The 114,109-nt window shown below is 68.0% G+C and carries 94 protein-coding genes and 1 tRNA gene (2 of these 95 only partly in view); 55 read left to right on the forward strand and 40 right to left on the reverse strand.

What is annotated here, in order from left to right; genetic code table 11:
- The 6 genes in view from ACSFA0_RS06045 to bcsD are tightly spaced (at most 52 nt apart) and all read right to left on the reverse strand, a layout consistent with a single transcriptional unit that may run on beyond the window.
- On the reverse strand, positions 1–3,659 hold the 5' portion of the coding sequence (locus ACSFA0_RS06045) for a cellulose biosynthesis protein BcsC (protein WP_435449310.1). The gene continues 646 nt to the left of window position 1, outside the view; the window shows 3,659 of its 4,305 coding nt (coding positions 1–3,659); its start codon is at positions 3,657–3,659; its stop codon lies off the left edge, out of view.
- Positions 3,635–4,816, reverse strand: coding sequence for a cellulose synthase complex periplasmic endoglucanase BcsZ (bcsZ, locus tag ACSFA0_RS06050; RefSeq protein ID WP_435449311.1), 1,182 nt, complete (start codon positions 4,814–4,816; stop codon positions 3,635–3,637). Before bcsZ ends, ACSFA0_RS06045 begins: the two co-directional genes overlap by 25 nt.
- A complete protein-coding gene (bcsB, locus tag ACSFA0_RS06055; protein WP_435449312.1) occupies positions 4,813–7,116 on the reverse strand; it encodes a cellulose biosynthesis cyclic di-GMP-binding regulatory protein BcsB in 2,304 nt (767 codons plus the stop codon). Before bcsB ends, bcsZ begins: the two co-directional genes overlap by 4 nt.
- The gene (bcsA, locus tag ACSFA0_RS06060; RefSeq protein ID WP_435449313.1) at positions 7,116–9,293 is read right to left on the reverse strand and encodes a UDP-forming cellulose synthase catalytic subunit; all 2,178 of its coding nucleotides are present in this window, start codon (positions 9,291–9,293) and stop codon (positions 7,116–7,118) included. Before bcsA ends, bcsB begins: the two co-directional genes overlap by 1 nt.
- Positions 9,294–9,345: 52 nt before the next feature.
- A complete protein-coding gene (locus tag ACSFA0_RS06065) occupies positions 9,346–9,723 on the reverse strand; it encodes a hypothetical protein (protein ID WP_435449314.1) in 378 nt (125 codons plus the stop codon).
- A complete protein-coding gene (bcsD, locus tag ACSFA0_RS06070) occupies positions 9,720–10,199 on the reverse strand; it encodes a cellulose biosynthesis protein BcsD (protein ID WP_435449315.1) in 480 nt (159 codons plus the stop codon). Before bcsD ends, ACSFA0_RS06065 begins: the two co-directional genes overlap by 4 nt.
- 227 nt (positions 10,200–10,426) lie before the next feature.
- Between bcsD and ACSFA0_RS06075 the strand changes: the two genes are divergently transcribed.
- Positions 10,427–10,618 carry a DUF3606 domain-containing protein gene (locus tag ACSFA0_RS06075; RefSeq protein ID WP_435449316.1) on the forward strand — a complete coding sequence of 64 codons (192 nt, stop codon included), beginning with the start codon at positions 10,427–10,429 and terminating at the stop codon, positions 10,616–10,618.
- A gap of 95 nt (positions 10,619–10,713) precedes the next feature.
- Entirely contained in the window at positions 10,714–10,980 is a 267-nt protein-coding gene (locus ACSFA0_RS06080) for a hypothetical protein (protein WP_435449317.1), read from the forward strand.
- 78 nt (positions 10,981–11,058) lie between these two features.
- Here ACSFA0_RS06080 and ACSFA0_RS06085 read toward each other — a convergent pair.
- Positions 11,059–11,143: transfer RNA gene (locus ACSFA0_RS06085), tRNA-Leu, on the reverse strand.
- Positions 11,144–11,184: 41 nt separating this feature from the next.
- Between ACSFA0_RS06085 and cysM the strand changes: the two genes are divergently transcribed.
- The 4 genes from cysM to ACSFA0_RS06105 are packed head-to-tail and all read left to right on the forward strand — an operon-like array spanning position 11,185 to position 14,048.
- A complete protein-coding gene (gene cysM / locus ACSFA0_RS06090) occupies positions 11,185–12,087 on the forward strand; it encodes a cysteine synthase CysM (protein WP_435449318.1) in 903 nt (300 codons plus the stop codon).
- Positions 12,088–12,103: 16 nt separating this feature from the next.
- On the forward strand, positions 12,104–12,643 hold the full coding sequence (locus ACSFA0_RS06095) for an NUDIX domain-containing protein (RefSeq protein WP_435449319.1): 540 nt from the start codon (positions 12,104–12,106) through the stop codon (positions 12,641–12,643).
- A 29-nt stretch (positions 12,644–12,672) separates the two neighbouring features.
- The gene (locus ACSFA0_RS06100; RefSeq protein WP_435449320.1) at positions 12,673–12,900 is read left to right on the forward strand and encodes a sulfurtransferase TusA family protein; all 228 of its coding nucleotides are present in this window, start codon (positions 12,673–12,675) and stop codon (positions 12,898–12,900) included.
- 32 nt (positions 12,901–12,932) lie between these two features.
- Positions 12,933–14,048 (forward strand): SGNH/GDSL hydrolase family protein, encoded by a 1,116-nt coding sequence (locus ACSFA0_RS06105; protein WP_435449321.1) that lies wholly within the window; start codon positions 12,933–12,935, stop codon positions 14,046–14,048.
- Here ACSFA0_RS06105 and galU read toward each other — a convergent pair.
- Positions 14,029–14,916 carry a UTP--glucose-1-phosphate uridylyltransferase GalU gene (galU, locus tag ACSFA0_RS06110; protein ID WP_435449322.1) on the reverse strand — a complete coding sequence of 296 codons (888 nt, stop codon included), beginning with the start codon at positions 14,914–14,916 and terminating at the stop codon, positions 14,029–14,031. The two genes, ACSFA0_RS06105 and galU, sit on opposite strands and share 20 nt — an antisense overlap.
- Before the next feature lie 55 nt (positions 14,917–14,971).
- Positions 14,972–17,914: a valine--tRNA ligase gene (locus ACSFA0_RS06115; protein ID WP_435449323.1), complete on the reverse strand. Its 2,943-nt coding sequence runs from the start codon at positions 17,912–17,914 to the stop codon at positions 14,972–14,974.
- Positions 17,915–18,043: 129 nt separating this feature from the next.
- On the opposite strand from ACSFA0_RS06115, the gene yaaA reads away from it, so the two are divergent.
- The 6 genes from yaaA (at position 18,044) to ACSFA0_RS06145 (ending at position 22,576) form a co-directional block, all read left to right on the forward strand.
- Positions 18,044–18,829 (forward strand): peroxide stress protein YaaA, encoded by a 786-nt coding sequence (yaaA, locus tag ACSFA0_RS06120; protein ID WP_435449324.1) that lies wholly within the window; start codon positions 18,044–18,046, stop codon positions 18,827–18,829.
- The gene (locus ACSFA0_RS06125; RefSeq protein ID WP_435449325.1) at positions 18,826–19,680 is read left to right on the forward strand and encodes a 2OG-Fe(II) oxygenase; all 855 of its coding nucleotides are present in this window, start codon (positions 18,826–18,828) and stop codon (positions 19,678–19,680) included. The genes yaaA and ACSFA0_RS06125 overlap by 4 nt, the downstream gene beginning before the upstream one ends.
- Before the next feature lie 10 nt (positions 19,681–19,690).
- Positions 19,691–20,590, forward strand: coding sequence for an alpha/beta fold hydrolase (locus ACSFA0_RS06130; protein WP_435449326.1), 900 nt, complete (start codon positions 19,691–19,693; stop codon positions 20,588–20,590).
- An 11-nt stretch (positions 20,591–20,601) separates the two neighbouring features.
- Positions 20,602–21,459 carry an NADPH-dependent 7-cyano-7-deazaguanine reductase QueF gene (gene queF, locus ACSFA0_RS06135; RefSeq protein WP_435449327.1) on the forward strand — a complete coding sequence of 286 codons (858 nt, stop codon included), beginning with the start codon at positions 20,602–20,604 and terminating at the stop codon, positions 21,457–21,459.
- A 74-nt stretch (positions 21,460–21,533) separates the two neighbouring features.
- A complete protein-coding gene (locus ACSFA0_RS06140) occupies positions 21,534–21,896 on the forward strand; it encodes a response regulator (protein WP_435449328.1) in 363 nt (120 codons plus the stop codon).
- Positions 21,893–22,576, forward strand: coding sequence for a hypothetical protein (locus ACSFA0_RS06145; RefSeq protein WP_435449329.1), 684 nt, complete (start codon positions 21,893–21,895; stop codon positions 22,574–22,576). The genes ACSFA0_RS06140 and ACSFA0_RS06145 overlap by 4 nt, the downstream gene beginning before the upstream one ends.
- Here the strand turns inward: ACSFA0_RS06145 and ACSFA0_RS06150 are convergent.
- Positions 22,522–23,736 (reverse strand): DNA topoisomerase IB, encoded by a 1,215-nt coding sequence (locus tag ACSFA0_RS06150; RefSeq protein WP_435449330.1) that lies wholly within the window; start codon positions 23,734–23,736, stop codon positions 22,522–22,524. The two genes, ACSFA0_RS06145 and ACSFA0_RS06150, sit on opposite strands and share 55 nt — an antisense overlap.
- Before the next feature lie 134 nt (positions 23,737–23,870).
- Between ACSFA0_RS06150 and ACSFA0_RS06155 the strand changes: the two genes are divergently transcribed.
- Complete coding sequence (locus ACSFA0_RS06155) at positions 23,871–24,926, forward strand: purine-nucleoside phosphorylase (protein WP_435449331.1); 1,056 nt, start codon at positions 23,871–23,873, stop codon at positions 24,924–24,926.
- Between the two features lie 10 nt (positions 24,927–24,936).
- Here the strand turns inward: ACSFA0_RS06155 and ACSFA0_RS06160 are convergent, their stop codons facing one another.
- Together ACSFA0_RS06160 and dinB are read right to left on the reverse strand one after the other, a co-directional pair.
- Positions 24,937–25,614, reverse strand: coding sequence for a TIGR02117 family protein (locus ACSFA0_RS06160; protein ID WP_435449332.1), 678 nt, complete (start codon positions 25,612–25,614; stop codon positions 24,937–24,939).
- Between the two features lie 8 nt (positions 25,615–25,622).
- Positions 25,623–26,819 carry a DNA polymerase IV gene (gene dinB, locus ACSFA0_RS06165; protein WP_435450905.1) on the reverse strand — a complete coding sequence of 399 codons (1,197 nt, stop codon included), beginning with the start codon at positions 26,817–26,819 and terminating at the stop codon, positions 25,623–25,625.
- Positions 26,820–27,042: 223 nt separating this feature from the next.
- On the opposite strand from dinB, the gene ACSFA0_RS06170 reads away from it, so the two are divergent.
- Positions 27,043–28,401: a dicarboxylate/amino acid:cation symporter gene (locus tag ACSFA0_RS06170; RefSeq protein ID WP_435449333.1), complete on the forward strand. Its 1,359-nt coding sequence runs from the start codon at positions 27,043–27,045 to the stop codon at positions 28,399–28,401.
- 144 nt (positions 28,402–28,545) lie between these two features.
- Here ACSFA0_RS06170 and ACSFA0_RS06175 read toward each other — a convergent pair whose 3' ends face one another.
- On the reverse strand, positions 28,546–29,871 hold the full coding sequence (locus tag ACSFA0_RS06175) for an MFS family transporter (RefSeq protein ID WP_435449334.1): 1,326 nt from the start codon (positions 29,869–29,871) through the stop codon (positions 28,546–28,548).
- A 119-nt stretch (positions 29,872–29,990) separates the two neighbouring features.
- Positions 29,991–32,204, reverse strand: a complete 2,214-nt coding sequence (pbpC, locus tag ACSFA0_RS06180; RefSeq protein WP_435449335.1) for a penicillin-binding protein 1C — start codon at positions 32,202–32,204, stop codon at positions 29,991–29,993.
- Between the two features lie 133 nt (positions 32,205–32,337).
- On the opposite strand from pbpC, the gene ACSFA0_RS06185 reads away from it, so the two are divergent.
- Positions 32,338–32,547: a hypothetical protein gene (locus ACSFA0_RS06185; RefSeq protein ID WP_435449336.1), complete on the forward strand. Its 210-nt coding sequence runs from the start codon at positions 32,338–32,340 to the stop codon at positions 32,545–32,547.
- 9 nt (positions 32,548–32,556) lie between these two features.
- On the opposite strand, the gene ACSFA0_RS06190 is transcribed toward ACSFA0_RS06185, so the two are convergent.
- Positions 32,557–32,835: a DUF2164 domain-containing protein gene (locus tag ACSFA0_RS06190; protein ID WP_435449337.1), complete on the reverse strand. Its 279-nt coding sequence runs from the start codon at positions 32,833–32,835 to the stop codon at positions 32,557–32,559.
- A gap of 25 nt (positions 32,836–32,860) precedes the next feature.
- Positions 32,861–38,836 carry an alpha-2-macroglobulin family protein gene (locus tag ACSFA0_RS06195; protein WP_435449338.1) on the reverse strand — a complete coding sequence of 1,992 codons (5,976 nt, stop codon included), beginning with the start codon at positions 38,834–38,836 and terminating at the stop codon, positions 32,861–32,863.
- A gap of 131 nt (positions 38,837–38,967) precedes the next feature.
- Here ACSFA0_RS06195 and ACSFA0_RS06200 point away from each other — a divergent pair, with 131 nt between their 5' ends.
- Positions 38,968–40,164, forward strand: a complete 1,197-nt coding sequence (locus tag ACSFA0_RS06200) for a glycosyltransferase family 4 protein (RefSeq protein WP_435449339.1) — start codon at positions 38,968–38,970, stop codon at positions 40,162–40,164.
- 143 nt (positions 40,165–40,307) lie between these two features.
- Complete coding sequence (opgC, locus tag ACSFA0_RS06205; protein ID WP_435449340.1) at positions 40,308–41,480, forward strand: OpgC domain-containing protein; 1,173 nt, start codon at positions 40,308–40,310, stop codon at positions 41,478–41,480.
- A 16-nt stretch (positions 41,481–41,496) separates the two neighbouring features.
- Here opgC and ACSFA0_RS06210 read toward each other — a convergent pair whose 3' ends face one another.
- Positions 41,497–42,297 (reverse strand): SGNH/GDSL hydrolase family protein, encoded by an 801-nt coding sequence (locus tag ACSFA0_RS06210; RefSeq protein ID WP_435449341.1) that lies wholly within the window; start codon positions 42,295–42,297, stop codon positions 41,497–41,499.
- A 184-nt stretch (positions 42,298–42,481) separates the two neighbouring features.
- Between ACSFA0_RS06210 and ACSFA0_RS06215 the strand changes: the two genes are divergently transcribed.
- On the forward strand, positions 42,482–43,810 hold the full coding sequence (locus tag ACSFA0_RS06215; RefSeq protein ID WP_435449342.1) for a hypothetical protein: 1,329 nt from the start codon (positions 42,482–42,484) through the stop codon (positions 43,808–43,810).
- Between the two features lie 3 nt (positions 43,811–43,813).
- Here the strand turns inward: ACSFA0_RS06215 and ACSFA0_RS06220 are convergent, their stop codons facing one another.
- The 5 genes from ACSFA0_RS06220 to argH all read right to left on the reverse strand — a co-directional run bounded on the left by ACSFA0_RS06220 (position 43,814) and on the right by argH (position 50,179).
- Positions 43,814–45,301, reverse strand: coding sequence for a rhomboid family intramembrane serine protease (locus ACSFA0_RS06220; RefSeq protein ID WP_435449343.1), 1,488 nt, complete (start codon positions 45,299–45,301; stop codon positions 43,814–43,816).
- A gap of 18 nt (positions 45,302–45,319) precedes the next feature.
- Positions 45,320–46,699 carry a UDP-glucose dehydrogenase family protein gene (locus tag ACSFA0_RS06225; protein ID WP_435449344.1) on the reverse strand — a complete coding sequence of 460 codons (1,380 nt, stop codon included), beginning with the start codon at positions 46,697–46,699 and terminating at the stop codon, positions 45,320–45,322.
- Positions 46,700–46,706: 7 nt separating this feature from the next.
- On the reverse strand, positions 46,707–47,678 hold the full coding sequence (locus ACSFA0_RS06230) for a UDP-glucuronic acid decarboxylase family protein (RefSeq protein ID WP_435449345.1): 972 nt from the start codon (positions 47,676–47,678) through the stop codon (positions 46,707–46,709).
- Positions 47,679–47,717: 39 nt separating this feature from the next.
- On the reverse strand, positions 47,718–48,560 hold the full coding sequence (locus ACSFA0_RS06235) for a glycosyltransferase family 2 protein (protein WP_435449346.1): 843 nt from the start codon (positions 48,558–48,560) through the stop codon (positions 47,718–47,720).
- A 203-nt stretch (positions 48,561–48,763) separates the two neighbouring features.
- Positions 48,764–50,179: an argininosuccinate lyase gene (argH, locus tag ACSFA0_RS06240; RefSeq protein ID WP_435449347.1), complete on the reverse strand. Its 1,416-nt coding sequence runs from the start codon at positions 50,177–50,179 to the stop codon at positions 48,764–48,766.
- A 49-nt stretch (positions 50,180–50,228) separates the two neighbouring features.
- On the opposite strand from argH, the gene ACSFA0_RS06245 reads away from it, so the two are divergent.
- From ACSFA0_RS06245 to ACSFA0_RS06255, 3 genes are read left to right on the forward strand one after another with little or no spacing between them, the layout of a single operon-like run.
- Positions 50,229–51,314 carry a sensor histidine kinase gene (locus ACSFA0_RS06245; RefSeq protein ID WP_435449348.1) on the forward strand — a complete coding sequence of 362 codons (1,086 nt, stop codon included), beginning with the start codon at positions 50,229–50,231 and terminating at the stop codon, positions 51,312–51,314.
- Between the two features lie 29 nt (positions 51,315–51,343).
- Positions 51,344–52,096, forward strand: a complete 753-nt coding sequence (locus ACSFA0_RS06250) for a LytR/AlgR family response regulator transcription factor (RefSeq protein ID WP_435449349.1) — start codon at positions 51,344–51,346, stop codon at positions 52,094–52,096.
- Complete coding sequence (locus ACSFA0_RS06255) at positions 52,093–53,334, forward strand: AI-2E family transporter (protein ID WP_435449350.1); 1,242 nt, start codon at positions 52,093–52,095, stop codon at positions 53,332–53,334. Before ACSFA0_RS06250 ends, ACSFA0_RS06255 begins: the two co-directional genes overlap by 4 nt.
- Positions 53,335–53,346: 12 nt before the next feature.
- Here ACSFA0_RS06255 and ACSFA0_RS06260 read toward each other — a convergent pair whose 3' ends face one another.
- The 3 genes from ACSFA0_RS06260 to ppc form a co-directional block, all read right to left on the reverse strand.
- Positions 53,347–61,527 (reverse strand): glycoside hydrolase family 94 protein, encoded by an 8,181-nt coding sequence (locus ACSFA0_RS06260; RefSeq protein WP_435449351.1) that lies wholly within the window; start codon positions 61,525–61,527, stop codon positions 53,347–53,349.
- 3 nt (positions 61,528–61,530) lie between these two features.
- A complete protein-coding gene (locus ACSFA0_RS06265) occupies positions 61,531–61,749 on the reverse strand; it encodes a hypothetical protein (RefSeq protein ID WP_435449352.1) in 219 nt (72 codons plus the stop codon).
- Between the two features lie 281 nt (positions 61,750–62,030).
- Complete coding sequence (gene ppc, locus ACSFA0_RS06270; RefSeq protein WP_435449353.1) at positions 62,031–64,880, reverse strand: phosphoenolpyruvate carboxylase; 2,850 nt, start codon at positions 64,878–64,880, stop codon at positions 62,031–62,033.
- A 55-nt stretch (positions 64,881–64,935) separates the two neighbouring features.
- Between ppc and hemC the strand changes: the two genes are divergently transcribed.
- From hemC to ACSFA0_RS06305, 7 genes are all read left to right on the forward strand, one after another.
- Positions 64,936–65,883, forward strand: coding sequence for a hydroxymethylbilane synthase (gene hemC / locus ACSFA0_RS06275; RefSeq protein ID WP_435449354.1), 948 nt, complete (start codon positions 64,936–64,938; stop codon positions 65,881–65,883).
- Between the two features lie 16 nt (positions 65,884–65,899).
- Complete coding sequence (locus tag ACSFA0_RS06280; protein WP_435449355.1) at positions 65,900–66,676, forward strand: uroporphyrinogen-III synthase; 777 nt, start codon at positions 65,900–65,902, stop codon at positions 66,674–66,676.
- Complete coding sequence (locus ACSFA0_RS06285; protein ID WP_435449356.1) at positions 66,673–67,761, forward strand: uroporphyrinogen-III C-methyltransferase; 1,089 nt, start codon at positions 66,673–66,675, stop codon at positions 67,759–67,761. The genes ACSFA0_RS06280 and ACSFA0_RS06285 overlap by 4 nt, the downstream gene beginning before the upstream one ends.
- Positions 67,762–67,774: 13 nt before the next feature.
- Positions 67,775–69,055 (forward strand): heme biosynthesis protein HemY, encoded by a 1,281-nt coding sequence (locus tag ACSFA0_RS06290; protein ID WP_435449357.1) that lies wholly within the window; start codon positions 67,775–67,777, stop codon positions 69,053–69,055.
- A 68-nt stretch (positions 69,056–69,123) separates the two neighbouring features.
- Positions 69,124–70,410: a polysaccharide biosynthesis/export family protein gene (locus ACSFA0_RS06295; protein WP_435449358.1), complete on the forward strand. Its 1,287-nt coding sequence runs from the start codon at positions 69,124–69,126 to the stop codon at positions 70,408–70,410.
- Positions 70,411–70,422: 12 nt separating this feature from the next.
- On the forward strand, positions 70,423–70,860 hold the full coding sequence (locus tag ACSFA0_RS06300; protein ID WP_435450906.1) for a low molecular weight protein-tyrosine-phosphatase: 438 nt from the start codon (positions 70,423–70,425) through the stop codon (positions 70,858–70,860).
- Positions 70,860–73,115, forward strand: a complete 2,256-nt coding sequence (locus ACSFA0_RS06305; protein WP_435449359.1) for a polysaccharide biosynthesis tyrosine autokinase — start codon at positions 70,860–70,862, stop codon at positions 73,113–73,115. Before ACSFA0_RS06300 ends, ACSFA0_RS06305 begins: the two co-directional genes overlap by 1 nt.
- A gap of 99 nt (positions 73,116–73,214) precedes the next feature.
- Here ACSFA0_RS06305 and ACSFA0_RS06310 read toward each other — a convergent pair whose 3' ends face one another.
- The 6 genes from ACSFA0_RS06310 to ACSFA0_RS06335 all read right to left on the reverse strand — a co-directional run bounded on the left by ACSFA0_RS06310 (position 73,215) and on the right by ACSFA0_RS06335 (position 82,227).
- Positions 73,215–74,447 carry a glycosyltransferase WbuB gene (locus ACSFA0_RS06310; RefSeq protein ID WP_435449360.1) on the reverse strand — a complete coding sequence of 411 codons (1,233 nt, stop codon included), beginning with the start codon at positions 74,445–74,447 and terminating at the stop codon, positions 73,215–73,217.
- 64 nt (positions 74,448–74,511) lie between these two features.
- Entirely contained in the window at positions 74,512–75,864 is a 1,353-nt protein-coding gene (locus tag ACSFA0_RS06315) for an O-antigen ligase family protein (protein ID WP_435449361.1), read from the reverse strand.
- Positions 75,861–76,904, reverse strand: coding sequence for a hypothetical protein (locus ACSFA0_RS06320; protein WP_435449362.1), 1,044 nt, complete (start codon positions 76,902–76,904; stop codon positions 75,861–75,863). Before ACSFA0_RS06320 ends, ACSFA0_RS06315 begins: the two co-directional genes overlap by 4 nt.
- A 21-nt stretch (positions 76,905–76,925) precedes the next feature.
- Entirely contained in the window at positions 76,926–77,894 is a 969-nt protein-coding gene (gene fcl / locus ACSFA0_RS06325; protein ID WP_435449363.1) for a GDP-L-fucose synthase, read from the reverse strand.
- 165 nt (positions 77,895–78,059) lie between these two features.
- Positions 78,060–78,671: a sugar transferase gene (locus ACSFA0_RS06330; RefSeq protein WP_435449364.1), complete on the reverse strand. Its 612-nt coding sequence runs from the start codon at positions 78,669–78,671 to the stop codon at positions 78,060–78,062.
- Between the two features lie 499 nt (positions 78,672–79,170).
- Positions 79,171–82,227: an Rne/Rng family ribonuclease gene (locus ACSFA0_RS06335; protein ID WP_435449365.1), complete on the reverse strand. Its 3,057-nt coding sequence runs from the start codon at positions 82,225–82,227 to the stop codon at positions 79,171–79,173.
- 548 nt (positions 82,228–82,775) lie between these two features.
- Between ACSFA0_RS06335 and ACSFA0_RS06340 the strand changes: the two genes are divergently transcribed.
- Genes ACSFA0_RS06340 through ACSFA0_RS06355 form a run of 4 tightly spaced genes read left to right on the forward strand, consistent with a single transcriptional unit; the run spans position 82,776 to position 85,951 of the window.
- Positions 82,776–83,804: an RluA family pseudouridine synthase gene (locus tag ACSFA0_RS06340; RefSeq protein WP_435449366.1), complete on the forward strand. Its 1,029-nt coding sequence runs from the start codon at positions 82,776–82,778 to the stop codon at positions 83,802–83,804.
- A complete protein-coding gene (locus ACSFA0_RS06345) occupies positions 83,801–84,469 on the forward strand; it encodes an HAD family hydrolase (protein ID WP_435449367.1) in 669 nt (222 codons plus the stop codon). Before ACSFA0_RS06340 ends, ACSFA0_RS06345 begins: the two co-directional genes overlap by 4 nt.
- 20 nt (positions 84,470–84,489) lie before the next feature.
- A complete protein-coding gene (locus tag ACSFA0_RS06350; RefSeq protein WP_435449368.1) occupies positions 84,490–84,855 on the forward strand; it encodes a Rieske (2Fe-2S) protein in 366 nt (121 codons plus the stop codon).
- Between the two features lie 55 nt (positions 84,856–84,910).
- The gene (locus ACSFA0_RS06355; RefSeq protein ID WP_435449369.1) at positions 84,911–85,951 is read left to right on the forward strand and encodes a S49 family peptidase; all 1,041 of its coding nucleotides are present in this window, start codon (positions 84,911–84,913) and stop codon (positions 85,949–85,951) included.
- Positions 85,952–85,957: 6 nt separating this feature from the next.
- Here ACSFA0_RS06355 and ACSFA0_RS06360 read toward each other — a convergent pair whose 3' ends face one another.
- Together ACSFA0_RS06360 and ACSFA0_RS06365 are read right to left on the reverse strand one after the other, a co-directional pair.
- Positions 85,958–86,734, reverse strand: coding sequence for an SAM-dependent methyltransferase (locus tag ACSFA0_RS06360; protein WP_435450907.1), 777 nt, complete (start codon positions 86,732–86,734; stop codon positions 85,958–85,960).
- Positions 86,735–86,748: 14 nt separating this feature from the next.
- Positions 86,749–87,330, reverse strand: a complete 582-nt coding sequence (locus ACSFA0_RS06365; protein ID WP_435449370.1) for a Maf family nucleotide pyrophosphatase — start codon at positions 87,328–87,330, stop codon at positions 86,749–86,751.
- A gap of 37 nt (positions 87,331–87,367) precedes the next feature.
- On the opposite strand from ACSFA0_RS06365, the gene ACSFA0_RS06370 reads away from it, so the two are divergent.
- The 22 genes from ACSFA0_RS06370 (at position 87,368) to nagZ (ending at position 106,756) form a co-directional block, all read left to right on the forward strand.
- Entirely contained in the window at positions 87,368–87,916 is a 549-nt protein-coding gene (locus tag ACSFA0_RS06370; protein WP_435450908.1) for a YceD family protein, read from the forward strand.
- A gap of 144 nt (positions 87,917–88,060) precedes the next feature.
- A complete protein-coding gene (gene rpmF, locus ACSFA0_RS06375; protein ID WP_435449371.1) occupies positions 88,061–88,243 on the forward strand; it encodes a 50S ribosomal protein L32 in 183 nt (60 codons plus the stop codon).
- A gap of 62 nt (positions 88,244–88,305) precedes the next feature.
- On the forward strand, positions 88,306–89,394 hold the full coding sequence (gene plsX / locus ACSFA0_RS06380; RefSeq protein WP_435449372.1) for a phosphate acyltransferase PlsX: 1,089 nt from the start codon (positions 88,306–88,308) through the stop codon (positions 89,392–89,394).
- The gene (locus tag ACSFA0_RS06385; protein ID WP_435449373.1) at positions 89,394–90,371 is read left to right on the forward strand and encodes a beta-ketoacyl-ACP synthase III; all 978 of its coding nucleotides are present in this window, start codon (positions 89,394–89,396) and stop codon (positions 90,369–90,371) included. Before plsX ends, ACSFA0_RS06385 begins: the two co-directional genes overlap by 1 nt.
- A gap of 58 nt (positions 90,372–90,429) precedes the next feature.
- The gene (gene fabD / locus ACSFA0_RS06390) at positions 90,430–91,386 is read left to right on the forward strand and encodes an ACP S-malonyltransferase (RefSeq protein ID WP_435449374.1); all 957 of its coding nucleotides are present in this window, start codon (positions 90,430–90,432) and stop codon (positions 91,384–91,386) included.
- Entirely contained in the window at positions 91,383–92,126 is a 744-nt protein-coding gene (gene fabG / locus ACSFA0_RS06395; RefSeq protein ID WP_435449375.1) for a 3-oxoacyl-ACP reductase FabG, read from the forward strand. Before fabD ends, fabG begins: the two co-directional genes overlap by 4 nt.
- A gap of 101 nt (positions 92,127–92,227) precedes the next feature.
- Complete coding sequence (gene acpP, locus ACSFA0_RS06400; RefSeq protein WP_140843300.1) at positions 92,228–92,467, forward strand: acyl carrier protein; 240 nt, start codon at positions 92,228–92,230, stop codon at positions 92,465–92,467.
- 96 nt (positions 92,468–92,563) lie between these two features.
- Positions 92,564–93,808 (forward strand): beta-ketoacyl-ACP synthase II, encoded by a 1,245-nt coding sequence (gene fabF / locus ACSFA0_RS06405; RefSeq protein WP_435449376.1) that lies wholly within the window; start codon positions 92,564–92,566, stop codon positions 93,806–93,808.
- A gap of 13 nt (positions 93,809–93,821) precedes the next feature.
- Positions 93,822–94,298: a hypothetical protein gene (locus tag ACSFA0_RS06410; RefSeq protein ID WP_435449377.1), complete on the forward strand. Its 477-nt coding sequence runs from the start codon at positions 93,822–93,824 to the stop codon at positions 94,296–94,298.
- Positions 94,295–94,963, forward strand: coding sequence for an RNA polymerase sigma factor RpoE (gene rpoE / locus ACSFA0_RS06415; protein ID WP_435449378.1), 669 nt, complete (start codon positions 94,295–94,297; stop codon positions 94,961–94,963). The genes ACSFA0_RS06410 and rpoE overlap by 4 nt, the downstream gene beginning before the upstream one ends.
- 13 nt (positions 94,964–94,976) lie before the next feature.
- Positions 94,977–95,654: a sigma-E factor negative regulatory protein gene (locus tag ACSFA0_RS06420; RefSeq protein WP_435450909.1), complete on the forward strand. Its 678-nt coding sequence runs from the start codon at positions 94,977–94,979 to the stop codon at positions 95,652–95,654.
- A 41-nt stretch (positions 95,655–95,695) separates the two neighbouring features.
- Positions 95,696–96,742 (forward strand): MucB/RseB C-terminal domain-containing protein, encoded by a 1,047-nt coding sequence (locus tag ACSFA0_RS06425; protein WP_435449379.1) that lies wholly within the window; start codon positions 95,696–95,698, stop codon positions 96,740–96,742.
- A 115-nt stretch (positions 96,743–96,857) separates the two neighbouring features.
- Complete coding sequence (locus ACSFA0_RS06430; protein ID WP_435449380.1) at positions 96,858–98,345, forward strand: DegQ family serine endoprotease; 1,488 nt, start codon at positions 96,858–96,860, stop codon at positions 98,343–98,345.
- 522 nt (positions 98,346–98,867) lie between these two features.
- Positions 98,868–100,679, forward strand: coding sequence for a translation elongation factor 4 (lepA, locus tag ACSFA0_RS06435; RefSeq protein ID WP_435449381.1), 1,812 nt, complete (start codon positions 98,868–98,870; stop codon positions 100,677–100,679).
- Positions 100,680–100,684: 5 nt separating this feature from the next.
- Positions 100,685–101,656, forward strand: coding sequence for a signal peptidase I (gene lepB, locus ACSFA0_RS06440; protein WP_435449382.1), 972 nt, complete (start codon positions 100,685–100,687; stop codon positions 101,654–101,656).
- Between the two features lie 24 nt (positions 101,657–101,680).
- Positions 101,681–102,055 carry a DUF4845 domain-containing protein gene (locus ACSFA0_RS06445; protein ID WP_435449383.1) on the forward strand — a complete coding sequence of 125 codons (375 nt, stop codon included), beginning with the start codon at positions 101,681–101,683 and terminating at the stop codon, positions 102,053–102,055.
- Positions 102,056–102,057: 2 nt separating this feature from the next.
- Positions 102,058–102,753 (forward strand): ribonuclease III, encoded by a 696-nt coding sequence (gene rnc / locus ACSFA0_RS06450; protein ID WP_435449384.1) that lies wholly within the window; start codon positions 102,058–102,060, stop codon positions 102,751–102,753.
- A gap of 38 nt (positions 102,754–102,791) precedes the next feature.
- Positions 102,792–103,724: a GTPase Era gene (gene era / locus ACSFA0_RS06455; RefSeq protein WP_435450910.1), complete on the forward strand. Its 933-nt coding sequence runs from the start codon at positions 102,792–102,794 to the stop codon at positions 103,722–103,724.
- Positions 103,725–103,730: 6 nt separating this feature from the next.
- Positions 103,731–104,504 carry a DNA repair protein RecO gene (gene recO, locus ACSFA0_RS06460; RefSeq protein WP_435450911.1) on the forward strand — a complete coding sequence of 258 codons (774 nt, stop codon included), beginning with the start codon at positions 103,731–103,733 and terminating at the stop codon, positions 104,502–104,504.
- A 5-nt stretch (positions 104,505–104,509) separates the two neighbouring features.
- Complete coding sequence (locus ACSFA0_RS06465) at positions 104,510–105,277, forward strand: pyridoxine 5'-phosphate synthase (RefSeq protein WP_435449385.1); 768 nt, start codon at positions 104,510–104,512, stop codon at positions 105,275–105,277.
- Between the two features lie 4 nt (positions 105,278–105,281).
- Positions 105,282–105,689: a holo-ACP synthase gene (acpS, locus tag ACSFA0_RS06470; RefSeq protein ID WP_435450912.1), complete on the forward strand. Its 408-nt coding sequence runs from the start codon at positions 105,282–105,284 to the stop codon at positions 105,687–105,689.
- The gene (gene nagZ, locus ACSFA0_RS06475; RefSeq protein WP_435449386.1) at positions 105,686–106,756 is read left to right on the forward strand and encodes a beta-N-acetylhexosaminidase; all 1,071 of its coding nucleotides are present in this window, start codon (positions 105,686–105,688) and stop codon (positions 106,754–106,756) included. Before acpS ends, nagZ begins: the two co-directional genes overlap by 4 nt.
- Here the strand turns inward: nagZ and ACSFA0_RS06480 are convergent.
- From ACSFA0_RS06480 to ACSFA0_RS06495, 4 genes are all read right to left on the reverse strand, one after another.
- Positions 106,723–107,277, reverse strand: a complete 555-nt coding sequence (locus ACSFA0_RS06480) for a YgjP-like metallopeptidase domain-containing protein (protein ID WP_435449387.1) — start codon at positions 107,275–107,277, stop codon at positions 106,723–106,725. The genes nagZ and ACSFA0_RS06480 overlap by 34 nt on opposite strands.
- A complete protein-coding gene (locus tag ACSFA0_RS06485) occupies positions 107,274–108,545 on the reverse strand; it encodes an Hsp70 family protein (protein ID WP_435450913.1) in 1,272 nt (423 codons plus the stop codon). Before ACSFA0_RS06485 ends, ACSFA0_RS06480 begins: the two co-directional genes overlap by 4 nt.
- On the reverse strand, positions 108,539–110,071 hold the full coding sequence (gene lysS / locus ACSFA0_RS06490; RefSeq protein ID WP_435449388.1) for a lysine--tRNA ligase: 1,533 nt from the start codon (positions 110,069–110,071) through the stop codon (positions 108,539–108,541). Before lysS ends, ACSFA0_RS06485 begins: the two co-directional genes overlap by 7 nt.
- A 94-nt stretch (positions 110,072–110,165) precedes the next feature.
- Positions 110,166–110,810, reverse strand: a complete 645-nt coding sequence (locus ACSFA0_RS06495) for an LON peptidase substrate-binding domain-containing protein (RefSeq protein ID WP_435449389.1) — start codon at positions 110,808–110,810, stop codon at positions 110,166–110,168.
- 139 nt (positions 110,811–110,949) lie between these two features.
- Here ACSFA0_RS06495 and ACSFA0_RS06500 point away from each other — a divergent pair, with 139 nt between their 5' ends.
- Entirely contained in the window at positions 110,950–111,504 is a 555-nt protein-coding gene (locus ACSFA0_RS06500; RefSeq protein WP_435449390.1) for a YggT family protein, read from the forward strand.
- A gap of 4 nt (positions 111,505–111,508) precedes the next feature.
- Here ACSFA0_RS06500 and accD read toward each other — a convergent pair whose 3' ends face one another.
- The 3 genes in view from accD to trpB are tightly spaced (at most 22 nt apart) and all read right to left on the reverse strand, a layout consistent with a single transcriptional unit that may run on beyond the window.
- Positions 111,509–112,381, reverse strand: coding sequence for an acetyl-CoA carboxylase, carboxyltransferase subunit beta (gene accD / locus ACSFA0_RS06505; protein ID WP_435449391.1), 873 nt, complete (start codon positions 112,379–112,381; stop codon positions 111,509–111,511).
- A 22-nt stretch (positions 112,382–112,403) separates the two neighbouring features.
- Positions 112,404–113,249 (reverse strand): tryptophan synthase subunit alpha, encoded by an 846-nt coding sequence (gene trpA, locus ACSFA0_RS06510; protein ID WP_435449392.1) that lies wholly within the window; start codon positions 113,247–113,249, stop codon positions 112,404–112,406.
- Positions 113,246–114,109, reverse strand: the 3' portion of a protein-coding gene (trpB, locus tag ACSFA0_RS06515; protein ID WP_435449393.1) for a tryptophan synthase subunit beta. It continues 399 nt past the right edge of the window; the window shows 864 of its 1,263 coding nt (coding positions 400–1,263); its start codon lies off the right edge, out of view; the stop codon is at positions 113,246–113,248. The genes trpA and trpB overlap by 4 nt, the downstream gene beginning before the upstream one ends.

Here is a 114,109-nt window from a genome sequence, read left to right on the forward strand (position 1 = left end):
TACAGGCCATAGGTGCCGTCGTCGCGCGTCACGTCCAGGCGAGCTCCGTTGGCGACCACGCCGCCCCATTTCTGGCCGGTCAGCGGGTCCTTGGTGCCCGCGAAGGACAGCAGGCTGTCGGTGATCGGGCGACGGGAGAGTTCGCCCTTGAGCGACAGGGTGTCGGTGACGGCGCCCCCGTAGCTCACGCTGCCGATCACGTTGGTCTCCTGAAAGCCCAGCGGCGTTGTGCCGACGCTGGCGTTCAGGTTCTTGCCTTCGTAACCGACCGCCAGGCCGACGCCGCTGGCGTTCTGCGAGCCCGGCGCGGTTGTGTTCAGCGCCGAGTCCGCGAGTCCGCCCAGGGGCCCCTCGCCGAAGCGGCTGCGCGTGGCGTAGTCGCCCGACAGCTTGCCGGCATCGAGCACGGTCGGCGTGGCGCTCACGACCATCTTGCCTTCGCCGACCGGCATGCGCGCCTGCACCGGCACCTGCAGATCGGTCAGGCGACTGAGGCCGCCCTCACCGGCGCGGTTGCGGTAGACGGTGCCCGCGGTGATCGTCGGGCTGCGGTCGACTTCCAGCGCCTGCAGTTCCGACTGCAGCGGGCTGACCGCTTGCGATGCGTTGCGCAGGCCGCCGCTCCATGGGCCGTCGCCTGACATGCCCGACGCGGCCGAGGCAGGAAATGGCTCGCTGTTGCTGCCCGGGACTGGCAGCGGGTAACCGCCGGCCAGCGTGCCGGGTGCGGCGGAAGGTTGCGCTGAGAAGGGCGTTGCAGCGAAAGCAGGAGGGGCCGCTGCGGGGGGGCTGCGGTTCGTCGAGGCCGTGTTGCGTCGCGCCCCTGTGCTGCCGGCGACCTGCGCCGGTGCACGCGCCGACGTGTCGGCCCACGGCTGGCCCGCGGTGCCGGCGGGCGCGTTGACGTTGCCGTAGGTGGCGGGTGCCGGCTGCATTGCGACCGGGTAGGCGGCCTGGGCCGGGAACGACATCGGCTGTGACACCGGCATCGACACCGGCTGCATCGCCGCCCCCCCCAGCACCATTGCCGCCGAGGGCGCACCGCCGGTCATGCCGGCGAAGGGGTTGGCCGCCGGTGCCGGTGCGGCGCCGGGCACCGGCGTGCGGGCCTGGCCGCTGGCGAGCCGGTTCTCGGCCGCGACGGCGGCGCGCAGGTATTGCTCGGCGCGGCCGTTGTCGCCGGCGTTGCGGTACACGCGGCCGGCCGCGGCCAGGGTGCGCGACTGGTCGGGCGCCTGCTTCAGCGCGGCCAGCACGTAGGCCTCGGCGTCGCCGTGTTCCTTCAGCGCGCTGGCGCTGGCGGCGGCGGCCAGCAGCGTGTCGAGGTCCATCGGGCTGCGCTGCAGGATGCGCTGGTACAGCGCGAGCGCCTGGCGTTCGTCGCGCGCCGCGGAATAGAGCCGCGCCAGCGCGGCCATCACGGCGGGGTCGTTGGCCCGCTCGGCCAGCACCGGGGCCAGCGCGTTGTAGGCGGCTTCGAGGTTGCCCATCTCGCGCAGCGCGTCGGCCTGTCGCAGGCTCCAGGCGGTGCGCAGGTTGTCGAAGTCGCTGCGCTGCGCGGCGGTCATTTGCGTGGCTTGCAACTGGCGCAGCACGGCCGTGAGTTCCACGTCCTGCTTGGTCTTCATCAGGATCGACGCGTACAGCAGCCGGTCGCCGATGCTCGGGTTGGGGCCGCGCGAGAGCAGCTGCCGGCTCATCGCCAGCGCGCGCGGCGCGTCGCCGATCTCGGCATAGGCGGTGGCCAGATCGCCCCACATCTCGGACGGCATGTCGCGGCCCAGCGTGGCCTCGGTCTGCTGCAGCACGTTGCGCGCGACCGCCGGCTGGCCCTGCTTGGCGAGCGCGATCGCCTGCTGCGTCTGGCCCTGCGCCCACAGCTTGCGCTGCAGCTGCGTCATGTCGCGCGTGCGGGCCGCGGCAGGCACTTTCTCCAGGTACTGCAGCCCGGCCACCGGGTCGCCGGCATCGGAGGCCAGCAGCGCGCTCGCGTACAGCGCGTCGGGCATGTCGGGCTGCGACATCAACAGGCCGTCCATCACGCCGCGCGCCTGCGGCATCAGGCCCTGGCGGCGGTAGATGTTGGCCAGGTCGAGCCGCAGCCATGGGCTGTCGGGGTTGGCGAGCATCGCGTCTTCCAGCGTGCGCTGGGCGCCCGCGGTGTCACCGCGCTCGTTCTGCTGGCGCGCCACGGCGCGGACCTGCTCGACACGTACGTTCTGCAGTCCGCCGATTTGCGCGGCCTGCTCGGGTGTGAGCTTCTGCGACAGCGCCAAGGCCTCTTCGGCACGGCCTTGGCGCGTGTAGACGTTGATGAGCCCGCGCAGCGCCTGCGCGTCGTTCGGCTTGGCGTCCAGCACGCGTTTGTAGCCTTGCTCGGCGGCCGGCAGTTCGCCCTGGGCTGCGCGCAGGTCGGCCAGCGCGATCTGACCGACCGGCTCGCGCGCATCGAGCCGCACTGCGCGCTCCAGCAGCGCCTGCGCAGCGGGCAGGTCGTTGCGGTCGCGCGCCGTGTTGGCCTGGCCGACCAGGTTCCAGTAGGTGGCGCTCTGCAGGGCCGAGGCCCACTTGCGCGCGCCCGTGCGGCTGGCCTGTTCGAGGTAGTCCTGCGCCTGGGCGAAGCGCTCCTGGCGCAGCCGGATCAGGCCCATGCCGCCGAGCGCTTCCGAGTCGCCGGGCTGCACGCGCAGCGCCTGCTGGAAGCGCGCCTCGGCGGTGGTGGTGTCGCCGCGGTCGAGCGCGCGGTAGCCCTCGCCGAGGGGCTGTGCAGCGGGCGACACGGGCGTGGACGGCGTGGCGGAAGTCTCGGGCTTGGTCAGGCTCTCGAGCCGGGCGGTGACGGCCGGGTCGCTCTGGCCGTCGAGGTAGGCCTCGTACAGCGGCGCGTCGGGCGCGCGTGCGTCGAGCCAGATCAGCGCCTGGCGCCAGCTCGCGCGCGCGGCGGTGCCCACGCCGGGCCGCTTGGCCAGATCGGCCAGCGTGCGGATGCCGTCGCGCCGCGAGGGCTCGCGGTAGGTCTGCAACTGCGCCAGGGCCAGCTTGTAATTCAGGTTGTCGGGCTTGTCCTTGACGAGCTGCTCGAGCCCGCGCCGGCCGTCGTCCCAGCCCTGCGGCGTGCCGCCGAGCAGCTGGTAGTACTCGACTGCCAGTGGCTCCGGCGGCGGGCGGTTGTCGAAGATCGCGCGGTAGAGCTGGATGGCCTCGGTAGCGCGGCCGGCCTGCGCTGCGGCGCGTGCGCGTTGCAGGTCGGTCTGCGGGCCGCCGGCCTGCTGCGCGCCCTGCTGGAAGCGTGCGAGGCGGGCGTCGGTCGGGTGCGCGGTGCGCAGGCGGCCGATCCATTCGCGGGCGGCGTCGGGCTTGCTGCGGGCCAGCTCGACCTGCGACATGCCGTAGAGCGCGTCGGCCGAGTTCGGGTCAACGCGCAGCAGCTTGCGCCAGCTCTCCTCGGCGAGGTCGGCGCGGCCCATGCCCTGCCAGTAATTGCCTTGCTCGATGAGTGCGGCGCTGGCGTCGTTCTGCGCCCACAGCGGACCGCTGGCGCACAGTGCGCCCACGACGCCCAGGCAGGCGATCCACTGGCCGGCCGTGGGCCGCCGCGCGCCGGGCGGGCGCGGCGAAGGCGTTGCGCCGCGCATCAGGCGGTCCGGGTGGATGGGCATGCGGGTCTCCATTGGGGTTGCAGCGCGCCGGTCTTCGTGAAGGCGTAGCGGCCGTCGAGCCAGCCTTGGGCGAAGAGCAGGAGCATGCGCTCGTAATAGGGCAGCGGCCTCGGGCCGGCCGGGGCGGTGCCGCCGAGGTCGACCGGGATGCGCGCGAGTTGGGCCGTGAGGGCGGCGGTGGCGTCTTGCGCCTTCAGGTAGGGCAGCAGTGCACCGCTGAAACCCGCCGGGCCGGTGCCGCGCGTGGTGCCGGTGCTGGTGTCGACGTATTCAGGGGGCGGCAGCGATTTCTCGACCACGCGGCGCGGGCCGTACAGCGACTTCAGCAACGCGGCGCGCGCCGGCTCCTGCGGGCTGAGCATGCCGGCCCACAGGTACACGCGGATGGCGTCGTAGCTGCCGGTCGCGCCCTTGTCGGGGTCGACCACGAAGGCCTTCTGCTCGGTCGACCAGCCGCACCAGTCGGGCACGAAACCCTGTGGCACCGTCGCGCCGACCATGCGCACGGTGTTGGTCGCGATCTCGTTCCATGGTCCCGTCGGCTCTTCCTGCTGAAAGCGCCGCAGCAGCTGCAGCGGCAGGTAGCTCGCGTTGAGCCGCCAGACTGGCCCTTTGCCCACGGACTTCGGCCAGGGCAGGAGCATGCGGCCGAGTCCGGGCAGCACGATGACTTCTTCGCGCACCACCATCGCGAGCAGGGCGCGGCCCAGCGTGCGGTAGCGCGGCTCGTCCCACAGGCGGGCGGCCTCGAGCAGGGCATAGGCGATCCACAGTTCGGCGTCGGAGGCCGGGTTGGGGTCGAGCACGCCCCAGCCGCCCTCGGTCTTGCGGCCCCACTGCCAGGCCGGCAGGCGCTGCGCCAGGCTGCCGCCGCTCAGGTTGTGTTCGGTCCAGGCCAGCACACGTTCGAAGTTGCGGCGGTCGTCGTGGACCAGCGCGAAGAACATCGCGTACGACTGTCCCTCCGACGTCGAGTGTTGCTGCGGCGTGTCGAAGTCGATCACGCGGCCGTCGGGCTGGATGTGGCGGGCGGCGAAGCTGGTCCAGTCACCCATCGGCATGCAGCCGCCCAGCGAGGTCTGCGCCTGCGCGGGCAGGCTTGCGAGCATGGGTCCGAGCAGGGTGGCGGCGAGCGCGTCGCGTCGTCGGATCGTCATGGTCGCAGTCGCTTTCGGGCGCGCGCCTGCAGGCTCGCGTAGGCCGCGGCCGCGCCGAGCAGGGCCACCAGCAGCGCGCCGCCGGCCAGCAGCAGCGGGCTGCGCGAGAGGTTCCATTGCAGCCACGCCCAGGGCGGCAGGCGGCCCACGTAGTAGCTGTCGCCGGCCAGCAGGCTGTTGACCTGCGTGCCGCGCACGATGGCGGTGCTGCCCTGGATGCGCTGCAGCAGATCGGGCGTCATCAGCGCGTTCAGCAGCGAGGGCTGCGACGCCGCGTTGGTGACCACCGCGACCACGCTGCGCCCGGCGCGCAGCGGCGACTCGAAGCCCGCCAGCACGGCGTCACTGCCGTCTTCGGCCACCGTCATCTGCACCGTGGTCGGCAAGTCTTCGCGCTGGCGCGTGCCGGTGATGAGGTGCAGGTTGTCGTCGATCCACCCGCCCAGGCTGAAGGTCTGCGAGGCCGACGTGCCCTTGCGCTGCAGCGGCATGCGCGCGGCCCATTCGGTGAAGAGCGGCTGGTTCTGCAGGCTGCCGATGACCAGCAGGTCGCGGTCGGCGTGCTGCGCGACGTTGGCCGCGCGGGTGACGGCCACGCGCAGGGCCGGGTAGCCGGTGGCGTTGCCCAGTTGACCCAGCAGGGCGAGGTAGGTTTCGGCGTCGGCCGCGCCGGGCTGGTCGGGCAGCACCACCGCCGTCTCGGCCAGGTCGGCCAGCCGCGAGAAGGGGAAGCCGCTGTTGGCATAAGCGGCCAGCTCGGGCATGGCGATGTAGTGCGGGAACTTCGAGATGTCGAGCGTCGACGTCGGGTCGATGGCGCCGCGCACGTTGTCCAGCAGGGTCTGGCAGTCGCCGGCCGCGGGCTGGAAGTAGTAGTGCATGCGCAGCTGGCTGCGCGAGCCCAGCGCCAGCGGCGGCAGCAGCATTTCGCGGCGCTGGGCGATCACGCCGTCGGGCAGCAGCTTGGTCGCCAGCGGGTTCCACCAGCGGTCGCCGCCCGGGTTGGCGGTGCGCAGCGGCAGCGAGCCGATGAAGGTGTCGTCGACGCTCACGTTGAGCGTGGACTGGTCGTTGCGCACGCGGGGCGTGTAGCGGTAGTGCAGGTCGAGCGGCACGCCGCCCGAGCGCCAGGTGAACAGGTCCGGCGGCATCTGCAGGTTGACCTTGACCACGTCGGGCGAATAGCCGCGCACGTTGAGGTCGGCCGCCTGCGTCAGCTCGCCGAACTGCACCGGGCGGTCGCTCGCGATCCAGCGCGGCGCGTCGTACGGTTTGCGCGCGGGAATCTCCTGCAGGCTCGGGACGGTGACGCTGGCGCCGGTGAAGGTGCGCGCGTTCAGCGTGAGCGCGGTGGCGGCGGTGCGCAGTTCGCCGGGGTTGCGGCCCATCACGAGCAGCAGCTTGCGCGTGGCGTCCTGCGGGTGGTCGATGACCGTGACGGTCGGCCCGGCGATGGCCGGCAGCGTGAGGCCGGGGATGGCCGTCTCGGGCGTGGCGAACACCACGGCGTTGGCCGCGGGCAGGGCGTCGTTCGCCACCGGGAAGGTCGCGCCACGGTAGCCCGCGAGCGCGCCGAACCACGACGACACGATGCCGGCCACTTCGAGCGTGGTCGACGACGGCGTGCCGCCGAAGACGAAGGGGATGCTCGCGCGGCGCACGTCGCGCCGGTCGAAGAAGGGCTGCGGCAGCACGGCCAGGTCGCTCGCGGTCTTCAGCGGCACGACGTTCAGCCGCAGCGTGCTCGACGCGTCGACCTTGGCCCACAGGCTGCTGTGCTGCGGGTCTTCGCATTCGCGCGTGTAGTGGCCGACCAGCTCGACGTTGATGCGGTTGAAGTCGGTGACCAGACGGCGGTCGATCGGGATGTCGGCGGTCTGCAGCTTGCCGCCGCCTTCGCGCGGCAGCGCGATGGTCGACACCAGCACGTCGTTCACGCTCACCTTGAGGTGCGACAGCTCGGGGATCAGTGCCGGCGAGTAGGCGTAGTTCAGGCGCAGGCCGGCACCGGTGACCAGTTCGTCCGCGCGCACGCTGAACGGGATGCCGACCGTGCCGTTCACACCGCGCAGCTGGATGGCGTAGTTGAGCCCGAGCTGGGTCAGCGTGAACTCGCGGGCGGTGCCGGCGGGCGTGCTGGCCACTGCGGGCGCAGCCGTGGGCGCGACAGCCGCAGGGGCCTGCGCGGCGGCCGGGTCGGCGGCACCGCCGGCCCATGCCAGCAGGGCGACGAGCACCGCCGTGGCGCGCATCAGATGCGGTGGCATCGAGGACGAACGGGCGAAAGCGGCCGACATCATCAGGTGGGTTCCTTGGCGCCGACGGCGGCCTTCGGCGAGCGGGAAGGGGTCGGGCGCAGCTTGCGCAGACCGGCACGGTAGTAGTGGGCGAACATGTCCTTGAAGCCGATGGCGCTGATGCGCGCGATGTGGCCGATCACGCGGTGCACGGCGGCACGCGGGTGGTTGCCCCAGCGCGCGGCCCAGATGTCGGCGCGGGCGGTCGTGCATTGCACCAGCGCGCGCTCCTGCTCGAAGCTCAGCGGCGCGAAGGCCAGGCCCAGGCGCTTGCCGCGGCTGAAGCGCACGGTCGCGGGGAAGCGGAACTCGGTCTCGCCGCGGTAGAGCGCGACCTCGAGCGGGGCGTCTTGCACCAGCGACAGGTCGGCCGGCAGGTCGAGCCCGAGCCCGCCGGTCGAGAAATCGGAGGTCACGCCCTGCAGCGCCTGGCCGTCGGGCAGGTACAGCGTGGCCGGAATTTGCAGCGTGATGCGGTGCGCGTTGCGCAGCTGCCGCGTCTCGTTGGCGGCGGCCACGCAGGCACCCAGGATCACCAGGTTGTAGAAGGTCCAGGCCAGGTTGAGCCAGACCGTGGCGATGTTCTCGTCGTCGACCCAGGTCAGGCGCCACAGGCCGGCGGCCACGCCCAGGAAGTTGAGCGCCAGCAAGAACAGGCTCGCCTTGGCGATCGAGGTGTCGAAATACTCTTCCTGGATCAGGCCGCCCTTGGCCGTCACGTTGAAGCTGCCGAGCTTGGGGTTGATCAGCGCCACCAGCGTCGGCCGGAAGATGTACCAGGCCAGCACCGCCTCGTACACCTCGTTCCAGAACAGGTAGCGAAAGCGCCCCTGGATGCGGCTGTTGGTAAGGTTGGCGTGGAAGATGTGCGGCAGCGCGTAGGCGAAGATCATCGAGGCCGACGCGTGGATCACGCTGGCGCCGAAGAACAGGTAGGCCAGCGGCGCCGTCAGGTAGATGAGCCGCGGGAGGCCGTACAGAAAGTGCAGCATCGCGTTGACGTAGCACAGCCGCTGCGCCCACTGCAGCCCGCGGCCGAACAGCGGGTTGTCGATGCGGAAGATCTGCGCCATGCCGCGCGCCCAGCGGATGCGCTGGCCGACGTGGCCCGAGAGGCTCTCGGTCGCCAGGCCCGCCGCCTGCGGCAGCGCGAGGTAGGCGGTGTTGTAGCCCAGGCGGTGCATCTTGAGCGCGGTGTGCGCGTCTTCGGTCACCGTCTCGACCGCGATGCCGCCGACCTCTTCGCAGATCGTGCGGCGCAGCACCGCGCAGGAGCCGCAGAAGAAAGTTGCGTTCCAGAGGTCGTTGCCGTCCTGGATCAACCCGTAGAACAATTCGCCCTCGTTGGGCACCGTGCCGAAGGTGCCGAGGTTCTTCTCGAAGGGGTCGGCCGAGAAGAAGTAGTGCGGCGTCTGCACCATGCCCAGCTTCGGGTCCTTGCCGAACCAGCCCATCGCGATCTGCAGGAAGGAACGCGTGGGAATGTGGTCGCAGTCGAAGATCGCGATGAACTCGCCGGTGGTGTGCTTGAGCGCGGCGTTGATGTTGCCGGCCTTGGCATGGCGGTTGTTGTCGCGGGTGACGTGGCTCACGCCCACCGCCTCGCAGAACACGCGAAACTCCTCGCGACGGCCGTCGTCGAGCACGAAGATCTTCAGCTTGTCGCGCGGCCAGTCGATCGACTGCGCGGCCAGCACCGTGGCGCGCACCACCGACAGCGGCTCGTTGTAGGTCGGGATGAACAGGTCGACCGTGGGCCACTGCTCGACATCGTCGGGCATCGCGACCGGCTTGCGCTCCAGCGGCCAGGCGGTCTGGATGTAGCCCAGCAGCAGCACCACGAAGGCGTACACCTCGGCGACCAGCAGGCCGGCGCCCAGGACCAGGTCGAGCGGGTTGTCCATGACCATCGTCTCGGTCACGCGCCAGTACATGTAGCGCGACGACGCGATCACCGACAGGAAGATCATCGCCAGCGTCGCGAAGCGCCCACCGAAACGGTTGATCACCAGCGCGGCGATGAAGATGGCCACCGCCAGCGCGAGCTGCTGGTTCATCGTCAGCGGCGCGATGACCACCGCGACCAAGAGGACCGCCGTCAACGCCCAGGCGATGGCGCGCAGCCAGGGAAGACGACCGAGCAACGGGGTGCCGGGCGACACGGGGTCGGGGGAGGTCATGGATGCACCTGTGCAAAAGGAAGAGCCGGCACCAGGGCCGGAGTCGCCGGCATCAGCCCGGCTTGCGCCAGTGCGCCATCAGGCCCCGGGCCGCAGGTGCCGGTGCGGGGGCACAGGCATCCAGGCGCGCGAACAGCCGATCGAGTTCGCGTGGTGCCAGCGGCGTCGCGGAGACCTCGTTGGCCGCGACCGGCAGCGCCTCGACGGCGGGCGCGACGACGCGAGGCAGCACGGGGATCGATGACGGGGCCGGTGTCGCGCGGTGCAGCGCGGACGGCGGTGCTGGCGGCTCGGCAGGCTCGGCAGGCGCCGAAGGGCGGGTGTCGGCGGGAATCGCCGAGGGGGCGAATTCCTTGTAGGCCGCCGCGTCACCGCCGAACTTGCGGAACAGCCCGGTAACGTCTTCCTGCTGCGCGTTGGCGTCCTTCATGCGGCGAACTTTCCGAGTGCCAGGCGGACCTGGGTGGCCGCGGGTTCGCCGTCATCGCCCGCCACGGCCTGCACGCGCAGCCCGGCCGGGCTGCCCTGCGCCCGGAACCAGGCCTGGTAGGCGCCTTCAAGAAAGCCGCTGGTCCAACCCACGGCTTCGGTGCCGAACGCCATGGCGAGCGGGCTGCAGTCATGCGTGATCGCCAGCGTTTCGGCCCCTTCTTCCAGTCGGCCGAAGCCCCAGCCAATGGCCTCCCATCGGGCATTGACCGCGTCTTCCAACTCGGCCAGTGTGCTGCAGCGCGCGAGCGGAAACTGCGCCGCGACGCGCTCGCCGATCCGGGCGAACAGCCGGCGGTTCTCGTCGGGCGGCAGGCCGGCACCCAGTTCGGCGGCCAGGGCGCGATTGAACGCAAGCCATTGCGCCGAGCAGGCCGTGCGTTCGTAGTAGGCGAGGGCGGAAGGTGAGCAGTTCATGAATGTGAACACATTGTCACAGTGTCAGTGGGCGCTGACAACAAATGGTGTGGAAGGGGGGTGCGCCGGCGTTTGTTCCAGGCAACGGCGGCGCGGTGGCGCCGTCTGCGCGTCGGCTTCCGGGGTCTCACGGTGCTTGCAAGCTGGCAAGCCGACGCGCTCCTGTCCGGCAGCACGCGACGGTCTTCTACGGAACGCTGCGAGCGCCAACTTGGAGATTCATCACCATGCAAGAACCCCGCCCGACATTCGACGTCATCGACACAAGCGCCATTCAGGTGCGCATCGACATCACGCAGCCCCAGGCGGTCGACTACTGGCTCGGTACCTTGGGCGTGGACGAGCACCATCTGCGCACCGCAGTGGCTGAAGTGGGTACTTCCGCTCAGGACGTGCGGTGCTATTTGGGCATCCCCTGACGTCGTGCGAAACGTGAATCCGTGATTCACAGATGTAAACTAAAGTGTGAGGTTTTTCCTTGCGGCCGAAGCCACAATTAAACACAATTGATTACATGGCACACGGCAACTCCTTCTCCAGCTCCTTGCGGACCCCCGACCTGCGCATGACGCGTTTGAGCGTCGAGGATCTCGACCACATTGCCGTCGGTCTGCGACGTCAGTGTGTCCGAGGCGACCTGAATGCGGGGCTGGTGGCGGACGCCCTCGAATCGGTGGTTCGGCGGCGCCATGCAGCCCAGATGGGGCGCCGCCACGCGCACGCGAACAACTTCATGTCGTCCGCCTGGCAGCGGGTCACGGCCTGGGCCAGCCTGCGCTAGGCCGCCTTGCGCATCGGCAGAGAAGAAGAGAAAGAGAACGGCCCTGAAGCGAGTCGTCTCCGCATCGGCAGCAGCCGATGGTGCCCGGGGCCGGAATCGAACCGGCACGCCTTGCGGCGGGGGATTTTGAGTCCCCTGCGTCTACCAATTTCACCACCCGGGCACGGGAAGAGTGCAGCCCAAAATTATGGCACAGTGCTCGGCATGAAGTACCCGACCCTCGAAGACGCGATCGGCAAGACGCCGCTTGTCGCCCTGCAGCGCATCGAAGCCACCGAGAACGCACAGCGCGGCAACGTGATCCTCGGCAAACTCGAAGGCAACAACCCGGCGGGATCCGTGAAAGACCGGCCGGCGCTGTCGATGATCCGGCGCGCAGAAGAGCGCGGTGAGATCAAGCCCGGCGACACGCTGATCGAAGCCACCTCGGGCAACACCGGCATCGCGCTGGCGATGGCCGCGGCCATCAAGGGCTACCGCATGGTGCTGATCATGCCGGAGGACCTGTCCATCGAGCGTGCCCAGACCATGAAGGCCTTCGGCGCCGAACTCCTGCTCACGCCCAAGAGCGGCGGCATGGAATACGCACGTGACCTGGCCGATCAGATGGTGGCGCAGGGCAAGGGCCGGGTGCTCGACCAGTTCGCCAACCCCGACAACCCGCGCATCCACTACGAGACGACCGGGCCCGAGATCTGGGCCGACACGCAGGGCAAGGTCACGCACTTCGTGAGCGCCATGGGCACCACAGGCACCATCACCGGCGTGTCGCGCTTCCTGAAGGAAAAGAACCCGGCGATCCAGATCGTCGGCGCGCAGCCGGAAGAGGGTTCGCGCATTCCAGGCATCCGCAAGTGGCCGCAGGAATACCTCCCGAAGATCTACGACCCGCGCCGGGTCGACCAGGTGGTGAACGTCAGCCAGGACGACGCCGAGGAGATGGCGCGGCGTCTGGCGCGCGAGGAAGGCATCTTCGGCGGCATCTCGGCGGCCGGGGCGCTGTGGGCGGCGCTGCAGATCGCCAAGACGGTCGAGAACGCGACCATCGTCTTCGTGGTGTGCGACCGCGGCGACCGCTACCTGTCGACCGGCGTGTTCCCTGCCTGATCGCTCGGGATCGACCGTGTTCCAGCCCACCTTCTGCCCGGCCTGCGCGACGACCCTCGCGCACATCGAACTCGTCGAAGACAGCGGCCCCACGACGCGGCTGCGTTGCCCCGCCTGCGACTGGACCCACTGGAACAACCCGACGCCGGTGCTGGCGGCCATCGTCGAGTACCGCGGACAGGTGCTGCTGGCGCGCAACGCGGCGTGGCAGCACAAGATGTACGCGCTCATCACCGGCTTCATGGAAGCCGGCGAAACGCCGCAGGGTGGCATCACGCGCGAGGTGAAGGAAGAGACGAACCTCGATGTGAGCGAAGTGAACCTCGTGGGCGTCTACGACTTCCAGCGCATGAACCAGGTCATCATCGCGTACCACGTGGTGGCCGATGGGGAGGTGGTGCTGTCCCCCGAATTGGTCGACTACCGGCTCTACGACCTGTCGGCGCTGAAATGCTGGCCTGCAGGCACCGGCTACGCGCTGGCGGACTGGCTGCGCGGCCGCGGCTTCGAACCCGAATTCGTCGAGTGGCCACGACCGGCGCCTTCGACCTCTTGAACGCCTATTTCGCTGATTCCAGGAACGCCATGCACATCCACCAAGAACTCGACACGCGCGGGCTCAACTGCCCGTTGCCGATCCTGAAGGCCAAGCGCTCGCTCAACGACATGCAGAGCGGCGAGCTGCTGCGCGTGGTGTCGACGGACGCCGGGTCGCTTCGCGACTTCCAGGCCTTTGCGCGCCAGACCGGCAACGATCTGGTCGAGCAGCAGACGGTCGGGGCCGACTACATCCACGTCCTGCGGCGCAGATGAGCATCGGCGCGGCCGATGGCTGAGGCTCGAGCATGCGCATGATCTTGCAGGGCGGGTTCGTGCTTCTGGGCATCGCCGCCGCCGCCGCGTTGATCCGATGGGACAACGACGTGCCCGAGGCAGCGACCGCCCGGGTCGTCTCGCCCCGGGCGATCCCGCTGGCGGTCATGGGCGACTCGAACAGCCATTCCTACCAGGACCGTCTGAACTTCTCGGCCGAGTCGGGCGAGCGCGGCGGCATTCACCAGGCGCGCAGCTTCAACTGGGTCGAGGTGCTGGCGCGGCTGCGTGGCGAGGAGATCGATGTCGGCCCCTGGGTCACATGGGGGCGTACGAGCCCCCTCGTGGATGTGCTCGACCTGCTGCATCTGCCGGTCGGCCGTGCGCCGCGCAAGGACGACTATCTCTACAACTTCGCCTTCTCGGCCATGGGTTGCAAGGCGTTGATGGAGGGCGAGAACCGCCAGGCGCCGCGCCTGGTCGCGCTGATGGACCGCGAGCCCGAGCGCTGGCGCCGCGGCGTGGTGGTGATCCGCACGGGGCTGGGCGAATGGTCTCAGTCCATGGACTTGCAGGCGCAGAACCCGATGGCGTCGGCGCTGCAACCGGTGATCGATGGCTGCGTGAAATACATCGGCGAAGCGATCCGCCTCATCCATGCCTCGCACCCCGACACACGCGTCGTGGTGGTGGGTGTGGTGAACGAAGCGTCCGATCCGCTGTACTTCGACCGTTGGAACAGCGGCCTCGAGTTCGGCAACATCGAGAAGGCGTTGGGCCGCTTGAACGCTGCGTTGCAGCAGACCGCTGAATCGCAGCCCAACACCGTCTTCTTCGACGATCAGGCGTGGGTGCTAGCGCGCTGGGGCTCACGCGATGCCGAGGGCCGACCCGTCTACAAGACGGTGACGATCGGCGGCGCGCTGCAGGTGACGAACACCACAGGCAATGCGCCAAGCAACGCCCTGCTGGACGACCACCACGCCGGTCTGGCCTACAACGCCCTGTGGGCGCAGTCGATGGTGTCGAGCCTCAACGCCAGTTTCGGCCTGTCGATCACGCCCATCAGCGACGCGGAACTGGCCGGCTTCGTGCTGCCGCTGGCGCGTGCCTCTTTCGAGGCCGAACTCAGAGCGCCAGGGTCTTGAGGTATTCGCGGAACTGGCCGCCCACTTCGGGGTGCGCCAGCGCGAGTTCGACGGTGGCCTGCAGGAAGCCTTCCTTGCTGCCGCAGTCGTAGCGGGTGCCCTTGTACGCGTAGGCGTAGACGGCTTCCTTCTTCATCAGCGCGGCGATGCCGTCGGTCAGCTGGATTTCGCCGCCGGCGCCCTTGGGCTGGTTGCGGATCTCGGCGAACACGCCGGGCGTCAGCACGTAGCGGCCGGCCACGCCCAGGCGCGACGGCGCCGATTCGGGCGACGGCTTCTCGACCATCTTGTTGACCTTGATCAGACCCTCGTCGATGGTGTCGCCGGCCACGATGCCGTAACGCTTGACCTGGTCGAGCGGCACTTCCTGCACGGCCAGCAGCGAGCGGCCCAGTTGCGCGAAGGCGGCGGTCATCTGGGCCATCACCGGCTGACCGTCGGTCGGGCCGACCATCAGGTCGTCCGCCAGCAGCACGGCGAAAGGCTCGTTGCCCACCAGGTGCTCGGCGCAGAGCACCGCGTGGCCCAGGCCCAGCATGCGGGGCTGGCGCACATACGAGACCGTCATGTCGTCCGGCATCACCGAGCGCGCGATGTTGAGTAGCGCCGTCTTGCCGCTGGCTTCGAGCTGGCTTTCGAGCTCGTAGGCGGTGTCGTAGTGGTCTTCGATGGCGCGCTTGTTGCGGCCGGTGACAAAGATCATGTCGCGGATGCCGGCGGCATAGGCTTCCTCGACGGCGTACTGGATCAGCGGCTTGTCCACCACCGGCAGCATTTCCTTGGGCTGGGCCTTGGTCGCCGGCAGGAAGCGGGTGCCGAAACCGGCCACGGGGAAAACGGCTTTGCGGATGCGCGTGGTATTGGACATGGATGAAGCAGAAAGTGAATACGGAATGGTACGTTGATCCCGAGGCCGGGTCGTGTCAGCCGAGGCGCACAAGCTGATCTGCCAAACGCGCCGCCAGCGCGGTGAAATCGGCCAGCCGCTGACGCTCCTGCGTGATCACCGCCGGCGGCGCCTTCGCGACGAAGGCCTCGTTGCCGAGCTTGCCGTTAACCTTTGTTATCTCACCTTCAATTCTCGCAATCTCCTTGCCGATCCGGACTTTTTCCGCGGCCTTGTCGATTTCCATGTGCAGGCAGAGCCGGGCGGCGCCGACCACCGCCACGGGTGCCGCTTCGGCGGCGGCCGCCCACGCCGCCTCGTCGTCGAACACGCGCACTTCCTTGAGTTTGGCTAGGGCCTGCAGCACCGATGCCGCTTCGCGCAAAAAGGCGCTGTCGGCGGCATCGTCCGCCACGGCAAAGAGCGGTAGCCGCGTCGCGGGCGACACGTTCATCTCGCCGCGCAGCGTGCGGCAGGCGTCGACCAGGGCCTTCAAGCGCGCCACGTGGGCCTCAGCGGCCTCGTCGATCTTCTCTGGCTGGCTCAACGGGTAGGCGGCCACCATGATCGATGCGCCCTGACGTCCGGCTACGGGCGCCACCTTCTGCCAAAGTTCTTCGGTGATGAACGGGATCACCGGGTGCGCCAAGCGCAGCAGCGTCTCCAGCGTGCGGATCAGCGTGCGCCGGGTGGCGCGCTGCTGCGCGTCGGTGCCGGTCTGGATCTGCACCTTGGCGATTTCCAGGTACCAGTCACAGAACTCGTCCCACGCGAACTGGTAGATCGAGGTGGCCACGTTGTCCAGCCGGTAGTCCTCGAAGCCCTTGGCGACCTCGGCCTCGACACGCTGCAGGCGCGAGGCGATCCAGCGATCGGCCTGGCTGAACTGCAGGTAGCCGTGGGCCGGGCCCGCAGGAATGAGAAGGCCGCTCGCACTGTCTGTGCGAGCGGGTGCGCAATCGGCCTTGGTGTGCTCCATCAGCCCGCAGTCCTGGCCTTCGCAGTTCATCAGCACGAAGCGCGTGGCGTTCCAGAGCTTGTTGCAGAAGTTGCGGTAGCCCTCGCAGCGCTTCGCATCGAAGTTGATGCTGCGGCCGAGCGAGGCGAGCGACGCGAAGGTGAAACGCAGTGCATCGGCGCCGAAGGCCGGGATGCCGTCGGGGAATTCCTTTTCCGTCTGCTTGCGCACCTTCGGTGCCGTCTCGGGCTTGCGCAGGCCCTGCGTGCGCTTGTCGAGCAGTTCGGGCAGCGCGATGCCGTCGATCAGGTCGACCGGGTCGAGCACGTTGCCTTCGGACTTGCTCATCTTCTTGCCCTGCGCGTCGCGCACCAGGCCGTGGATGTAGACGTCCTTGAACGGCACCTTGCCGGTGAAGTGCTTGGTCATCATGATCATCCGGGCCACCCAGAAGAAGATGATGTCGTAGCCGGTGACGAGCACGTTCGATGGCAGGTAGCGTGCCAGGTCGTCGGTCTTCTCAGGCCAGCCGAGGGACGAGAAGGGCACCAGTGCCGCCGAGTACCAGGTGTCGAGCACGTCCTCGTCGCGCCGCAGCTTCTTGCCCGGCGCCTTGGCCTGTGCCTCGGCCTCGTCGTGCGCGACGTAGGCGTTGCCTTCTTCGTCGTACCACGCCGGAATCTGGTGGCCCCACCAGAGCTGGCGCGAGATGGTCCAGTCCTGGATGTTCTCCATCCAGTGGTTGTAGGTGTTGACCCAGTTCTCGGGCACGAAGCGCACTTCGCCCGACTTCACCACGTCGATCGCCTTCTGCGCGATCGACGTGCCGTCGGCGCCGGCCTTGGTCATGGCGACGTACCACTGGTCGGTCAGCATCGGCTCGACCACGGCACCGCTGCGGGCGCAGCGCGGCACCATCAGCTTGTGCTTCTTCACCTCGACCAGCAGGCCCAGCGCCTCGAGGTCGGCGACGATCGCCTTGCGCGCCACGAAGCGGTCCATGCCGCGGTACTTCTCGGGGGCGTTGTCGTTGATGGTCGCGTCGAGCGTCAGCACGCCGATCATCGGCAGCTGGTGGCGCTGGCCGACGGCGTAGTCGTTGTAGTCATGGGCGGGCGTGACCTTCACGACGCCGGTGCCGAAAGCTTTGTCGACGTAGTCGTCCGCGATGATCGGGATGAGCTTGTCGACCAGCGGCAGCTTCACGTTCTTGCCGATGAGGTGTTGGTAGCGCTCGTCTTCCGGGTGGACCATCACCGCCGTGTCGCCCAGCATGGTCTCGGGCCGCGTGGTGGCCACCACCAGCGTGCCGCTGCCGTCTTCCAGCGGGTAGGCGATGTGCCAGAGCGAGCCGTCTTCCTCCTCGCTCTCGACTTCCAGGTCGCTCACCGAGGTCTTGAGCACCGGGTCCCAGTTGCCCAGGCGCTTGCCGCGGTAGATGAGGCCTTCGTCGTAGAGCTTCACGAAGGTGTCGGTGACCACAGCCGAGAGGTCCTCGTCCATGGTGAAGTACTCGCGGCTCCAGTCGACCGTGTCGCCCATGCGGCGCATCTGGCCGGTGATGGTGTTGCCCGACTTCTCCTTCCACTCCCACACCTTGGCGACGAAGTTCTTGCGCGCCTCGGCGGGCGTGGGGCCCATGTCGTGGCGGCTGATCTTCTGTTCCTGCAGCTGGCGCTCCACCACGATCTGCGTGGCGATGCCCGCATGGTCGGTGCCCGGCAGCCACAGCGTGTTGTCGCCCTTCATGCGGTGGTAGCGCGTGAGGCTGTCCATGATCGTCTGGTTGAACGCATGCCCCATGTGCAGCGTGCCTGTCACGTTCGGCGGCGGCAGCTGGATGGCGAACGAATCGGCATCGTCCTGGGGCAACTGCGTGCCGCGGAAACCGGCCTTGGCGTAGCCACGCTGTTCCCACTCCGGCCCCCAGTGCGCCTCGATGGCGGCGGGTTCGAAGGATTTGGACAGGCTCTCGAGGCCGGGCTGGGATGGCTGGAGTGGCTGGGAGGTGGGTTCGCTCATGGCGTGCTTCGGAAGGGCGAACGGCACCTCGCGGGTGTCGCTGCGGACAGGATGGGAAGCCTTCAATTTTAGCCGGCCCACCCAGGGCCATGGCCGGTGCCTTCACGAGCCACACCCATAATTGCAGCCATGCTCTTCCTGCTCTCGCCCGCCAAGTCGCTCGACTACGACAGCCCGCTGCCCGACGACCTGCCCGCCACCCAGCCCGTGTTCGAAGGCGCCAAGGGTCCGGCCGCCGAACTGATCGCGCTGATGCGCGAGAAGTCGCCGCAGCAGATCGCCGAACTGATGCACCTGTCGGACAAGCTGTCGACGCTCAATTTCACCCGCTATGCCGCCTGGTCGCCCAAGGGCACCGCGAAGAACGCGCGCCAGGCCGCGCTGGCCTTCGACGGCGACGTGTACGGCGGCCTCGACGCGAGGACGCTGACCGGCAAGCAGCTCGAATGGGCGCAGGACCACCTCTGCATCCTCAGCGGCCTGTACGGTGTGCTGCGCCCGCTCGACCGGCTGCAGCCCTACCGCCTGGAGATGGGCACGGCACTGGCCAACCCGCACGGCAAGGACCTCTACGCCTTCTGGGGCACGCGCATCGCCGACCATCTCAACCAGCGCCTGGCGGCCGACCGCACGCCGGTGGTGATCAATCTGGCCTCGCAGGAATATTTCAAGGCGGTCGATCAACACGTGCTCAAGGCACGCGTGGTGGAGTGCGTCTTCCAGGAATGGAAGGGCGGCCAGTACAAGATCGTCAGCTTCTATGCCAAGCGCGCCCGCGGCCTGATGGCCCGTTGGGCCGTGCTGCACAAGGCGGCCACGCCGAAGTCGCTGGAGAAGTTCGACCTGGAAGGCTACGGCTTCGATGCAGCGGCGTCGCTGCCGGAAAGGCTGGTGTTCCGCAGGAGAACGGCATGACGCAGTCGGTGACCCCTGAGCTGCGCAGCTGGCTCGTTTCGCAGCTCGCCGCGGGCCACTCGGTGGCCGCGCTGCGCCAGTCGATGCGCGCGGCCGGCTGGCAGGACGCGGCGACCGAGGCGGCGCTCTCGGAGATTGAGCGGGGCGCCGGTCCGCTCGCGTCGCCCCTGTCCGGCGCTGCGCCCCTCGCAGCCCGTTCGATGCCCGGCCCCGACCTCGACGGCGCACCGCTGTACCTCGATGCCGGCGACCGCCGGGTGCATGTGCTGCACACCGTCGCGCTTCCCCGCGTCGTGGTGTTCGGCGACCTGCTGGCCGACGACGAATGCGAGGCGCTGGTCGCCGCGGCCAGTCAGCGCCTGGCCCGGTCGCTGACCGTCGAGACGCAGACCGGCGGCGAGACCCTCAACGTCGATCGCACCAGCGACGGCATGTTCTTCGAGCGCGGCGAGAACGAGGTCGTCGCCCGTATCGAGCAGCGCATCGCGCACCTGCTGCGCTGGCCGCTGGCCTTCGGGGAAGGCCTGCAGGTGCTGCGCTATACGCCCGGGGCGCAGTACCGCCCGCACTACGACTACTTCGACCCCGCCGAGCCGGGCACGCCGACCATCCTGCGGCGCGGCGGTCAGCGCGTGGGCACGCTGGTGATGTACCTGCAGGAACCCGAGCGCGGCGGCGCCACGGTCTTCCCGGACATCGGCCTGGAGGTCGCACCCAAGCGCGGCACCGCCGTCTTCTTCAGCTACGAGCGGCCCGACCCTGACACGCGCACGCTGCATGGCGGCGCACCGGTGCTGGCTGGCGAGAAATGGGTGGCGACCAAATGGCTGCGCGAGCGCGAGTTCGCATGAGGCCGGGCCGATGAAAATCCGGGCCAACGGCATCGACATCGAAATCGAGGACACCGGGGGCACAGGCCGGCCGGTGGTGCTGCTGATCATGGGCCTCAACATGCAGCTCATCGCCTGGCCGGACAACTTCGTGAAGGGTTTGGTCGGTGCCGGCTTTCGCGTGGTGCGCTTCGACAACCGCGACGCCGGCCTGAGCACGCAATTCGACGAGGCCGGCACGCGCAACCTGGTGTGGCAGGGGCTGCGCTACCGCTTCGGGCTGCCGGTGCAGTCGGCCTACGGGTTGCAGGACATGGCGAACGACACGATCGGCGTGCTCGATGCGCTGGGCATCCGCCGTGCGCACGTCCTCGGCGCCTCGATGGGTGGCATGGTCGCGCAGCGCGTGGCGGCCACCGTGCCGGAGCGCGTCACCAGCCTCGTGAGCCTGATGAGTTCCAGTGGCGCGCGTGGCCTGCCCGGCCCGCGCAGCGACGTGGTCGCGCTGATGATGCGCCGCCCCGTGAAGCGGGACGAAGCCTCGCTGGTGGCGCACAGCATGCGTCTGGTGCGGTTGATCGCCGGCCCGTTCTATCCGCCGGACGAGGCGGCGCTGCGCGAGCGGCTCACCCACGCCATGCGCCGCGCCTACCGGCCCGAGGGGCTGATGCGCCAGATCGCCGCTGTCGCGGCCGACACGGACCGTCCGAAGCTGCTGGCGCGCATCACGAGCCCGACGCTGGTCGTCCATGGCGACGTCGATCCGCTGGTGCCCATCGCCTGCGGCCAGGACACGGTGCGCCGCATCCCCGGCGCGCAGTTCGTCGCCATTCCCGGCATGGGCCACGACCTGACGCCGCAGCTCAGCGATGTCCTGTTGCCGCACATGCTTCCTTTCCTGCGCGCGGCGGAAAGTTCGCGCAGCGCGTAGAACCGCACCCCATGAGTCTCGACAACACCCCCGAACAATCGCAACTCGGCCGCGCGTCCGCCTATGCCGACCAATACGACCCGACCCTGCTGTTCCCCATCGCCCGCGCCACGCAGCGCGCCGCCATGGGCATCGCGGAAGGCGCCTTGCCCTTCTTCGGTGCCGACCTCTGGACCGCGTTCGAGCTGAGCTGGCTCAACCCGCGCGGCAAGCCCCAGGTGGCGGTGGCGCACTTCACCGTGCCCTGCGAAACGCCCAACATCATCGAGAGCAAGTCGTTCAAGCTCTACCTCAACAGCTTCAACAGCAGCGTCTTCGCCGATGCCGACGCGGTGCGTGAGCGGCTGAAGACCGACCTGGCTGAAGCCGCGTGGCGCGGCAGCGAGCGCAGCGGCGGCATCGGCGTGAAGCTGCTGACGCCGCAAGCCTTCGAGCGCGAAGCGGTGCAGGAGCTCGACGGCCTCGACCTCGACCGTCTCGACATCGAATGCACGCATTACCAGCCGGCCCCGGAGCTGCTGCGCAGCGACGCGACGCTGCCGCCCGTCGAAGAGACCCTGTCCAGCCGCCTGCTCAAGAGCAACTGCCTCGTCACCGGCCAGCCCGACTGGGGCAGCGTGCAGGTGCGCTACAGCGGGCCGCCCATCGACCAGGCGGGGCTCCTGGCGTACATCGTGAGCTTTCGCAACCACAACGAATTCCACGAGCCTTGTGCCGAACGCATGTTCTGGGACATCTGGCGTCGTTGCCGCCCCACGCAGCTCAGCGTGTACGCACGCTACACGCGCCGGGGGGGGCTCGACATCAACCCGTTCCGTGCGAGCTGGCCCCAGGCGCTGCCGTCGAACACGCGTACCGCGCGACAGTAGGCTTGCGCCTACATCGCCGATCGCCCGGCGCCTCGATACTCGTTCCCTTTGGCCTGGGACTTCCGAACGTGAACGTGTTGATCGTCGATGACAACGAAGCAGCTGCCGACCTGCTGCAGGAACTGCTTTCGCTGCAGGACCACACGGCCCGCTGCACCTACTCGGGCATGCAGGCACTCGAAGCCTGCGCTAACGAAACCTTCGATGTCGCTTTGGTCGACATCACGCTGCCGGATCTGCCGGGCACCGAAGTGGCCCGCCGATTGCGTGCGGGCGCGAAGCCGCCGTTGCTGGTGGCCGTGACCGGTCTCTCGTCGCAGGATGCCGGCGCCTCGGAGAAGGGGTTGTTCGACCACCATCTTCAGAAGCCGATCGACTTCGACGCCCTGGACCGCATCCTCGAGCGGGCTGGCCACCGTTCCTCTGCTGCCTCATGAAAGCGTCGCCCGGCGCGCGCAGCTGGATTGCCGCTGGCGTGCGCCACGAGCTGCTCACGCGCGCATTGCCGGCGCTGCGCCACGACATGGCCGCGCCGGTCTCGGTGATGCGCATGGGCCTGCTGATGCTTCGGCGCCAGGTCGCCGCGCCCGCCATCGATGCGGCAGCCTGCGAGGAGCGGGTGGCGCTGATCGACCACCAGATCGGCGAACTGGTGAGCGCCGTGCGCTCGCTGCGCGACTGGGAACTCGCCACCGATGACGAAGGCATCACAAGGCGTGACCTGGTGATCCAGTGCGTCGGGCTGATGCGTGCAGCCTTCGATTTGAACGGGGTGCGCCTGCAGGTCGATGAATCCCTCACCGACGACGCCGACCCGGACGCGCCGAAGTGGCCGTCGGGTGCGTCGTTGCGCTATCTCATGCTCGGGGCTCTGGGCTACCTGCACGACACCCCGCCCGACGTGGGTGCCGTCAGTGTCGTTGCCGATGGCGATGGGGCCTTGCTGCTGAGCGTGGTCGCCGGTGCTTCGGACGCCGCCGACCCGTTGGCCGGTGCACACCGTGCGCCGCGCAAGCTCGCCATCGATGCCATCGCGCTGCAATCGCTGGCCGAGGACCTCGGCTACGTGCTCACCATCGAACACGACAGGGTGCGTTTGCCGCTCGTCCCGGGCTGAGTGCGCCGTGGCCGGCGCGCCGCAGTGGCGCCCATGGTCTTAGCCTCGCGCGATAGTCGCCGCCGGTGCGTTTTCAGGAATGCCAGCAAGCGTGCCTCGGCCGCATACAGGCGGCGCGCGCTCTTCGCCTGGCCGGCGATCTTCTCCCAGACCTCGGTCATCGTGCCCGCGTCCTGCGCCAGCGTGCTCCCCAGCGCGAGCACGGCCGGATGCACGTAGGCCTTCTTGCAGACCGCCGGGGTGTTGCCCAGTTGCTTCGCGACGGCGGCGATGATTTCCTTGGCGCTGTAGCGCATCGCCGGCGTGGCGTCGCCGCTCTCTTCGCTGTCCCTGGTATCCCGGCCGTCGCAGGCCAGCCGCGTCAGCTCGAGGGCCTGTACGGTCCCGTGCCAGGTGCGGAAATCCTTGGCCGTGAAGTTCTCGCCGGCGGCCTCGCGCAGGTAGTCGTTTACGTCGGTGGACGACAGTCGACGCGGCGTGCCGTCCGCGTCCTCGTATTGGAAGAGGTCCTGCCCGGGCAGTTGCTGACAGGCGCGCACGACCTTCGCCACGCGCGGGTCGTCGACCTCGGTCTCGTGCATCACGCCGCTCTTGCCGCGAAAGCGCAGCTTCAGCGACGCGCCGCGCACCGACGCGTGCTTGTTGCGCAGCGTGGTCAGGCCGTACGAGCCGTTGGTGCTCGCATACTCCTCATTCCCCACGCGCATGAAGGTCGTGTCGAGCAGGCGCACGAGCGTCGCCAGCACACGCTCGCGGCCGAGCGCTTCGCGGGCTCCGCCATCGCCGAGGTCACGTACCACGCGGGCCCGGATGCGCGGCAGCGCGCTGCCGAAGGCCTCGAGCCGCTCGAACTTGCTTTCGTCCTTGAGCAGCCGCCAGTCCGGGTGGTAGCGGTACTGCTTGCGGCCCCGCGCGTCGATGCCCGTTGCCTGCAGGTGGCCGTTAGGCAGCGCGCAGATCCACACATCGGTGTAGGCCGGCGGAATGGCCAGGCTGCGAATGCGCGCGATCTCGTCGGGGTCGCGCACCCAGGCGCCTGTCGCGTCCTTGTAGCGGAACTGCTCGCCTTGGCGAAAGCGCCGCAAGCCCGGCATGTCGGGGTTGACGTAGACCAGGCCGTTGGCGAGGCGGGCGGGACGCGGGGCGGTGGTTCTTGGCATGGGACGTGCTGGTGTGAAGCTCGCGTCGACAATGCAGCGATGGCCGACAGCCCGCTGTAGGACGCCGCTAGCTCACCAAGTGCGCGCCGTCCCCGTGGCAACGCGCACTCGTTTCACCTTCCTGAAAGCATCCCATGACTCTTGCATCCCGCTTCCGCGCACGCTGGTTCGCGCTCGGCCTCACGGCCGTGCTGGCCACCGGCTGTGCCACCTCGACGGCACCCGTTGCCCCGGCGTCCCCTGTCGCCACCACCGCACCGATCCGCGTGAAGGTCTTCGTCGCCGCCATGTTCGAGATCGGCCAGAACACCGGCGACCGCGCCGGCGAGTTCCAGCACTGGTACGAGCGCTACTGGAAAGGTGCCGTGCCCATCGCGGTGCCCGGCGCGCTCAAGCCGGTGTACTGCAACGCCGACGGCGTGTGCGGTGCGGTGCTCGGCATGGGCAAGGTGAACTCGTCGTCGTCGATGCAGGCGATCCTGTTGAACCCGGCCTTCGACTTCTCGCAGGCTTACTACGTGATCTCCGGCGTCGCCGGCACGCCGCCGCAGCGCGGCACCATCGGCGAGGTGAACTGGGCGACCTGGCTGGTCGACTACGACCTCGGCCACCGCTGGGCGCCCGAAGAGAACAAGGCCGGCGAGCCGACCTTCATGCCGCGCAAGGGCTACGAGGACTACCGCCGCTTCCCGCTCAACCCGGCGCTGGTCGGCTGGGCCATGAAGCTCTCGGGCGACACACGGCTGAAGGACTCCGACAGCGCCCGCACTTACCGCCTGCGCTACCCCGACGCGGCGGCGCGCCGCGCGCCCTTCGTCGGCACCGGCACGCACATGACGGGCGACACCTTCTTCCACGGCCCCGGCATGTCGAATCAGGCGCAGTACATCGCCAAGCTCTACGGCGCCGACGACTACGTCATCACCGAGATGGAGGCTGCGGCGATCACGCTGGTGATCAAGCGCACGCATGGCACCGACCGGGTGATGAGCCTGCGCGGCGCAGTCAACTTCGACCAGGGCAACCCGAAGGAAACCACGCTGCAGCATCTGGACCCGGCACCGGGCGAAACGGCCGGCGGCTTCGCCGAGACGGTGGAGAACATCGCGCTGGTCGGCACCCGCGTCGTCGACCACATCGTCGGTCACTGGCCGCAGTGGCAGGCAGGTGTGCCGGCGCTGCCGCGCTGAGGCGTTTCGATCAGCGGTGGGCCGGTTGCAACTGGCCCACCACGTTGAAGTCGAAGGGCGTCCAGCGGCTTACTGGGACGCCCGCGCGGCGCAGGCCGCGGCCGGTCCAGGTGTTGCAGGTCTCGAAGAGGTGGTAGCTGCCCTGGGCTTCGTAGAAGGCATCGTCCGGCCCGTAGCCCGCACCGGGCAGGGCGACGGCCCGGTCGCCCGGCAGGCTGCCGCGTACATGGGCCACCAGTTCCAAGTACTGCCGCGGCGAGAGTGGCATGACGTAGGCGCCCTGGCGCAGTTGCGCACGGGTGAGCCAGGTCACATGCAGCAGCGATGGGTTGGCGCCGACGAGGGCCCCGACGGCACGGCGCAGCGTGAGGTCGCCCCAGGTGGGCGTGTGCAGGTAGAAGTCCCGATCGCCCCAGCCGATGGCGACGAATTCGGCGTCGGGCGGGGGCGACTTCGCGTCGCGCGGGTCGAACAGCGCGGCCCAGTCGATGGCCGCGCTGCGCACCGGCATCACCAGATCCGTGTGCACGCCATTGCTCAAGACATAGGCCTCGATGCGGGGCGGCTCGGCGGGGGCGCGCGCATTCACCGGCCACAACATCAGTGCGGCGGCCACGCCGACGTACATACCTACCACTGCCAGCAGCGCGAGCAGGCTGCCTGCGATCCAGCCAAGGCCGCGCCGCATCCTCTCTCTCAAAACAGCGAGGCCGTCTGCGCTGCCGCATCGGGCGGCGTGCGGCTGCGCGACGCACGGGTGGCCGGCGTCGTGGCCTCCGCGCTGTCGACCCGCACCAGCGCGCCTACGCGCACGCCGATCAGCCGCAGCGGGCGCTCCAGCGGCACGCGCTTCAAGCACTGGCCGGCGGTCTGGCGGATCGCCTTGCCGTCGGCGGTGAAGCGGTCGATCGTCTGGTCGCGCGTGGCGATCCTGAAGTCGTCGTAGCGCAGCTTGATGCCGATGGTCTTGCCGACATAGCCCTTGCGCTGCAGGTCTTCGGCGACCTTCTCGCACAGGTGCGTGAAGATGGCACCCAGCTCGGCGCGGTCGCGCACCGCGTGCAGGTCGCGGTCGAAGGTGGTCTCGCGGCTCATCGACACCGGCTCGCTCTCGGTCACCACCGGCCGGTCGTCGCGGCCCCAGGACACCTCGTGCATCCAGGCGCCGGTCGCCTTGCCGAAGTTGGCAATCAGCCAGTCGCGGTCTTTCTGGGCGATGTCGCCCACGGTGCGCAGCCCGAAGCGTTCGAGCTTCTCGTCCGCCTTCGGCCCGATGCCGTTGACCTTGCGCACCGGCAGCGGCCAGATGCGCGTCTGCAGGTCTTCTTCATGAACGATCGAGATGCCGTTGGGCTTGTCGAATTCGCTCGCCATCTTGGCGATCAGCTTGTTGGGCGCCACGCCGATCGAGCAGGTGAGCCCGGTCGCGTCGAAGATCGATTTCTGGATGAGCCGCGCCAGCACCCGTCCGCCTTCGCGCTGGCCGCCGGGCACGTCGGTGAAGTCGATGTAGACCTCGTCGACGCCGCGGTCCTGCATGACCGGCGCGATGTCCAAAATGATCTGCTTGAATTGCCGCGAGTAGTGGCGGTACTGGTCGAAATCCACCGGCAGGATGATGGCCTGCGGGCACAGCTTGGCGGCCTTCATCAGCCCCATCGCCGAGCCGACGCCGAACTGCCGCGCAGGGTAGGTGGCGGTGGTGATCACGCCGCGCCCGGCGTAGTCCTTCAACCGCGGAAAGGCGCCCACCGGAATGTCGGCCAGCGTGCCGCCCGCGGGCAGGTCGCGAATCGCCTCGTCGACCTTGCGCCGCCCGCCGCCGATGACCACAGGCAAACCCTTGAGCTGCGGGTAGCGCAGCAGCTCGACCGACGCATAGAAGGCGTCCATGTCGAGGTGGGCGATGCGGCGCACGCGAGGGGTGGAGACGGTCACGCTTTGATTTTCGCTCGACGACGGTGCTGGCTCGCGTCCTCGATGTTTCGGGCTGACCGGGGCCTGACGGGATACGTACTCCCACGTACGCCGACCCTGCCGGAATCGCCCCGGCACGGCGGTAGCATGCGGCCCGCGCCTTCGCCGTCATCCCTAAAACAACTCGCAGGCAGAGCCCATGACCACCCCATCACCCACCCCTTCCAAGCGCCCGATCTATCGATCGCTCTACGTTCAGGTCATCGTCGCCGTCGTCGTCGGCGTCGCACTCGGTCACTTCTATCCCCACGTCGGCGAATCGATGAAGCCCTTGGGCGACGGCTTCATCAAGCTGATCAAGATGCTGATCGCGCCGATCATCTTCTGCACCGTGGTGGTCGGCATCGCCGGCATGGAAGACATGAAGAAGGTCGGCAAGACCGGTGGCCTGGCGCTGCTGTACTTCGAGGTCGTGAGCTCGATCGCGCTGGTGGTGGGCCTGGTGCTGGTCAACCTGCTCAAGCCGGGCGCCGGCATGAACATCGACCCGAGCACGCTCGACACCAAGGCGCTGGCCGCCTACACCGGCCCCGGCAAGATGCAGGGCACGGTCGACTTCCTGCTGAACGTCATTCCCAACACGGTCGTCGACGCCTTCGCCAAGGGCGAGATCCTGCAGGTGCTGCTGATCGCGGTGCTCTTCGGCTTCGCGCTGCACAAGTTCGGCGGCCGCGGCACGCTGGTGTTCGACGTGATCGAGAAGGGCTCGCATGTGCTCTTCACCATCGTCGGCTACGTCATGAAGCTCGCCCCCGTCGGCGCCTTCGGCGCGATGGCCTTCACCATCGGCAAGTACGGCGTGGGCTCGCTGTTCTCGCTGGGCAAGCTGATGGCCGTCTTCTACATGACCTGCCTGCTCTTCATCTTCGTGGTGCTGGGGCTCATCGCGCGCTTCCACGGCTTCAGCATCTGGAAGTTCATCAAGTACATCAAGGAAGAACTGCTGATCGTGCTGGGCACCTCCTCGTCCGAATCGGTGTTGCCGCGCATGATGGAGAAGATGGAGAACCTCGGCGCCAAGAAGACCGTGGTGGGCCTGGTGATCCCCACCGGTTACTCGTTCAACCTCGACGGCACCTCGATCTACCTCACGATGGCGGCGGTGTTCATCGCGCAGGCCACCAACACCGACATGACGCTCACGCAGGAACTCACGCTGCTGGGTGTGCTGCTGCTCACGTCGAAGGGTGCGGCGGGCGTGACCGGCAGCGGCTTCATCGTGCTGGCGGCCACGCTGTCGGCCGTCGGCCACGTGCCGGTCGCGGGCCTGGCGCTGATCCTCGGCATCGACCGCTTCATGTCGGAGGCACGCGCGCTCACCAACCTGATCGGCAACGGCGTCGCGACGCTGGTGGTGGCGAAATGGACCGACGAGCTCGACGAGAAGCGCCTGCACGCGGGCCTGAACAACGAGACCTGGGTCGAGGCCGACGAGCCCGAGGTGCTGGTCAACGCGAAGACCGAGCACATGGCCGCGTACACCGCGCCTCGGCACTGAGCCTGTCGCCGGGCAACCGGCCGCGGCAAATGCAAGGCAGATGCCAGGGCACCCGCGGAACTGGCTCTGCCAGGCCGCTGGGTGCGCCCCCTCGAGGGGGAGGCGGCGACACGCAGTGCGCCGCTTCGGGGGAGGGCCCTGTTTCTAGTGGTCGTGGTGCAGGTAGCTGGCCTGCCGTGGCAGCCGCCAGCTCACCGCGAAGGCGATGACCATCATCACCGTCACGTACCAGTAGAAGGCCGACTCGTGGCCGAGTGACTTGAGGCCCAGCGCCACGTACTCGGCCGAGCCGCCGAAGATCGCGTTGGCCACGGCATAGGCCAGGCCCACGCCCAACGCGCGCACTTCGGGCGGGAACATCTCGGCCTTCACGATGCCGCTGATGGACGTGTAGAAGCTGACGATGGCCAGCGCAAGGATGATCAGCAGGAAGGCGACGACAGGGTTCGTCACATGCTGCAGGCCGGTGAGGATCGGCACCGTCGCCAGCGCGCCCAGCGCCCCGAACAGCAGCATGTTGTTGCGGCGGCCGATGCGGTCCGATAGCGCGCCGAAGACCGGCTGCATGCACATGTAGACGAACAGCGCCGCGGTCATCACGTAGCTGGTGGTCTTGATCGGCAGGTGCACCGTGTTCACCAGATACTTCTGCATGTACGTGGTGAAGGTGTAGAAGATCAATGAACCACCGGCGGTGTAACCCAGCACCGTGAAGAAGGCCGCCTTGTGGTGCTTGAAGAGCCCGGCCATGCTGCCGGCTTCCTTGTTGGCCTTGGCTTCGGCCGTCTGCGTCTCGTGCAAGGTGCGGCGCAGCAGCAGCGCGACGACGGCCGCGACCGCGCCGATCGCGAAGGGAATGCGCCAGCCCCAGGCCTTCAACTCGCCCTCCGACAGGAACTGCTCCATCACCACGATCACCAGCACCGCGAGCAGCTGGCCGCCGATCAACGTGACGTATTGAAAGGACGAGAAGAAGCCGCGCTGGCCGCGCAGCGCCACCTCGCTCATGTAGGTGGCGGTGGTGCCGTACTCGCCGCCGACCGAGAGGCCCTGGAACAAGCGACACACCAGCAGCAGGAAAGGGGCCCACGCACCGATCTGCGCGTAGGTGGGCAGGCAGGCGATGACCAGCGAGCCGCCGCACATCATGGCCACCGAGATCAGCAGCGAGGTCTTGCGGCCCATCCGGTCGGCGATACGGCCGAACAGCCAGCCGCCGATGGGGCGCATGAGGAAGCCCGCGGCGAACACGCCCGCGGTGTTCAGCAACTGCGCGGTCGGATCGGATTTTGGGAAGAAGGCTGGCGCGAAGTAGAGCGCCGAGAAGGCATAGACGTAGAAGTCGAACCACTCGACCAGATTGCCCGACGAGGCCGCCATGATGGCGAAGATGCGATGGCGCTTTTCTTCGGACGTGTAGGCGCGCGGAGCGCCCGATTCGCCCGAAAGGGGCGGAGCAGTGACAGACATAGAAACGCCTTGTTATGTGGATTTTGGCGTTCGTTATTCTGCAGAGGTGCGCGCTCCGCGGTTGTCGGCCGAGCACGCGTCCGACCCCGCGAAAGGGGTACTCGCTACCGCTGGGTAGCTCAGGGGCGCCGCGCCCCGGGGGCCAGCACACCGGCGCCGCGCACTTCGAGGCGCACCCGGTCGAGCACTTCGCCGCGCGCGTCGGCGAGCTCGATCACATGGCGACCGGGCCAGGGCATCCATTGCGCGAGGTTGCCGTGCGCGAACACCTTGCCGTCGATGCGCCACTGCAGGCGCTGGCCCTGCGCCTCGAAGCGCACGCGCTGGCGGTTGGGTGGGATGTCGGGATCGATCGCGATGATCGAGCCGTCGGCCGGCGCCGTGATGCGGTAGCTCGTATCGTTCGCCGTCGCGTCGGGTGCGAACAGGCGTTGCTCGGTGCCGGAGAGGAACCATTCGTGGCGCGGTGCCTCGAGCTCGCCGCCGAAGCGCACCGGCACCTGCACCACGCCGGGCGGCGGCGCGGGCGCACGACTGGGTTCGCGCGCATGCAGGAAGCCCATCATCTCGGCCCACACCGGCGCGGCGCCGCTGGTGCCGCTCACGTCCCACATCGGCGCACCGCCGGCATTGCCCACCCACACGCCCACCGTGTAGCGCTGCGACCAGCCGACGGCCCAGTTGTCGCGCATGTCCTTGCTGGTGCCGGTCTTCACCGCCGTCCAGAAACGGGTGCCCAGCACGCTGTCGACACCGAAGGTGCGGGTGCGGGCGTTGGCGTCGGACAGGATGTCGCTGACGATGAAGGCGGCGCGCGGGTCGATGGCGGGCGGCGTGTTCCGCGCGGGCGTCGCGACCGGCGCTGGGAGCATGCGCGTCTCGCTGTAGCGCCCGTTGTTGGCCAGCGTGCGGTAGGCGTTGGTGAGCGCCAGCAGCGACACCTCCGCGCTGCCGAGCGCCAGGCTGTAGCCGTAGTAGCCGCCGCTCTCGCGCAGCGGCAAGCCCGCCGCCTGCAGCTGGCGCGCGAAGGATTCGGGCGAGACCATCACCAGCGTGCGCACCGCCGGCACATTGAGCGATGCGGCCAGCGCGGTGCGCACCGAGACCAGGCCCTTGAATTGCCGGTCGTAGTTCTGCGGGATGTAGAGGCCGCTGGCCGTGGCGATCTGCGCCGACGAATCGTCGATCAGCGATGCGGCGGTGAGGCGCCGCTCGCCGATGGCCTGCGCATAGAGCAGCGGCTTGAGCGTGGAGCCGGGCTGGCGCTGTGCGAGCACCGCATCGACCTCGCCGGCGCGGCTGAGCGCCCCCGACGAACCGACCCACGCGAGCACCTCGCCGCTGGCGTTGTCGAGCACCACCAGCGCGGCGTCTTCGACATTGCGGCCACGCAGTTCGCGCAGATGGCGCTGCAAGGTGTTCACGGCGAAACGCTGCAGCGGGGCGCGCAGGGTGGTGCGCAGCGTGGCGTCGGCGGTGGTCGTGCGGGTCGGTGCAGCGTCGCGGCGCAACTGCAGCGCACGCCGCGCGGCATGCGGCGCGATGCCCTCGCTCGGGTCGAAGGCGCGCCGCTGCAGGGCCGCGCTCGCGAACATGTCGACGACATCGCAGTCGATGCGGCGGCGCTCGGCCTCGGTCGTTTCCATCGCCTTCATCACCTCGCAGGCGCGCTGCGCGACGAGGGCCGGCTTGGCGTTGGGTGCGCGCACCAGCGCCGCGGCGACGGCCGCCTCGCGCGCATCGAGCCCGTGCGGCGCCTTGCCGAAGAGCGTGCGCGACAGCGCGTCGATGCCGACGATCTCGCCGCGGAAGGGCACGGTGTTGAGGTAGGCCTCGAGGATCTGGTCCTTGCGCCATTGGCCTTCGAGCTGCGCGGCGGCCACCGTCTGGCCGAGCTTCTGCGTCAGGCTGCGGCCACCGCTGCCGCGCCGCAGCTCGTCGTCGAGCAGGCCAGCGAGCTGCATGGTGATGGTCGACGCGCCGCGCGTGCGCGTGTTCCACAGGTTGCCCCAGGCCGCGGCCGAGACGGCGCGCCAGTCGACACCGCTGTGTTCGTAGAAGCGCCGGTCTTCGCTCAGCACCATGGCGGTCCGCAGCGCGGGTGACACGTCGGCCAGCGCGATCCACTGCCCGCGGCGCACGGTGGCGTCGGTGCGCACGCGCTGCAGCAGGGCGCCGTCACGGTCGAGCACCTCGGTGTCGGAGGGGCGGAACTCGCGCCGCACTGCGTCGAAGCTGGGCAGCGCCCAGGCCGGCCCCGCACACGTGGCCGCGATGGTCAGCGCGAGCAGCGGCCGGCGCAAGAGGGGGCGGCGAAGGGGGAGAAGGGTCATGGGGAACAAGACGGGCAACGGGCCTACTTTAAGTCGCGCGGGCGGGCCGACGCATGCGATCTCGCACCGCACCGACCCTGCTACTCGGAACAGGCGCGAGCCTCGTGCCTGCCTAAACCTGGAGGACATCACCATGAAATCACTTCTCGTCGTGCTTGCTGCAACCGCCACCCTCGCGGGCTGCGTGGTCGCCCCCTACGACAACCGCCCGCCGCCGCCAGGCCCGGGCGTGCGAGGCGACCGCGACCGTGACGGCGTACCTAACCGCTACGACCGCGACCGCGATGGCGACGGCGTGCCCAACCGCTACGACAGCCGCCCGGGCAACCCGCGCCGCGACTGACGGACGGCGTCAGCGCCGCGGCTTCGGCTGCTTGTCGTATTTGCGCCAGTAGTCGAACTCTTCCTCGTGCACCTCGATGTCGAGCTCCGACACGCGCCCCTGCATGCGCTCCTGGGCATCGGCCACGCCGCGGTTGTAGAGCGTCGGGCCGATCTCCTCGAGGAAGAAGCCAAGCAGTGCGCCGGCCGCGATGTTGCCGATCCTCGGGTCGTCCATGTGCTCGCGGAAGTAGCGTTCGATGGACGCGATGGCCTGCTGACGGACCTCGCGGGGCAGTTCGATCGTCATCGCGTTCCTTTCCAGAAGAAGGCGCTCAACGCCCCGCCTCGACCTTCACCCGCGCGTTCGGCGTCTCGCCGAACATCTCGGGTGCGTACATCGCCTCGACACGGCTCGGCGGCAACGCGAAGTCGCCGACGTTGTTGAGGCGCACCGTGTACTCCATCTTCACCACGCCCTTGGGCAGGTACTCGTAGTAGCTGCGGAAGGACTCGAAGCTGCGTTCCTCGAAGGCCGGCCAGCCGGCACCGCTCTTCTTCTCGCCCTGCGTCGCGATCTGCGAATCGCGGCCCAGGCCGCTGCCGAGGATGGTGGCACCGCCCGGGATCGGGTCGGTGATCGCCACCCAGGTCATGTCGGCGCTGGCGTTGACTTCGAGCGTGACGCGCAACACGTCGCCGCGCGTGTACTTGCCCGCTGTCGCCTGCTCCACCGGGGTGATCGTCTTCTTGATCGCATAGCCGGCCGCGAACGGCGCCTTCAGCTGGATGGCTGCGACCGATTGCAGCGTCAGCCACGGCTTGCCGGCCCCGTCGTGGGTGACGGTCAGCGTTTCCTTCTGCGGCTGGCCCCAGGGCAGGAACATCGTGTTGTTGCGCAGGTTACCCGGCGAGGCCGGCGCGCCGAACCAGGTCGTCTGGTTGGGGGCACCCGCGGCGTCGCTGGTCTTCACACGCTCGACGCGGCTCCAGTCGACGCTCTGCGTACGGCCTGCCGAATCGGCGTTGCCGACCGGCGGCGCGCGCAGCACCGAGGTCGTGGTGCCGGCCACCGGCACGCTCTCGAACACCTTCGAGAACTTGTCCAGCGCCAGCCCGCCCCACAGGTTGGCGGTGGTCGTGTGCCAGGCACCGTTCTGCTGCCGCCCGATGAACCCGTTGGCCAGTTTGCCGATGTCGTCCTTCCACGCCGGGTCGTCCATCACGGCCAGCAGCAGGCGCGCGGTGTTCACGTCGCCGTTGGTCATCAGCCACCACCAGTAGTCGTCCTGCTCGGTGCTGAACAGCACCTTGGTTCCCTGGTAGCTCAGACGCGCCTTCAGCACGTTGTTCGCTTCGTCCAGGCGTTGCTGGCGCTGCGGCACGTCGTTCACGCGCTTCAAGATCTGCACCCAGTCGATCACCGCGCTGGTGGGCCACTGGTTGGGCGCGATGGTGATGCTCGCGACCATGCTGCCGCGTGCCTTGCCGTAGCGCGACAGCGCTTCGAGCGCGGCGAGCTTGCGCACGTCCAGGTCCTTGCGCGGGCTCCAGAACTCGCGCTGGATGCGGCCTTCGACGAAGGCGATCAGGCCCTGTTCCATCGGCGCGCGCGCATCGTCGGGCAGCGCGAAGGCCGGGTCGATGGCCGCCGCTTCGTTCGTCGCCGCGAGCAGGTACGACGTGAGGATGTCGCTGCCGCGGTTCGACTCGCCGTCGCGCGGCGGGAAGTAGCTCGCGAGCCCGTCGCTGTCGAGGTAGCTCGGCAGCTGCGCCACCACGCCCTGCCACAGCTTGCCGTTGCGCAGGCCGATCGACTTGCTGGTCTTCTGTTCCAGGCAGGCGAAGGGGTAGTTGGCGAACCAGTCGCGCACGCCCGGCATGCCTTCGGCGAGCTTGGGCTGCAGCGACATCTTCAGGCCGCCACGGCCCGGCAGCGCGTCGGCCGGCGGTGCGACGTCGAGCGTGAAGCTGCCGTCGACCTGCACCAGCGTGGCCTGCTGCACGGTGAGCGGCACGGCCGGCACGATGCGCTGGCGCACCTTGAGCGCGTCGCGTGCGCCGCTGACCGTGTCCTTCGCCTCGATCTCCCACAGGATGGCTTCGGCGCGCGTCTGCGCCAGCTGCGCCGGCGCGGTCACGTTCCACGCCACCTCGCGGGATTCGCCGGGCGGAATGTCGATGGTCTGCGTCTCGAGCGTGAGCAGCGTGGCGCGCGGCGAGGCTTCCACCTTCATCGCCTTCTGCGTCGTGTTGCGCAGCGTGATCTGCGCGCGGAACTGGTCGTCCTCGCGCACCAGCGGCGGCAGACCGCTGATGATCTGCAGGTCTTGCGTGGCCTGGATGCTGGCCTGCCCGGTGCCGAACAGGCCGGTGCCCATGTCGGCCACGGCGACGATCTTGAAGGTCGTCAGCGCGTCGTTGAGCGGCACCGTCACCACGGCCTGGCCATTGGCGTCGAGCACGATGGACGGGTTCCACAGCAGCAGCGTTTCGAGCAGCTCGCGGGTCTGGCCCTTGCCGCCGCCCCCGCCCGCGGGCACGGCCTTCTTGCCGTAGTGCCGGCGCCCGACGATCTCCATCTGCGCCGTCGAGGTGCTCACGCCCCAGCTGCGACGCTGCAGCATGGCTTCGAGCAGGTTCCAGCTGTCGTTGGGCATCAGTTCGAGCAGGGCCTGGTCGACCGCGGCCAGCGCCACTTCGGCGCCGGCGGCGGGCTTGCCGTCGGGCAGCTTGCCCGTGATGGTGATCTGCGCCTTGCCGCGCACCGGGTAGCTCGGCTTGTCGCTCGCGACCTTCACGTCGATGCGATGGGCCGCCGTGCCCACGCGGATTTCGGCCAGGCCGAAGCGGTAGGCCGGCTTGCTCAGGTCGACCAGCGCGGTCGGCGCGACGTATTCCTTGCCCTCGACCCAGAAGGCGGTCCACCATTCGCGCGGCGCCTTGAAGCCCCAGGTGAAGAAGCTGTACCACGGCACGTCGCGCAGGCGGCCGCGCAGTGCCAGCACGCTGACGTAGGCGTTCGGCCCCCATTCAGGCTTGAGCTGCAGGCTCACGGTCGGGTCCTGGCCGTTGAGTTGCACCACGTGCGTCTCGATCACGCCCTCACGCTCGACCGCCACCAGCGCGGTCGAGAAGCGGAAGGGGCTGCGCACCTGGAACTTGGCGACTTCGCCCGGCTGGTAGTTCTTCTTCTCCGGCAGCACGTCGATGCGGTCGTGGTCTTCGCCGCCGAACCACAGCTCGCCCTGCTTGGTCACGTAGACCGAGCTCGCGGCCTGGCTCTCGCGGCCTTCCTTGTCGGTGGCGGTAGCGATGAGTTCGACCTGGCCGGCCTCCTTCAGCGCCGCCTCGCACAGCACCAGGCCGCGCGAATCGCTGTTGCCGCTGCACACGGTGCCCAGTTCCTTGACCTCGGTCTTGTTGTCGTAGGTGTAGAAGCCGCCGACCATGCGCTTGCGGCTGGTGGTGGTGATGCGGGCGACGGCGTTGACCTTCACCTTGGCGTCGGCCACCGGCTTGCCGCTGAGGTCGAGCGCCAGCGCCTGGAACTTGAGCTTCTTGTCGGTCGAGATCCAGCCTTCGGTCTTGAGGCCGGCGATGACCGACGCGGGCCACAGCGTCTGCGTGCTGCGGATCGTCTGCACCTCGCCGTTCGGGTCAGAGTACGTGGCTTCGATCAGCAGCTCGCGCGGCGTCGCCTTGGCCAGCGGCACCTTGTCGATGGTGAGCTTGCCGGCGCCGTTGCGGTCGAGCGTGAGCGGCAGCTTGTCGGCGATCACGCGGGTGTCGTCCGACGACGCATCCTCTTCGTCGGCGCTCGTGGCTGCCTGGTCGTCGCGCTTGCGCGGCGGCGAGAAGGTGAAGCTGTCGTAGTCGGCGAAGTCCAGGCGCTTGCCGCGCACCATGGCCGACACGCGCACCGGCAGGTTGGCCGCGCCACCGCCGGCCACGTAGTTGATCTGCACGTCGGTCGGCAGCGCCGTGATGGCGACCAGCGGCTTTTTGTCGCTCGGCGTCACGCGGCCTTCGAGCACCGGCAGGCGGAATTCCTCGACGCGGAACTGGCCGGTGGCGTAGCTGCGCGAGTCGTCGTCGTCGCCATTGCGCAGCGCGACCTGGTAGATGCCGAGCTTGGCCGCGACCGGAATCGCGAAGGTGTTCTCGGCGCTCTGGCCGCCGGTGGCGGTCTTGCGCCAGCCGACCGGCTGCGTGAATTGCTGGCCGCTGCCCAGGTGCGTGAGCACCAACGTCCCCGGCAGGTCGTCGGGGATGCCGAAGCCCCGGCTGGTCTGCGTGCGGATCAGGTGCTTCATCGACACGGTTTCGCCGGCGCGTAGCAGCGTGCGGTCGAAGAGGGTGTGGGCGACCGCATCGGGCTGGGAATCCTGGCTGGTCGGCACATTGAAGCGCCAGGGCTCGATGCCGCGCTGCCAGTCGCTCCAGGTGAAGGCGAGGTCATCCACGCCTTTGTCGTCCTTGGCGCGAGCGCTGACGAAATACCCGTTGCCGCCGTATTCGCCGCCTTCCTCGGCGCCGCAGGACGGGCTGTCGGGCGAGATGCCCTTGAGCGCCGCGATGCCGTTCGCGTCGGTGGTGCCGGCGTCGATTTCCTTGCCGTCGCAGCCTGACACGCGCACCCTGGCGCCGGCGACGACCTTGCCCTTGTCGAGCGAAGTCACCCAGGCCATCGAATTTTCGCGGCCGAGCTTGAAGTGCACGGCGAGGTTGGTGGCCAGCGCCGTGGTGCGCACGTACATCGTGCGGCCGTTGCCGTAGCGCTCGTCGAGCAGCGATTCGCCCAGCTTCTGCGAGGCGATCTCCAGCACATGGAAGCCCGGCGTGAGCGGGATGCCGATCACCTCGAAGGGCCGACCGTCGCCGCTGTCGGCCTTGGGCATGTCGAGGGTCTTCACACCGGCCTGGCCGCCGAGCAGCGACACCATGCGCGTCTGCACGTCGTTGCGGTTGTCCTTGTCGATCACCTTCGGCAGCGGCGCCTTCACGTCGCGTGCGGCGACCGAGCGGTTGACCGAGTAGCCATCGTATCGGCGCACCTTGCGGAACCAGGCAATGATCTCCGCGTCGGTCGTCGGGTTGAGATCGCTTACTTGGCCGGGCGTGAGCGCCTGCACCTGCAGGGCCGGCTCCACGCGGCGCACCGTCACCGGCATCATCGCGACGCCGCCGGGCTCGGCCAGGCGCTCGATCACGCCGAAGGGCGAGGCCGCGAACTTCGCCAGCGGCGGCATCGCGCCGGTGGCCGTGGCCAGCGGGAAGCTGTCGGGCGTGCCCAGCGGGCGGCCGGAGGCGTCCTGGAAGGACGACGGCAGCGTTACGCTGAACTTCGTGTTCTCGGGGAAGGGCGGCTGGAAGCTCAGGCCGTTCACCACCGCGTCGTCGTTGCCACTGTCTTCGTCGACTTTCGGCTCGATCGTCTTGCCGCCGCCGGCCAGGCGGATCTGCGCGGCCATCTTGCGGGTGACCGGCGCGTTGAAGCGCAGCGCCATCGGCCGCAGCGGCAGGCAGGCGGCCTGCGCGTTCTCGCGCTCGCAGGTGAAGGTCGCGGCGAAGGGCTCGCGCACGTCATAGCTGAAGCGCCGCTCGACCGTGTTGGCCACGCCCGACGGCGTGGCGACGCCCTTGCCGTACACCAGCTGCATGCGGCTGCCGGCGGTCAGCGTGCGGTTGCACTGCAGCGTGGCGAAGCGCAGCGGCTCCTTCTGCGCCTGGCGCTCGCGGCCGAAAGCCTTGAGCAGGGCGTTGCGGTCGTCGCCGTCGAGCTGCTTCACCGGGATGCGCTCGCCCACGCCGTCGGCCACGCACCAGACGTTGTCGCGCACGCTCGCGAGGGTGGCCGGGCCGTTGAGTTCGAGCACGAAGGACTGCTGCTCGTCGATCTTTCCGTAGCTCGGCTGGATGCTGCGCACGAAGGGGCCGCCGGTGCTGAACGCCTGGCGCTGCGGGCCGGTGAGCTCGGCGCCGGCCGGTGACTTGAAGCCGGCCACGCGCGTGATCGTGCAGCGCACGCCGGGCGGCAAATCGTTCTCGAAGTCGTAGACCCACTGCTTTTCGCCGGTCCAGCGTGCGGTGCCCTTGCCGGCCTGCGCGTCGTCGCAGCTGACCGTGTAGGGGGCGGGCGCCTTCGGGTCGCCGAAGTTGACGGCCGCCTGGTCGAACTTGGCGACCACCTGCCGCACCCGCGACACCTCGCCCTGGGGACTGACGCTGATCGCCTGAAGGGCCAGGGCCGGATAGCTCGCCAAGGCCAGCAGGCCGGCCAGAGCGAATGCGCTTGTTGTGTTTCTCATGTCCTCTCCTCTGAGGACCGGAAGGGTAGCGCAAGTCCTTGACGGTGCCGCCCGTCCGGGAGGCTCCACTATGATCGGCCGCCATGACTTTGCTGTTGAGCCACCCCGCAGGAAACCAGAATGTGCGGGCCATGCTCGACGCCCTCCAGACGGCCGGCATGCTGGGCCGTTTCGCCACCACGGTGGCCGCCGACGAGACCAGCCCACTGCTGAAATTGATGCCGGCCGGCGCGCGGCGCGAATGGTTGCGCCGCCGCTTCGACGTGCCGCGCGACAAGGTGCTGCAGCACCCGTGGCGCGAATTGGCCCGGGTGGCCTGCAGCGCGGTCGGCTGGCGTTCGGCGCTGCGACACGAACAGGGCTTCGCGTCGACGGACGCCATCATCCAGGACTTCGACCGCTTCGTGGCGCATGCGCTGCCGCGCCGCGTCTCGCGCGACGGCCTGAGCGCCGTGTACGCCTATGAAGACGGTGCGCTCGACACCTTCCGCGCCGCCCGCACGCTGGGCCTGAAGCGCGTGTACGACCTGCCCATTGCCTACTGGGAGCTGGGCCGCCGGCTGCAGCAGGAAGAGGCCGAGCGCCTGCCCGCCTGGGCGCCCACGCTGGGCGGTGGCCTGCTCGATTCGCCGGCCAAGCTCGAGCGCAAGACGCAGGAGCTCGACCTGGCCGACCTGGTGGTCGTGGCCAGCCACTTCGTGCGCGATTCGCTGCCGGCCTCGGCGGCGCAGAAGGCGGTCGTCATGTCGCCCTTCGGCTCGCCACCGGTCTGGACCGGCGGCTGGTCCGACGCGGCGCTGGACCCCGGCCGCCCGATGCGCGTGCTCTTCGCCGGCTCCATGGGCCAGCGCAAGGGCCTGGGCGACCTGCTGCAGGCCATGCGCCTGCTCGGCGGCGAGAACATCGAGCTCGTCGTCATGGGCTCGCCGATGGCCGACCTCGACTTCTACCGCCGCGAGTACGCCGGCTTCACCCACGAGAAGGGCCGGCCCCACGCCGAGGTGCTGGCGCTGATGCGCAGCTGCGACGTGTTCTGCCTGCCTTCGATCGTCGAAGGGCGCGCGCTGGTCATGCAAGAGGCCATGAGCCAGGGCCTGCCGGTCGTCATCACGCCCAACACCGGCGGTGCCGACCTGGTGGTGGAGGGCGAGACCGGCTTTCTGGTGCCGATCCGCGCGCCCGAGCAGATCGCCGCCCGGCTCGCCTGGCTCAACCAGCACCGGCCCGAACTGGTCGCCATGAAGGACAAGGCGGCGCAGCACGCCGCGGGCTATTCATGGAAGCGCTATGGCGAAGTCGTGGTCGACGCGATCCGCGCGCTCGATTGAGAATGTGTGAATGAACCTGCTGCGCACCCCGATCTCGCATCTGCGGTCCTCACCGCACGCCAGTGCGGCTCCGGTCCTCGACGCAAGCTCGGGGCGCTCGCGACGGTTCCTTCACGCATTCTGAACCGCCCGCCCGCCTGCCGATGACGGCCGCACCGCCTTCCGCTGCCGCCGAACGGCCTGCGTCGACGCGCTACTGGGAGGTCGACGCCCTGCGCGGCCTGATGCTGGTGCTGATGACCTTGACGCACCTGCCGTCGCGGCTGACCGATCCGCTGGGCCAGCCCTTCGGCTTCGTGTCGGCGGCCGAGGGCTTCGTGCTGCTGTCGGCCTTCATGGCCGGGCTGGTCTACACCCGCACCGCCTACCGCGACGGGGTGGACGCGATGCGCCGCGCCTTCTGGCAGCGGGCACTGAAGATCTACATGGCGCAGGCGGCCACGCTGCTGTTCCTGTTCACCATCATCGCGGCCGTCGGGCTGCGCATCGACCAGCCGGCCGTCAAGGACCTGATGTCCTACTACCTGACGCAGCCGCGCGAAGCCTTCGTCTACAGCCTGGCCCTGGTCTACGAGCCACCGCTGCTGGACATCCTGCCGATGTACATCTTCTTCATGCTGATGAGCCCGTGGGTGCTGGCGTTCTCGCTGCGTCACGGCTGGGCCGCGCTGGCGCTGGCCAGCACGGCGGTCTGGGCGGCCGCGCAGTTCGGCCTGAGCGAGTGGATCTACATGGTGGTGGTGCGCTGGACCGGGCTGCCGGTGCCGTTCCAGGAGATGGGCGCCTTCAATGCCTACGCCTGGCAGTTCCTCTGGTTCATGGGCCTCTGGCTGGGCGCGAGCCGCAGCATGCCGGCCGCCAAGCCGTTGCGGTTACCGCGCTGGCTGCTGTGGGCGGGCGTGGCCATCGCGCTGTATGGCCTGTACTGGCGCCACCACGGCCCGGACGGGCAGGCGCCGTTCGGTGGCGACATCCAGCTCAACCTGCTGTTCGACAAGTGGCTGCTCGGGCCGCTGCGGCTGGTGAACCTGGTCGCGCTCGGTGTGCTGGTGATCGCCTTCGGCCCGGCATTGATGCGCCGGCTGCCGCGGCTGCATTGGCTGGAGGCGATGGGGTCGGCCTCGTTGCCGGTGTTCTGTGCACACCTGGTCGCTGTGCTGCTGGTGCTTGCCTTCTACGGCAGCAGCCAGACGGCGCGCCCCGCCTGGGGCGATGCGCTGCTGCTGGCGGCGGTCTTCGCGGGCCTGTACGCGGTGGCGCGGGTCACGCTGTGGGTGGATGCGCGCAAGGCGGCGCGGGCCCGGCCCGGAAGCTGAGGCGCCCAGCAGCCGCTCAGGGCTTCGGGCGGAGCGCCGCCGTCGGCACGGCCAGGGCCCCCGGGCTGGGCGTGTCGGCCAGCGTCGCAGGCGCCGACACGTGCGCGCTGATCACCGATTGCCACAGCCGATAGCCGGCATCGTTCATGTGCAGCCGGTCGCCCAGGAACAGCTCCGCGCGCGGCCGGCCGTCCTCGCCCATCATCGGCGTGAAGGTGTCGATGTAGTCGGCGTTGGCCATCGTGTGGACGTAGGCGGCGATCATCGCGTTGGCATTGCGCACCTGCGGCAGCAAGGCCTCGCGCAAGGGACTGGGCTTGATCGAGATGTAGCTGATGCGGGTGCCGGGCAGTTCCTCGCGCACCGTGTTGGCGAAGCGCGCGAAGCTCTCCATCACCTGCATCGGCGTGCGGCCATCGGCCAGGTCGTTGTCGCCGGCGTAGACGAGTACATGGCGCGGCTTGTAGCGCACCACCAGGTCGCGGGCGAAGAGGCTGCAGTCGGCCATGGTCGAGCCGCCGAAGCCACGGTTGATGACCACCGGCGACTGGCGGAAATCCTGCGCCAGGTGCGTCCAGAAGCGGATGGTCGAGCTGCCCACGAAGAGCACGCCGTCGGTGCCGGGCAGCTTCTCCTTGTCGGCGTTCGCGAAGGCCGTGAGCGAGCTCTGCCAGCGGGTCATCGCGGCTTGGTATTCCGGCGAGGGTGCGACCGAGAGCACCGCCGGCGAGACCATGCGAGGCTCGGCCTGCGCGCCGGCGCTCAAGGAGACGGAACAGGCGAGGAAGAGGGCGGTGAGGGAAAAGGCGGATTTCATCGGGCGCATGGCATTCGAACAACGCGTGGGAGTGGCGCGAGGTTGGCAAGTTTCGCGCCATGTGGGCCGAAAGTGTCGACTGGCGTGCGCGCGCGCGGCGAAGGCGCAACAGCAGACGCATCCGGCGGCTTTTGAAACATGTTGAAACGTATACTGGGCGGCAGCTTTTGAAGGGCCATTCGTCATGTCTTCCCCAGCGCCTGCGACACCGCGTCCCTTCTGGCACCGGCTCAACACCTTCTTCGCGTTTCCGTTCCAGCCGCGGCCTCTGGCCTACGCACTGGTGCTGTCGCTGTGCAGCCTGCTGACGCAGGTGCTGTTCTTCATGCCGCGCGGGCTGGCGCTCATCCTGGTCGAACTCGGCATCCTGCTGGCGGCCAGCCGCTACGGCTTCCGCGTGATCGCGCTGGGCTCGCGCGGCATCGTGCGCGCCAGCGACTTTCCGCGTGAACTCGACGAGGACTGGACGAACCTGCCCTGGAAGCTGTTCGCGGTGTCGCTGGTGCAGGGTATCGCCGTCGGCGGTCTGGGGCTGCTGAGCCCGGTGCTTGCCACGGTGGGGCTGTTCGCGCTGTCCTTCCTGTTCCCGGCGACGGTCATCGTGCTGGTGCAGTCGTGCAGCTTCTGGCAGTCGCTCAACCCGACCTTCCTCTGGATGACGGTGCGCGCCATCGGCTGGCCCTATGCGCTGCTGTGCCTGTTCCTGTTCCTGCTCAACACCGGCGCGCAGCTGGCGCTCGCGACGGTGCTGCCGGCCATCAGCCCCTGGCTGGCGCTGCCGATCTTCAACTTCCTGCTCATCTACTTCAGCTGGGTCATGGCCAGCCTGCTGGGCTACGTGATGTACCAGAACCACGTGGACCTGGGGATCGACCTGCTGCCCGGCGCCGGTGCCGACGACCACGAAGGCGACCGCCGCACGCCGGCGCAGATCGCGCGCGACGAGGCCGATGCCGAGGTCGCGCAGCTGGTGACCGACGGCGACGTGATCGGCGCGCTGGCGCTGGCCTACGAGGCGCAGCGCACCGCGCCCTCCGAGGACCTGGCCGCGCAGCGCCGCTACCACCGGGTGCTGCTGCTCGCGCCCGAAAAACTGCCCACGCTGCTGGACCATGCGCGCCGCTTCGTCCCGCTCCTGATGCGGCGCGAGCTGGTGTCCGAAGCGCTCAAGGTCGTGCGGGCCTGCGCGGAACGCGACCCGGCCTTCCAGATCGACGACGGCGACACGGTGCTGGCCTTTGCCCGGCTCGAATGGCGCGCCGGCGACGCGGGCGCCGCCCTGGCCTGGGTGAAGGGTTTCGACAAGCGCTTCCGCGGCCACGCCGCCATTCCGCAGGTCTACGAACTGGCTGCGCGCGTGCTGGTCGAGGGCCTCGACCGGGCCGACTTGGCGAAGCCGATCTTGGCGGTGCTGGAGGCGCGCTACCCCGAGGCGCCGCAGACGCCCGAAGTGCGCTGGCTGCTGCGCGACCGCGGCGCGCCTGCGGCAGCGCTGGCGCCCGTACCCTCCTGAGACCTAGCCCGGTGCCGCTGGCGGCGCCTGCTGCTGCAGCGTGCGCGTGACCATGTCGTCTGGCGCGACGCGCAGCAGGTGTGGCAGCCACTGCTGCGCCTGCGACAGGCGACCGGCCTGCAGCAGGCCGCTGGCGCAGACGGTGAGCGTGTCGGCCAGTTCCGCGTGATCGGGCGCCGTTCTGGCCAGTGCCTGACAGAGCCGCTGCGCGTCCTCGAACTGCTGCGCGCGGGTGAAGCGCCGCGCGAGCCGCGCCATGTCGCCCGGCGACAGCCGCGCGCCGGGCCTGGCCTGGTTCAGGTACGTCAGGTAGCTGGCGTGCTGCAGTTCCAGCGTGGCCGGGTCTTGGCGCTGCAGCCGGAAGATGTGCTGCGCGGCGCGGTGGAAATCGTCGCCCGCCGGCTGCAGCCGCGCCAGGTTGAACCAGGCCCGCAGCGCAGCGGCATCGTCCGGCCGGTGCTGCACGGCGGCGCGCCATTCGGCGCAGGCGGCATCGAACTTCATCTCGGCGGCCAGCTTGCGGGCCGCAGCGCTGTGCAGATCGAAAGGGTCGGGCGCGGCGGCGGCCGGCAGCGCGACCGGGCGCGACTTGCGCAGGTGCATCGCGGCGGCCATCAGCGCCGCACCGGTCAGCAGGCCACCCAGGTGCGCCATGTACGCGATGCCCTGGCCGCCTAGCAGATGCAGCAGCAGTTCGTTCACGATCCACGCCGGCAGCAGGATCAGCGCCGGCGCCGTGACGTAGTTGAAATAGAAGAACAGCTGGTAGAAAAAGCGGATGCGCCGCAGCCGGTAGAGCACCGCGTACATGCCCATCAGCGCCGACACCGCGCCCGAGGCGCCGAGCCCGATGCTGCCCTTGCCCGCATAGGCCCACCCCGCCAGCAGCGCTGCGCCGATGGCGCCGAGCAGGTAGAAGGCGAGGTAGGTGCCGCGTCCCAGTGCGAGTTCGACCGAGAAGCCGAACAGGAAAAGGAACAGCATGTTGCCCAGCAGGTGGCCGGTGCTGCCGTGCAGGAAGGCGGCGGTGACCCAGGTCCAGGGCTTGACTTCGGCGTCGGTGCCGTAGTCCTGCGCCCAGCGTCGCGTGAAGGGCGGCGGCAGCCTCTGCTCGTACTGCGCGCGGTCCTGCTGCCATTGCGCATGCTGCGGATGGGCGGGCGTGACGACCGCGCCGTCGTGCAGCAGCTTCAGGAAGCGCGCTTCGTTCTGCAGGCCGTCGAGCAGCGGCTCGACCGCGCGGCGCTCGAGCAGTCGCCGTGCGCGCTCGGCGTGGGGCGAGCCCGTCTTGGCCAACCACTCGACGAAGGGCGGCAGTTCGAGTGCGGGGAGCGAACTCGCTGCATAGAACTGCGCGGCGCGTTCCTGCGCACGCTCCTCGGCCCGTTGCGGGCCCCAGAACACCGCCATGTTCAGCACGATCAGCAGGATCGTGGCCCACGGCGGGTTGCGCCAGGTCGGCCGGTTCTCCAGCGGGATCGCGTAGAACACGGCGCGCCCGCGGCCTGGTCAGCCGGCGGCGTGCAGGCTGTTGCGGCCGATGCCGTGGTAGATCACGCCCGCGGCCTTCATCAGGGCGGGCTCGTACAGGTTGCGGCCGTCGAACACCACCGGCGACTTCATCGTCGCCTTCATGCGCTCGAGGTTCGGGCTGCGGTAGGCCTTCCACTCGGTGACGATGATCAGCGCGTCGGCGCCGTCGACGGCGGCCATCGGCGACTTGGCGTAGCTGATCTTCTCGAGCAGCTGCGGCGCATCGGCGAAGTCGAGCGCCAGCACGCGTTGCGTTTCCTCGACCGCGATCGGGTCGTGCGCCACGATGCGCGCGCCAGCGCGCAGCAGGGCGCCGATGACCACGCGGCTGGGCGCCTCGCGCATGTCGTCGGTGTTGGGCTTGAAGGCCAGGCCCCACAGCGCGAAGCAGTGCTGGCTCAGGTCCTTGCCGAAGCGCTCGAAGACCTTGTCGGTCAACACGGTCTTCTGCTCGTCATTGACGGCTTCGACCGATTCCAGCACGCGCAGCGTCTGGCCGTTCTCGCGCGCGATGCGGGTCAGGGCCTGGATGTCCTTCGGAAAGCAGCTGCCGCCGTAGCCGGTGCCCGCATACAGGAAGCTGTAGCCGATGCGCGGGTCGGAGCCGATGCCCTGGCGCACGGCCTCGATGTCGGCGCCCACGCGGTCGGCCAGGTTGGCCAGCTCGTTCATGAAGCTGATGCGCGTGGCCAGCATCGCATTGGCGGCGTACTTGGTGAACTCGGCCGAGCGCACGTCCATCACGCGGGTGCGCTCATGGTTGCGGTTGAAGGGCGCATACAACTCGCGCATTGACGCCAGCGCGCGGCGGCCGTTGTCGTCGCCGGACACACCGATCACGATGCGGTCGGGGCGCATGAAGTCGTCGACCGCCGCGCCTTCCTTCAGGAATTCGGGGTTGCTCACCACCGAGAAGCCGAGGTCGCTGCGGCCGCGCTTGTCGAGTTCTTCCTGGATGGCGGCGCTCACCTTGTCGGCGGTGCCCACCGGCACGGTCGACTTGTCGACCACCACCTTGAAGTTCTCCATGTAGCGGCCGATGTTGCGGGCGGCCGCCAGCACGTACTGCAGGTCGGCGCTGCCGTCCTCGTCGGGCGGCGTGCCCACGGCGATGAACTGGATGTCGCCGTGCGCCACCGAGGCTTCGATGTCGGTCGAGAAGTCGAGCCGGCCCGCCTCGACGTTCGACTGCACCACGCCCTCGAGGCCCGGTTCGTAGATGGGAATGCCGCCGTCCTTGAGGATGGCGATCTTGCGTGGGTCGACGTCCAGGCAGAAGACGTGGTTGCCGATGTCCGCCAGGCAGGCGCCCGTGACGAGGCCGACGTAGCCGGTGCCGATGATCGAGACGTTCATGAGGGTGTCAGGCGGTTGCGGGTTCGGTGAGGATCTTGTCGAAGTAGGCGATGGTCTTCTTCAGGCCTTCGTCGAGCTGCGTCTGGGGCGTCCAGCCGCCGAGCTCCTTCTGCGCGATCGTGATGTCGGGGCGGCGCTGCTTCGGGTCGTCCGAGGGCAAGGGCAGCCGCACCAGCTTGCTCTTGGAGCCCGTCAGCTCGATCACCTTGTTGGCCAGCTCCAGCATCGAGAACTCGCCAGGGTTGCCGATGTTGACCGGGCCGGGGAACTCGTCGCCGGTGGCCATCATGCGCAGCATGGCTTCGATCAGGTCGTCGGCGTAGCAGAAGCTGCGCGTCTGGTGGCCGTCGCCGTAGATCGTGATGTCCTCGCCCTTGAGCGCCTGCACGATGAAGTTCGACACCACCCGGCCGTCGTTCGCATGCATGCGCGGACCGTAGGTGTTGAAGATGCGCACGACCTTGATGCGCAGCTGGTGCTGGCGGTGGTAGTCGAAGAACAGGGTTTCGGCGCAGCGCTTGCCTTCGTCGTAGCAGCTGCGGATGCCGATCGGGTTCACGCGGCCCCAGTAGGCCTCGTACTGCGGATGCACCTCGGGGTCGCCGTAGACCTCGCTGGTCGACGCCTGCAGGATCTTGGCGCGCACCCGCTTGGCCAGGCCCAGCATGTTGATGGCGCCGTGCACGCTGGTCTTGGTGGTCTGCACCGGGTCGTGCTGGTAGTGCACCGGCGAGGCGGGGCAGGCCAGGTTGAAGATCTCGTCGACCTCGACGTACAGCGGGAAGGTCACGTCATGGCGCATCAGCTCGAAGCGCGGGTGGTCGAGCAGGTGCTCCACGTTGCGCTTGGTGCCGGTGAAGAAGTTGTCGACGCAGAGCACGTCGTGGCCCTGTTCGATCAGGCGGTCGCAAAGGTGGCTGCCGAGGAAACCGGCACCGCCGGTGACCAGGATTCGCTTCGAGGCGTTGTATTGGCGCATGGGCGTCATCACTCCAAAAGGGGTCCGAAAGGAAAAGAATCAACGAGGGCGCGACATGCGCTGCTCGTACATTTTGGCGTCGACCAGCATGCGGAACCACAGCGCCTGGAAGAAGGCGAAGTAGAAGCCGACGGCGCCATCGAGGAAGCCGAGCCGGAAGACGTAGCGGTAGACGAAATAGCTGAGCGCGCGCGTTCCCACCGGAAGCCGGTAGTACAGCTCCTTGATGAAACGGGTGCGCTCGCGGGAATCGCCCATCAGGCGGGGCTGCAGCACGCCTTCGGCAGCGGTGTTCTGAGGGCCGAGTTTTTCCTTGGCCTCCGCGTCGCTCCAGCGGTTGTGGCTGGCGGTCCAGTCGGCCAGCGTGGCCGAGTTCTTGTCGTGCATGAAGCCGGCAAGGCGGCCGGGCTTGGCCGGGCTGATGAAGTGCTGGTCGTACAGGCGCGACTCGCAGCGGCCCTTGCCGGATCGGAACAGCCGCAGGTGCCACGGGTTGACGCCGCTGAAGCGCAGCATCTTGCCCATGAAGTAGTCGCGGCGGCGCAGCAGGTAGGCGTCGTGCGTCGGCGTGCCGGCCATCAGGGCGCGGATCTCTTCCACCGACTTGTCGTCGAGCACCTCGTCGGCGTCGAGGTGCAGCTGCCACTCGAAGTTCTTCTCGACCTGCGAAATGGCCCAGTTGCGCTGGTCGCTGTAATTGGTGAAAGGGCGTTGCACCACGGTGCAGCCCAGTTTCTCGAGCAGTTCAGCGCTGCCGTCCTTGGAAAAGGAGTCGACCGCGAACACCCGCGGACTCACTTTCAGCGCCTGCGCCACGGTCTCCGGAATGATCGCGGCGGAATTGAAGGTCAGGAGGACGACGACGCAGCGGGAAGGTTCCATGGATTCGGGGGGGCGCGCAGCCCCAAGAGAAACGGCGCTGCGGGAGATTGGGAGCGCCAAACTTTAGCACCAAGGTCTTACTTTTCGATCTGCATAGCCTGACTGGGCGTAGCTGCATAGACGCGTAAACACCGAAAAAGTCACAAATGTGAATTGCCACGGACCAACGGCGGCCAGCCCGACCGCCGTTGGCCCGAAGGGTCTCAAACCAGACGCGCGCGATGCCGCGCGACCTGCGCCCGGACCTGGGCCGGCGCCGTGCCGCCCAGCACGTTGCGCGCGTTCAGCGAACCACGCAGGCTCAGCACGTCGTACACGTCCTTCTCGATCGACGGATTGAACTGCTGCAGCACGCTCAGGGGCAGCTCGGACAGGTCGACCTGGTGCGAGATCGCCGCCTTGACTGCGTGGGCCACGGTTTCATGCGCATCGCGGAAGGGCAGCCCCTTCTTGACCAGATAGTCGGCCAGGTCGGTGGCGGTGGCGTAGCCCTTGAGCGCGGCGCGTTCCATGGCTTCGGGCTTGACCGTGATGCCGCCCACCATCTCCGCGAAGATGCGCAGCGTGTCCTTGAGCGTGTCGACGGTGTCGAACAACGGCTCCTTGTCTTCCTGGTTGTCCTTGTTGTAGGCCAGGGGCTGCCCCTTCATCAGGGTGATCAGGCCCATCAGGTGGCCGACCACGCGGCCGGTCTTGCCGCGGGCGAGTTCGGGCACGTCCGGATTTTTCTTCTGCGGCATGATCGAACTGCCGGTGCAGAAGCGGTCGGCGATGTCGATGAAGCCGAAGCTCTGGCTCATCCACAGCACCAGTTCTTCGCTCAGGCGGCTGATGTGGACCATCGCGAGCGAGGCCGCCGCGGTGAACTCGATGGCGAAGTCGCGGTCGCTCACGGCGTCCAGGCTGTTCTGGCAGACCATGGGCGCACCGTCCGCGTCCACCATGCCCAGCGTCTTCGCGACCCTCTCGCGGTCGAGCGGGTAGCTGGTGCCGGCCAGCGCGGCCGCGCCGAGCGGCAGGCGGTTGACCCGTTTGCGCACGTCCTGCAGGCGTTCGGCGTCGCGCGCGAACATTTCCACGTACGCCAGCATGTGGTGGCCGAAGCTCACCGGCTGCGCCACCTGCAGGTGGGTGAAGCCCGGCAGGATCACCTCGACGTTTTTCTCGGCGATGTCGACCAGCGCCTTCTGCAGGTCGACCAGCAGGCCGCCGATCAGGTCGATCTCGCTGCGCAGCCACAGGCGCACGTCGGTCGCGACCTGGTCGTTGCGGCTGCGGCCGGTGTGCAGGCGCTTGCCGGCATCGCCGACCAGCTGGGTCAGGCGGGCCTCGATGTTGAGGTGCACGTCTTCGAGGTCGAGCTTCCACTCGAAGGCACCCGACTCGATTTCGTTGCGGATCTGCGTCAGACCGCTTTCGATCGCGGCGAAGTCCTGCGCGCCGATGATGTTCTGCGCGGCGAGCATGCCGGCATGCGCCAGAGAGCCCTCGATGTCCGCCTGCCACAACCGCTTGTCGAAGAACACGCTGGCCGTGTAGCGCTTGACGAGGTCGCTCATGGGTTCGGAGAACAGGGCCGACCAGGCTTCGGATTTCTTGTCGAGTTGGTTTTGGGTCATGGAAGGCCTTGGCAAGGCAATAATGGATCGGTAACCCGATGTGTCTGTGATGCGCAACCCGTCGATTTTATCGGCCACCCCTTTGAAGCCTCCGACGCCTTCGTCCACTGTGCGGTCTTCTGCCCGCGGGTCGACGCGCGCGGGGACGGGCGGGCTGTTCGACGCCTGCCAGATCGGCGTGGTGCTGCGCACGGTGCTGCTGGTGGAAGCGGTGGTGGCCGTCACGACGCTCTTCGTCGGCGCCACACCCGGCGAATGGCTGGTGCTGGCCGCCACGGTCACCGGCGGTGCGTTGCCGGCCACGCTGCTCTGGCTGGTGATGGCCTGCGCCCTCAAGAAGGTGCTGGCCCGTCTGTCGCGCCCTGCGCAGTACGCGGCGGGCGCCACCCTCGGCGCGCTGTCGGCGCTGTATGGCTGCGCCTTGCTGTGGTTGACCGGCGTGGTCGCAACGGCGCCCTGGGTGGCCAGTGCGGCGGCCGGTGCCATGTTCGCGGCGGTCATCATGGCCGCGCTGGTGCTGCGCGCCCGCGGCCAGACGCCGGCCGCCATGACGGCGCGGCTGGAAGAGCTGCAGGCCCGCATCCGGCCGCACTTCCTTTTCAACACCCTCAACAGCGCGATCGCGCTGGTGCGCGAGGAGCCGGCCAAGGCCGAAGCCATGCTGGAGGACCTGAGCGAGCTGTTCCGCCGCGCGCTGGCCGACCCGGACGAATCGGTCACGCTGGCCGACGAGATCGCGCTGGCCGAGCGCTACCTGGCGATCGAGCAGGTGCGCTTCGGCGACCGGTTGCGCATCCGCTGGGACATCGACCCGGACGCCAACGCGGCGCGCCTGCCGCCGCTGCTGCTGCAGCCGCTGGTGGAGAACGCGGTCAAGCACGGCGTCGAACCCAGCCCCGAGGGCGCCCGGCTGCGCATCCGCACCGAGCGGCGCGGCGGCATGGTGGTGATCGAGGTGGTCAACAGCCTGCCACCGCTGCGCTGGGCCGACGAACCGCTGCCACGCGGCCACGGCATCGCACTGGCGAACGTGCGCGACCGGCTGCGCCTGCTGCACGACATGCAGGCGCAGTTCAGCGCCGGGCTCGAGCAGAAGAACTACCGTGTGCGGATCGTGGTTCCCGTCGGCTCGTGAGCGCCGCACCGACAGCGAGGAGAAGACCGATGACCCTGAAGACATTGATCGTCGACGACGAGGCGCTGGCGCGCTCCCGCCTGCGCACGCTGCTGGGCGACTGCCGTTCGCCCGCCGCAGCGGTGATCGCCGAGGCGTCGCACGCCGAGCAGGCGCTGCAGCACCTGGACCGCCTGGCGCTCGACCTGGTGCTCCTCGACATCCACATGCCCGGCATGGACGGTGTCGAACTCGCGCGCCTGCTGCACGGCCGGCCGGATGCGCCGGCCATCGTGTTCGTCACCGCACACGCGGCGCACGCCGTGACGGCCTTCGAGCTCGACGCGGTCGACTACCTGACCAAGCCCGTGCGCGTGGAGCGCCTGCAACAGGCGTTGCAGAAGGCCGAGCGCCACCTTAAGGACCGGCGCGGTGCGGCGGCCGATGTGCCGCCCGTCGAGCACCTGCTCATTCAGGACCGCGGCCGCACCGAGCGCGTGCCGCTGACCGAGGTGCTCTACCTCAAGTCCGAGTTCAAGTACCTCACGGTGCGCACCGCGACGCGCAGCCACATCCTCGACGGGTCGCTGGCCGAGTTCGAGGAGCGCTACCCGAAGCACTTCGTGCGGGTGCACCGCAACGCGCTGGTGGCGCGTGCCGCCATCCGTGCGCTGGAAAAATACGACGACGGCGAAGACGCCGAAGGCTGGGCGCTGCGGCTCGAAGGCGTGCCCGAGCCGGTGGTGGTGTCGCGGCGCCAACTGGCGGCCGTGCGTGAAGCATTGAAGGAATCCTCGTCATGAATACCACTGCCGCAACCTTGCCGGGCGCAGAGCCGACCGAACCCCCCGCCGTGCCCGAGCGGGTGCCCGAAGGCGCCACCGAGGACGAGCGTCGCGAACTCAAGACGCTGGCCATGGCCCAGGCCGTGAAGGAGGAGCGCGAGCGCGTGCTGCTGCAAATGCCGGTGGATGTGCGCAGTGCGTCGCTGGTCGTGGTGGCCGTGCTGGGCTCCATCTTCGCGCTGCACTGGGCGCAGGCGGTGTTCATTCCGTTGATGTTGAGCCTGATCCTCACCTATGCGCTGTCGCCGCTGGTCGACCGGCTCGAGCGCTGGCATCTGCCGCGCGCGCTGGGCGCCGCGGTCATCCTGCTGGGCATCGGCGGCGCCTTCGGCTGGACCGGCTATTCGCTTTCGGGCAGCGCGGCGGAACTGGTCGACTCGCTGCCGGTCGCGGCGCAGAAGCTGCGCCTGGCCGTCACGCGCGGGCCGCGCGACAACGCCAGCGCACTCGACACGGTGCAGAAGGCCGCGGCGCAACTCGAACAGGCTGCCGCTGCCGCGCCCGCGGCGCGCCGGGGCGTGCAACGCGTGATCGTCGAGCGCCCGCCGTTCAATGTGCGCGACTACCTCTGGAGCGGCACGGTCGGGCTCATCGCCGCGGCCGGTCAGCTCACGCTGGTGGCCTTCCTCACCTTCTTCGCGCTGTCTTCAGGCAACACCTTCCGGCGCAAGCTGGTCAAGATCACCGGCCACAGCCTCGAGAAGAAGAAGATCACCGTGCATGTGCTCGACGACGTCACCAGTCACATCGAGCGCTACCTGCTGGTGCAGATCGGCAGCAGCATGCTGGTGGGCGTCGTCACGGGCCTGGCTTTCTGGGCGCTGGGCCTGGAGAACGCGGCCGTCTGGGGCATCCTGGCCGCGGTCACCAACCTGATCCCCTACGTCGGCTCGGTGATCGTCATGGGTGCGTCGGCGCTGGTCGCCTTCCTGCAGTTCAACGGCGTCGAGATGGCGCTCATCATCGGCGGCACCTCGTTGCTGATCCACACGCTCGTGGGCAACCTGCTGGTGCCCTGGCTCACCAGCCGCACCAGCCGCATGAACCCGGTGGCCGTCTTCATCGGCGTGATCTTCTGGGGCTGGATCTGGGGAATCTGGGGCTTGCTGCTGGGCATCCCCATCATGATGATCGTGAAGTCGATCTGCGACCGCGTGGACGACCTGCAACCGATCGGGGAGCTGCTGGGCGACTGATCGCGCGCGGCCTCAGTCGCCGTCGCGCACCGACAGCCAGACGGCGTCGGCCGGGCTCGCCGATGGCATGCCCGCGGTGTCCTCGCTGCGCAAGGCGCGCCAGTCTGTCCAGTCGCCTGGCGCCAGTGCCATGCCTTGTGTACGTGCGTCGCCGTGTTGCAGCGTGATCACGCGCCCGCCGAGCCGCAACGTCATCTCGAACCCCGGCCAGTGCGCCGGCACGCGCGGCGTGATTGACAGCCGGTCGCCGCGCACCACCAGCCCCAGCAGTGTCTCGACCGCGGCGCGGTGCAACCAGGCGGCCGAGCCGGTGTACCAGCTCCAGCCGCCGCGGCCGACGTACGGTGCGGCGCTATAGATGTCGCCGGCCATCACGTAGGGCTCGAGTTCGTAAGCGGGGCCGCGTTCGGGGTGGCGGGCGCGGTGCGCGGGGCTCAGGCCCTCGAAGCTGTCCCACGCCGCTTCGGTGTCGCCCGACAGCGCCTGCGCCATCAGCGCCCACACCGCAGCGTGCGAATACTGGCCGCCGTTCTCGCGCACGCCCGGCGGGTAGGCCTGGATGTAGCCCGGGTTGTTGGGCGAGTGCGCCAGCGGCGGATGCAGCAGGCGCAGCAGGCCGGCCCGCTCGTCGTGCAGCTGCGCCTTCATCGCCGCCATCGCGGGCTGCGTGTGCGCCGCGTCGGAGGCGCCTGAGAGCACCGACCAGGCCTGCGCGATGAGGTCGATGCGGCATTCGTCGTTGCTCGCGGAACCGAGCGGCGCGCCGTTGTCGAAGAAGGCGCGGCGGAACCAGGCGCCGTCCCAGCCAGCCTCGTGCAGGGCGCGGACCCAGCCCAGCCGCGCGATGCGCCAGCGCTCCGCGCGGTCGGCATCGCCGCGCGCCTCGGCGATCGGCGCATAGCGCTCGACCACGCTGCAGAGAAACCATGCGAGCCACACCGATTCGCCACGGCCCTCGTGGCCGACGCGGTTCATGCCGTCGTTCCAGTCGCCGGTGCCCATCAGCGGCAGCCCGTGCACGCCGACGGCCAGGCTGCGGTCGATGGCGCGCGCGCCGTGCTCGTAGACGTTCGCGGTCTTCGCGCTGGTGTGCGGGGCGTAGTAGGCGTCCTCGGCCCCGTCGGGAATGGTCGGGCCGTCGACGAAGGGCACGTCGTCGTCCAGCACGCTCGCGTCGCCCGACACCTCGACGTAGTGCGCCACCGCGTAGGGCAGCCACAGCAGGTCGTCGGAAAAATGCGTGCGCACGCCCGCGCCGCCGGGCATGTGCCACCAGTGCTGCACGTCGCCTTCGGGGAACTGGCGCGCGGCGTTGACCAGGATCTGCTCGCGCAGCCGCGCCGGGTCGGTCAGCGCGAAGGCCATCGCATCCTGCAACTGGTCGCGGAAGCCGAAAGCACCGCCCGCCTGGTAGAAGCCGGCCTTCGACCAGAGCCGACAGACCAGCGTCTGGTAGACAAGCCAGCGATTGACCAGCGCATCGAACAGCGGGTCGGGCGTGCGCACCTGCAGCCGGCCGAGCAGTTCGTCCCAGAAGCCGCGGGCTTGTGCCAACGCGGCGGTCACGTCGCGGCTCTGCCAGCGGCGCGCAAGCGCCACGGCGGCGTCGGCATCGTCGGCGTGCCCGAGCATGAAGCTGAAGGTCGCGCTTGCGCCGACCTCCAGCGTGAACTCCCCGGCGATGGCTGCGCAGGCGTCGAGCCCGCTGCCGGCGCGCTGGCCCAGCGTGTCGGGCACCTCGATGCCGCCATGGCCGGCGAAGAATTCGCTGCGCTCGCAGGTCCATTGGGACGGTGCGTCGATGCCGGCAAGGGCGACGAAGGCCGTGCTGCCACCAAAGCCCGTGCTCGATTCGCGCTGCTCGCCGAACACGGCCGGGAGGTCGTCCACCTTCCAGCTGTGCACCGTGCGGCGCTCGCCGCGTGCGGCGCCCATCTGCCACTCGACCATGGCCAGCGCGCGCAGACGCCGCCGGCCGCTGCCTTCGTTGCGCACCGTCACCTGCACGAGCTTCATGCGTTCGTCGCGGTCGGCGAAGAAGGTGGTCTCGAGCACCGTGTTGCGGTGCAGGCACTCGAAGACGCTGTAGCCCTGGCCGTGGCGCACGCGGTGCCGCGCCGCGCTCGCGCCCCGGCTGGCGGGGGTCAGCGGCAACAGTTCGCGGGTGTCCATGTCCTGCAGCAGGTAATGCTCGAAGGCCGGGTCCTGTACCGGGTCGTTGGACCACGGCGTGAGCTGGTGCATGCGGCTGTTGACCGCCCAGGTGTAGCCGGTGCCCGACTCCGACACCTGGAAGCCGAAGCCGGCGTTGGCGATCACGTTGACCCAGGGCTTGGGCGTGCGCCGGTTGAGGTCGACCTCGAAACGGAACTCGCCACTCGCTGCGTCGAAGCCACCCTGCGGTGCGTGGGCGCCGTCGTCGATCTGCGCCGGCGGTGGCAGCTTCGCAAGCGGCGTGTGCGGCACGGACGCGGCCGAGACGGCGGGCTCGGCCGCGTCGCGCAAGGCCGCCACCTGCACGTCGAGCGTGCGCCCATCGGCGTTGAAGACGGCGCGCGCAAGCGTCGACAAGGCCGCCTTTTCCGACGGCGCCACCTCGGCGTCGCGTAGCAGGAAGAAGCCGGCGGCGTCGTTGCGCGGAAAGCTGTTCTGCGTCTCGTGGCCCACGCGGGCGCGCAGGCCTTCGATCTCGCGCTGCAGCGGCATCAGGTACGAGCCCGGCTCGCCGTTGAGCACCACCAGGTCGCAGGCCACGCCGCCGAAGCCCCACCACGGCTGCGCGCGCAGCAGCGTGTTGACCAGGCCGATGCCGATCATCGAATGGATGCGCACCAGCACGATGGGCTTGTCGCCCGAGATGCCGAAGCGCCAGATTTGACGCAGGTCGACCAGCCCGCGGTCGCTCATCACGCGCGGCGTGGTGTAGGTGAGGACGGTCGTCAGGTCCTGCAGCGCGCGCGTCTTCACCGGGTCGATCGACAGGTCGCGCAGCCGCACCTGTGCCAGTGTGGCGGCCATGCGTATCGCGCGGTCGACGTGCATCGGCTGCATGTAGCGGTCGATGCGTGGCATGAGTGTGTCGACGTCTTCGTCCGCCGTGGTCGCGAAGGTGAGCCGCGCCGTGGCGCCGGGCGCGATCTGCAGGCGCACCCGCAGGCAGGCGATCGGGTCGAGCCCGTTGACCGGCGCGCCGGCAGCATCGACCGACTGCGCGTCGAGCAGCGGTGTCGCCAGCGTGTGGTTGCGGCCGATGAAGGCGCGGCGGTCGGCCACGCAGTCGACCGACAGCACATGCGCATCGGTCGACGCCAGGAAGTGGGCGGCAGCCATCACCGCGTCGCCGTGCAATCGCGGCTTGCGTGACAGCATCAACGCGCGCAGCGACGGCATCCAGCGCGTCTGGACGAACAGGTTGGCGAAGGCCGGATGCGCCTCGTCGGCCTTGGGGTTGGACAGCACCGGCTCGAAGTACGAAACCAGCTCCAGCGAGCGCATCGTCGTGCCGCTGTTGTGCAGGGTGACAGTGCGCAGCTCGGTGTCGTCCTCCGGGCTGATAAGCACGGTGACGCGGCTTTGCAGCCCATCGCCGTTGGCTTCGAAGTGCGCCTGGTCGGCCAGGAAGCGGGTGCGATAGGTCCAGCCGGCGCCCGGCGCGGGCAGGGCCGTGAGCGAGGTGAGCGCCCGGTGCCCGACATCCCGCACGAAGAAGAAGGTGCCATGGCCGTCGCGCAGCGGGTCGTCGCGCCAGCGCGTGACGTTGAACGAGCGCCAGCGGCTCACGCCGGCGCCGCTGGGGCGCAGCGCGACCGTATAGCGGCCGTTCGACAGCAGGTGCGTGGGCTGGAAGCCCGGCGCCATCGGGTCGACCAGGCGCGGCTGGTGTGCCGGTGCCGCGTCGGCCGTGCTGGGCTCCGGTGGCGGCCGCGGGTCGGCGCTGCCGATGATCTGGCGCGGCGTTCGCTCGTGCAGCAGTGCGACATGGGCTTGCACCAGCGGTGCGCTGCCGAACCAGCGTTGCGGCGCGCCGTCGCGCAGCAGGTTGCACAAGGCCACCAGCGACATGCCCTGGTGGTGTGCCATGAAGTTGCGCACGACGGTCAGCGGCTCGCCCTCGGGCTGGCGCGATACGGTGAAGTCGACCGCGTCGAAGAAGCCGAAATCGCCGCGCGCACCCAGTGCTTCGAGACGACGCAGGTTGGCCACCGCGTCGCCCGGTGCGAACAGCGCGGCCATGGCGCTGGCATAGGGCGCGACCACGCGGTCGGTCGGCGGCGTGCGGCGCAGCGCGAGCCGCGGCACGCCGAAGGGCGAGTACTGGTAGGCCAGCGAATGGTCGCGCGCGAAGTACGCCGATTCGGACACGCCCCACGGCAGGCCCTGCGCACGCCCGAAGGCCTGCTGCTCGCGCACCGCGGCGAGGTTGGCGACCTGCAGCAGGCCGTCGTCGGGTTCGGCCATCACCAGCGCGGGCATCAGGTACTCGAACATCGAACCCGACCACGACTTCAGCCCTGGCTGCGCACCCACGGAAAGGAAGGGCCGGCCCAGCGCCATCCAGTGGCGGCGCGGCACGTCGCCCTTGGCGATGGCCAGGAAGCTCAGCAGGCGCGATTCGGAGGCGAGCAGGTCGTAGTAGCTCGCGTCGAGCACGTCGTCTTCCACGCGCAACCCGATGTGGAAGAGGTGGCGCTTGGGGTCGTAGAGGCCACGGAAGTCCATGCCGTGGCAAAGCGTCTCGCAGCGCACGGCAATGGTGGTGAGCGCGTCGCGCGTTGCAGCGCCGGCGCGAGCGGCGAAGCCGCGGCAGGCCTGCGCCACCGCCAGCAGGTGGCCGGCGAGGTTGCCGCTGTCCACGCTCGACACATAGGCCGGCTGCAGGATGGCGAGGGTCTGCGTGTCGTACCAGTTGTAGAGATGGCCGCGGTGCTTGGCGAGACGGTCGACGCTGTCGAGTGTGGCGTTCAGGCGCGCGGCGAGCGCCGCGTCGTCGAGCCAGCCGAAGTCGCGCGCGCAGCAGCTCGCCAGCAGGTACATGCCGATGTTGGTGGGCGAGGTGCGGTGCGCGATGCTGGCTTCGGGTTCGAGCTGGAGGTTGTCGGGCGGCAGGTGGTGGTCGTCTGCGCTCACGGCGTGCTCGAAGAAGCGCCAGGTGTCGCGCGCCAGGGCCTCCAAGTACGCGCGCTGGTCGGCGGGCAACGCGTCGTGGTCGACCGTCGGCACGCGGCTGGCCCACCAGGCCGCGACGGGCGCCAGCGCCCACAGGCCGAAGAGCAGCACGCCCGCGAGTGGGTGCGGGCTCCACAGGGCCGCGATGGCGAGCGCGATGCACAGCGCGCTGACCGGCAGGCTGCGGCGCACGAAATTGACGAGACTGTAGCGCGCCTGCGCCTGCGATTGTTCTGCCGTCGTCCATTCCAGCAGGCGGCGGCGGCTGACGAGCCGCCAGAGCGCGCGGAGCGTGGCGTCGACCAGCAACCGGGTCTGCGCCGCGAGCTGGGTGAACTGCCAGGCCGACCCGGCCAGCGCCCGCGCGAGCTCGGTGAAGCCCACGTCGAAGAAGTGACGCAACGCGATCGAGCGGCGCGTGGGCACCAGGCCCGCGAGCGCGCCCAGCAATGGCCCGAGGGCGAGCGCCGCGGCCACGGCACCGAAGGCCCAGGCGAGCGGCAGCGCATCGGTGAAGACGCTCACGGCGAGCAAGGCGGTCGCGGCCGGCACGACCAGCGCACGGCGCAGGTTGTCCACCATCTTCCACAGGCCGAGCGCGTCGATGCCGTAGCGGCGGGCCCGCCGCATCAGCGGCAGCAGTTGCCAGTCGCCGCGCGTCCAGCGGTGGATGCGCGAGGCGGCGACGCCGGCGTGGTGCGGGTGGTCCTCGAGCAGCACCAGATCGCTCACCACGGCGCAGCGCGCGACGCTGCCTTCGAGCAGGTCGTGGCTGAGCACGGCGCCGTCGGGCAGGCGGCGGTCGAGCGTGGCGTGCACGGCGCGCACGTTGAGCAGGCCCTTGCCGACGAAGGAGCCGGTGCCGAACAGGTCCTGGTAGATGTCCGAGGCGCCGCTGCTGTACGGGTCGAGCCCGCACTGGCCGGCGAACAGCCAGTGGAAGGCCGAGCGCTCTTCGCGCGTGGGGAAGGGCGTGACGACGCGCGGCTGCAGGATGCCGAAGCCGGCGACGACGCGCTGCGTGGCGGGATCGATCTGCGGCGCGTTCAGCGGATGCGCGGCGATCGCGACCAGTTCGCGCAGCGTGCCCGGCGGCAGGCCGGTGTCGCTGTCGAGCGTGAGCACGTAAGCGATGCCGTCGGCCAGGCGCAGCCCGGGCGCCAGGGGCAGGAAGCCGTCGGCGTCGCCGGCCGCGATCAGGCGCAGCAGCATCTCGAGCTTGCCGCGCTTGCGCTCCCAGCCGATCCAGCGTTGCTCGGTTTCGCTCCACTGGCGCGGGCGATGCAGCAGCAGGAAGCGCGGCGGCGCATCGGCCTCGACCGGGTAGGTCGCGTTCAGTTGCGCGACGCGGCCGAGCGCGTCGTCGAGCAAGGCGTCGTCGCCAGGGTGCACGGCGTGCGGCGCATCGGCCCAATCGGTGAGCAGGGCGAACTGCGCGTTCGGTTCGCGGTTGGCGAGCCAGTGCAGCTCGAGGCGTTGCGCCAGCTGCGCATTAGCATCGGACGAGCTGAGCAGGGTGGGAATGACGACCAGCACGCGGTGCGCCGCCGGAATGCCGGTGGCGAAGTCCAGCCGCGGCAGCGGCTGGACGCGGGTCGATTCCGCGACCATGCGGTGCAGCAAGGCGATCACCGCCTCCGACAGGGGCCACGCCATCAGCAGCAGGGCGGCGACGGTCGCAAGGCTCAGCGCGTCGTGGCCCGCGCGGTGCAGGCCATGCACCGCCAGCGCCAGCAGCAAGGCGGTGCCGAGTGCGATGCAGCCGAGGTAGACCGGCAGGCGCCACGCGCGCGGCGCGGCGGCTGGGTGGCGGGTTGCGGGTTTCGTGCGGGCCGGCGCGAGTGCAGCGAGCAGTTCAGGCCGCCCGGGGCCGAAGAGATGGTAGCCGGCCGTCGCTTCCGCACCGGTTCCGGTGCCGGGCGGTGCGGCACTGGCGCGCGCCAATCGCAGCACCGCTTCGGCCACGCTGCGCTCGGTGCGTTCGCTCACGCGGGCCACCTGCTCCATCGCATGGGTGATCTGCTGGCGCGTGAGTTCGCTTTCCTGCGCGAAGCTTGGCAGCTCGCCCAACACGCGCAGCGAACGGCTCACCGGCTCGATCAGGTCGGCCCATTCGACCTGGCCGATCATGCGCAGCGTCGTGATGATGTTGCCGACCGTCAGGTTGGCGGCGGCCTGGTCGGCCTGGGCGCGGTCGATCAGTGCCGGTCCGTTGGGGCAGTGCTCTTCGGTCCACGCGATGAGCGCCGGTGGGCGGGCGGTGCGCTCGCCCGGCAGGCGTTGCCACAGCTGGGTGCAGTAGCTGTGTTCCAGCCCACGTTCTCGGATGACGGCGAAGAGCGTGTCGAGGTCGTGCACCGACAGCGCCTCGGCGCAGTCCCAGACGGCGTGCGCCAGCTCGCTCGCCACCTTGTTCTGCGCGATGCTTTCCGCGACGCGGCGCAGGTTCTCCAGCAGCACCACGCGCAGCGTGGTCGGCAGCGCCCACAGCTCGCCGAGCGTGAGTTCGTCGACGTTTTGGTAGGCGTCGAGGAAGGCGGTGAAGAGCTCGCTGTTGAGCTCGCTGTCGGTGTGCGCGACGTAGGCCCAGGCGATGCCGTAGACGCGTGGCAGGCCGGCCAGCGGCGCCTCGGCCAGCTTCGGCAGGCGCGCGTAGTAGCTGCGAGGCACGCCCTCGCGGATCTGCTGCAGCTGTGCTTCGACCAGATGGAAGTTGTCGAGCAGCCACTCGGCTGCGGGCGACACGTAGCGCCCGCTCTGCGAGATCAGCGCGATGTAGTCGAAGGCGCCCCGCAGCGATGCCAGGTTTTCGTCGACGCGGGGAAAGAAGGGCGCGCGCCCACGGGCCTGCTCCGGCGCCTCGACCGGTTGCGCGCGCGCCAGGCTGCGTCCATGCTGGTTGAAGCGCTGCAAGCCGAAGAGCTCGGCGCGGATGGGGGGCTGGACCGGCGTGTGGGGCCGTTGGAGCAGCTGTCGGGCGTAGTCGCTGAGCAGAGCGAGGCGGTCGAGCACCGCGGTGTCGCTCACCGGTCAGGCAGCAATGGCGAATCCGATACCGATAACGACCGCCACGCAGGCGAGGGTGACGATGCGCCCCGCCGCGATGGCACGCGCGTGTTGAAGACGACTGCGCGCCATGGGCCAGCGTCCATGAGCGGTCTCGCACTGCTGCATGTGGGAAGCCAGGGCGTCGAAGTCGCTTTGAATGAAGTCGATGTTCGACGGGGCGAGCGAGTGCGGATAAGACATGACACGGTTCCTTGAAGACGTTGTTCCAACCACCGCGCGAGAGAGAGCGAAAGCCACTGACGTGAGTTACAGGGTACTCCCTATGTCAAGCAGCGCAGCGAATCGAGGCGCCGGCCACGCGTAGGAGGCGGCGCACAGGGGTGCGCGCCGCCCTGCGTGGCCCGCGTCGCATGAAGAGGTGCAATCGAAGGCCAGGGATACCGCGGAACCGGCTTTGCCGGGCCGCTGGTATCGCCCCCTTGAGGGGGAGGCGCCGCAGGCGCATCGGGGGTGGACCTGCTTCAGCCTGTATTGCGCAGCCCGGCGGCGACGCCGTTGATCGAGATGTGGATGCCGCGCTGCAACCGCTCGCCGCCTTCGCCCGCACGGTAACGCCGCATCAGTTCGACCTGCAGGTGGTGCAGCGGGTCGATGTAGGGGAAACGGTGCCGCACCGAGCGCTGCATGTCGGCGTTGCCTTCGAGCCGCTGCTTGGCGCCGGTGATGAGGGTGAGTGCGTCCGACGTGCGATGCCATTCGGCCTCGATCAGTCCGAAGACCTTCTGGCGCAGCTTGCGGTCGGCCACCAGTTCCGAGTAGCGCGAGGCCAGGGCCAGGTCGCTCTTGGCCAGCACCATGTCCATGTTCGACAGCAGCGTGCGGAAGAAGGGCCACTGGGCGTACATGCGCTGCAGCAACGCCTGGCGTTCCTTCTTCGCGGCGGCCGTGGCGCCGCCTGCGACGAACTGCTCGATGGCCGAGCCGAAGCCGTACCAGCCCGGCAGCGTGAGCCGGCACTGGCCCCAGCTGAAGCTCCAGGGCACCGCGCGCAGGTCTTCGATGCTGCGGCTGGGGTTGCGCGAGGCCGGGCGCGAGCCGATGTTCAGTTCGGCGATCTCGCGGATGGGCGTGGCGCTGAAGAAGTAGTCGCCGAAGCCCGGCGTTTCGTAGACCAGGTGGCGATAGGCCGCCATGCTGGCCGACGAGAGTTCGGCCGCGGCCGAGAGGAAGGCGGCGGGTGGCGCCTTGGCCACCGGCAGCAGCGTCGCTTCGAGCGTGGCCGCGACCAGCGTTTCGAGGTTGCGCCGGCCGATTTCGCGGTTGGCGTACTTCGAGCCGATCACCTCGCCCTGTTCGGTCAGGCGGATCTGGCCGCGCACCGTGCCCGGCGGCTGCGCCAGGATGGCCTGGTAGCTCGGGCCGCCGCCGCGCCCCACCGTGCCGCCGCGGCCGTGGAACATGCGCAGCCTGATCGGATCGCTCGAACCCTTGTTCAGCTCGTCGAACAGCGCCACCAGCGCGAGGCCGGTGCGGTACAGCTCCCAGTTGCTGGTGAAGATGCCGCCGTCCTTGTTGCTGTCGCTGTAGCCGAGCATCACGTCCTGCAGCGCGCCCGAGCGCTGGATCAGCGCCTGGATGCCGGGCAGCGCGTAGAAGGCCCGCATGATGGGTGCGGCGTTGCGCAGGTCTTCGATGGTCTCGAACAGCGGCACGACGATGAGGTCGTTCGTCGCGTTGTCGTCCAGCGTGCCGCGCAGCAGGCCCACTTCCTTCTGCAGCAGCAGCGCCTCCAGCAGGTCGCTCACCGTCTCCGTGTGGCTGATGATGTAGTGGCGGATGGCGGCGGCCCCGTAGCGCGCACGCGCCGTGCGGGCGGCCGCGAAGATGGCGAGTTCGCTCTGCGTGAGCGGTGCGTACGCCGCATCCGGAATGCGCAGCGGGCGGGCCTCGTCGAGCAGGCGCAGCAGCAGCGTCTGCTTGGCGTCTTCGGACAGCGCGGCGTAGTCGGGCTCGATGCGCGCCTTGGCCAGCAACTCGGCCACCACGGCCTCGTGCTTGTCCGAACTCTGGCGCAGGTCGACGGTGGCCAGGTGAAAGCCGAACACCTCGACCGCGCGGATCAGCGGCCCCAGGCGCTGTGCGATCAGTGCCGAGCCGTGCTTGTCGTTGAGCGATTCGGCGACGGTGCGCAGATCGGCCAGAAAGACCTCGGCGTTCGGGTACGGGTTCTGCGGCGCCACCGCATGGCGCGCGGCTTCGCCGCCGGTCAGCTCGCGCAGCGTGGCGGCCAGGCGCGAGTACACGCCGGTGAGCGCACGGCGGTAGGGCTCGTCGACGCGGTGCTCGCTGTGGTCGGGTGAACGCTCGGCCAGCGCCTGCATCTCGACCGACACGTCGACCAGCGTGGCCGACAGCGACAGCTCGCCGCCGAGGTAGTGCACTTCCGTCAGGTAGTGGCGCAACACCAGCTCGGCCTGCCGGCGCAGCGCGTATTCCAGCGTCTCGGCCGTGACGTTGGGGTTGCCGTCGCGGTCGCCGCCGATCCACTGGCCCATGCGCAGGAAGGGCGCGATGCCGTCGTGGCCCAGCGCGCGCTCGAGCTCGGCGTAGACGCGCGGGATCTCGCGCAGGAAGGTCGCCTCGTAGTAGCTCAGCGCGTTCTCGATCTCGTCGGCCACGGTGAGCTTCGAGAAGCGCAGCAGGCGGGTCTGCCAGAGCTGCGTCACGCGGATGCGGATCTGGCTTTCGTTCTCGGCGTACTCCAGCGGCGTGAGCGCGTCCTTCTTGCCGGCGAAGGCCTGGCGGCGCCAGCCGATCTCGTCGCGTGCGGTCAGCAACTGGGCGATGGCGCGCTCGGCGTCGAGGATGCTCTTGCGCTGCACTTCGGTCGGGTGCGCGGTGAGCACCGGCGACACATAGCTGTGCGCCAGCGACTCCACCACGGCGGCGCTCGACACGCCGGCCTTGCGGATGCGTGCCAGCGCCGTCTCCAGGCTGCCGTCGGCACTTTCGCCGGCGCGTTCGTCCTCGGTGCGGCGGCGGATCTGGTGGCGGTCTTCGGCCAGGTTGGCAAGGTGGCTGAAATAGGTAAAGGCGCGGATCACGCGCACCGTCTCGACGGCGCTCAGGCCCTTGAGCAGGTTTTTCAGCGCGCGGTCGGCGGCGTGGTCGGCATCGCGCCGGAACGCGACGGACAGCGTGCGCACCTTCTCGACCAGTTCGTAGGTGTCCTTGCCCTCCTGCTCGCGGATCACGTCGCCGAGGATCCGGCCGAGCAGCCGGATGTCGTCGATGAGCGGTTGGTCTTCGCTGCGGGCACGCTTGGGTGCCTGTTTGGTCACGGTCGTCAGCGCCTTCTTGCCTGTCGTCATTCGCGTCATCTCCTCGTTTTGGAAGGGTGCGCCGCCTGCGTTGCTGCGGCGCAACATGCTAGCATCCCGCGGGTCTTCTTTACCTGGGAATCCGGCCTTGAGCACCATCGTGATCGCGACGCGCGAAAGCCGTCTGGCCCTCTGGCAAGCCGAGCATGTGCAACGGCTGCTGCAAGAACGAGGCCACACGGTCAGCCTGCTGGGCATGACCACCCGCGGCGACCAGATCCTGGACCGCACGCTCAGCAAGGTCGGCGGCAAAGGCCTGTTCGTCAAGGAACTCGAAACAGCGATCGAAGAGGGGCGCGCCGACATCGCGGTGCATTCGCTCAAGGACGTGCCGATGGAACTGCCCGAGGGTTTCGTGCTGGCCTGCGTGCTCGAACGCGAGGACCCGCGCGATGCCTTCGTGTCGCCGAACTACGCAACGCTCGACGCGCTGCCGCAGGGCGCGGTCGTCGGCACCTCCAGCCTGCGCCGCATGGTGCTGCTGCGCGCGCTGCGGCCCGACCTGCGCATCGAGCCGTTGCGCGGCAACCTCGACACCCGGCTGCGCAAGCTCGACGAAGGGCAGTACGACGGGATCATCCTGGCGGCTGCCGGCCTGAAGCGGTTGGGGCTCGCAAGTCGCATCCGCACCGCCTTCGAACCCGAGACGATGCTGCCGGCGGCCGGGCAGGGCGCGCTGGGCATCGAGGTGCGCGCCGATCGCGCCGACCTGATCGAGCTGCTGGCGCCGCTGATGCACCGGCCCGACGCACTGGCGGCCACCGCCGAACGCGCCGTGAGCCGCGCCATGGGCGGCAGCTGTTCCATGCCGCTGGCGGCCCATGCACGCTGGCAGCCCGACGGCAGCCTGCGCATCGAGGCCGCCTGGGGCGAGGTCGACGGGGTAGGCACGCTGGTGCGTGTCGAGGCGCAAGGCGCCGTCGGCGATGCCGTGCAGGCGGAAGCGCTCGGCGACGAGGCCGCCACCCGCCTGCGCGCGGCCGGCGCGCATTGACCGCTGCGCCGCGCGGATGAACCGCCGTGTGATCGTCACCCGACCGGCGCACGAAGGCGTGCGTTGGGTCGACACCCTGAAGGGCGCGGGGCTGGACGCGGTGGCGTTGCCGCTGATCGCGATCGCGCCGCTGCAAGATGTCAGCGCGCTCGCGGCCGCCCGTCTCACGGTCGATCGTCGGGATGCGTTGATGTTCGTGAGTTCTGCAGCCGCATCGCACTTCGTCGATGCCGAGGTTGCAGCGGCCTTCATGGCCGAACGGGCGCCGCGCGGCTGGGCCACCGGCCCCGGCACCACACGGGCGCTGCGGCAAGCCGGCGTGCCGGCATCGTGCATCGATGCCCCGGCCGACGATGCGGCGCAGTTCGATTCCGAGGCCCTGTGGGCCGTGGTGCACCCGCAGGTCGTGCCCGGCGCACGGGTGCTGATCGTTCGCGGCGGCGATGCCAGCGGCCAGCCGGGCGGTCGCGACTGGCTGGCGCGCACAGTCCAGTCGGCCGGCGGCGACGTCGAAGTCGTCGCGTCGTACCGCCGTCTCGCGCCGGTCTTCAGCGATGCCGAGCGTCGGCTGGTGAACGAGGCGGCCACCGACGGCAGCGTCTGGCTCTTCAGCAGCTCGGAAGGCATCGCGAACCTGTGCGAGGCCATGCCCGGGGTCGATTGGCGCGCCGCGCGCGCCGTGGTCACGCATCCCCGCATCGGCGACGCAGCGGAGGCGGCTGGTTTCGGCACGGTCGTGCGGTCGCAGCCCGGGCTGGAGGCGCTGACCGCGTCGATAGAATCGTTGCAATGAGTTCCGTGTCCGCGTCCCCCGATGAAACCGTGCCGGAGCCTGTTGCGCGTACGCCCGTCGCGGTGGCGGTGACGCCGCCTTCGTCGCTCGGTGCCGTGGTGCTGTCGCGCATCGTCCTGGGCCTGTTGGCGTTGATCGCCCTGCTCGCCCTGGTGCTGGTCATCGTGCTGTGGCAGAAGGTCGGCGGCATGCAGGAGCAACTCGCCCGCCAGAGCGCCGACGCGATGGCGCAGTCGCTCGAGGCCCGCACGTTGGCACGTCAGGCACACGAGACCGTGCGCGACACCGCTGCGCGGCTGGCGCTCACCGAGACCCGCGTGGCCGAAGTCGCATTGCAGCGGGCTCAGCTCGAGGAGTTGATGCAGAGTCTCTCGCGTTCGCGCGACGAGAACCTGGTGGTGGACATCGAGTCGGCCGTGCGGCTGGCCCTGCAGCAGGCGCAGGTTACCGGCAACGTCGAACCGTTGCTCGCCGTGCTCAAGGCGGCCGACGTGCGCATCACGCGCGCTGCCCAGCCGCGGCTCGCGCCGCTGCAGCGCGCCGTCCAACGCGACGCCGATCGGCTGCGGGCCACGGCCAGCGGCGACGACGGTGCCGCGCTCCAGAAGCTCGACGAGCTGATGCGCGGCGTGGACGATCTGCCGACGCTCAACGCCGTCGGCGTGCGCAGCGGCGGCACCGGCTCGGGCGCCCTGTTGAACGAGCCGATTCCGGCAGACGCCCCCTGGTGGAAGCGCATCCTGATGGCGGTGCAGGCGGAGGCGCGCTCCCTGGTGCGCGTCGGCCGCATCGAGCGGCCCGAGGCCGTGCTGCTGTCGCCCGACCAGACCTTCTTTCTGCGCGAGAACCTCAAGCTCAAGCTGCTCAATGCGCGATTGGCCCTGCTGTCGCGCCAGGTCGACACGGCCCGCAGCGAACTGGCATTGGTGACGGCATCGCTCAACCGCTATTTCGACCCGGCCTCGCGACGGGTGCAGGCTGCGGCGACCCTGCTGCAGCAACTGCAGTTGCAGGTCCGTACGGCCGAGACGCCGCGCGTCGACGACACGCTCGCCGCACTGGCCACTGCCGCGGCCGGCCGCTGAGCGTCGACGACCCATGCGCGCCGCTCTCTGGCTCCTCGCTCTTTTCGGCATCGCCGCCGCGGTGGCGCTGTTCGCGGGCAACAACCAGGGGACGATCACGGTCTTCTGGCCGCCGTGGCGCGTCGATCTGTCGCTGAATCTGGTGCTCCTGCTGCTGGCCGGCACCTTCGTGCTGTTGTACGCAGCGCTGCGGGCATTGGCGGCGCTGTTCTCGCTGCCGCACCAGGCGCGCCAATGGCGGGTGCAGCAGAAGGAGCGTGCCCTGCACACGGCATTGCTCGACGCCATGGTGCAGTTGATGGCCGGACGTTTTTCGCGTGCGCGTCGCGCTGCCATGGCCGCTCTGGCGCAGGAGCGCACGTTGGAGGCGCTCGACGTCGAATTGCCGCAGGCCCGTCAACTGCGCGTGCTGTCGCACCTGCTGGCGGCCGAGAGTGCGCAGTCGTTGCAGGACCGGGCTGCGCGCGATGCGCATCTGCAACAGGCCCTCAACGAAAGCGCCGAGCGGGGCGGGCTGAGCCCCGAGACGCGCGAAGGCGTGCAATTGCGTTCGGCCCGCTGGGCGCTGGAAGACCGCGATCCCGCGGCAGCCCTGGCGCGGCTGAAGGAGCTGCCGCAGGGCGTGCAACGCCGCACGCTGGCGCTGCGCCTGCATCTGAAGGCGGCTCGGCAGGAGAACCGAACGCTCGAAGCGCTTCAGACGGCCCGTCTGTTGGCCAAGCACCGTGCCTTTTCCGAGTCGGCGGCGCGCAGCATCGTGCGTGGCCTGGCGCTGGAACTGCTGTCCGGTGCCCACGACGCCGCCCAACTGGTGCGCGCCTGGGACGATCTCGAGCCCGTCGAACGCCAGATGCCCGAAGTCGCCATCCATGCAGCGCAGCGGATGGTGGCGCTGCAGGGCGACCTCGCGGTCGCGCGCGGCTGGTTGCTGCCGGTGTGGGAGCGTATGGCGAGCCGCCCCGAGGATCTGGGCGCCGGCCTGCGGGTGAAGCTGGTCCTGGCGCTCGAGGCCGGCCTGGCGTCGGTCGACGCGGATTGGCTCGCGCGCATAGAAGCAGCGCAGCGCAGCGACCCGCGCGACGCCACGCTGCAATACCTGGCGGGCATGGCGTGCATGAAGCGCCAGTTGTGGGGCAAGGCCCAGCAGTTGCTCTCGCAGGCCGGCGCGAGCCTGCAGGACGTCACGCTGTATCGAAGGGCCTGGCGGGCGCTGGCCGAGCTTGCCGAAGCACGCGACGATGCCCTTCAGGCCACGGCCGCCTGGAAGCGCGCAGCGCAGATCGACGACGTCTGAATTGCGCGGGTTTCTGTCGGCGGACCCGCGCGATTGGAGGGTGGGTTCCGTTCGGAATGCGGCACAGTGTGACTTTTTTCACGGCTTTGCCCCCCTGGCAAAAGATGTACGCCCAGAAACAATTGAGGCAGTCAGCCGGAGCTGAGGTACAGTACGAACTGTTTCCAAAAGTATTCATTTTGGTCAATGCGGAGCCCGGTTTGAAAAGTTTCTTAGTACATGCCGCCCTGTTCACGTCCGCAGCACTCGTGCTGCAGGGCTGTGCCCCGTTGGCGCCGGGCTTCAGTTCGGCCAGCGGCGATGCCGATCGGGCCGTTTCGCCCTCCGGCTTCTCGGCACCGAACGAGGACCCACCACCCCCCGGCGCCCTGACGGAGATCACGCCGGCCCTGATCCAGGCGCAGCGCGCGAACTCGATCAAGGCCGTGCCGCCGGAAGTGCAGGCGCTTGTCGGCGTGGCCGAGCAATACCGCATCGGTCCGGGCGATGTCGTGGGCATCGTGGTTTACGACCACCCCGAGATCGCGTTCAGCGCCACGCCCGCCACCACCGTGGCGGATGCTTCCAGCGTCTCGCCGGCGCCGGGCTTCATCGTGTCGAACACCGGTCAGCTCACGTTCCCCTATGCCGGTCCCGTCACGGCCGCTGGCATGACGGTGCAGGAACTCGAGGATGTGCTCGTGCGTCGCCTGTCGCGTGTCTTCAAGGAGCCGCAACTGAGCGTGCGCGTGACGGCGTTCCGCAGCAAGCGCGCCTACATCGAAGGCGAAGTGCGAACGCCAGGCCTGATGGTGTTCACCGACATTCCCATGACCCTCGCCGAGGCGCTCAACCGGGCCGGCGGTTTCACGGCCAACGGCGATCGCTCCTTTGTGACGCTCACACGCAATGGCTCGACGGTTCCGTTGGACCTCGTCGCCTTGAACGACGCGGGCATCGACCCGACACGCATTCCTCTGAAGAACGGCGACCTGGTGATGGTGCGTGGCCGCGACGAACGCAAGGTGACGGTCATGGGCGAAGTGACCCAGCAGGCCGCCATTCCGATGCGCAACGGCCGCCTGAGTCTCAACGACGCGCTGGGGGACGTGGGTGGCGTGGACCTGACGCAGGGCAACCCGCGCCAGATCTACGTGGTCCGCAACGAAGCCCAGGGCGGACAGTCGCTCTTTCATCTGGATGCGCGCACGCCGATGGCGCTCGCCCTGGCCGATCAGTTTGCGCTTCGACCCAAGGATGTGGTCTTCGTCGATCCAGTGCCGCTGGTGCGCTGGAACCGCGTGATCAACCTGATTCTCCCGTCGACGACCACGGCAACGTCCGTGCGTGACCTCAACCGCCCGGTTGGGAACTGAGTCACCGTGTCCATCCGGAACATTCTGATCGTGTGCATCGGAAACATCTGCCGCAGCCCCATGGCCGAAGGCCTGGTGAAGGCGGCGCTGCCCGATCGGCAGGTCGCATCGGCAGGCCTGGGCGCGCTGGTCGGCCAGGGCGCCGACCCGATCGCCTGCGCGCTCATGAAGGAGCGCGGGTTGAGCATTGATGCGCACCGCGCCCAGCAGCTGCAGAGCGACATGTGCCGACGTGCCGATCTCATTCTCGTGATGGACGGCGGCCAGCGCCGCGAGATCGAGCAGCGCTATCCCTTTGCCCTCGGCCGGGTGTTCCGCTTGTGCGAACGCTCTGGTCAGGACGTTCCCGATCCGTACCGCGCCGGTGACAGCGCCTTCCGCACATCCTTCGCGCTGATCGAGAGCGGCGTGCAGCAGTGGGTCCAACGCATTTCAAGAGTGTCCAGCTGATGAATTCCACATTTCCCCATTCCACCGTCGCCGCGTCCAATGCCGTGGACGACGACCGCGATCTCGACATCGGCCACTACATCGATGTGCTCCTGGCGCAGAAGTGGCTGATCCTCATCGTCACGCTGGTGACGCTTGCGATCGGCACGGCCTACGCGCTGCTGGAGCGACCGGTGTATCAGCCCGTGGCGCTGATCCAGGTCGAGGATCAGCAAGGCAGCGAGAACAAGAGCGCCCTGGGCGAGGCGGCCGGGCTGTTCGATGTACGCACGCCGACCAGCGCAGAGATGGAAATCATCCGCTCGCGGATGGTGGTGGCGCCGGCGGTGGAGGCGACCAAGCTCTATATCTCCAGCACCCCTCGCTACATCCCCTACATCGGTGGCTGGATGGCGCGCAATTCCAACGGGTTGTCCGATCCGGGCGTGCTGGGATTCCCAGGCTACGTGTCGGGAACCGAGCGCATCGTCGTGTCGCAGTTTGACGTGCCGGGCCCGCTCGAAGGCACGCCGTTCCGGGTGACCGCCAAGGGCGGCGGCCAATACACGATCGAGCACCCCCGGCTGGCGGCGCCGCTGTCCGGCACGGTGGGCACGCCACTCAACGCGCAGACGGAGGAAGGCCCCATCGCGCTGCAGGTCGACCAGCTCGCCGGCAAGTCAGGCGCCGAGTTCGATCTGGTGCGCTCGGCCAAGCCGCAGACCATCGCCGAGGTGCAGGGTGAGCTCAAGCTGGAGGAGCGCGGAAAGACCTCCGGCATCATCGCCGTCTCCATGATGGGCACGGACCCCTACAGGACCACCCGCGTCCTCAACGCGGTCGGCGCGCAGTACGTTCGCCAGAACATCGAGCGCAAGGCCGCCGAAGCGCAAAAGACGCTGGCTTTCCTGGACGTCCAGCTGCCGCAGTTCAAACGGCAGCTCGAGGCTTCGGAAGAGGTCTACAACCGGTTCCGCAATCAGAAGGCGACTGTCGCGTTCAATGAAGAGGCGACCGCCGTCCTCACCGAATCTGTCGACCGCCAGACGCGCCTGCTCGAAGCACAGCAGCGTCGCCGTGAACTGGAAAGCCGATTCACGGCAGCCCACCCGTCGGTGCAGACGCTCGACGCGCAGATCGCTGCGCTGCAGCGCGAAATCGGCAGCATCCAGTCGCGCATCAAAGGCCTGCCGGCGATCCAGCAGGAAGCTGTTCGCATGGAACGCGACGTGAAGGTCAACACCGAGCTGTACCAGTCGCTGTTGAACAACGCGCTGCAACTTCGGCTTGTGAAGGAAGGCAAGGTCGGGAACGTGCGTGTTCTGGACGAAGCCGTGGTGCCCGAGATTCCGGTCAAGCCCAACCGCAAGGTGATCGTTGGCGCCGCGCTGGCACTGGGTCTGTTCCTGGGCATCCTCGTTGCCTTCCTGCGCAACGCCTTCATCGAGCAGCGCATCCGTGATCCGCACGAGGTCGAGACCCACACCGGCCTGCCCGTTTTCTCGACGATTCCCTTGAGCGGTGCCCAGGGCGCCATCGCCAAGCGCCGCCTGACCGGTGCGACCGGCGTGCGCTTGCTCGCCATCGAGCATCCGGACGATCCGGCCGTGGAAAGCCTGCGCAGCCTGCGCACCGCGATGCAGTTCGCGATGCTCGAATCGCCCAACAACCGGGTGCTGATCACGGGCGCGACGCCGGGCCTCGGCAAGAGCTTCGTTTCGGCCAACTTCGCGGCGCTGATGGCGGCGGCGGGCAAGCGCACGCTGCTGATCGACGCCGACCTGCGGCGCGGCCATGCCCACCAGTATTTCGGGCTGCAGCGCCACGGTGGTCTGTCGGAACTCATCGCCGGCAGTCTGACCGTGCAGCAGACCGTGCACCGCCAAGTGGTCCCCGACCTCGACTTCCTGGCCACCGGTCAGTTGCCGCCGAACCCTTCGGAACTGCTGGTCTCGGAGTCGTTCAAGGCCACGCTCGAGCGCTTGTCCGAACTCTACGACCTGGTGGTCGTCGACACGCCGCCTGTGCTGGTGGCGGCCGACACCATGACCGTGGCTGCGCACACCGGCACGGTGCTGCTGGTGGCACGCGCCGACCAATCCACCATGGGCGAGCTCAAGGAAAGCGTGCGTCGGCTGGCGCTGGGCGGCCGGGCCGCGACCGGTGTCCTGCTGAACGCGATGAACGTCGACAAGCGGGCCTACAGCGCCTACAAGTACGGCCGCTATCGCTACACCAACTACAACTACGAAAGCATCCTGCCGGACGAGCAGTGATGCATGCCGGGGCCGTCGCGGCCTCGGTTGTCAAGGCGCTCCTGGACGCCCAATGAAAAGACCGCCGAGGCGGTCTTTTTCCGTTGGGTCGCCAGGCCTTCAGCGAGGCCGTTGCGCGATGCAGTCTTCCAGGTCTCGCTCGAACCGTTCCAGCACGGCATCCTGGGCGAAATGTTCTTCGGCAAAGCGTCGCGCTTGCTCGCCAAGCGATCGACGCAGCGCCGCATCGGCGGCCAAGGATTGAACGGCGTTGGCGAAGCTGGCTGCATCCTCCGGCGGCACGATGCGGCCGCACTGCGACACGACCCGACCCAGCTCGGTGTCGGCGCGTGCGCCCGCCACCACGGGCCGGCCGCTGCTGAGCATGCCGGTCAACTTGGAGGGCATCACGAGGTCGGCCGCATCGGCACGCTGCGGTAGCAGGTGCACGTCGGCCAGGCCGAGCAGCTCTCCCAGTCGGTCGACCGGTTGGAGGTCCAAGAAGCGCACGTTGCTCAGGCCGGCGCACCGGGCCATCAGCCCTTCGCGTCCCGATCCGTTGCCACAGAACACGAAGACGATGTTCGGGGTGTCGCGCGTCAGCATCGCCGCATCGGCGAGCGATTCCAGACCCTGCTTGGCGCCCATGTTGCCGGAATACAGCGCGACCACCGCGTCGTCGGCGATGCCCAGTTCGCGCCGGTAGGGGCTGGGGCTCGTCAACGGCCGAATGGCAGAGACATCCGCCCAATTTGGGAATGACAGCAATCGCTCGGGGGCGACTCCCTTGCGAAGCGCACGTTCCAGCATGCGTTGCGAGATCGTCGACACCCGGTCGAAACGCCGCATCAGGCGTCCTTCGCCGCCGCTCACGATCGAGCGCAGGCGCTCACCTTCGAGCAGGCCCAGTTCGAAGGCTGCGTCAACCTCGTAGTCCTGAATGTGCAGCCAGCTGCGGGCCGATCGCAGGCGCGCGAAGAGAAGCCCTGCGGGTGTGCAAAAGAGGGGGGGCTCGGTCATCCAGACCACGTCGGGCTTCCACCGCCATTGCGCCAGCAAAGCGGGAATGCTCGCGATCGCGAAGCTCGCCAGGTGCAACAGCCGGCGTGCGCCGTTCACCTTTCGAGGCACCCACAGCGGGGCGCGAAAGACCTGGGCGCCGCACCATTCCTCTCGCGTGTAGCGGCGACTGCTATAGCCGTCGCGGACTTTCCAGTCAGGGTAGTAGGGCGGGGCGGTCACCACGCGGACATCGTGCCCGCGGGCCGCAAGCCAGGCGACCATCTCGCCGGTGTATTTGCCGATGCCCGTGAGCTCTGGCGCGAAGTTGATGCCGTAGACGAGAAGTTTCATCGATGCGAGAAAGCGTGAAACCCGGCGCTCGGCCGGCTTGTCTCACGAGGACGTCACGAGGACGTCACGAGGACGATGAACGCGCCGGGAAAAGATCGCTCGACGGGTATCGGAAGAGCAAGAGGAAGTAGCCTAACAGCAGGCCCAGCAGGCCATTGGCCGAGAGCTGACCGATGGCAGGCCAGGTCATGATGCCCACCACCATCGTAATCCACAGCACCATGGGAAAGGACGCGTTCCGCACGATCGCCATCCGCAGTGCATACACCAGACCAATGAGCAGCACGGCAAGCTTCAGTGCCACGAAGGCGAAGCCGAGCAAGCCGCCTTCCAGGACGATCCGCCCGGTTTCGGATTCCGCCAGCCCGAAGTTCGCACCGCCACGGTAGAGCGACGAGGCGAGGTTCGACCCCGCGCCCAGGCCCTGACCGAGCCAGGTGACCTGACTGAGGACATGGGGTTCGCCGATGAACGTCGACAACAGGCGATCCCAGAAGTTTTCGTCCGACGATGCCTGTTCGAACCGTTGCTGCGTGACCTGGATCGCATCGGAAAAGAAGAAGAGAAATCCGCCCACCAGTACCGTCGCCACCACGACGGCGCCCAGTGCAGCCGGCTTGTCGCGCGTTCTGGAGAACACGAGCCGTGCGATCAGGTACGCGCCGAGCATCACGCCCGCAGAGACAACGGCCGCACGCGAGCCGCTGACCACGCTGCCGACGATGAAGGCGCCGAAGCCGGCCAGGGCGAACAGGCGCTGCGCGATCGTGAATTTGCGAGCGGCCACCAGTGCGAAGACCAGCGGAGCCACCAGGATGAGATAGGTCGCGTAACCCGAAGTGAAGCTGAAGGTGCCCGTGGTTCGGACCACGCCGGCGATCGCCACGAAAACAGACTCTTCGTCACCGTCCAGCTGACGGTTGATGGTGGCGCCAGGGGAGGAGTAATGCTGCAGAACCGCCAGGGGCGCCAGGACGATCATGACCACCACCGCCATGCGCACGGCCGCGCGGTAGTCGGTCTCGGTCATGGTGGCGGCAGCAGCCACGGCGAACCAGATGTACAGCAGCCAGAATCGCAGGCCGATGAGGAAAATGGTCGGCGTACTCTCACCGCCGACCATCTGCATCAGCCCCCAGCCGACGACCAGCAGCGTCCACGCCAGCAGCACCGTCGTCACTTTCTGGTAGCGGCGAAGGTGGCCGCCACGCCAGGCGTAGAGCACCATGTACAACGCCAGCAAGTCGCGCAGCAGGATGAGCGGCAGGGTGGCGGCCGAAGCGACCCATTTGCGAATCGCGCCTTCGAAGACCACGATCAGCAGGACCGCCAGGAAGATCCGGCCCGCACGACTCAGGGCGGTGGGCCGGCTTGCGGCGCGCGTGGCGGCTCGGTGTGTGGGGGCGTAGCTGCTCATTGCAGGACCTTTGTGCTGCGCACGGCAGTGCCGGACTGGGTCGGATGGGGGGAAGGCGTGCCGCCTGCGCGGGCCTCGTTGCACAGGGTCTGCAAGACGGTGCTGTGGGCGGCGATGCGGTGAGGCTCATACCAGCGCCGCGCGGCCCGGCCGATCAGCCAGGGGTCGAGGCCCCGGGTGTCGTCGAGTGCACCGAAGCCCGCGGCGTAGTGGACGTTGGGCTGCAGGCCGTCGTAGGCCCCCATCTCGTCTCCGAGCAGGATCGGGCAGGCCCCGTGTGCCGCGTACGCCGCAAAAATGCCGCTCTTGCCGACATAGTCGGCGCCGTAGAACAGCGCGCCGAACCGTGCGGTCGCCAGTGCCTGGCTGACCTGTTCGGCCGGCAGCATGCCGTGCCGAATCACGCCCGCCTCGGCAAGCGATGCTGCCATCGTGGCGTCCTGCATGGGCTTGCCGATGTCATGGATGGCCAGCTGGTGCCGCTTCGCGAAACGAAAGATCTCGCCATCGCCGAACCCGTAGACCTGCAACCGCAGCGCTTCGCTGCCGAACACCACGATCGAGGCCTCGCGCTCGTTGTCGAGCACTTCAGGCTCGCCCACGTTCGAGAACACCGGCATCACGCGGTGCGGGGCGCTCGCATTCTGTGAACGCAGCCACTGCGCGGCCATCTCGCGATTGGTGAGCCAGAAGTCCGCCTGCTCGAGCAGATCCCGCGCGATGCGCCTCTGGATCCCGCTCAGCCAGAAAGCCGAACTCCAAGGCGGGCCGGAGGCATAGAGTTCGTGGAAGACGACGCCGAAGACCTTGAAACGCGAGCGCAGGCGCTTGATTTCTGGCAGCAGCCAGGTCGGGACGCCGCGCTTCTGGAAGCCATAGCCACTGAAGTGGAGCAGCAGCATGTCGCCGGACCATTCGCGCGTGTCGGTCTGCGGGGTCAATTCCCGCACGGGTGCACCGAGCTGATCGGCGAGCATCGAGGCGTAGTCGCGCACGCCGCCCGTACCCGGTGGAATCACGGAAATCGAAGAAGCTTGCATGCGGCGGTTCGCGGGATTCCGTCAGGCGGCAACCGCCGCGCGCGACAGGAAGTCTTGATAGGCGCGTTCGATGCCCTCGCGCAGCTGGACCTGCGGCGCCCAACCCAAGTCGCGGATGCGCGTGATGTCCAGCAGCTTGCGCGGCGCGCCGTCGGGCTTGCTCGTGTCCTGGCGGATTTCGCCCTGGTACCCGATCACGTCGCTCACCAGTCGCGCCAGTTCGGCGATCGAAAGGTCTTCGCCGCTGCCCACGTTGATGTGGCTGTTCATCGGCTCCGTGAATTCGTCGTAGCGATTCGCTTCGAGGTTCATGACGTGAACGCAGGCCTCCGCCATGTCGTCGACGTACAGGAACTCACGTTTTGCCTGGCCGGTTCCCCAGATGACGACGTCGGCCGCATCGGCCTCGCGTGCTTCGTGGAAGCGGCGGATCAGCGCCGGCAGCACATGGCTATTGTCCGGGTGGTAGTTGTCGCCTGGCCCGTAGAGGTTGGTCGGCATCACGCTTCGGTAGTCGGTGCCGTACTGTCGGTTGTAGCTCTCGCAAAGCTTGATGCCGGCGATCTTGGCGATGGCATACGGCTCATTGGTGGGCTCCAGCTTGCCGGTAAGCAGGGCATCTTCGGCCATCGGCTGAGGCGCCAGGCGAGGATAGATGCAGCTCGACCCGAGAAACAGGAGCCGCTGCACGCCGCTGCGCCAGGCCTGGTGGATCACATTCGCTTCCAGCATCAGGTTCGAATACAGAAACTCGGCCGGGTAGGTATTGTTGGCGTGGATGCCGCCCACCCTGGCAGCAGCGAGATACACCTGCGCTGGTTTTTCCTGTGCCATGAAGTCGCGCACGGCCGCTTGGTCGGTCAGATCCAGTTCGGCGCTGGTGCGGGTGATGATGCGTGTGTGGCCCTGCGCTTCGAGACAGCGGACGATGGCGCTGCCCACCATGCCGCGGTGGCCAGCCACGTAGATGGGCGAATCAAGTTGGTTCATGCGTGTGTGAGCTTCAATGGGGCGAGACAAGTGTGGACACTGCTCGTGTGCGAGGGTCGCTATGCCTTGGCCATGCCAAGACAACGGGCGACATCCAGGCGCGCAGACCGCATCATCGCTCTTTTCCCCGAGCGTCGAATGACCTGGGAGGTGCGCTCCCCAGGGTCAGCGCGAACCTTCGCCGGAAATGACCGCACGGGCCGTCTTCACGAGGATCTTGAGGTCAAGCCAGAGCGACCAGTTGTTGACGTAGTAGGCGTCGAGTTCGACACGCTGGGCGTACGACAGCCGATTGCGGCCACTGACCTGCCAGAGCCCGGTGATGCCCGGGCGCATGGCGCAATAGTGCGCCCAGTGGCGGCCGTAAAGGCTGCGCTGGCGCTCCATGCAAGGCCGCGGTCCGATCAGGCTCATGTCGCCTTTGAGCACGTTCCAGAACTGGGGCAGTTCGTCCAGGCTGATCTTGCGGATGATCCGGCCCAGCGGTGTGATACGGGGGTCCTGCTCCAGCTTTTGAAATGTGTCCCACTGGGTGCGGGCCGCATCGTTCTTGCTGAGATAGTCGTCCAGGATGGTTTCGGAGTCGCGCACCATCGAGCGGAACTTGTAGAAGCGAAAGCGCTGGCCGCCTTCACCGATCCGGACCTGCCAGAAATGCACCGGCCGCCCCATGCTGATGGCGACACCCAGCGCGACGGCAAGATACAGAGGCCCGAACAGCGCAAAGAACACCAGCGCCGCGACGATGTCGACGATGCGTTTGATGGTGCGCTGCACGAAGGTCAATTGCCGCGGCGAGTAGGTGGTAGGAGCCGGAGACGAGGGTTCGCCGCCGCCTGGATGACGCCGCATCAGATTTCCTTGCGCAGTCGAATCGGTACGAAACATGGGCTTTCCCCTTGGGGGCTGCTTCACAGCGGAAGCAGCGTAACGCTTTAATACTATTGGCAAGAATTTGAACACATTCGTTCTAGTCTGTCGTGCCGGCAAAAGCGGTAGAACTTCCTGCCAATCGTCTAAACGTGCACTATTTCACACCGCGCGAGCCTTGTGCACTGCAGCATTCTAGGTGCGAAAGTAATTCTTTCGGCTGACGGATACAAGGGGACACGGATAGCCGCAAAGAGGGCGGACTTCCCGAGGGTGAGAGGGTCGGAATGGGGCAGACCGCCAAAGAAAAAGGGCCGCGACCCACGCTGAAAAGCGTTGTCACGGCCCGCCGGTTCAGACGAGAGCTGCTGCGCCTTCGGCGGCAGCGGCCTGCTTGTGCCGAGTGTCAGCTCGGGCGGCTGTCGCTTGCTTCCTGCTCGAAGGGCAGCGTGGTCGCGGCCAGATCGCGGCGCGTTTCCACCAACACCAGGGGGCCATCGTCGACGACGGTCGCCGGTGCGCGTTCGCGCGGCACATGGATCGGCTTGGGTTCGGCATCGATCGCCGCGCGGACCTGGGCGACCCGCTCGGCGTCGGAGTTCACCCAGTGCAGGCCGGAGCCCTCGGCGACCTGCGCCAGATCGGCCAGCGGCAGTTCGAACGGTTGCACCTTGGGAAGCGCCTGACGCGCATTGCGATTGGCCGGCGCGCGGGCAACGGCCACGGTCGCCGGAACCGACGTGCGCGGCGTGCGTTCGACAGGTTGTTGCGGCGCTGCAACTTCCATTGGCATCGCGATCGGTTCGACCGCCACGGGCGCCGTGTCGGCCTCCGTGTCGGGGGCCATCGTCACCTCGGCGTCGGCACCGTCACGCGGTGCACGCTCGCGGCGGTCACGACCGTAGCGGTCACGCGTGCGACCGCGGCGCTCGTCGCCATCACGACGCGACGAGGGCTCGGCCGCGGGCATCGCGCCTTCTGCCGATGTCTCGGCCGCAGCGTCCATGGACAGTTCAGCCGTCGGGGCATCGACGGTGTCTGCACGGGCAGCACCTTCCTGGCCCCGGCGTTCGCGCCGGCCTTCGCCGCGCGGCGCACGCTCTTCGCGCGGTGCACGTTCAGGCATGGCTTCGCCAGACGACGCTTCGGCGTTGACTTCGCGTGTCGGCGTTTCGCCGTTGTTGCGCTCCCGCGCCTCGCCGGTGCGTTCGCTACGCTCTCCGCGCTCACGCCGGCCGCGGGGTGCGCGTTCGACCGGTGCGGCCATGCCGTCACCCTCGGCGCCCGCGATCGGCGCTTGCTCCTGCATCGCTTCGGTGCCTTCGAGCGAGACCGGCCGCTCTGCGTCACGACGCTCACCGCCGCGCCCGTTGCGGCGTGGTTCGCCTTCGCGTGGAGCGCGGCCCTCGCGTGGCTCGCGGGGTTCACGCGGTTCGCGCACCGGCGCATCGCTGCGAACTTCGGTGCTGCGCTCGCCGTTGCGGCGTTCGCCGCCACGTCCGCCACGGCGCTGTTCGCCGTCGCGACCGCCACGGCCCTCACCACGGCCTTCACCGCGTCCGCCGCGGCGCTGTTCGCCGTCACGCGCGCCGCGGGGTTCACCGTCGCGCCCGCCACGGCCGTCACGTCGCGTCGGCTTGGGCGCATCGACAGGAATCGCGCTGGCAGGCATCTCCGCCGGCGCTTCTGCCGGCGCCGGTGCCGAAGCGCCGCCGCCGAACAGGCTCTTGATGAAGCCGAAGAAGCCGCGCTCGGCGGGCGCCGGTGCGGGTGCAGCCACGGGAGCGGCCGGCGGCATCACTGCAGCGACGGGTGCCGGTGCCTGGACGGGTTCGGGCTTCGGCGGTACCACGGGCGCCGGCGCGTCGGGCAGCACGCCCTTGATCACCGGCGTCTGGCGGTTGGTGGGCTCCTGCGAGCGGCGCGTGACCGAGGTCGGATCTTCCACTTCCTCGGCCATCTTGTAGCTGGCTTCGATGTGGTCGAGGCGCGGGTCGTCGTGCTTGAGACGTTCGAGCTTGTAGTTGGGCGTCTCGAAAGTCTTGTTCGGCACCATCAGCACGGTGACGCGCTGCTTGAGCTCGATCTTGGCGATCTCCGGGCGCTTTTCGTTCAACAGGAACGAAGCGACCTCGACCGGCACTTGCACGTGCACGGCAGCCGTGTTGTCCTTGAGGCACTCCTCCTGAATGATCCGCAGGATCTGCAGGGCGCTCGATTCCGTGTCGCGGATGTGGCCCGAGCCGCCGCAGCGCGGGCAGGGAATCGACGAGCCTTCGGAGAGTGCCGGCTTCAGGCGCTGGCGGCTCATCTCCATCAGGCCGAACTTGCTGATCGAGCCGAACTGCACGCGGGCGCGGTCTTGCCGCAGCGCATCGCGCAGACGGCTTTCGACTTCGCGGCGGTTCTTCGACTCGTCCATGTCGATGAAGTCGATGACGATCAGGCCGCCCAGGTCGCGCAGTCGCATCTGGCGGGCCACTTCGTCGGCGGCTTCGAGGTTGGTGCGGGTGGCGGTCTCTTCGATGTCGCCGCCCTTGATGGCGCGGGCCGAGTTCACGTCGATCGACACCAGCGCTTCGGTGTGGTCGATCACGATCGCGCCGCCCGAGGGCAGCTGCACCGTGCGGGCGTAGGCCGATTCGATCTGGTGCTCGATCTGGAAGCGGCTGAACAGCGCCGCGTCGTCGCGGTAACGCTTCACGCGGGCGGCATGCTCGGGCATGACGTGCGCCATGAACTGCTGCGCCTGTTCGTAGATGTCGTCGGTGTCGATCAGGATGTCGCCGATGTCGTGATTGAAGTAGTCGCGGATGGCGCGGATGACCAGCGACGATTCCTGGTAGATCAGGAACGCGCCCTTGGCACCCTTGGACGCACCATCGATGGCGCTCCAGAGCTTGAGCAGATAGTTCAGGTCCCACTGCAGTTCGGGCGCCGAGCGGCCAATGCCTGCGGTACGGGCGATGATGCTGGCGCCCTTGGGGTACTCCAGTTGGTCCATCGCTTCCTTGAGCTCGGCCCGGTCGTCGCCCTCGATGCGGCGGCTGACGCCACCGCCGCGCGGGTTGTTCGGCATCAGCACGACGTAGCGGCCAGCCAGCGAGATGAAGGTGGTGAGGGCCGCGCCCTTGTTGCCGCGCTCTTCCTTCTCGACCTGCACGACCAGTTCCTGGCCCTCGCGGATCGCGTCCTGGATGCGGGCCTGGCTGGCCGACACGCCTTCGGCGAAGTACTGCTTGGAAATTTCCTTGAATGGCAGGAAGCCATGGCGGTCTTCGCCGTAGTCGACAAAACAGGCTTCGAGCGAAGGCTCGACGCGGGTCACGACGGCCTTGTAGATATTGCCCTTGCGCTGTTCGCGCCCTTCGATCTCGATTTCGTAGTCGAGGAGCTTTTGCCCGTCGACGATGGCCAGGCGGCGCTCTTCGGGCTGCGTGGCATTGATCAGCATCCGCTTCATGATGCGTTGTCCTTGTATGTATCGTTCTACCGGCCCATGACGGGCCAACGATGCACGGACGACGCCTGCGAAACCAGGGGAATTGCCGCTGTACCCACACTGTCTGCCGGACGACGCGCAAGCGCAGACGTCCTCCGAGCGTCAGCTCAGAGACAGCGGAGGTGGGGGCGCATGGATGGGCGCGAGCCCGATGTGATGGTGACGCGCCACGTTGTGGGTGGCGGGCTGCGCGACAGGGGCCGCGCGGGCCGCTGGAGATCCGATGCCGCGGGCCGCTGGCAACAGCCAGGTGGGCCAGCGCAGGCAAAGTTGAATCAACAGCATCAACACAAGAGAACTCGCTTCGATCCGCCGGCCGCTTGGAGCCTGCCGGCTGGGTATTCCGTATCGGTGTTTCGTGGGCGTCGGCTTGACTTGTGCGCTTGGCCTGCCACTTTGCGCTCTAGCGCGGGGTTTGCAGGCTCGGGCGCTCAAGCGGCATCGACCTTCCAGCGCTTTTGGCGGTGCTCTAAACTTCTGTTTAATCAAGCACTTACAAGACCGCGCTGGTGAAAAACATTATAGGTGCGAAGCCGCAGCCCGGCGCGTCCGAAGTCCGTTTTATGACGGTCGATGAAGAATCGGCCGGTCAGCGGCTGGACAACTTCCTGTTCCGCCAATTGAAGGGGGTGCCGAAGACGCACGTCTACCGGATCATCCGGTCGGGCGAAGTCCGCATCAACAAGGGGCGGGCCCAGGCCGACACCCGCATCGCCGCCGGTGACGTGCTGCGGCTGCCGCCCGTGCGTGTGGCAGCGCGATCGGAAGAGGGCGCCACCCCGCCCGCGCCGGCGCGCGAGTTTCCGCTCTTGTATGAAGATGACGCGTTGCTCGCCATCGACAAGCCCGCCGGCGTGGCGGTCCACGGCGGCAGCGGCGTGAGCTTCGGCGTGATCGAGCAATTGCGCACCGCCCGGCCGCAGGCGAAATTCCTCGAACTGGTGCATCGCCTGGACCGGGAGACCTCCGGCATCCTGTTGATCGCCAAGAAGCGCAGCGCGCTCACCGCGCTGCAGGATCAGTTCCGCGAGCGCGAGACCGGCAAGACCTACCTGGCCCTGGTCGAGGGCGCCTGGCCCGCCAACAAGAAGGTGCTGGACGCGCCGCTAACGAAGTACCTGTTGCCCGATGGAGAGCGCCGCGTGCGCGTCGTCGCCAAGGACCATCCCGACGCGATGCACGCCGTCACACTGGTGCGCGTGCTGGCGGCGGTCACCTTGCCCGGCAATGCCGCGCCGATGTCACTGCTTGCGGTCACCATCAAGACGGGGCGGACGCACCAGATCCGCGTGCATCTGGCTTCTGCGGGACACCCGATCGCCGGCGACGACAAATACGGCTCGTTCGAGCGCAACCGGGCCTTGCAGAAGTGCGGCCTCAAGCGCATGTTCCTGCACGCGTGGCGGCTCCAGTTCAACCACCCTGCGACCGGCGAGCGCACGGCGCTTCAGGCGGACCTCCCGCCGGAACTCGCCAACCTGATGCCGCCGTCCGCCACGGCCGCCTTGACCCTTCCGTCTCCGATGTCCTCCGCATGACCGAACCCTCCTCACGCCGCTTCGACCTGATCGTCTTCGACTGGGACGGCACGCTCTACGACTCCACGCAGCTCATCGCGCGCTGCATCCAGGCCGCTGTGGTCGATGTCGGCGGCGCCATGCCGAGCGAACGCGACGCCGCCTGGGTGATCGGCCTGGGCCTGGCCGAGGCGCTGGCGCGCGCTGCGCCCGACGTGCCGCGCGAAAAGTACGCCGAGCTGGGCGCGCGCTACCGTCACCATTACCTGCAGCGCCAGGACGACGTGATGCTCTTTCACGGGGTGCTGCCGATGCTCGATGCGCTCAAGGTGCGCGGCCATCTGCTTGCGGTCGCGACGGGCAAGTCCCGGCGCGGGCTGAACGAGGCGCTGTCCGGAGCGCCGATGCGCCATCGCTTCGACAGCTCGCGCACCGCGGACGAAACGCACGGCAAGCCGCACCCGCGCATGCTGCTCGAACTGATGGAGGAGCTGGATGTGCCGGCGGAGCGTACGTTGATGATCGGCGACACCACGCACGACCTGCAGCTGGCCATCAATGCGGGCTGCGCCAGCGTCGGCGTGAGCTACGGAGCGCATGAGCCGGACAGCTTCACGCCCTTGAACCCGTTGCACGTCGCCCATTCGGTCGATGATCTGGCGGCCTGGTTGGCCGGCAACGCCTGAACCCATTCGAGGAGGCTGCCATGACCGACGCTATCGCGCTGTGCAATTCGTCCGATCTGGTGGAGGGTGGCCTCGCTGTCCCCTTCGACGTGATCCACGGCGGCGAAACCTGCCGAGCCTTCGCGGTCCGCTTCGAAGGCCTGCCCCATGCCTACCTCAACCGCTGTAGCCACATCGCGATGGAGATGGACTACCAGCCCGACCGCTTTTTCGACGACACCGGCCAATGGCTGTTGTGCGCTACCCACGGCGCAGCCTACCGGCCGGACACCGGCGCCTGCGAGGGCGGGCCGTGCCGGGGCGGGCTCGTGAAGATCGAATTGAGCGAGAACGATGGCGTGGTGCACTGGCATACTGCCTGGAACCTTCAGCCGATCGCCTTCTAGCCTCCGATCTTTCGACCCATCACGGCCGCCTCGCGCGGTGGCCTGCCCGACCGCCATGACCGACCCCACCCGCACGGAACCGCAGGGTTTCGAGCCTTTCGAACGTCCCGCGCCGATCACGGGCGCGCCATCCCCCACCGCCATGTCCAAGAACGATCCGACCACGCAGCCCGGCTGGGAGCGTGCCACCCTCGAGAAACTCGCGTTCGCCTCGCTGCGCGAGCAGCGCGCCACGCGTCGCTGGAAGACCTTCGTGCGCCTGTCCTGGCTCGCCTTCTTCGTCTTTCTGGTGTGGTTCGCCATGTCGCGCGCGGCGCCCAGCACAACCACGTCGACCACGCACACGGCGGTGGTCGAGATCAAGGGCGAGATCGCCAACGGCGCCGATGCGAGCGCCGAATTCGTCGTGGCCGCCATGAAGACCGCGTTCGAGGACGCCGGCGCGAAGGGGGTGGTGCTGCTCATCAACTCACCGGGCGGCAGCCCGGTGCAGGCCGGCATCATCAGCGACGAGATCCGTCGCCTGAAGGCCAAGTACAACAAGCCGGTGTACGCGGTCGTCGAGGAAAGTTGCGCTTCCGCGGCGTACTACATCGCCGCGGCCACGGACAAGATCTACGTCGACAAGGCCAGCATCGTCGGCAGCATCGGCGTGCTGATGGACGGCTTCGGCTTCACCGGCACGATGGAGAAGCTGGGCGTCGAGCGCCGTCTGCTCACGGCTGGCGAGAACAAGGGCTTTCTCGACCCGTTCAGCCCGATGAACGACGCGCAGCGCGCCCATGCGCAGATGATGCTCAACCAGATCCACGCGCAGTTCATCGACGTCGTGAAGAAGGGACGTGGCGAGCGCCTCAAGACCGACACGCCCGGCCTGTTCAGCGGTCTGTTCTGGAGCGGCCAGCAGGCGGTCGACCTGGGCCTGGCCGACCAGTTGGGCAACGTCGACTTCGTCGCCCGCGAAGTGCTGCAGGCCGAAGAAGTCATCGACTACACCCGGCGCGACAACGTCGCCGAGAAGCTGGCCAAGAAGTTCGGCGCGGCGGTGGGCGATGCCTCCGTGCGCGCGCTGCACAGCGTGCCAGCGCTGCGCTGAGGATCTTCAACGTCCGATCGCGAAGACCGCTGGCTGGCGGTCGTCCGCCGCAGGGGGCCGGGCGCGCCACGTCTTGACCGTCTCGCTGCGCACGTCTGCCGTGGCCAGCGTCAGGCCGCGTGCCACGGCCAACCGCGTGTTGTGCTGCAGCGTCTGCGTCAGGGCCTGGAGCAGGGCGGTGTTTCGGTAGGGCGTCTCGATGAAGAGCTGGGTCTGGCCGGTGCGCAACGCGAGCGCTTCCAGCTCTCGGATGCGCTGCATGCGTGCGGCAGCGTCCTGCGGCAGATAGCCCACGAAAGCGAAGTTCTGGCCGTTCAAGCCGCTCGCGGCCAACGCCAGTAGCAGTGACACAGGCCCCGTCAACGGCACGACCGTGATGCCGAGCTCGTGCGCAGCCCGCGCCACCGACGAACCCGGGTCGGCCACGGCCGGCATGCCGGCCTCACTGAGCAGGCCGACATCATGGCCGTCGAGCGCGGCGGCCAGCAGCGGGCGTGCATCAAACTGGCCGGCGTGGTCGCCCTTCTTGTGCACCTCGCGCGGCAGTTCCTGGATGTGCTGCGCCTGCACGGGCGCTGCGAGCGGTGCCACCGCATCGATCCGCTTGAGATAGGCACGCGCCGTCTTGGCGTTCTCGCAGACCCAGTGGGTGATCCGTGCCGCAGCCTGCAGCGTGCCGAGCGGCAGCACGTCCTGCAGCGGCGCCTGGGTTTCGCAGCCGAAGTCGAGCGGGGCAGGCACCAGGTACAGCTTGCCGCGGACGTGCTCGTTCACGGGCGCCATCATTGAAGGGGCGCTCACAGCAGGTCCACGCCCGCCGCCCGCAGCATCCGGCAGGTGCGGATCAAGGGCAGGCCGATGAGGGCCGTGGGGTCGTCGCTGTCGATGGATTCGAGCAGCGCGATGCCCAGTCCTTCGCTTTTGGCGCTGCCTGCGCAGTCGTAGGGCTCCTCGGCGCGCAAGTAACGCTCGATGGCGTCGTCATGGAGTGGGCGGAAAGTCACGCGCACCGGTGCGACGTCATGGGCGCTGAAGCCGGTGGCCGCACAGACGACGGCCACGGCGGTCTGGAACACCAGCATTTGCCCCTGCATCCGCTGCAGCTGGAGCGCGGCCCGCGCATGGTCGCCGGGTTTTCCGAGCGGTTCACCATTCAGGTCGGCCACTTGGTCCGAACCGATCACGATCGCCTCCGGAAACCGGGCAGCGACGGCATGGGCCTTGGCCAGGGCTAGACGCTGCGACAGCGCCAGCGGCGTTTCGCCGGCCAGGGGGGCCTCGTCGACGTGTGGCGCATGCACCTCGTAGGGCAGGCGAAGGCGGTCCAGCAGTTCGCGGCGGTAGCGGGATGTCGAGGCGAGGATGAGCGTACGTGGCATGACGCTCATTGTGCGCGAGCGGTTTAGACTGACCGGAATGAACAGAGAATTTGCAACATCACGGATCGACGTGAACGCCTTTGCGACCGCGGCGGATACCCTGGCCGGCGAAACGCCGGTGTCGGACTTCGAGCGGCTGGTCTCCGAACTGGCCGAGCCTGCCGCGGACGCCCCTGTGAGGTGGGAAGCGATCGGCGAACGCCGTGCGGGCGGCGACGGTGTCATGGCGCCCTGGCTTCACCTGCGCGTCGAGGCGACGCTGCCCTTCGTCTGCCAGCGTTGCTTGACGCCTGTCCAGTTGCCGCTGTTGGTCGATCGCGCCTTCCGCTTCGCGGCCGATGAGGCAACGGCCGCGTTGGAGGACGAGGCGTCCGAAGAAGACGTGCTGGTGGCCGCGCGTGACTTCGACCTGCTGGCGCTGATCGAGGACGAATTGCTCATGGAGGTCCCCGTGACACCGCGGCATGACGTGTGTCCGGTGCCCGTCCGCCTGTCGGTGATGGATCCCGGCTTCGAGGAGGCAGAGGAAGCGGCGCCCAACCCTTTCGCCGCACTGGAAGCCTTGCGCGGACGCAAGCCAAGCTGACCTTTTCGGCTCCGAGTAGCGCATTGACTTGTCGCGCGCTATAATCATGGGCTTCGCGCGCGCCGCCATTGGTCAGGTCCTGAAGGACTTTGTGTCGATGCCGCCCCGCACCGCCCACCACCCAACCGAATTCCAGGAGCCATCATGGCCGTCCAGCAAAACAAGAAGTCGCCTTCCAAGCGCGGCATGCACCGTTCGCACAACGCACTCGACGTGCCCGGCATCGCCGTCGAGCCGACCACGGGCGAAATTCACCTGCGTCACCACATCAGCCCGAACGGCTTCTACCGTGGCCGCAAGGTTTTGAAGACCAAGTCCGAGTCCTGATCCTCGAGATTCAAGGCCGAGGCCCGAAGCTACCTCTGCCGTAGCGTCGGGCCTTTGTTTTGATGGTTATTTCTCCTTCACTCGCTCCCGCACCCGCCGCAATCACGCTCGCCGTGGATTGCATGGGCGGCGACCATGGCCCGCGCATCACGTTGCCGGCCTGTCGCGCCTTTCTGGAGCGCCATCCGGAGGCTTATTTGCGTCTGGTCGGATTGCCCGACGCGCTCAAGGGCTTCTCGCATCCCCGTGCCACGTTGATCCACGCGACCGAAGTGGTCAGCATGGACGACCCGATCGAGATTGCGCTGCGCAAGAAGAAGGATTCGTCCATGCGCGTGGCGATCCAGCAGGTCAAAGATGGTGGTGCGCAAGCCGCGGTTTCTGCAGGCAATACCGGCGCCCTGATGGCGATCGCCCGCTATCTTCTCAAGACGCTCGACGGCATCGACCGGCCTGCCATTGCGCCCCAGTTGCCCAATAGCAAGGGCGGCGCCACCACGGTGCTGGACCTGGGAGCGAACGTCGATTGCGATGCTGAAGATCTGCTGCAGTTCGCCGTGCTCGGATCTGCGCTGGTGTCCGCGTTGACGGGCAATGAGTCGCCGACCGTCGGCCTGCTCAATGTTGGCGAAGAGGCGATTAAAGGCAGCGAAACCATTAAAAAAGCAAGTCAATTGCTTCGAATGGCTGCCAAGTCGCAGGATTTGAACTTCTACGGCAATGTTGAGGGTAACGACATCTTCAAAGGCACGACGGACATCGTGGTCTGCGATGGCTTTGTCGGGAACATCACGCTAAAGGCCACGGAGGGCGTTGCGGCCATGATCGTGGACTTTCTTCGGTACGAGTATTCGAACGGCCCCTTCAGCAAGTTTGCGGCGATCGTTTCTTATCCGGTCTTAAAAGCGCTTAAAAAGCGATTGGATCACCGGCGTTACAACGGTGCCGCGCTGTTGGGCCTGCGAGGGCTGGTCTTCAAGAGCCATGGGTCTGCGGACGACGTGGCCTTCGGCTATGCACTGGATCGCGCTTATGATGCCGCTCGCAACAACCTGCTCGATCGCGTGCGGGCCCGCATCGCCCACGCCGCGCCACTGCTCGCACGTGCGGCGCCTGCGGCCCCGGCTGATGCGACCTCGCTCCACGTCTGATGACTCCTTTTTCCCGCATTACCGGTACTGGCAGCTTTCTCCCGCCCCGCCGTGTGACCAACGACGAACTGGCCCGTGACCTCGCGTCGCGCGGTGTCGAGACGTCCGACCAATGGATCGTCGAGCGCACCGGCATCCGTGCGCGCCACTTCGCCGAACCCGATGTGACCAGCAGCGATCTGGGCCTCGAGGCCTCGAAGCGCGCCCTGGAGGCCTCGGGACGCAAGGCCGAAGACATCGACCTGATCATCGTCGCCACCTCGACACCGGACATGGTGTTCCCGTCGTCGGCGGCGATCCTGCAGCACAAGCTCGGCATCGCGGGCTGTCCGGCCTTCGATGTGCAGGCCGTGTGCAGCGGTTTCGTCTATGCGCTCACGGTGGCTGACGCGATGATCAAGACCGGCAGCGCCCGCTGCGCGCTGGTGGTTGGTGCCGAAGTGTTCTCGCGCATCCTCGACTTCAACGACCGCACCACCTGCGTGCTGTTCGGCGACGGTGCCGGTGCCGTGGTGCTGGAGGCCAGCGAGACGCCCGGCATCCTGGCGAGCGATCTGCACGCCGACGGCAAGCATGTCGGCATCCTCTGTGTGCCCGGCCACGTGTCCGGCGGGCAGGTGCTGGGCACGCCGCTGTTGCACATGGACGGACAGGCCGTCTTCAAGCTCGCCGTGCGCGTGCTCGAAGATGCGGCGCGCGCAACGTTGGCGAAGGCCGGCAAGACCGAGGCCGACATCGACTGGCTGATCCCGCATCAGGCCAACATCCGCATCATGGAAGGCACGGCGAAGAAGCTGAAGCTTCCGCGGGAAAAGCTGGTGGTGACGGTGCACGACCACGGCAACACGTCGGCCGCTTCGATCCCGCTGGCGCTGGACGACGCGGTTCGCAGCGGCAAGGTTCAAAAAGGGCAAACCGTCATGCTCGAGGGCGTCGGCGGCGGGTTCACCTGGGGTGCTGTGCTCCTGACCCTGTGAATGCCACGGGCGAGCCGCTTTTCGCCCGGACGTTCGCACCTGACAAAGACAAGAGACCATGACTTCCTTCGCATTCGTATTTCCAGGGCAGGGCTCCCAGGCGGTCGGCATGCTCGACGCGTGGGGCGACCACCCCGCCGTGGCGGAGACCCTGCGCGAGGCATCTTCAGCGCTCGACGAAGACCTGGGCGAACTGATCCGCACCGGCCCGAAAGAAGCGTTGGCCCTCACGACCAACACCCAGCCGGTGATGTTGGTGGCCGGTGTCGCCGCCTGGCGCGCCTGGTTGGCTGAAGGCGGCGCCACGCCGGATGTCGTTGCGGGCCATTCGCTGGGTGAATATTCGGCGCTGGTCGCGGCGGGCGTGCTGACGCTGGCGCAAGCCGCACCGCTGGTGCGCTTCCGTGCGCAGGCGATGCAGCAGGCCGTGCCGGTTGGCACCGGTGCGATGGCTGCGGTGCTGGGCATGCCGGCTGATCAGGTGATCGCCGGTTGCGCAGAGGTCACCGCGAGCTTCGGTGCGGGCAGTGCCGAATGTGTCGAGGCCGTGAATTTCAACGACCCGATGCAGACGGTGATCGCTGGCAGCAAGGCCGCTGTCGACAAGGCCTGCGAGGTGCTCAAGGCAAACGGCGCCAAGCGTGCACTCCCACTGTCGGTGTCGGCGCCGTTCCATTCCAGCCTGATGCGGCCGGCCGCCGAGGCGCTGCGCGAGAAGCTGGCGTCGGTCGAATTCGCGTCGCCGCAGATCCCCCTGCTCAACAACATCGACGTCGCTGTCGAAACCACGCCGGAACGCATTCGCGACGCGCTCGTGCGCCAAGCGGCGGGCCCCGTACGCTGGGTCGAGAGCGTGCAGGCCTTGAAGGCGCGCGGTGTCGCCACCATCGTCGAATGCGGGCCGGGTCGTGTGCTGTCCGGCATGGCCAAGCGCATCGCGCCGGACCTTGTCACGGCGACGGTCTACGACCCCGCGACGCTCGCCGAGACCCGTCAACTGCTGACCACCCCATGAGCACCATCAAATTCGAAGGGCAGATCGCCCTGGTGACCGGCGCTTCGCGCGGCATCGGCGCCGCCATCGCCCTGGAACTGGCCCGTCACGGCCTGAAGGTCATCGGCACCGGAACGACCGACGACAGCGCCCAGAAGATCACGACCGCACTCGGCGCGCTCGGCGGCCAGGGCCGTGCGCTCGACGTCAACGACGGTGCGGCGCTCGATGCGCTGGTCGACGAGATCGTCAAGACGCACGGCGGCCTGCATGTGCTGGTCAACAACGCCGGCATCACGCGCGACATGCTCGCCATGCGCCTGAAGGACGACGACTGGGACGCGGTGCTCGACACCAACCTCAAAGCCGTCTTCCGGCTGTCGCGCGCAGCCATCCGTCCGATGATGAAGCAGCGCTACGGGCGCATCATCAACATCACGAGCGTGGTGGGCGCCTCGGGCAACGCCGGTCAGGTCAACTACGCGGCCGCCAAGGCCGGTGTGGCGGGCATGACCCGCGCTCTCGCACGCGAACTCGGCAGCCGCAACATCACCGTAAACTGCGTCGCCCCCGGTTTCATCGAAACCGACATGACGGCCAGCCTGCCCGAAGCGCAACAGCAGGCGCTGCTTTCGCAGATTCCGCTGGGGCATCTGGGCAAGCCGTCCGACATCGCACACGCGGTGGCGTACCTCGCGTCGCCGCAGGCCGCGTACGTGACGGGGCAGGAACTGCACGTCAACGGCGGCATGCACATGTAAGCGCCTGGCGCAATTCGTTTTCCGTACGGCCCGTGAGGCATCAGGCCCAGGCCGGACGGCTAAAATCCACCGATTCTTTATAAACCCTCAGAGGGAACCAAATGAGCGATATCGAAGCACGTGTCAAGAAAATCATCGCCGAGCAGCTCGGCGTGGAAGAGTCTCAAGTCACCAACGAAAAGGCCTTCGTTGCCGATCTGGGTGCCGACTCGCTCGACACCGTGGAACTGGTGATGGCGCTCGAAGACGAGTTCGGCATCGAGATCCCCGACGAAGATGCCGAGAAGATCACGACGGTGCAAAACGCTGTCGACTACGCCTCCAAGAATCAAAAGGCCTGATCGGCCGCGCATCGAACGCCCGTCCCGGTCCGTGGTGCTTCGGCGCTGCGTGCACCACGAGACGGCCTCGGTGCTTCCCCAGAAAGGTTTGCCGGCATGACCAAACGCCGCGTCGTCGTGACCGGACTCGGTTGCATCGCTCCTGTCGGAAACACGGTGTCCGAATCCTGGGCCAATTTATTGGCCGGGAAATCGGGCATCGCGAACATCACCGCCTTCGATGCGAGCGCCTTCGCCTGCAAGTTCGCGGGTGAGGTCAAGGGTTTCGACATCACGCAGTACATCACGGAGAAGGAAGCGCGTCACATGGACCGCTTCATTCATCTGGGGTTCGCTGCCGCCATCCAGGCTGTGCAAGACAGCGGGTTGCCCACGGGCGACGACCTCTCGTATGAGAAGGCCGTGCGCATCGGTTGCAACATCGGTTCGGGCATCGGTGGCCTGCCGATGATCGAAGAGACGCATGGCGAGTACGCGAGCCGCGGCCCCCGCCGCATTTCGCCGTTCTTCGTGCCGGCCTCGATCATCAACATGATCTCGGGTCACGTGTCGATCAAGTTCGGGTTCAAGGGCCCGAACATCGCTGTGGTGACCGCTTGCACGACGGGTCTGCATGCCATCGGCACGTCGGCTCGCATGATCGAGTACGGCGATGCTGACGTGATGATCGCGGGCGGCGCCGAATCCACCATCTCTCCACTCGGCATTGGCGGCTTCACCGCGCCACGCGCGCTGAGCACCCGCAACGACGATCCGGCCACGGCATCGCGGCCGTGGGACAAGGACCGCGACGGCTTCGTGCTGGGCGAGGGCTCCGGCGTTTTGGTGCTCGAGGAGTACGAACACGCCAAGGCACGCGGCGCCAAGATCTATGCCGAAGTTTCCGGCTTCGGCTTGACGGGCGACGCGTACCACATGACCGCACCCGACGTGGATGGCCCGCGCCGCTCGATGGCCATGGCGCTGGCCAACGCCGGCGTCAATGCCGACGAGGTGCAGTACCTGAACGCGCACGGCACGTCGACGCAGATCGGCGACGTCAACGAGACCAATGCGGTCAAGCTGGCTTTCGGCGATCACGCGAAGAAGCTGGTCGTCAACTCGACCAAGTCGATGACGGGCCACCTGCTGGGCGGCGCCGGCGGCATCGAGTCGGTGTTCACCGTGCTCGCGTTGCACCATCAGAAAAGCCCGCCGACCATCAACATCTTCAATCAGGATCCGGAGTGCGATCTCGATTACTGCGCCAACGAGGCGCGGGACCTCCAGATCGACGTGGCCGTGAAGAACAACTTCGGCTTCGGCGGCACCAACGGCACGCTGGTGTTCAAGCGCGCTTGACGCATTCCGTGCCATGCACAGCGCCCCGGCGGTGAGCTTCCCCGTGGGGCCATCGCGCGTGGCGCAGCTTCTGCGGTCGACCTTCTGGGTGGCTGGCGCGGTCGGCGTCAGCGCGTCCGTGGGCACCGATGTCGACGGCCGAGCGCTTCTTTTGCTGGCGAGCGTGTTGCTGGCCGGTGGCATGGCGTGGCGCTTCGGCGGTTATCGGCACTCTGGGCTGCTGCGCTACGACGGTCAGTACTGGTCATGGTCCGGTCAGCGGCCGCAGTCCGCAGCGCGCGCACAGGTCGGGCTCGATCTGCAGGCGCTGATGCTGTTGCAACTGGTCGAACCCGGGCGCCCCTCATGCTGGTTGTGGCTTGAGCGGCGCGCCGACCCCGCACGATGGACGGCCGTTCGGCGTGCGGTATATTCGCGCGCCCCGGCAACGGCCGCGGACGAGCCATCGTCCGATGCATCGGCGCCCGGCGCGCCTTCCTCGTTTCGATGACAGCCTCTCCTCCACCCGTTCCCCCCGACGCTGCCCCGGCTGGCGAGGCAGGGCCGCGTCCCGGCGAGGTCGATTTCCAGCTTGTCCAGCGCACGGTCGCGGGCGATCAAAAGGCTTTCGAACTGCTCGTCATCAAGTACCAGCGGCGCATCGAGCGCCTCATCGGTCGGATGGTGCGCGACGTCGACCTGGTGGAGGACATCGCGCAGGAAACCTTCATTCGCGCCTACCGGGCCTTGCACCAGTTCCGGGGCGATGCGCAGTTCTACACCTGGCTCTACCGGATTGCGGTGAACACCGCCAAGAAGGCGCTGGTCGACATGAAGCGCGACCCGACCGTCTCCGAGGCGGCGCTGCGCTCATCTTCCACGGACGACGATGAAACTTACCGGCCCGGAAACGAACCAATCAGCGACGAAACCCCCGAAACCGTGATGGCCGCGAATGAGATCGCGGCCGCGGTCGAGGCCGCGATGGATGCCTTGCCTGCCGAACTCCGGCAGGCGGTCACGTTGCGCGAGATCGAGGGGATGAGTTACGAAGAAATTGCCGAGGTCATGCGTTGTCCCATCGGCACGGTTCGTTCGCGCATCTTCAGAGCGCGTGAAGCGATTTCGGCACGGGTCAAGCCCATGCTCGACAACCAGTCCGGCAAGCGTTGGTAAGCAGGTGAACCAGATGAAAACTACCCAAGAGTCCGTGCGCGAAGCGGTGTCCGCCCTGGCGGACGGCCGCCTTGAAGGCGACGATTTCGCCCAGACCGTCGATCGCCTGTGCGCCGACGACGAATTGCAGGCCACCTGGCGCACGTATCACGTGGTGGGCGATGTGCTGCGCGCAGGTCGGCAGCCGGCTTGCACCGACGGCAACCAGTTCCTCGCGCGTTTCCAGGCGCGGCTCGCCGCTGAGCCCGTGCAGTCGCTGCCGAAGGCGATGCCTGTCGTGCAGCCCCAGTCCGTGCCCATGGTCCGTGCGCCGGCCGCGAACGAGCCCGTCTTCCGCTGGAAGCTGGTGGCGGGTGTGGCTTCGTTGACCGCCGCTGCGGCGATCGGGTGGGCCTGGGTCGGCAACGGTGTTGCCGTGCCGACGTCGGGCCCGCAGCTGGCGTCGCAAGACGCTGCGCCTGCGCAGCCTTCAGCGGAGGGGTCGGTGCTCGCCGCCATGCAGCAGAGCGCGCCCACGGTAAACCCGGGTGGAGCCCGCGTGCTGGTCGGCAGTGGTGCGAATGCACCGCAGGTGATGCTGCGTGATCCGCGCCTGGACCAGTTGCTCGAAGCACATCGGCAAGCCGCAGGCGGCGCCCAGATGCCGTCCGGCTTTTTGCGCAACGCCACCTTCGAAAGCCCCTCGCGCTGAGCGGCGCCGATGATGTCCACTTTCGGAACGACCAACCCCCGATGAACGTACGCCGCACCTTGCTGGTGGTGACCGCCCTCTGCGCCGCGCATTGGGCCACGGCGCAGACGCGCAACGCCCCTGCGGGGCTGCCGAAGGCCTCGGGTGCCTCGCCGGCAGAAGCCGCACCGGTGCTCAGCACCGTCGATTGGTTGCAGCGCATGCATGCCGCCTCGCGCCAGCGCACCTATGTCGGCACCTTCGTCGTGTCGGCGGCCACCGGCAATCTGTCGAGTTCACGCATCTGGCATGTCGCCGACGGCGACATCCTGACCGAGCGCATCGAGGCGCTCTCGGGTGCGCCGCGCTCCACCTTTCGTCGTAACGACCACGTGATGACCTTCTTCCCGGAAGAGAAGGTCGTGAAGAGTGAAAAGCGCGAGAACCTCGATTTCTTCCCTAACCTGCCTGGTGTGCCGGACTCGGCCGTCGGCGATTTCTACGATGCCCGTCCGCTTGGCAAAGGCCGCGTCGCCGGCTTCGATGCCGACGTGTTGCAACTGGCGCCGCGCGATGGGCTGCGTTTCGGCTACCGGGTGTGGAGCGAGCGCCGCACCGGCCTGGTGGTCGCACTTCAGACGGTGGACGGCGAGGGTCGCGTTGTGGAGCAGTCCGCGTTTTCCGAACTGCAGTTCGAGGCGCCCGTGAAGGCGCATGCCCTGGCACAGATGATGGGCAACACGGCCGGCTACCGGGTGGAAAAGTCTGCGCTTGAACGCACCACGGCTGCCGCCGAAGGCTGGTCTCTGCGCGAGCCGGTGCCGGGCTTCAAGCCTGTCAATTGCTACCGGCGGGCACTGGGCGGCGAATCCAGGCCCGAGCGCACGATGCAATGGACGTTTACCGACGGGTTGGCCTCGGTGTCTCTGTTCGTCGAGCCGTACGATGCACAACGCCAGCAGAGCGAAGCACTGATGACCCTGGGCGCGACCTACACGCTCACCCGCCGGATCTCCGATAAAGGCGGCGATTGGTGGCTGACAGCCGTCGGCGAAGTACCACCGCAGACGCTGCAGGCCTTCGCGCAGGGGCTGGTGCGCACGCGCTGACGGGTTCGGGTCGCCGGCCAGGTGCCGTTGCATGGCGATCGTGCTGAACCAATTGCTTCTTTCGCATTCATAGCGCCGTGTCGTTTGCAGTTTTGCATGGAAGAGAGATTCGAAGATGACGTTGCAAGTCGAGGGTAAGAAGCTCCAGTCCTACGTGTTCGCATGTGCCTTGGCCTTGTCGGTGATTGGCGCCGCATTGCCGACCACGGCGGCGCAGGCGCAGACCCGCACGCTCCCGGACTTCACCGATCTGGTCGATCAGGTCGGCCCGGCCGTGGTCAACATCCGGACGGTGGAAAAGGTCGCACAGCGCGGAGCCGGCAATGGCGAGATGGACGAGGAGATGCAGGAGTTCTTCCGCCGCTTCTTCGGCCAACCCTTGCCCGGGCAGCCGGGCCAGCCGCGACAGACGCCGCCCCGACCCCAGGATCGGCAGGAAGAGTCGCGACCGCGTGGCGTGGGGTCCGGCTTCATCCTGAGCCCGGACGGTTTCGTCATGACCAACGCGCACGTCGTTGAGGGCGCGTCCGAGGTGATGGTCACCCTGCCGGACAAGCGCGAGTTCAAGGCGAAGATCATCGGTGCGGACAAGCGCACCGACGTCGCGGTTGTGAAGATCGATGCCACCGGCTTGCCCTCGCTGAAGATGGGCGACGTGTCGAAGCTGCGCGTCGGTGAATGGGTGATGGCCATCGGTTCCCCTTTTGGCCTGGACAACACCGTGACCGCCGGCATCGTGAGCGCCAAGCAGCGCGACACCGGTGACTACCTCCCGTTCATCCAGACCGACGTGGCGATCAACCCGGGCAACTCGGGTGGTCCACTGATCAACATGCGCGGTGAGGTGGTCGGCATCAACAGCCAGATCTACTCGCGCTCCGGTGGCTTCATGGGCATTTCGTTCTCGATCCCGATCGACGAGGCGATCCGCGTGAGCGAGCAGTTGCGAACCTCCGGGCGGGTCTCGCGCGGGCGGATCGGCGTGAGCATCGACCAAGTGACGAAGGACGTTGCCGAGTCCATCGGCCTCGGCAAGGCGCAAGGCGCGTTGGTGCGCAGCGTCGAAGCCGGATCGCCGGGCGAGAAGGCCGGCATCGAGGCGGGGGACATCATCACCAAGTTCGACGGCAAGGCGATCGAGAAGCCGAGCGATCTGCCGCGGCTGGTCGGCAACACGAAGCCTGGCACCAAGAGTTCGCTGACGGTGTTCCGCCGTGGCAGCTCGCGGGATCTGTCGGTGACTGTCGCCGAGATCGAAGCCGACAAGCCGGCCCGCACGGCGGTCGAGCGCGAAGAGCCGACGCCCAAGCCGTCCGCCTCCGCAGCGGCCAAGTCGCTCGGTCTGGCGGTCAGTGACCTGACCGAGGCGGAGAAGAAGGAGATCAAGCTGCGCGGCGGCGTGAAGATCGAAGCCGCCACCGACAACGCGGCCCGTGCCGGACTGAAGGAAGGCGACGTGATCCTCGCTGTGGGGAACATCGAAGTGGCGAACATCAAGGAGTTCGAATCGGCTGTGGGGAAGGCCGACAAGTCCAAGCCCGTGAGCGTGTTGTTCCGCCGGGGAGAATGGGCGCAGTACACCCTGATCCGCCCGACGCGCTGAGCGTCAAGCGCTTTCAGTGGCCCCACCCGCTAGTCGGGTTTGGGGCCTTTTTTTAGGGCGAAAGGCGGCGCGTCAGGTCATCCGAACTGATTTTTTTAGATGGTGCCCGGCGGTATTTGAAGTTAGTGTTCACAAACAAATAAAGTTAACTAACAACACATTTCAGTAGAATACGGGCCTGAGCCGGCACTCCTCATGCATAAGAGCGCAGGATCTCTTCACCATGCGAGAAGCTCAGCGACAGTCCACCGGCGCTCCACAGATCGCCCACAAGTTGTCCTATAGGTTGTCCCATGCTTTTGTGAATAAGCTGTTCATAACTTTGATGTTGCTGACCCGCAACGAGCCCCGCAGGCCCTGTCCCGACATGTACGCGTTCCCCTTTTTGCCTACAATGAAGCTCCAACTACTGCAGTTGCCATTGCTTGTTGGTTCAGGGCGCGTCTCTTTCGGACGCGCCCTTTTTTCTTGCCTGACGCGTTCTGCGTCGTTGGCAATTCAAGTACTTAAGCGTTCCCGTTGATGAATCACATCAGAAACTTCTCGATCATTGCGCACATCGACCACGGCAAGTCGACGCTCGCGGACCGACTGATCCAGCGTTGCGGCGGCCTCGAAGAACGCCAGATGGAAGCGCAGGTGCTCGACTCGATGGACATCGAGAAAGAGCGTGGGATAACCATCAAGGCACAGACGGCCGCGCTGCATTACAAGGCACGCGACGGGCAGGTCTACAACCTCAATTTGATCGACACGCCGGGCCATGTCGACTTCTCGTATGAGGTGAGTCGTTCGCTGTCGGCCTGCGAAGGCGCGCTGCTGGTTGTCGACGCGTCGCAAGGCGTCGAGGCGCAGACCGTGGCCAACTGCTACACCGCACTCGACCTCGGCGTCGAGGTGCTGCCTGTCCTCAACAAGATCGACTTGCCGAACGCGGACCCCGACAACGCCAAGTCCGAAATCGAAGACGTGATCGGTATCGATGCCACCGAAGCGATTCTGTGTTCTGCCAAGACCGGCATCGGCATCGACGACATCCTCGAAGCCGTCGTTGCCAAGGTGCCGCCCCCGCGTGGCAATCCCGATGCGGCGCTGCGCGCGATGATCATCGACAGCTGGTTCGATCCGTACGTCGGTGTCGTGATGCTGGTGCGGGTTGTCGATGGCCGACTCGCGAAGGGTGAGCGCATCAAAATGATGGCGTCTGGCGCGATGTACAGCGCCGACAACCTGGGCGTGTTCACGCCGGCCACCGAAAAACGCGAGTCGCTCGAAGCGGGTGAGGTGGGCTTCATCATCGCCGGCATCAAGGAACTGCAAGCGGCCAAGGTCGGCGACACGGTGACCTTGATCAAGCCCGGAACCGGCGGCGCAGCAGCCACCGCGACCGAAGCACTTCCAGGCTTCAAGGAAATCCAGCCGCAGGTGTTTGCCGGGCTGTATCCGACCGAAGCGAGCGAATACGACGCGCTGCGCGACGCACTCGAAAAGCTCAAGCTCAACGACGCGTCGCTGCACTACGAGCCCGAGGTCAGCCAGGCGCTGGGCTTCGGCTTTCGTTGCGGCTTTCTCGGACTGCTGCACATGGAGATCGTGCAGGAGCGACTGGAGCGCGAGTTCGACCAGGACCTGATCACCACTGCGCCGAGCGTGGTGTACGAGGTGGTCAAGAACGATGGCACCGTCCTCATGGTCGAGAACCCGTCCAAGATGCCCGAAATCGGCAAGACCGCCGAGATCCGCGAACCCATCGTCACCATGCACCTCTACATGCCGCAAGAGTACGTGGGCGTGGTGATGACGCTGGCCAATCAGAAGCGCGGCGTGCAGATGAACATGGCCTACAAAGGCCGCCAGGTGGTGTTGACCTACGAGATGCCGCTGGCTGAAATCGTGCTCGATTTCTTCGACAAGCTCAAGAGCGTCAGCCGGGGCTATGCCTCGATGGACTACGAGTTCAAGGAGTACCGCTCGGCCGAGGTGGTGAAGGTCGACATTCTGCTCAACGGCGAGAAGGTCGATGCGCTGTCGATCATGTTGCACCGCAGCCAGAGCGTGTACCGCGGCCGGGCCGTGGTCTCGAAGATGCGCGAGATCATTTCGCGCCAGATGTTCGACGTCGCGATCCAGGCGGCCATCGGGGTCAACATCATCGCGCGTGAGACAATCAAGGCCCTGCGCAAGAACGTGCTCGCCAAGTGCTATGGCGGCGACATCTCCCGCAAGAAGAAGCTGCTCGAGAAGCAGAAAGCGGGCAAGAAACGCATGAAGCAGATCGGCTCCGTCGAAGTCCCGCAAGAGGCTTTTCTGGCGATCCTGCAGGTCGAAGACTAATAAAAATGGCATTCCTCACATCCCTCATCCTCGCCGTGTTCGCCGGCTATGTCGGCGCCTGGTACTTCGGCGCGGTCGAAGGCAACTTCGCGTTGTTGCTGTTCCTGGCGACGGTAGTCACCGGCCTCTACTGGATGGCTGAGCGCTTCTACTTCCTGCCGCGGCGCCGGCGTGCTGCCGAGACGCTCGAAACCTCGCTGGCCCAGCGCCGCGAAGAACTGGCGCGTCAGGGCATCAACCAGGTCGACACCGTCGACACGAAGGCGCGGGAGCGGCTGCTGATGCAGCCCTGGTGGCTGGACTGGACCGCCGGGTTGTTCCCGGTGATCCTCGTTGTGTTCCTGCTGCGCTCCTTCCTGTTCGAGCCCTTCAAGATTCCGTCCGGCTCGATGATGCCAACGCTCCTCACCGGCGACCTGATCTTGGTGAACAAGTTCACCTACGGCCTGCGCCTGCCGGTGATCAACACCAAGGTCACAGAAGGCCGCGCACCGGCGCGAGGCGACGTGATGGTGTTCCGCTATCCGCCCAAGCCCAGCCTCGACTACATCAAGCGCGTGGTCGGCGTGCCGGGCGACGAAGTGGCCTACCTGAACAAGAAACTGACGATCAACGGCCAGCCGGTCACCAAGGACGCGATTCCCGACTACTTCGACGAGGAGACCATGCGTTACCTCAAGCAGTACACCGAAAAACTTGGCGACAAGACCCACAAATTGCTCAACGACGACAGCCGCCGCGCCGGCATCTCGGAAGTGGAGGTCATGGCCTTCCCGAACCAGGAAAATTGTCGTTACAGTGTCGAGGGCGTGGTCTGCAAGGTGCCCGCGGGTCACTATTTCATGATGGGTGACAACCGCGACAACTCGCTCGACTCGCGTTACTGGGGCTTCGTGCCGGACAAGAACATCGTCGGTCGTGCGTTCTTCGTCTGGATGAACTTCGGCAATCTCGGGCGCATCGGCGCATTCCAATAAAAGCAATCTTCGAGGGGTAGAGCAATGGCAGTGAGGGCACAGTGGTCGGTCTCGGCAGCGAGGCAGCGGGGCATTTCGTTCATCGGGCTGCTGTTCGTCGCCATCGTGCTGGCGTGCGTCGGCGTCGTGGTGGCGCAGGTGGTTCCCACGCTCATCGAGTACCAGGCCATCCAGAAGGCCGCAGCCAAGGCGGCCGAGGGCACGACAGTTCCCGAAGTGCGCTCGATCTTCGACCGGGCCCAGGCCATCGACGACTTCAAGTCGGTGAGCGGCAAGGACCTCGACGTGCAGAAGGTGGGCGACAAGGTGGTCGTTTCCTTCGCTTACGACCGCGAGATCCACCTCTTCGGCCCGGCCTACCTGTTGCTCAAGTACAGCGGCCAGGGCCAGTCCCGCTGACCGTGGCAGAGGGCGCTCATGCTGCGCTGCAGGCGCGCCTCCAGCACACCTTCGCCGACGCGCGGCTGCTCCAGCTCGCGCTCACGCACCGCAGTTTTTCTTCGGACCACAACGAACGGCTCGAGTTTCTCGGCGACTCCGTCCTGAACCTGGCGGTGTCGCACCTGCTGTACGTGCGGCTGTCGGAACTGCCCGAGGGCGATCTGTCGCGCGTGCGGGCCAACCTGGTCAAGCAGGACACGCTGCATCAGCTGGCGGTCAAGCTTGCGCTGTCGCCGCTGCTGCGGCTGGGGGAGGGCGAGGCCCGGTCCGGCGGCCCGAACCGTCCCTCCATCCTGGCCGACGCGCTGGAAGCACTGATCGGCGCGGTCTACCTCGATGCCGGTTACCCCGCGGCGCAGGCGCTGGTCCACCGGCTCTACGAATCCGTCGAGATCACGCCGCGCATGGATGCCGCCGCCAAGGACCCGAAGACCGAATTGCAGGAATGGCTGCAGGGGCACAAAATGAAGCTGCCCGTCTACAGCGTGGTCGGCACCCTGGGCGCGGCGCACAAACAGACCTTCGATGTGGCCTGCGAGGTGGTCGAACTGGGCCTGACCGAGCGCGGCATCGGCGGTTCGCGCCGCGCCGGCGAACAAGCCGCCGCCGCGGCGATGCTGATCCAGCTCAAGGCGCGCGGCACGAAAGCAAAATGAACATCACCCACGACGCCCCTGGCGACCCCGAAGAAGACATGTCCCCGACGCCCGATGCGGTGGCAGTCGGCCCGCAGCACTGTGGCCTGATCGCCATCGTCGGCAAACCCAACGTCGGCAAGTCGACGCTGCTGAACGCGCTGGTCGGCCAGAAGATCAGCATCACCTCGCGCAAGGCGCAGACCACGCGCCACCGCATCACCGGCATGCGCACGCTGGGCGCGACGCAGTTCGTCTTCGTCGACACGCCGGGCTTCCAGACGCTGCACGCCAACGCGCTCAACAAGTCGCTCAACAAGACGGTGCAGGGCGCTGTCGGCGACGTCGACCTGATCCTGTTCGTGGTCGAGGCCGGCAGCTTCACGCCCGCCGACGAGCGGGTGCTCAAGCTGCTGGGCAAGGGCATCCCGACCGTGCTGCTCGCCAACAAGCTCGACAACGTGCACCGGCGCGGCGACATCGCGCCCTGGCTGCAGACCATGCAGGGCAAGCACGCCTTTGCCGAGTTCGTGCCCATGTCGGCCAAGAATGCGAAGGACGTCGAACGCCTGTTCGGCATTTGCGAGAAGTACCTGCCCGAGCAGCCCTGGTTCTACGCCGAGGACGAACTCACCGATCGCAGTGAGAAATTCCTCGCCGGCGAGCTGGTGCGCGAGAAGCTGTTCCGCCTGACCGGCGACGAGCTGCCCTACACCTCGACCGTGATCATCGACAAGTTCGAGGAAGAGCCGCCGCAGAAGAAGGGCCAGAAACGCCTGCTGCGGATTGCGGCGACCATCGTGGTCGAGCGCGACACGCACAAGGCGATGGTGATCGGCGACAAGGGGGATCGCATCAAGCGCATCGGCATGGAAACCCGCGTCGAGCTGGAGAAGCTGGCCGACGCCAAGGTGTTCCTGGAGCTGTGGGTCAAGGTGCGCTCCGGCTGGGCCGACGACGAGGCCCGGGTGCGCAGCTTCGGCTACGAGTAAGCAAGCCTGGTGGCCACCCAGCGCGTCTCGCACGAGCCGGCCTACGTGCTGCACCGCTACGACTGGAGCGAGTCGAGCGTCATCCTGGAAGCCTTCACCCGCCACCACGGGCGCATCGCGGTGGTGGCCAAGGGCGCCAAGCGGCCGAGTTCCAACTTCCGTCCGGTGCTGCTGCCCCTGCAGCCGCTGCAGCTCAACTACGGCGGCGACGCCGAGATCCGCACGCTGAAGGGCGCCGAGTGGATGGGTGGCCACGTCATGCCGACGGGCGAATCGCTGCTCTCGGGCTATTACATCAACGAACTGCTGCTGCGCCTGCTGGCGCGCGACGACGCGCACGAGGCGCTGTTCGATGCCTATGCCGGCGTGGTCGAGGTGCTGGCGGGCGACCATGCCGGCGCCCAGGCCGCCACGCAGGCGGCAGCGTTGCGGGCCTTCGAGCTGCTGCTGCTGCGCGAGGTCGGCCTGCTGCCTGCGCTCGACGCCGAGACACTCACGCTCTCGCCGCTGTCGGCCGACGTGCGTTACACGCTGCTGCCCGAGGCCGGGCTGCGCGAGGCGGGGGACGACGAGACGGCGCTCGCCGGGGCAGACTGGCAGGCGCTGCAGGTGGCGCTGGACGACCGGGCGCCCTTCACCGCAACGCTGCGCGGTGTGGCCACGCTGAGCGCCGGCAGCAACGGTGCGTTGCGCGGTCAGTTGCGCACCCTGCTGAACTACCATTGCGGCGTGTCCACCCTGCGGACCCGGCAGATGATGCGGGACCTCCAAGCCCTTTGAACGCCATGACCACGCCTTCTCCTCTCACGGCCCTCTCGGTCAACCTGAACAAGGTCGCGCTGGTGCGCAACACCCGACACCTCGGCACCCCGAGCGTGCTTTTCGCCGCAGCGGTCTGCCTCGACGCCGGTGCCCAGGGCATCACGGTGCACCCCCGGCCCGACGCCCGTCACATCCGCGCTCAGGACGTGCAAGACCTCGCCGGCCTGCTGGCCCGCGACTGGCCAGACGCCGAGTTCAACATCGAAGGCAACCCGTTCCACAACCTGATGGACTTCGTGCGCGAATGCCGTCCGCACCAGGCGACGTTCGTGCCCGACAGCGAAAGCCAGTCGACCAGCGACCACGGCTGGACCTTCCCCGACGACGCCGAACGGCTGCGTCCGCTGATCGCCGAGGCGAAGGCGCTCGGCGTGCGCGTCAGCCTCTTCATGGACCCGGCGCCCGAGATGATGGCCGAGGCCAAGGCCGTCGGCGCCGACCGCGTCGAGCTCTACACCGAAGGCTATGCGGCCTCGCGCGGCACCTCGCGGGCTGCGTCGGTGCTGGCGCTGTATACGGAGGCCGCGCGTGCCGCACAGGCGGTCGGCCTGGAGGTCAATGCCGGCCACGACCTGAGCCGCGACAACCTGACCGACTTCCTGCGCGCGGTGCCGGGCGTCAAGGAGGTGTCGATCGGCCATGCCTTCGTGTCCGACGCACTCGAACTGGGTTACGCCGCCACCACCCATGACTACCTGCGCTGCATCGACGACGCGCGGCGCGCCGGCTGACCGTGTGATCTACGGCATCGGCACCGACATCTGCGACGTCCGCCGCGTCGCCGCCACCTTCGAGCGCCAGGGCGAACGCTTCGCGCGCAAGGTGCTGAGCGATGCGGAGTTCGCCGTGTGGCAGGCGCGCAGCGCCCGCTGGCCGAAGCGCGGGCTGAGCTACCTCGCCACCCGTTTTTCCGCCAAGGAAGCCTTCAGCAAGGCGGTCGGCATGGGCATGCGCATGCCGATGAGCTGGCGCCTGTGCGAGATCGCCAACGAGCGCAGCGGCAAGCCGGTGATCGTGCTGCACGGCGTGCTCAAGGAATGGTTCGAGGCGCGCGGGCTCACCGCCCACGTCACCGTCACCGACGAAACCGACTACGCGGCCAGCTTCGTGGTGGTCGAACAAAACACCGCTCCCACCGCATGAGTGCTTCCGTCACGCAACGCCCGCTCGTCATCGACGTCGCCGGCATCGAACTCACGACCGACGACCGCCGCCGTCTGGCCCATCCCCAGGTCGGCGGTGTCATCCACTTCGCCCGCAACTGGCAGAGCCGCGCGCAGATGCAGGCGCTCAATGCCGAGATCAAGTCGATCCGGCCCGACCTGCTGATCTGCGTCGACCACGAAGGCGGCCGGGTGCAGCGCTTTCGCACCGACGGCTTCACCCGGTTGCCGTCGATGCGCACGCTGGGCACGCTGTGGATGGACGACCCGATGCGCGCCGTGCAGGCCGGCACGGCGGCCGGCTTCGTGCTGGCGAGCGAGCTGCGCGCCGTCGGCGTCGACTTCAGCTTCGCGCCGGTGCTCGACCTGGACCATGGCGAGAGCTCGGTCATCGGTGACCGCAGCTTCCACCGCGACCCGCGCGTCGCCGCGCTGCTGGCCAAGGGCTTGATGCATGGCCTGCTGCAGGCGGGCATGGCCAACTGCGGCAAGCACTTCCCCGGCCACGGCTTCGTGAAGGCCGATTCGCATGTCGCGATCCCGGTCGACCGGCGCAGCCTGAAGGCGATCCTGGGAGACGATGCGCGGCCCTTCGAATGGCTCACCGGCACGCTCGCGGCCGTGATGCCGGCGCATGTGATCTACCCCAAGGTCGACGTGCGGCCGGCGGGGTTCTCTTCGAAATGGCTGCAGGACATCCTGCGCGGCCGGCTTGGCTTCGACGGCGCGATCTTCAGCGACGACCTCAGCATGGAGGCCGGCCGCTATATCGACGGGCGGCTGCTCAGCTACACCGACGCGGCGCTGGCCGCGCTCGATGCGGGCTGCGACCTGGCGATGCTGTGCAACCAGAGCGTGGGTGATGGTGCGCCGCTCGACGAACTGCTCGATGGCTTCGGTGCTGCGGCCCAGGCGGGCCGGTGGCAGCCCGATGCGGCGGGCGAGGTGCGGCGACGGGCGCTGCTGCCGCAATCGCCGGCGCTGGCGTGGGACGCGCTGGTGGCGTCGCCGGCCTACGGCAGGGCGCTGTCGCAGTTGCCGGTCTGACGCATCGCGTCATCGGCTTCAGTATTCCACAGCCGCGGCCCACCGGCATCGAGGTGCGTCAGGTACAGCCGCAGGTCGAATTCGCGCTGGTGGTAGTCGGCGTCCATGTGCGTGCACAGCGCGTAGAAGGCCTTGTCGTGCTCGCGCTCCTTCATGTGGGCGAGTTCGTGCACGACGATCATCCGCAGCCACTCGAGCGGCACCGCCTTGAAGAGACTGGCCACGCGGATCTCGCGCTTGGCCTTGAGCTTGCCGCCCTGCACGCGCGAAATGGTGGTGTGCGTGCCCAGCGCGTGGCGGATGACATGCAGCTTGCTGTCGAACATCACCTTCGACAGCGGATCGGCGTTGCGCAGGAATTCGGCCTTGAGCGCCATCACGTAGTCGTAGAGCGCGCGGTCGGTGCGCACCGCGTGCGTGACCGGGTAGCGCTTCAGCAGCATCGGGCCGAGGCCCTGTTCGGCCATCAGCGTGCGCACCTGTGCCTGCAGGGCAGGCGGGTAGTGCGCGATGTACTTCACGCCGTGCGCGCGTCGCGGGCGGCGTAGGCGAGGCCGGCGGCGACACCGCCGAACAGGTCGCCCTCGACCAGCTTCACGCCCGCGAAGCCGCGCCGCAGCGCCTGCTGGAAAGGCCGCAGGGCCGACGAGCCGCCCGTCAGGTAGATCGCGTCGAGGTCGTGGCTGCGCAGGCCGGCGCGCCGCACGCATTCGTGGGCGCTGGCGACCACCTTGCTCAGCGATTCGGCCAGTTGCTGCGCCATGTCGTCCGGCGTCAGCGCGGCGCCGAGGCCGGGCTCGACGAAAGACAGGTCGATGGTCACAGGCGCATCGCTGACCGAGCCGTCGATCTTGGCCTGCTCGACCTCGCTCGCGATGCGGTGGCCGTAGCGTTCTTCCAGCACCGTCATCAGCCGGTCGTGCAGGCGCGTGTCGGCGTAGCTGGTGCGCAGCTCCAGCGCCTGGCGCACGGCCTTGGGCGCATAGAGCCAGTTGATCAGGTGCCAGGACGAGAGCTCGAAGAAGACCTTGCTCGGCACCTCGCGGCCGCGTGGGTCGTGGTGACGGAAGCCCAGCGTCGGCATCACGCGTTCGAGGTTCAGGCGCTGGTCGAAGTCGGTGCCACCGATGTGGACGCCGCTGGTGGCGAGCACGTCGCCGCTGCGGTCGGACTGCGTGGCGCGCTCCGGCCCGAGGCGCACCACGGTGAAGTCGGAGGTGCCACCGCCGATGTCGACGATGAGGATGAGCGATTCCTTCGTGACGCGCTGCTCGTAGTCGAAGGCCGCGGCGATCGGCTCGAACTGGAAGCCGATGTCGCGAAAGCCCGCCGCGCGTGCGGCGTCGCGCAGGCTGTCTTCGGCCTGGCGGTCGCGCTTGGCGTCGTCGTCGACGAAGTGCACCGGACGGCCGATCACCACGCGCTGCGGGCGATGGCCCAGCGTCTGTTCGGCGCGCGTGCCCAACTCGTGCAGGAAGCGCGCGACGATGTCCTGGAAGCTCACCAGGCCGTCGTACACCGCCGTGGTCTCCTGCATCAGCGAACTGCCGAGCAGGCTTTTGAGCGAGCGCATCAGCCGGCCCTCGACGCCCGCCAGGTACATCGCGACGGCATCGCGGCCGAAGTGCGTGGTCCGGTCTTCGGCGTTGTAGAAGAGGGCCGTCGGCATGGTCGTGGCCGCGCCTTCGAGCGGCAGCGCCTGGGCGGTGCCGCCATCGATCGCCCAGGCGATCGCCGAATTGGAGGTGCCGAAATCGATCCCGATGCCGGCGTTGGACGTGCTCAAGATTCGCGGCGCAGTGCGGGGAACAGGATCACGTCGCGGATGCTCGGCGAATCGGTCAGCAGCATCATGAAGCGGTCGATGCCGATACCGCAGCCGCCCGTGGGCGGCATGCCGTATTCCAGCGCGCGTACGAAGTCGTGGTCGTAGAACATGGCCTCGTCGTCGCCCGAATCCTTGGCGGCCACCTGCGCGTTGAAGCGCGCGGCCTGGTCCTCGGCGTCGTTCAGCTCGCTGAAGCCGTTGCCGAATTCGCGACCGGTGATGTAGAGCTCGAAGCGCTCCGTCACCTCGGGCCGCTCGTCGTTGGCACGCGCCAGCGGCGAGATCTCGGTCGGGTGTTCCATGATGAAGGTCGGCTGCCAGAGCTTTTCTTCAACGGTTTCCTCGAAGTACATCACCTGCAGGCTGGCCAGGCTGCGCTGCGAGAGCTTGTTCTTTTCCTCATTGAGCCCGACCTTGCGCAAGGCGTTGATGAGCCACGTCGCGTCGTCGACGTTCTCGCCGGCCTCGGTGTGCTTGAGGATCGCCTCGCGGATCGTGAGCCGCTCGAAGGGCTGGCTCAGGTCGACGGCCTTGCCGCCGTACGTGAGCTGCTCGCTGCCGATGGTCTTCTTCGCGATCGTGCGGATGATCATCTCGGTGAAGTCCATCAGGTCCTGGTAGTTCCAGTACGCCGCGTAGAACTCCATCATCGTGAACTCGGGGTTGTGCCGCACCGAGATGCCCTCGTTGCGGTAACTCCGGTTGATCTCGAACACGCGCTCGAAGCCGCCGACGATCAGGCGCTTCAAGTACAGCTCGGGCGCGATGCGCAGGAACATCTCCTGGTCGAGCGCGTTGTGGTGCGTCTTGAAAGGCTTGGCGTTGGCGCCGCCCGGAATGGGGTGCAGCATCGGCGTCTCGACTTCGATGAAGTCGTTGGCCACCATGAACTCGCGCAGCGCGCTCACGGCCTTGCTGCGCGCCTTGAAGCGGTCGCGCGCGGTCTCGTCGGTGATCAGGTCGACATAGCGCTGGCGGTACTTCTGCTCCTGGTCGGCCATGCCGTGGAACTTGTCGGGCAGCGGGCGCAGGCTTTTGGTGAGCAGCCGCAGCTTGCTCACCTTGACCGACAGCTCGCCGGTCTTCGTCTTCATCAGCGTGCCTTCGGCGCCGAGGATGTCGCCCAGGTCGTAATGCTTGAAGGCGGCGTAGGCCTCTTCGCCGAGCGCGTCGCGCGTGACGTAGAGCTGGATGCGGCCGGTGCTGTCCTGCAGCGTCGCGAAGCTGGCCTTGCCCATGACGCGCTTGAGCATCATGCGACCGGCCACACTGACCACGACGGCCTGCGCCTCCAGCGACGCCGCGTCGGTCTCGCTGTGGGCGGCGACCAGCGCCGCGGCACGGTGCGCGGGCTTGAAGTCGTTCGGGAAGGCGACCTCCTTGCCACCGGCCTGCGCCGCGCGCAGCGCCTTGAGTTTCTCGCGACGCTCCGCCATGAGCTGGTTGTCGTCGATCGCGGGCGCGGGGGAGGTGGTGGGTTCGGTCATGTGAAGCAGGCTGGATGGCACCGGCGGTGCCGCGCAAAACCCGCCATTTTAGCGGCCGGCCCCTCGGAAGCGGGCCGAACACCGTCCATCCGGCTCAGCGCCCGATGCCGTTGCGCTCGAGCAGGTCGCTCACCAGTTCGAGCCGCATCAGCGGGCTGTCGAGTTCCATCAGCCGCTGCTTGAGTTCGGACTGCATCGGCAGCAGCTCGCACCAGCGGTTGGCGACCCAGCCGCAGTCGTCGAAACGGTACGGCTCGGCCATGGGCAGGCGCAGGTCTTCCTGCTGCTCCATGCGCCGACGCTCCTCGAGGGTGTCGATCAGCCGGCGCAGGGCTTCGGCCGCGTGTCGGAGGTCTGCGGGGATCTCGACGGTCACGTCGGCCGCGATGGCCTCGACCTCGGCCATCCACAGGCCATGCTTCTGCAGCTCGCTGCTGCGCACCCGAAAGCGCTGGGTGCCGATACATTCGATCTGCATCAGGCCGGACTGCGGCACCTCGAAGCTGCGGATGGTCGCGACGGTGCCTACGGCGGCAAAGCGCTCTGTGCCAGCCCCTGCCACGCGCACTTCGGCGCCCTGGGTCAGGCTGACAACGCCGAAGGGCAGGCCGAGTTTGTGGCAGCGCCCGATGAGGTCGAGATAGCGCACCTCGAAGATGCGCAACGGCAGGTAGCCGTCGGGGAAGAGCACCGAACCCAGCGGGAACAGCGGCAGCGGCGAGGGGAGGGGCGTCGGCATGGTGGCGGAGGGCGTGTGTCTCTCGGACGCCACCCTAGCAGATCATCGTCACGCGGAAAGCCTCAGGGCCTTGCGCCGGACACGGTTGCGCCACTGGTGTCTGACTATCATCGCCTTCCTTTCACGCCGGTTGCGCGCCATGCTCTATCAGATCCCTTCCTTCCTGCTCGACGTCATCGTCGGCCTCCTGGGCGGCGCCTGCCTGCTGCGGCTTTACATGCAGTACCACCGCGTGCCCTTCGGCAATCCGCTGGGGCGCTTCATCTTCGCCGTGAGCGACTGGATCGTCATGCCGCTGCGGCGCATCGTGCCGTCGGCCAAGCGATGGGACCTCGCCAGCCTGATCGCCGCCTGGCTGCTGGTGATGGCGAAGTTCCTGCTGCTGTGGCTGCTGATCGGCAACTTCAGCCGCATGGCGATCCTGCCGCTGGTGTCGCTGGTCGGGCTGGCGCAGCTGGCGGTGTCGGCCCTGACCGCGCTGCTGGTCGTCTACGCGGTGCTGTCGTGGGTGCCGGGCGCGTCGGCCGTGCTGCTCGACCTGGTGTCTCGGCTGGCCGAACCCATCGTGCGGCCGCTGCGCCGCATCATCCCGCTGGTCGGCGGCGTCGACCTGTCGCCGCTCGCCGCCATCGTGCTGCTGCAGGTCGTGGCGATCGTGCTCGGCAGCGTGATGGTCAGCGTTTTCAGGCTCTAGGGCGTCAGATCACCGCGTCGGCAGGCTGGCGCAGCAACATGGCCAGCGTGCTGGCGATGGTCTTGCGCAATGCGCGGCGATCACTGATGAAGTCAATCGCGCCCTTGGTCTGCAGGAACTCCGAGCGCTGGAAGCCTTCGGGCAGCGTGACGCGCACCGTCGACTCGATCACCCGCGGGCCGGCGAAGCCGATCAGCGCCTTGGGCTCGGCAATGACCACGTCGCCGACGAAGGCGAAGCCGGCACTCACGCCGCCCATCGTTGGGTCGGTCAGCACGCTGATGTAGGGCAAGCCCTTTTTGGCGAGCCGGGTGAGCGCGGCGTTGGTCTTGGCCATCTGCATCAGCGAGAGCAGGCCTTCCTGCATGCGCGCACCGCCGGTGGCGGTGAAGCAGATGAAGGGCACCTTCTGCTCGATCGCGGTTTCGACGCCGCGCACGAAGCGCTCGCCGACCACGCTGCCCATGCTGCCACCCATGAACTCGAACTCGAAGCAGGCGACCACGACGCTGATGCTGTGCACCGAGCCGCCCATGACGATGAGCGCGTCGGTCTCGCCGGTGTTCTCCAGCGCTTCCTTGAGCCGCTCGGGGTACTTGCGGCTGTCCTTGAACTTCAGGGCGTCGACCGGCAGCACTTCCTGGCCGAGTTCGTAGCGGCCTTCGGCGTCGAGGAAGGCGTCGAGACGGGCGCGCGCGCCAATGCGGTGGTGGTGGGCGCAGCTCGGGCAGACGTTCTGGTTGTGCTCGAGGTCGGTCTTGTAGAGCACCGTCTCGCAGCTCGGGCATTTGATCCAGAGACCTTCGGGCACCTGGCGGCGCTCGCTCGGGTCGGTCTGCTCGATTTTCGGGGGAAGCAGTTTTTCTAGCCAGCTCATGGGTTCTCCTGGAGAGCGCGGATTATCGACCCAATGCGTTCTTGGGGGTGGCGGCCGGCAGCGCGTCGAGCGCCTGGCGGATCTCGGCCAGGAATTCGGCGACGAGCGGCACCACCCGGTCGCGCGGCTGGCCGTCGATCAGCTGGATGATCTTGGTGCCGATGACCACCGCATCGGCGGCCGAGCCGACCGCCTGCGCCGTGCGCGCGTCGCGGATGCCGAAGCCCACGCCCACCGGCACGCGCACGTGTTCGCGGATGCGCGGGATCATGCGGCCGACCGCCTCGGTGTCGAGGTGGCCGGCGCCGGTCACGCCCTTGAGCGACACGTAGTAGACGTAGCCGGTCGCGATGCGGCCGACCTGCGCCATGCGTGCGTCGGTACTCGTCGGTGCGAGCAGGAAGATCAGGTCGATGCCGGCGGCGCGCAGGTCGGCGGCGAAGTCCTCGCATTCCTCGGGCGGGTAGTCGACGACCAGCAGGCCGTCCACCCCGGCGGCCGCCGCGTCGCGGATGAAGCGGCCCTTGCCGTGCACGCCGTCGTAGCGCTCGACCGGGTTGGCGTAGCCCATCAGCACGACCGGCGTGCGGTCGTCGGTCTGGCGGAAGGCGGCCACCATCGCCAGCACCTGCTTGGTGCCGACGCCCAGGGCCAGCGCCGCTTCGCCGGCCTTCTGGATCACCGGGCCGTCGGCCATCGGGTCGGAGAAGGGCACGCCGAGCTCGATCACGTCGGCGCCCGCGGCCACCATGCCATGCATCAGGTCGGGCGTGATGTCGGCGTAGGGGAAGCCGGCGGTCACGTAGGGAATGAGTGCCTTGCGGCCATCCTTTTGAAGCGCCTCGAAGGCGGCAGCAATGCGGCTCATGCCTTGCCTCCCTTCACGCTCAGGCCGCGCATCGACGGCCGGTCGTAGAAGTCGACGCCCGAGAGATCGGCCACCGTGCCGATGTCCTTGTCGCCGCGTCCGGAGAGGTTCACCAGGATGGATTGGTCCGGCCGCATCGTCTTGGCCAGCTTCATCGCATAGGCCACCGCATGGCTCGATTCCAGCGCCGGGATGATGCCTTCGGTGCGGCACAGGTAATGGAAGGCGTCCAGCGCCTCGGTGTCGGTGATGCCGACGTACTCGGCGCGGCCGATGTCCGCCAGATGGGCGTGCTCCGGGCCGACGCCGGGGTAGTCCAGGCCGGCGCTGATGCTGTGCGTCTCGGTCACCTGGCCGTCTTCCGACTGCAGCAGGTAGGTGCGGTTGCCGTGCAGCACGCCGGGGCTGCCGCGCAGGATGGACGCCGAGTGCTTGCCGCTGTCGAGGCCTTCGCCGGCTGCTTCGACGCCGATCAGGCGGGTGCCCTCGAAGGGGATGTACGGATGGAAGATGCCCATGGCGTTGCTGCCACCGCCGACGCAGGCGACGACCACGTCGGGCTGCCGGTTCGCGATGCCGTTGTCGGCCAGCATGGTGGGCATCTGGTCGATGCATTCGGTGCCAATCACGCTCTGGAAGTCGCGCACCATCATCGGGTAGGGGTGCGGGCCGGCGACGGTGCCGATGATGTAGAAGGTGTTCTCGACGTTGGTGACCCAGTCGCGCATCGCCTCGTTGAGTGCGTCCTTGAGCGTCTTGCTGCCCGATTCGACCGGCACCACGGTAGCGCCCAGCAGGTTCATCCGGTAAACGTTGGGGCTCTGGCGCTGCACGTCCATGCTGCCCATGTAGACCACGCA

Origin of the sequence: Variovorax restrictus (assembly GCF_051216715.1) — a bacterium.
In the GTDB taxonomy this organism is placed as follows: domain Bacteria; phylum Pseudomonadota; class Gammaproteobacteria; order Burkholderiales; family Burkholderiaceae_C; genus Variovorax.

Excerpts from the sequence above, each read along its gene's own strand:
- bcsZ (WP_435449311.1), bottom strand. The coding sequence starts at position 4,816 with ATGACGATCCGACGACGCGACGCGCTCGCCGCCACCCTGCTCGGACCC.
- bcsB (WP_435449312.1), bottom strand. The coding sequence starts at position 7,116 with ATGATGTCGGCCGCTTTCGCCCGTTCGTCCTCGATGCCACCGCATCTG.
- bcsA (WP_435449313.1), bottom strand. The coding sequence starts at position 9,293 with ATGACCTCCCCCGACCCCGTGTCGCCCGGCACCCCGTTGCTCGGTCGT.
- ACSFA0_RS06065 (WP_435449314.1), bottom strand. The coding sequence starts at position 9,723 with ATGAAGGACGCCAACGCGCAGCAGGAAGACGTTACCGGGCTGTTCCGC.
- bcsD (WP_435449315.1), bottom strand. The coding sequence starts at position 10,199 with ATGAACTGCTCACCTTCCGCCCTCGCCTACTACGAACGCACGGCCTGC.
- ACSFA0_RS06075 (WP_435449316.1), top strand. The coding sequence starts at position 10,427 with ATGCAAGAACCCCGCCCGACATTCGACGTCATCGACACAAGCGCCATT.
- ACSFA0_RS06080 (WP_435449317.1), top strand. The coding sequence starts at position 10,714 with ATGGCACACGGCAACTCCTTCTCCAGCTCCTTGCGGACCCCCGACCTG.
- cysM (WP_435449318.1), top strand. The coding sequence starts at position 11,185 with ATGAAGTACCCGACCCTCGAAGACGCGATCGGCAAGACGCCGCTTGTC.
- ACSFA0_RS06100 (WP_435449320.1), top strand. The coding sequence starts at position 12,673 with ATGCACATCCACCAAGAACTCGACACGCGCGGGCTCAACTGCCCGTTG.
- ACSFA0_RS06105 (WP_435449321.1), top strand. The coding sequence starts at position 12,933 with ATGCGCATGATCTTGCAGGGCGGGTTCGTGCTTCTGGGCATCGCCGCC.
- galU (WP_435449322.1), bottom strand. The coding sequence starts at position 14,916 with ATGTCCAATACCACGCGCATCCGCAAAGCCGTTTTCCCCGTGGCCGGT.
- ACSFA0_RS06115 (WP_435449323.1), bottom strand. The coding sequence starts at position 17,914 with ATGAGCGAACCCACCTCCCAGCCACTCCAGCCATCCCAGCCCGGCCTC.
- yaaA (WP_435449324.1), top strand. The coding sequence starts at position 18,044 with ATGCTCTTCCTGCTCTCGCCCGCCAAGTCGCTCGACTACGACAGCCCG.
- ACSFA0_RS06125 (WP_435449325.1), top strand. The coding sequence starts at position 18,826 with ATGACGCAGTCGGTGACCCCTGAGCTGCGCAGCTGGCTCGTTTCGCAG.
- ACSFA0_RS06130 (WP_435449326.1), top strand. The coding sequence starts at position 19,691 with ATGAAAATCCGGGCCAACGGCATCGACATCGAAATCGAGGACACCGGG.
- queF (WP_435449327.1), top strand. The coding sequence starts at position 20,602 with ATGAGTCTCGACAACACCCCCGAACAATCGCAACTCGGCCGCGCGTCC.
- ACSFA0_RS06145 (WP_435449329.1), top strand. The coding sequence starts at position 21,893 with ATGAAAGCGTCGCCCGGCGCGCGCAGCTGGATTGCCGCTGGCGTGCGC.
- ACSFA0_RS06150 (WP_435449330.1), bottom strand. The coding sequence starts at position 23,736 with ATGCCAAGAACCACCGCCCCGCGTCCCGCCCGCCTCGCCAACGGCCTG.
- ACSFA0_RS06155 (WP_435449331.1), top strand. The coding sequence starts at position 23,871 with ATGACTCTTGCATCCCGCTTCCGCGCACGCTGGTTCGCGCTCGGCCTC.
- ACSFA0_RS06160 (WP_435449332.1), bottom strand. The coding sequence starts at position 25,614 with ATGCGGCGCGGCCTTGGCTGGATCGCAGGCAGCCTGCTCGCGCTGCTG.
- dinB (WP_435450905.1), bottom strand. The coding sequence starts at position 26,819 with ATGGACGCCTTCTATGCGTCGGTCGAGCTGCTGCGCTACCCGCAGCTC.
- ACSFA0_RS06170 (WP_435449333.1), top strand. The coding sequence starts at position 27,043 with ATGACCACCCCATCACCCACCCCTTCCAAGCGCCCGATCTATCGATCG.
- ACSFA0_RS06175 (WP_435449334.1), bottom strand. The coding sequence starts at position 29,871 with ATGTCTGTCACTGCTCCGCCCCTTTCGGGCGAATCGGGCGCTCCGCGC.
- pbpC (WP_435449335.1), bottom strand. The coding sequence starts at position 32,204 with ATGACCCTTCTCCCCCTTCGCCGCCCCCTCTTGCGCCGGCCGCTGCTC.
- ACSFA0_RS06185 (WP_435449336.1), top strand. The coding sequence starts at position 32,338 with ATGAAATCACTTCTCGTCGTGCTTGCTGCAACCGCCACCCTCGCGGGC.
- ACSFA0_RS06190 (WP_435449337.1), bottom strand. The coding sequence starts at position 32,835 with ATGACGATCGAACTGCCCCGCGAGGTCCGTCAGCAGGCCATCGCGTCC.
- ACSFA0_RS06195 (WP_435449338.1), bottom strand. The coding sequence starts at position 38,836 with ATGAGAAACACAACAAGCGCATTCGCTCTGGCCGGCCTGCTGGCCTTG.
- ACSFA0_RS06200 (WP_435449339.1), top strand. The coding sequence starts at position 38,968 with ATGCTCGACGCCCTCCAGACGGCCGGCATGCTGGGCCGTTTCGCCACC.
- opgC (WP_435449340.1), top strand. The coding sequence starts at position 40,308 with ATGACGGCCGCACCGCCTTCCGCTGCCGCCGAACGGCCTGCGTCGACG.
- ACSFA0_RS06210 (WP_435449341.1), bottom strand. The coding sequence starts at position 42,297 with ATGAAATCCGCCTTTTCCCTCACCGCCCTCTTCCTCGCCTGTTCCGTC.
- ACSFA0_RS06215 (WP_435449342.1), top strand. The coding sequence starts at position 42,482 with ATGTCTTCCCCAGCGCCTGCGACACCGCGTCCCTTCTGGCACCGGCTC.
- ACSFA0_RS06225 (WP_435449344.1), bottom strand. The coding sequence starts at position 46,699 with ATGAACGTCTCGATCATCGGCACCGGCTACGTCGGCCTCGTCACGGGC.
- ACSFA0_RS06230 (WP_435449345.1), bottom strand. The coding sequence starts at position 47,678 with ATGCGCCAATACAACGCCTCGAAGCGAATCCTGGTCACCGGCGGTGCC.
- ACSFA0_RS06235 (WP_435449346.1), bottom strand. The coding sequence starts at position 48,560 with ATGGAACCTTCCCGCTGCGTCGTCGTCCTCCTGACCTTCAATTCCGCC.
- argH (WP_435449347.1), bottom strand. The coding sequence starts at position 50,179 with ATGACCCAAAACCAACTCGACAAGAAATCCGAAGCCTGGTCGGCCCTG.
- ACSFA0_RS06245 (WP_435449348.1), top strand. The coding sequence starts at position 50,229 with ATGCGCAACCCGTCGATTTTATCGGCCACCCCTTTGAAGCCTCCGACG.
- ACSFA0_RS06250 (WP_435449349.1), top strand. The coding sequence starts at position 51,344 with ATGACCCTGAAGACATTGATCGTCGACGACGAGGCGCTGGCGCGCTCC.
- ACSFA0_RS06255 (WP_435449350.1), top strand. The coding sequence starts at position 52,093 with ATGAATACCACTGCCGCAACCTTGCCGGGCGCAGAGCCGACCGAACCC.
- ACSFA0_RS06265 (WP_435449352.1), bottom strand. The coding sequence starts at position 61,749 with ATGTCTTATCCGCACTCGCTCGCCCCGTCGAACATCGACTTCATTCAA.
- ppc (WP_435449353.1), bottom strand. The coding sequence starts at position 64,880 with ATGACGACAGGCAAGAAGGCGCTGACGACCGTGACCAAACAGGCACCC.
- hemC (WP_435449354.1), top strand. The coding sequence starts at position 64,936 with ATGCTAGCATCCCGCGGGTCTTCTTTACCTGGGAATCCGGCCTTGAGC.
- ACSFA0_RS06280 (WP_435449355.1), top strand. The coding sequence starts at position 65,900 with ATGAACCGCCGTGTGATCGTCACCCGACCGGCGCACGAAGGCGTGCGT.
- ACSFA0_RS06285 (WP_435449356.1), top strand. The coding sequence starts at position 66,673 with ATGAGTTCCGTGTCCGCGTCCCCCGATGAAACCGTGCCGGAGCCTGTT.
- ACSFA0_RS06290 (WP_435449357.1), top strand. The coding sequence starts at position 67,775 with ATGCGCGCCGCTCTCTGGCTCCTCGCTCTTTTCGGCATCGCCGCCGCG.
- ACSFA0_RS06305 (WP_435449359.1), top strand. The coding sequence starts at position 70,860 with ATGAATTCCACATTTCCCCATTCCACCGTCGCCGCGTCCAATGCCGTG.
- ACSFA0_RS06310 (WP_435449360.1), bottom strand. The coding sequence starts at position 74,447 with ATGAAACTTCTCGTCTACGGCATCAACTTCGCGCCAGAGCTCACGGGC.
- ACSFA0_RS06315 (WP_435449361.1), bottom strand. The coding sequence starts at position 75,864 with ATGAGCAGCTACGCCCCCACACACCGAGCCGCCACGCGCGCCGCAAGC.
- ACSFA0_RS06320 (WP_435449362.1), bottom strand. The coding sequence starts at position 76,904 with ATGCAAGCTTCTTCGATTTCCGTGATTCCACCGGGTACGGGCGGCGTG.
- fcl (WP_435449363.1), bottom strand. The coding sequence starts at position 77,894 with ATGAACCAACTTGATTCGCCCATCTACGTGGCTGGCCACCGCGGCATG.
- ACSFA0_RS06335 (WP_435449365.1), bottom strand. The coding sequence starts at position 82,227 with ATGAAGCGGATGCTGATCAATGCCACGCAGCCCGAAGAGCGCCGCCTG.
- ACSFA0_RS06345 (WP_435449367.1), top strand. The coding sequence starts at position 83,801 with ATGACCGAACCCTCCTCACGCCGCTTCGACCTGATCGTCTTCGACTGG.
- ACSFA0_RS06350 (WP_435449368.1), top strand. The coding sequence starts at position 84,490 with ATGACCGACGCTATCGCGCTGTGCAATTCGTCCGATCTGGTGGAGGGT.
- ACSFA0_RS06355 (WP_435449369.1), top strand. The coding sequence starts at position 84,911 with ATGACCGACCCCACCCGCACGGAACCGCAGGGTTTCGAGCCTTTCGAA.
- ACSFA0_RS06360 (WP_435450907.1), bottom strand. The coding sequence starts at position 86,734 with ATGGCGCCCGTGAACGAGCACGTCCGCGGCAAGCTGTACCTGGTGCCT.
- ACSFA0_RS06365 (WP_435449370.1), bottom strand. The coding sequence starts at position 87,330 with ATGCCACGTACGCTCATCCTCGCCTCGACATCCCGCTACCGCCGCGAA.
- ACSFA0_RS06370 (WP_435450908.1), top strand. The coding sequence starts at position 87,368 with ATGAACAGAGAATTTGCAACATCACGGATCGACGTGAACGCCTTTGCG.
- rpmF (WP_435449371.1), top strand. The coding sequence starts at position 88,061 with ATGGCCGTCCAGCAAAACAAGAAGTCGCCTTCCAAGCGCGGCATGCAC.
- plsX (WP_435449372.1), top strand. The coding sequence starts at position 88,306 with ATGGTTATTTCTCCTTCACTCGCTCCCGCACCCGCCGCAATCACGCTC.
- ACSFA0_RS06385 (WP_435449373.1), top strand. The coding sequence starts at position 89,394 with ATGACTCCTTTTTCCCGCATTACCGGTACTGGCAGCTTTCTCCCGCCC.
- fabD (WP_435449374.1), top strand. The coding sequence starts at position 90,430 with ATGACTTCCTTCGCATTCGTATTTCCAGGGCAGGGCTCCCAGGCGGTC.
- fabG (WP_435449375.1), top strand. The coding sequence starts at position 91,383 with ATGAGCACCATCAAATTCGAAGGGCAGATCGCCCTGGTGACCGGCGCT.
- acpP (WP_140843300.1), top strand. The coding sequence starts at position 92,228 with ATGAGCGATATCGAAGCACGTGTCAAGAAAATCATCGCCGAGCAGCTC.
- fabF (WP_435449376.1), top strand. The coding sequence starts at position 92,564 with ATGACCAAACGCCGCGTCGTCGTGACCGGACTCGGTTGCATCGCTCCT.
- ACSFA0_RS06410 (WP_435449377.1), top strand. The coding sequence starts at position 93,822 with ATGCACAGCGCCCCGGCGGTGAGCTTCCCCGTGGGGCCATCGCGCGTG.
- rpoE (WP_435449378.1), top strand. The coding sequence starts at position 94,295 with ATGACAGCCTCTCCTCCACCCGTTCCCCCCGACGCTGCCCCGGCTGGC.
- ACSFA0_RS06420 (WP_435450909.1), top strand. The coding sequence starts at position 94,977 with ATGAAAACTACCCAAGAGTCCGTGCGCGAAGCGGTGTCCGCCCTGGCG.
- ACSFA0_RS06425 (WP_435449379.1), top strand. The coding sequence starts at position 95,696 with ATGAACGTACGCCGCACCTTGCTGGTGGTGACCGCCCTCTGCGCCGCG.
- ACSFA0_RS06430 (WP_435449380.1), top strand. The coding sequence starts at position 96,858 with ATGACGTTGCAAGTCGAGGGTAAGAAGCTCCAGTCCTACGTGTTCGCA.
- lepA (WP_435449381.1), top strand. The coding sequence starts at position 98,868 with ATGAATCACATCAGAAACTTCTCGATCATTGCGCACATCGACCACGGC.
- lepB (WP_435449382.1), top strand. The coding sequence starts at position 100,685 with ATGGCATTCCTCACATCCCTCATCCTCGCCGTGTTCGCCGGCTATGTC.
- ACSFA0_RS06445 (WP_435449383.1), top strand. The coding sequence starts at position 101,681 with ATGGCAGTGAGGGCACAGTGGTCGGTCTCGGCAGCGAGGCAGCGGGGC.
- era (WP_435450910.1), top strand. The coding sequence starts at position 102,792 with ATGTCCCCGACGCCCGATGCGGTGGCAGTCGGCCCGCAGCACTGTGGC.
- ACSFA0_RS06465 (WP_435449385.1), top strand. The coding sequence starts at position 104,510 with ATGACCACGCCTTCTCCTCTCACGGCCCTCTCGGTCAACCTGAACAAG.
- nagZ (WP_435449386.1), top strand. The coding sequence starts at position 105,686 with ATGAGTGCTTCCGTCACGCAACGCCCGCTCGTCATCGACGTCGCCGGC.
- lysS (WP_435449388.1), bottom strand. The coding sequence starts at position 110,071 with ATGACCGAACCCACCACCTCCCCCGCGCCCGCGATCGACGACAACCAG.
- ACSFA0_RS06495 (WP_435449389.1), bottom strand. The coding sequence starts at position 110,810 with ATGCCGACGCCCCTCCCCTCGCCGCTGCCGCTGTTCCCGCTGGGTTCG.
- ACSFA0_RS06500 (WP_435449390.1), top strand. The coding sequence starts at position 110,950 with ATGCTCTATCAGATCCCTTCCTTCCTGCTCGACGTCATCGTCGGCCTC.
- accD (WP_435449391.1), bottom strand. The coding sequence starts at position 112,381 with ATGAGCTGGCTAGAAAAACTGCTTCCCCCGAAAATCGAGCAGACCGAC.
- trpA (WP_435449392.1), bottom strand. The coding sequence starts at position 113,249 with ATGAGCCGCATTGCTGCCGCCTTCGAGGCGCTTCAAAAGGATGGCCGC.